The organism is Planifilum fulgidum (genome assembly GCF_900113175.1).
Taxonomy (GTDB): Bacteria; Bacillota; Bacilli; order Thermoactinomycetales; family DSM-44946; genus Planifilum; species Planifilum fulgidum.
The window spans coordinates 1-97,173 of record NZ_FOOK01000011.1 but is presented as its reverse complement, the minus strand read 5'-3'; the positions used below and the strand labels follow the sequence as shown (position 1 = coordinate 97,173).

The window sequence follows — 97,173 nt, the reverse complement described above, 5'->3', positions numbered from 1 at the left end:
CGCAGCCTTTTGACTTCCCGTTCCAGGTCCTTGTACTCTTTCCGCCTCCCTCTGTGCTCCATTAGCCCAAAATCGCCCTGTTCCCGGTATTTCCGCATCCAGATCTTTAATCGCCCCACATCTTGAATCCCCAGCTCTTCAGCAATCTTTGCCTTGGGAATGCCCTGAAGCCTCATTTCCACTGCCTTCTTTTTCAGTTCAAAGCTATATGTCTTGAATTTCTGTCCTTTTCTTGCCACGAAAATCACCCCTTAAAGTAATTTTCACAGGGGTGTTTTCCTGTGTCTACTTTAAGGGGTGCACTTCAGGATCGGCGGGGTTTTTCCCTTTGCATCCGAGATCACCGCACCCGCGGATAGCTGATCAGGTTGACAAACATCCGGTATCCGCCGGGCACCTGGCTTTGGATCTGGCGGTACCAGACCAGGCTGGTGTAAATGTACGATCCCTCCCCGTAGTCGGCCACCAGCAAGCCGCCTTCGAAGGGCTCCTCCCCGGGATCGGCCATGGACAGGAGGGGTTCATAGGCGGAATCCCACTCGGAGGGGAAATACAGCCCTCGCTCCTGAACCCACCCGTCGAAATCCTCCTGCGTGATGGCGTTCGGCGCTTTCAGCAGCGGATGATCCGGCTTGAGGAACGTCACCGGGGCGTTTTCGTCGGTCACCCGCCATTCGATGGAGGGACTGCCCGGTTGGAGGAGGTAGGGAGCCAGTTCGGGACGCCAGTTGTCCTCGGGTTTGTGGTACTGCATCACCACGTGGCCGCCTTCCTTGACGTATTCCAGCAGCCGGTCGTTGTGCTCCAGCAGATCGGGGCGGGAAAGATAGGCGCGGATTCCGACCACGATGGCGTCATATTGCGCGAGATCGCCGGATGCCAGGTCCTCCTCCTCCAGGAAGGTAACATCGACACCCACCTGGCGCAGGCAATCGCCCACCTGATCGAAGCCGCTGTCCACATAACCCACCTTCAGCCCCGGAACCAGTTCGAGGGGGAAGGCCTGGACGCGGAGCTCCGCCGGCCTCAGCCAATAGCTCGTCCCGATGTGATCATAGTGGATCGGCTGCACCTGCAACGACTGGGAACGCCCGTCCACCACCGCTTCCACGGGGATGGTGTAAGCTCCCGGCCGGACGGCCGAGCCGGGCTCCAGCGTGAAGGTGACGCGCTTCGTTTCTCCCCGGGCGGAAAACGCCAGCTGCTCAGCCGCCGGTTCCGCCCGCCATCCCTCGGGAAGACGCGGTCGGATCTTTCCGGAGGAGGGACCGCTCCGGTAATTGGTCACCTCCATCGTCACGGTGAGCCGCTCTCCCGGCTTTTTCGTGTTCAGAACCATCGCCTCCGGCATCAAGCGCATCCCCCAATCGGGAAGGACGGCGACGGTCTGCTCCGTCGGCCGAGGAACGGCGGTGCGGGTCACGGTTTCCCCCCGAAGCTTGTAGGAAACCTCCGCCTGCACGACGGGGGGCGCGTAGGGATCGAAGAAGGAAGCGTTCTCCGGCACTTTCACCTCAAAGGCGATGTTCCGGCTTTCTCCCGGCCGGATCGTCCGCGGAAGGGAGGCGCGCTTCGCCCGCCAAGCACCGGGAACCTTCAGGTCGACCTTCAGATGCGTCAAGGCATCTTCGCCCCCGTTGGTCACCGTCACGACAACCTTCCCGGTGGACCCCCGCGTCAACACCGAAGGGGTTGCCTTCACCGCCGCGTCGACCCGGGAGGCGACGGCGCTCGCTTTCTGCAGCTGCCGCTCCTTCACCCGGAGACGAAACAGCAGATCCTCTTTCGCCGAATCCGGCAAAGGGCTTTTCTCGGCCAGACGGATCACTTGCCGGGTTTCCGTCAGCGCCTGCTGCACCCTTTTCGTCACTTCGCGGCGATCCGGATATGCGCCGATCACCCCGTCCAACCGGCTCTGCAACCGGACGAGCCGCTTCTTCAGCGCGCCCTGGGGCAGATCGGCGGCCCAGTCGGACAGGGTCACCGGCAATCCGTCAAAAAGGGATTGCTCCCGCTTGATCTCCCCGACCGCCGACTTCACCAGTTCCAGCGACACGAAGTAATCCTCCACCGGCAGGTCGCGCCCCATCCCCTGGCTTTTGTGCAGCTTGCGGGACTCTTCTCCCAGCTGGGGATAGGTCTTTCCGTACACCGGGTCCACCGTGCCGATGTTGAATCGAAGCGTTTCCTTCCCTTCTTCCCCCGGGAGGTACAATTTTTTCACCTGCCAGGGGGAGAGGCCCTCCTTCATATGCTGCGGAAACACCTTGGGATTGGCGGCATCGGCGAAGGCGCGGAGGGTCAGCTGCGCCACCGCCCGGTGGTGTCCGTGCTGTGACGGCACATCCCGGAAGGAGGGCATCAGGATATCCGGCCGCTCCTGCCGGATCAAGCGGATCAGCCGTTCATACACCACTTCCTCTCCCCACTTCTCCAGCGTCTCCTCCGGAGACTTGGAAAAACCGAAATCATAGATGGGGTCGTCCAGCGTCCGGCTGAGGAGGAAGAGATCCACATCCGTCACCCTGGATGCTTCCTGCAACTCGCGGCTGCGGATAATGCCCAGTCCGTTCCCCAGCTCGTCGCCGATCTCGTTTTGCCCTCCCTCCCCCCGATTGGCGATCACGCTGGAGGTGCGAACCCCCTGGCCGAGGGACAGCCAGGCCAGCAGGGCGCTTCGCTCGTCATCGGGATGCGCCCCCGTATTCATAAAACTGACAATCGTGGACAGGGGACGAACCGCCTGCCACAGGGCCGGATCCTCCTTCTCCCCGGCCTCGGCCCCCAGGGGAGATAGCCCCAGGGAAAAGGACAAAACAACCGCCAACAGCAGCGCCAACATCGCCTTGCCGTTCCTTCTCATTTCACAACCCCCGAACGGTGAGATTCGGACATCGATCCCCCATGTCCTCCACCTTTAATTTTATACAAAATTTCGAAAAAATTCCAGACGCGATGAGGTCCTCCCCCTCCCGGCAAGAGATTCATTGATTTTCCCGCGCCCGACCCTTCCTTCAATTTTTTGGAGAGCGGTTATTTTTTCGGCTTTCCTGCCCTTGTTCCCGGTCCGTTCCAAAACCCCGGAATCCATTCGCCGACGGAGGGCACGCCCAGGGAGGCGATGGCCTCATCCGGCGTCCGAAAACGCGAAAAAAAGGAAAAGGCGGATCCGCCTGAGGCCTCTTCATCCCCCGGATAAGGAAAAGACCGGCCCATCCCGCTCCCTTCCGCAGCGATTGCCGAAATCCCTTGCATTGCCTCAGGTGCCCTTGCAACCGGGGGAGGCTTTGTTGATCCATTCAACGCTGGCGAAGCACCAATTGCCGGACCTCACCGCGTTGACCCTGAAGGAACCGGACGGCATCGCCTTCACCAAGAAAGAGGAATGGACGAAAACGCTCTTTGGCAGCCAACATGTGGCGGTGGTAAGCGACGCGGATTTCAGGCGGGTCATGCGGAAATTGCCGCCGATCCAAACGGAGCAGTATTACGGGTATCTCGTTCCGGAATGGTCCAACCGCTCCGTTCCCGCGACGGACTCGCCCGAAGTCCGGTTGGGAACGAAGTTGGACAAAATGAACAAGGATCGGCTCCGGGAAGGAAAGGCGGATGGCGTCGTCGTGTCCCGCGCCGGCAACTTTGTGAATCTGAAACAGGCAACCCGCATCATGATCTTCGTGGGTCTGTTCATCGCGGCCATCTTCTCCGTGTTCACCGCCAGCTTCCTCTATTTCAAACTGTTTAATGACTTGCAGCAGGATCAGCGCCATTACCACAGCCTGTCGAAAATCGGTTTGAGCGAAAAGGAGATGAAAAGGAGCGCAACCATCCAAATCGCCCTCCTCTTTTACATCCCCTTGATCTTTGCGGCACTTCAGACGCTGGTGGGGCTTTGGGGACTCGCATCGCTGTTCTATTTCCCGACCAACATGATCATGGTCGGATTTGCGGCGATCGGGGCGTATCTGATCCTTTACACCATCTACTTTGTGATGGTCCGTTCCCGCTTCCTGTCGCAACTGAAACGGGTGATGGTGTAAATCTGAGGCGCCCGCCGGCGGCCGGTGAAGCCGCCTGACCGCGAAAGGGCCGGATGTCCGGCCCCTCGACGGATCAGGCGGCTTCAGCCGTTGATCCCCCACCCTTCTCCCCTCGGCATCGCAATCTCCGAAACTTGAAAAACCCCCTCCTCCCGCCGAGGCAGACCGAGACGTCGCCTTGGATGCTTCCAACCCACTCTGTCATCGCCTTGCCGCGACTCCTCCATTCAAAGGCTCCGAACGGCCGGTTCGGGCACCGACAATCCCTCCATCAGACAAATAAAATTCAGTATTCCAATTTTTTTGTCACTGGTGTATATTGAAAATTGAAAGATCCCTTGTTTTTTTGTTTTTCTCGTTTATTCGAAAAGCTTACAAACCAACCACGATAGTGAGGATGAAGTCATGCGCCGTCGAAACGAAAAGACCTCTCCCCATCAGCCGCAGATATTGAAGCAGATGAACAAACGGCTGATCCTTCAAACCATCCGCCGCAGGCAGCCGGTTTCCCGCGCGGAAATCGCCGAGGAAACGGCGATCAGCCGCACCACGGTCTCCCAGCTGACCGAGGAACTCCTCCGGGAAGGATGGATCCGGGAAGTGGGACAAGGGGTTTCCGGAGCCAAGGGGGGACGGAAGCCGATCACCCTCTCCATCAACGATGATGCGGCTTGGGCGGTGGGCGTGGACATCGGGGGATACGGGACCACGATCGCCCTCTGCAACCTGGCCGGTCAGATCAAACAAAAGCGGACATTTCCCAGCTCCCGCACCTCCATGCTGGACACCCTCGGCGAGCAGTTGGACCGCTTTCTTTCGCAAGTGGATCCGGGCGTCCGCATCATCGGCCTGGGGATCGGGGCGCCGGGCATCACCCGCGCCTCCGACGGGGTGGTGTTGTCCGCCCCGGCCCTGGGCTGGACGGATGTTCCCTTGAAACGGTTGCTGGAAGAGCGACTCCGCCTTCCGGTCTACGTCGACAACGACGTCAATGTGGCGGCTCTGGGAGAGTGTTGGAAAGGAGCGGGTAAGGACAAGCGAAACGTGATCATGATCACCGTCGGCACCGGGATCGGATGCGGTCTGATCCTGAACGGAACCCTGTACCGGGGGTCCGGATGGGCCGCCGGCGAAATCGGATCGATGGTGACGGACGCCGACGCCGTCGACCGATGGACCGATCCCGTCTTTGACGGATTCGGCTTTCTGGAGAGCAAGGCGGGAGGCCCCGGCATCGTCCGCCAGGTCCTCGGACAAATGGAGAAAGCCGGTCCGTCCTCCCCCCTTCGCAGGGATAACGGCCGCCTGACGGCCAAGGAGGTGTTCGATGCGGCCCGAAAGGGAGATCCGCTGGCGAAGTCGGTCGTCTCCCAATCGATCCGCCATCTGGCGGCGGGCATCATCAACGCCGTCGTCCTGTTTGATCCGGAGGTGGTCATCCTGGGCGGCGGATTGATGGGTTCCGCCGATTTGGTGCTGCCGAAGATCCGGGAGGCGGTCAAGCGCCTCTCGCCGACTCAGCCGGAAATTCGCCGGGCCCAGCTCGGAAGCGACGCCGGCGTGATCGGCGGGGCCGCCCTGGTTCTCAAGGAATGCAGCGACCCGATCGGCGGCGTCCTTTGACTCGGATCAAAACCAAAAGGAGGGCATCATCCATGCGCATGCACAAAGGATGGTTGCTGGGTCTGATCCTGGTCCTCGCCGGTTCGACGCTGTCCGGCTGCCTGGCGGGCGAGGAAAAGTCCGCCTCCGATGAGGGCCTGGAGGAAAAGGTGGTCGTCTACTCCCCCCACGGCAAGGACATCCTGAGCGAATTTGAAAAGCAATTCGAAAAAGAGCATCCGGGCGTCGACGTCCAGTGGCTGGATATCGGCTCCCAGGAGATCCTGGACCGGATCCGTTCGGAAAAGGCCAACCCCCAGGCGGACGTCTGGTGGGGCGCCCCGTCGGTGATGTTTGAACAGGCGCGGGCCGAGGGACTGCTGGAGCCCTATGAGCCCAGCTACAAGGATTCCCTTCCCGAGGAGTTCCGGGCGGAGGATTTCTCCTGGACCGGCACCAGCCAGACTCCGGAGGTGATCATGTACAACAGCAAGCTCCTCTCCAAAGAGGAAGCCCCCAAGGATTGGGACGACCTGCTCGATCCCAAATGGAAGGACAAGATCATCATCCGCTACCCCCTCGCCTCCGGCACGATGCGGACGATCTACTCGGCGATGATCTACCGCACCTACAAGGACACCCGGGATCCGAAAGAGGGATATGAGTGGCTGAGGAAACTGGACGCCAACACCAAGGAGTACACGGCCAATCCGGAGATCATGTACAGCAAGGTGGCGAAAGGGGAAGGACTGCTCACCGTCTGGAACATGCCGGACACGGTCATGCTGAAGGAAACCAAGGGCTATCCCTTTGATTTCGTCATCCCGGAAAGCGGAACCCCCGTGCTGACCGAGGGCATCGCCCTGGTCAAAGGGAGCAAGCATCCGGAGGCGGCCCGGGCCTTCTATGAGTTTGTCAACACGCCGGAGGCGATGAAGCTGCTGGCCGAAAAGTATTACCGGATCCCGACGCGGACCGACGTCACCGATCTCCCCGACTGGATTGCCAAGACCGAAATCAAGACCATGGAGATCGACTGGAAATTGCTCGAAGAAAAGTCCGACGAATGGATGAAATACTGGGATGAAAACATCAAAAACCGGGCGAAGGAAACCAAGGAATGAGGCGGCGGAGCCGAACATGCCGGAACCGCTGACGCATCCCGCACGCCGTTAAATGAGTTCCGCAAAAACACCAAAGCCGCATTCCAAACAGTTGGAGTGATCCGTGTTGAGTCGAGTGGAATTAAAGCAAGTGGTCAAGCGGTTCGGTGACGTGACGGCCGTCAAGCGGCTGAACCTGTCGATCCGCGAGGGGGAATTCTTCACCCTGCTCGGTCCCAGCGGCTGCGGAAAAACCACCATCCTCCGGATGATCGCCGGGTTTTACCAACCGTCGGAGGGCCGGATCCTCTTCGACACAAACGATGTCACGCACCTTCCCCCGCACCGGCGGGACACGGGCATGGTTTTTCAAAACTATGCCCTTTTCCCCCATATGACCGTGATGGAAAACGTCGCCTTCGGACTGCAGGTACGCAAGCGTCCCCGGGAGGAGATCAAGCGGCGCGTCGAGGAGGCCCTGGCCCAGGTGAGGCTGGCGGGCTACGGAGAACGGCGGATCAGCCAGCTGAGCGGCGGACAACAGCAACGGGTCGCCCTGGCGCGCGCCTTGGTCATCCGGCCGCGGATTCTCCTTCTGGACGAGCCCCTGAGCAATCTGGACGCGCGCCTGCGGGACGAGATGCGCGCGGAAATCATCAACCTGCAGCGGTCCCTGGGCATCACCACGGTGTACGTCACCCACGATCAAACCGAAGCCCTGTCGATGAGCGACCGGATTGCCGTCTTCAACCAGGGAGTGTGCCAGCAGGTGGGCACGCCGATGGAAGTCTACAACACGCCGACCAATTCCTTCGTGGCCGCCTTTGTCGGGGAAACCAACCTGCTTCCCTGCACGGTGCGGAGCGTCACTCCGGAGACGGTGACCGTCTCCTGCGGAGACTGGGTTCTCACCGTCGACAACCGCCCGGAAAACGTCGCTTCCCTCCCGGACGATCCCGAAGGGAAACCGCTCTTCGCCTCCATCCGGCCGGAGGGGATTCGCTTGACCGACGAATCCGCTCCCAATGCGATCAAGGGAACGGTCACCCTGGTCCAATTCACCGGATCCACCCTGCAATGCACCGCCGAGCTGGAGGGGGGCATCACCCTGCGGGCGCTCTTCCTCAACCTTCGCCGGGGGATGGAGCGGATCCGCAAGGGGGAGACGCTGTGGTTCGATCTGCCGAAGGAACAAATCCGCCTGGTGCCCCCGGCGCCCGGAGGTGAAGCGGATGGCTGACCGCCTGCTGAAATCCCTGCGGTCGGAAAAAGCTTTCACCGTCCTTCTCCTGATTCCGATCCTGGCCGTCCTTTTCGCCTATGTCCTTTACCCCAGCTTCCGCACGCTGGCGGAAAGCCTGACCGCGGAGGGGCGGTTTTCCCTGGAGCACTACCGCCAGTTTTTCAGTCCGGAGACGCTGACCAACCTGGAGGCCTTGTGGAACAGCCTGTACATCTCGGTGCTGAGTGTGCTTCTGAGCGGATTGGTGGGCGTGCCGCTGGCCTTCATCTTCAACCGGTACGACTTTCCCGGGAGATCCTTCTTCGCCGCCGCGGCCGTGTTGCCCATCGTCCTCCCGCCCCTGGTCGGGGTGATGTCCTTCCTGTTTCTTTACGGGGAATCGGGGCTCATCACCCGCACGCTGCAATCCCTGCTGGGCCTGGATGAACCTCCCTTCCGGCTGGGGGGCGTCTCGGGCATCCTGCTGGTGCACACCTACACGATGTACGTCTACTTTTACATGACCGTATCCGCGGCCATCCACCGGATCGATCCGGCGCTGGAAGAGGCGGCGACCAACCTGGGGGCCGGGCGGTGGACGGTCTTTCGCCGCGTCACCCTCCCCCTTCTGACGCCGGCGTTGGTGGCGGCCTCGCTGCTCGTGTTCATGACCTCGATGGCCTCTTTCAGCGCTCCCTTCCTCCTCGCCGGAGGCTTTCGGGTGCTCAGCCTGCAGATCTACATCTCCAAGCTGAACGGGGATCTGGAAATGGCCGCCACCCAGTCGGTGATTCTGTCCGTCTTTTCCATCTCCTTCCTCCTCCTGATGCGCTGGTACCAGGGACGAAGGGACTACGGCATCGCGGGGAAGGGGGTGAGCGCCCACCGGCGGGAGGTGCAAAACCCGTGGATCAAATGGCCCCTCGTCGGGCTGGGGATCCTCGGGGTGATCATCCTGCTCCTTCCCCATGTGACGCTGATCGTCCTCTCCTTCGTTCCCGAGGGGGCCTGGACCTGGCAGACCTACCCGACCCGGTTCAGCCTGGAGAACTACCGGCTGCTGATGGAGGACCCGAACATCTGGGAGCCGGTGAAAAACAGTCTGAACATGGCCGCTTTGGCCACCGCGGGCAATTTTCTCTTCGGAATTCTCGCCTCCTACGTCCTGGTCAAGCGAAAATTCGCCGGAAAAAATCTGCTCGACATCCTGGTCATGCTTCCCTGGGCCCTGCCCGCCACGGTGGTGGCCATGAACATGATCCTGGCCTTCAATCAGCCGACTCCCTTCACCTTTGGAAACGTTCTGGTGGGAACCTACTGGATTCTCCCGCTGACCTACTTCGTCCGCGACATTCCGTTGGTGGTGCGATCCACCAACGCCGCCCTGGAACAACTGGACGACAGCCTGGAGGAGGCGGCCCGCAACCTGGGAGCCGGGTGGTTCACCGCCTTCCGCCGGGTGGTCCTCCCCCTGATCCTGCCCGGGGCCCTGGCGGGAACCCTGCTCGCCTTCGTGACGGCGGTCGGAGAGTTTGTCTCCTCCGTGCTCCTTTACACCATCGACAACCGGCCGATCTCCATCGAAATCATGAACCAGCTCCGGATGTTCAACCTGGGGCAGGCCGCGGCCTACGCCGTCTACCAAATCGCCCTGATCGGCATCGTGATGTTCATCTCCCAGCGGTTCCTGGGAGTGAAGGCCCACCAAACCCTGTAGGTGAAGAGGTCCCCGCCGGAGGGACATCCCCTCCGGCCCTTTCCATCGTTCGCAGAAAGGAGGATGCCGATGGAGCGCGAAAGGCAAAACCGGGAGGAGTGGCTCCGGTCGGAGGGCACCGCCTTTCCCGGGAAAACCTACGTGGAATGTTTGCTCAAACCGCTGTTCAACGACCAGCGGGACACCCTGTTTCACGCCATGATCCAGGTGCACCGCGCCCATGTGCTCATGCTGTACGACCGGCGGATTCTGAAAAGATCGGAGGCCGCCCGCATCCTCCGGGCGGTGGAGGAGGTGGCCCGCACCGATCCGCGCAAGCTGCAGTACGACCCCCGCTATGAGGATCTGTTTTTCCTGATCGAGGCCAAAATCGCCGAACGGATCGGGGAAGAACTGGCGGGGAACATGCACATCGCCCGCAGCCGGAACGACATGGGCGTGGCCATGTACCGCATCGCCCTCCGGGAACGGATCCTCTCCCTGATCGAAAAAACCCTGTCCCTGCGGGAGGCGCTCCTCGAAACCGTCGGGCAGCACCTGGAGACGGTGATGCCCGCCTACACCCACACCCAACCGGCCCAACCCACCACGTTGGGTCATTATCTCCTGGCGGTGCAGGATGGATTGGCCCGGGACACGGCGCGTCTCAAAAACGCTTTCCACCAGGTCAACCGGAGCCCCCTCGGTTCGGCGGCCATCACCACCACCGGCTTCGACATCTGCCGGGATGCGGTGAAGGAAGCGCTGGGATTTGACGATCTGGTGGAAAACTCCTACGACGCGGTCGCCGGAGCCGATTACCTGGGGGAAACCGCCACCGCCGTGGCCCTTATGATGACCAATCTCGGGCGCTGGATTCAGGATCTCCTCCTCTTCTGCACGCGGGAATTCCAGGCGGTCCGGGTCGCCGATCCCTATGTGCAGATCAGCAGCATCATGCCGCAAAAGCGGAATCCCGTCTCCGTGGAACATTCCCGCTCCCTGTCAAGCAGCGCCGCCGCCGACGCCCTGGCGGTCCTGACGATGATCCACAACACCCCCTTCGGTGACGTCGTCGACACGGAGGACGACCTCCAGCCCCATCTGCACCGGGCCATCGACAAGAGCCGGCGCGTGCTTGAGCTCATGACGGCGGTGATTCGCACCCTGGAGGTCAACCGGGAACTCCTCGGGCGGCGGGCCCGGGAAGGAGCCATCACCATCACGGAGTGGGCGGACACCATGGTGCGGGAAAAGGGCCTCCCCCTCCGGACCGCCCACCGCATCGCCGCCCGGATTGCCCGGAGCGCCTGGCGGGAAAACCGGGAGCTTCACGAGCTGACGCCGGAGGAGGTCCGGCAGAAAGCCTTGGAGGCGGCGGGCGTCGATCTGCGCTTCACCGATGAAGAGCTGGCCCGCCTTTCGGATCCCCTTCATTTCATCCGGGTGCGGAAATGCCGGGGCGGACCCAACCCCGAAGAAACCCGACGGATGCTCGGGGAAAGGCGCCAACGGCTAATCCGGGAACAAAGGTGGTTAAAGGATACGCTGAACCGACTGGAGCGGGCCCAAGTCCGGTTGATGGGCAGGGTTGGGGAATTGACGGGAAAAAGCTGAGGGGTTGCGTACGCCCTGCGGCACGAAGCAGTGATCAATGAGAAGGGTGCCGCCCACACGCGGCACCCTGTCCCGCCGTGATCACCACCGCAGGATCAAAACCCCCATCATCCCGATGAGACATCCCAGGGCGACCAATGCGACGGCCATTCCCAGATAACGTTCCGCTTTTTCTTCTGTAACGAAGGCTCCGTTCAATTCCCGAAGCGGAGAGATGCGGACCGCCATTTCCGAGGGAATTACCGCTCCCATAAGACCGACCACGGCGGGAATCAGTCCGGAGGCCGATAATGCGGCAAGATCTTTCCACGGCACGGTTCCATAAATCCCATTGATCCAGAAGAGAGAGACGGCACCCCCGACGATTCCCGCCATCAGTCCGCAGAGTATTCCCTCCGAAAGCATCAGGAAGCGAATGGATCCGTCCCGCCATCCCAGGGATCGAAGCAGGGCGATCTCCGGTTTTCGTTCTGCGACATTTTGCCACAGGACTTCCGTCGTGGTCAGCACGGCGATCATCCAGGCGATCCCGACGGCGGCATAATGGGCCGGCCCCACCTGCATCGATACATATTGTCCGAGCCACGTAGTGTAAAAGACGCCCTTCAGCCGGATTGTGACAAACACGAAAAAGTTGAACAGCGCCGACGGAATGGCGATCGTCAGGACGGAAAGAAGGTTTCGCCGCCACTTTCCCGCAAAATAACTCCATGCCAGTGTCCACCGATTGGATACGGCAATCCATCGCCGAATGACCGGATCGCTCTCTCCCGTCCGCATCGTTTCATAGGGGGAAACGCGGGCGGCCATCACGGCGGTAACAAACCCTCCGACCAGGTAAAGCCCCATGGCCAAACATCCCGCCGCCGCCAACCGATCGAGAGGGACGGCCGTTCCCTGTTGGGCATGGGCGAAGGTCAACATCGCCATGGAAACGATCGCCGCCAGCAGTCCCCACAGGCCCGCTTCCAGCAGAACCATGCGCGTCACTTGGGAGGGACGCCAGCCGACGGCCAGGAGAATCGCCACTTCCTTTCTGCGAGCCAAAAAAAACATGCCGTTCATCGCCAGCACGTAAACCGCGGCCACCGCGATCACCCCGGCGACAATCCCCGAATACCCCAGTTTCGTCTCCCGGAAGAGGGTGATCGCCGAACCGATCCGGACCCACGGCTGTTCGATCCATCCCAGTTCCGGCAGATCCCCGACCGCAGGCACGTGAAGGAGGATCGGCTGCGGGGAGGATCCGAGGGTGATATCGGTGATAAGGCCCGTCTTCTTTTCAATCTCCGCCGCGATTTTCTCCAACCGCGCCTGACTCTTCTCATCCAATCGCTCCACTCCGGAAACCTTCACCCGGATGGCCGAAATGGGTCGGTCGCCGACCAATGCCTGCGCCGCTTCCAGGGTGGTCAGCATCGTCGGCGGTTGGGTCAGCAACCCAAGGGGGTTATCCGTCGGTTTTAGTTGCTTCGGCGGGTTGACGGGCCGGTTCTCGGAGTCCAGCACCCACTTCGCCGAAGGAGGGCGATAGGTCTCCATCGGCAGTTCCGTCAGCGGATCCTTGGCGATGTTCAGTTTGGAGGGGTCAAAAAAGCCGACATAATTGAAATGGAGGGTCGCGGTAAAATAGTCAAAAGGGCGGAAAGAACCGCTCTGTAGAGGGAATCCGACCACTTCCTTCCCCTTCTCCGCCGGAACCGGCTTCACTTCATAGGCCAGGGGCCACCGGTCTGGAAAAGGGCTTTTTGCCTCGCGGTAGGTGAGCGGTGACGGTTTGGAGATCGGTTGGTCCAGCAGGGTTAAACTGACACGTTCCCCCTCCGACGCGGCCGGTTTTCCCGTTAGCGGATCAATTCCCGTCAGATCAACGGCCATTTGCCGAAAAAGCTCCCTGCCACCGTAGGAAACCACCGCCGGATTCCCTTCCGCATCCAACGTATCCAAATAGGATTTCCCACCTCTTCGCTTCACATTTTCCATGGTTTCCACGGCGGTTTTCTCATCCGCAAAGGGCAAATCCAGCCGTTCAATCGTCCAGGTGTAGGTCACGGCGGAAGACGATTGATTGCTGATCAGTACGGGAATTTCCACGCGTTGATAGGTCTTCCCCAAGATTTCCCCATTTGTAATACTCACTTTGTCCTTGTCGAAATACCGGCTTTTCCCTTGGCTGACAACCGCCCGATCCAAGCCGACCAGCCGGGCTTCCTGAACCGGATCGATGCCGGCCAAGAGAACGGAATGACTAATCATGAGTTTTTCAGGATAATCTTTTATAAGGCTCACGCCGTAAACACGTTCCGTCTCACGGAAATCGAGGGGGGAATACCAAGGCCCCTGAACGATGTAGTCGTGCCACTTTTCCTTTTCGACCCGGATCCCGTGATCGACCGCTTTCGTTTTCGTAACGCGATAGATCCCTTCCTTTTCAATGCGATGACCTTCAACATACCTTTGGAAGGGTACATAACCGATCATCGCCACCGGCGCGGCCGTTTCAACACCGTCAATCCCCTTGATGGTCTTGTACTGATCAAGACTGATTCCTCCGCCGATGCCGCTCAAATAATTGGGCTCCAGCAGATGTTTGCGTTCCGTCACGCCGCGGGTGCCCGGAGGGCGCACCACGATGTGGTAGGAAGCCTTCCAGCGCTTCTGGAGCAGGTCAACCACGGTCCCGGTATTGCTTTCCGACAGACCGAACAGATAACCGAGTCCCGAACTGACGGTCAACACGCCGACCAGCGTCAGGATGATCCGTTCCTTGCGCCGCCAAAGATTGCGCCAGATAAACCGAATCATTCGACGTCCCGCCCTTCGGCCGAATCATACAGAATCCGGCCGTCCCGCAGTTCCAATCGCCGGTCCGCCTGCTCGGCCAGTTGCCGATCATGGGTGACCATCAGGATGCCGCACCCTTTTCGCACGTTCAATTTCCGGAGCAACTGCACAATCCTCTCGCTGTTTTCCGAATCCAGGTTTCCCGTCGGTTCATCCGCCAGGATCCAATCCGGTTCGTTGACCAGCGCCCGGGCGATCGCCACCCGTTGCTGCTCTCCGCCGGACAGCTGGGAAGGAAGCGCATTTCGCTTGTCGGCCAAACCCACTTCTTTGAGGAGGCGTTCCGCCCGTTCCTTTTTGTTGAAGGAAACCCGTCTTCCAAGCAGGGGGACCATCACGTTTTCCAAAGCGGTCAGAGCCGGAAGCAGGTAAAATTGTTGAAAAACAAAGCCGATCCGCTGAAAACGAAAATCCGCCAGCTTCTTCCCCTTCAAATCGGTAAGATTCACACCGTCGAACCGGATGATCCCGTCGGTTGGCCGGTCCAGGGTGCCGATCAGACTCAACAGAGTGGATTTGCCGGAGCCGGACGGACCGACAATCGCCACAAACTGCCCGGAGGGAAAGGTCGCATCGATCCCGCGAAGGGCGTGCACTTCCACCCCGTCACCAAAGAACGTCTTTTTCAGCCGCGAGATTTCGATCGTCGACAAGATGGTTCCCTTCCTTTGGGGTTCTCGCATCATTTCGGGAGACGATGAAGCCTAAAGGCAAAAAAGCCGCTTCCCCCGCACCATCCCTCATCCGGAAGATATCTTTTTAAAACCCGAAACACTACTAATTCGTAGAATATTTGCTCTACTCGGCGGCTTGTTGTATCTGCGGGGTGACAAAAAATCCCTCAAGGCCATTATCCTTCCCCTTCACCTCCCCGTCAACAGGTGGCTGTATGGAAGCCGGCGGAGCAGAACCGACGTCCCGAAGGAAAGTCCGATCACGCAGACAAGCATAAAGGCGAATTCCGCCCAGGAGGCCGGTGAAAAGAAACCGGGCGCAAACTTGCTGAGCAGATTGAGGACAAAGGGATGGATCAAATAGAGGCCGAAGGAATGGCGGCCGAGCCGTGCGATCCAGGAATTGGGCCGCCATTGGGCCAAATGAAACCACAAAAGCAGAGAGGCGACGGAATAGGCGATCACGGAAACCTGGAAAAAACCCGTCTGTTTTCGGAAAAAAGCATCCAACAGCACGAGCAGGCCCGTCGCGCAGAAAAAGATCAGCACAGCCGCCAAGGGAACCCTTTGAATCCATCTCCGGAGGGACCCAATGTGAACCCCCATCCATCCTCCCAGGCAAAAGTAAAAGAACCAGACGGGAAAAAACCGGATCGTGTTTTCCGAGTAGGGCAGCACCCACGGCAGTTGGGCCTTCATCTCCCGCCAGGTGGTGCTGATGGCCGCCAGGCTGATCAAAAAGGAGAAGGAAACGACCGTAAGTCCCCCAAACCGGCGAAAGGCCCGGATCAACAGCGGCAGAAGGAGATAAAACTGGACCATCACCACGATAAAATAGAGGTGGTAATACGCCTCTCCCGTAAACAGGGCCAAAAAGGCCTCGCCCACCGTGCCCGGACCGGTATCCGGGTGGGCCAGCCTCCCGTAAATCCAGTAAAAGAGGGACCACACCAAATACGGCACGAGGATGTACAACATCCGACGGCGATAAAAACGCCTGGCCGGAAAGGATTTTTCCCCAAAATACCGGTAAAAGAGCAACAAACCGGACAGCATGAAAAAAACGGGAACGCAGAACCGCCCCAGCTGATTCATCGCAAAAAACAGACCGCCTTCCGTCAGCGGTTGGGTGGTGCGCAGGCTGTACGCGGTCACGTGAATCAAAATCACCCCGAAGATGGCGACACCTTTGATGAAGTCCCCTTCTTCGATCTTTCCTCGCATCGATCTCCTCTCCCACAAACAAAAAAGGGCGTCAAGCCCCGAAAAAGATCCCTTTTATTGTTGGAAACGAAGTTCAAAATTTCATGGTTTCAAAAAGCGATTTGAAAAACCCGGAAGCGCTTCCCCGCGGCGGTCATTTCGCTTCCCTTTCCCGGAGGCGGCGCAATTCCTTCTCCAGCTTTCCCGTCAACATCAGCCAAAACATGTGAAAATCGGCCCGAAGCGACCATAGGGGATGGCCGAAGGTGGCCGGCTTGTTCCCTTCGATGAAAAAATGGCTGAACCAGGCCAAACCGTATCCCAAAACCGGAGCCGCCAGGAGAAACCAGCCGTTCATCGAGGCGACCGCCAACACCAGACAGAGAAGCACGCAAGCCGTGCCGGCGAAATGCCAGGCGCGCGTCGACGGTTTGCTGTGCTGCGACAGATAAAAGGGCCAAAATTCGCCATAGGTGCGGAAATTCATCAGCATCCCCCCGATCGAATTTCGATTTGCCTTCCGCCGTGAAAAGCGTTTTTCCGGAGATCGCCCGAAAGTCCCCCTTTTTCCGGCGCCGCTTCACCCCCCAATAAAAAAGATATGACCAATTTATAAAACATTCAACATTGTTTGTAACTTCACGCCGGATTTCGTACCCAATCGCAACATAATCACCCATTGTATTATGACATTTGGAAGAAGGATTTTTCCTGTGCCGTGGAGAAGTCGATTTATGACACTTCATTGGCACCCCTTCCATGTCCCCCGGGCGGAATCCGACCGATTCCGACTTTTTTATCGCACTTTTCCCATTCATCCATCCGATTTTAAGAAACTTTCCCAGAAAGGAGTGGAATTTTGACAGAAGGAAACCTTCTCGTCCTGATCGGCGTACCCTTGGCAATCATCGCATTGGCTGTCATTTCATATTTTCTCGTCGGAAAGGAAGATCCGGACGACGAATCCTTCGACGAGAAGGGCTTGTCTTAAAATTTAAAATGTATGCCTTGCCATCCTTCGGGCCTCTCCCCTGAAAAAAGAAGACGGGACCCCCTTCCCCGCCCGCGGCCTGACAAATGAACCACCGGGCGCGGAAAGGCGGTCCCGTTTTTTCCGCAAAAGGCCTCATCGCCCGCCATTCGCGACGCGACGGGAAGGGGGATCTCCCGGCGGAAAAAGCCTTCTCAGACCGCTTCAACCACCATGGCGATCCCCTGGCCGCCGCCGATGCAGAGGGAGGCCAAGCCGTACTTTTGGTTCCGCCGCTTCAGCTCGTACAGAAGGGTGAGCAAGATCCGGGCTCCGCTGGCGCCGACGGGATGGCCGAGGGCGATGGCGCCGCCGTTGACGTTGAGAATGTCGATGTCCAGATCGAGCTCCTTCTGAACCGCCAACACCTGTGCGGCAAAGGCTTCGTTGATCTCCACCAGGTCGATTCGGCCGAGGGAAAGGTCCGAACGCTTCAGCGCCAGCCGGGAAGCCGGAACCGGACCGATGCCCATGATCGCCGGATCGACACCGGCCACGCCCCATCCGACCACTCTTCCCATCGGCTTCAGTCCGTACCGATTGACCGCCCTGTCCGAGGCGATCACCAGACAGGCCGCCCCGTCGTTGATCCCGCTGGCATTTCCCGCCGTGACGGTGCCGTCCGGTTTAAAGGCCGGCTTCAAGTCCGCCAGCTTTTCCAGAGTGGTCTGGGGTCGGATGTGCTCATCGGCATCCACCCGGACCGGCCCCTTTTTCCCCTTTTTCATCACCGGCACGATCTCTTCCGCCAGCTTGCCGCTCTCCGCCGCCTCCGCCGCCCGCCTTTGGCTGGTCAAGGCGAACCGGTCCTGATCCTCCCGGGTGATGCCGTATTTTTCGGCCAGGTTTTCCGCGGTGATTCCCATACCGAGGCCGCAATAACGGTCGGTGAGGGTTTCAGTCAGCGTGTCCGCCAGGACCCCGTCCCCCATCCGCATCCCCCACCGGACGCCCCGCAGGGCGTAGGGTGCCTGACTCATATTTTCCGCGCCGCCGACGAGACCGATCTCCGACTCTCCCAGCAGGATCGACTGGGCGCCGGACACCACCGCCTGCAGTCCCGAACCGCACAGCCGGTTGACCGTCAGGGCGGGGGTTTCGATGGGAATCCCCGCCCTGAGCGCCACATGGCGGGCCAGATACGGCGCCCCATTGTGGGTCTGGATCACATTGCCCATCACCACGTTGTCCACCTGCTTCGGTTCCACTCCCGCCTTCTCCAGCGCGCCCTTGGCGGCGGCCACCCCCAGCTCCTCGGCGCTCACATCCACAAAACTGCCCCCGAAGGATCCGAAGGGGGTCCGGGCGCCGGCGATAATCCACACGTCAGCCATAAACGCACCTCCCGGTTCCCAAAGCTTCAACTCTTGTTTGGATGCACCATGAACGCGGGCCGTCGTCCTTTCCGGGTCACCAGGCCGTCATCCCGCCGTCCACCACCAGCACCTGCCCGGTGACGTAGGCGGCGGCGGGGGAGGCCAGAAAGAGAACCGCCCCCTTGAGATCATCGGGACCGCCGAACCGGCCCAGGGGGATGTGGGAGAGAATCTTCTCCCCGAACCGTTCCAGCACGGCGCGGGACATCTTCGTGGGAAACCATCCGGGGGCGATGGCATTCACGTTGATCCCGTGGCGGGCCCATTGGACGGCCAGATCCCGGGTCATGTTGATCACCGCCCCTTTGCTGGCGTTATAACCGACGGTCTGCATGTAATCGGGATGACCCCCGAGCAGACCGGCCACCGAAGCGATGTTGATGATCCGGCCGCCCTTGCCGCTGGCGATCATCTCCTTCCCCGCCGCCTGGGACATGAGGAAGGTGCCCTTCACATTGACATCCATCACCCGCTCAAACTTGTCCAGGGGCATCTCCTCCGGCGGCGCGCCCCAGGTGGCCCCGCTGTTGTTGATGACGATGTCCACTCCGCCGAAGTTTTCCTTGGCGGCGGCCACCACCCGCACCACATCCTCCGGGCGGGTGACGTCACAGGGGAGGGCCAGGGCCTCTCCCCCCTTTTGTTCGATCGATTCCTTCACCTCGCGGCAGGCTTCCACCTTGCGGGAGCAGATCACCACGCGGGCACCGGCGTCCGCCAAGGCCTCCGCCATGTGCCTGCCCAGGCCGCGCCCGCCCCCGGTGACGATGGCCGTCTTTCCATCCAGGCGGAACAGATCGAGCGCGCTCAACAATTGTTCCTCCTCTCCGAGCCGCGGCTTATCCCCGCTTTTTTTCCAGATAATCGACGATTCCCAGGGCGGAAACGAAGAGGTCCATTTTCAGCTGCCGGTACACGGGGTGATCTTCCGGAACCTTCCGTTCCCTCAGGTGTTCCCGCACTTGTTCCATCAGGCGCTCCTCGATCTCGGAAGGGCCTCCGCCTTCGGCAAATACCGACTCCCCGGTCCGGACAAACCGGTCCAGCCACCCGAGCACTTCCTCATAGACGGCCTCCGGCTGCTCTTCCATGCCGAAGTGGCCGAAGAAGATGCGTTCCGCTTTCATCTTCCGGAACCGCTCGATCGAGCGGCGCATGGCCTCCGGATCAAACTGGTTGGGCGACGTGACGGGCAGATGGAGAACAAAACCGCAATCCTCCAGCTCGTGGTAGCGGATGCCCGCCGTGTCGCCGGTGAACAGGCCTCCGCTTGCCGGATCGTAGATGCTGAAATGGTGCGCCGCATGGCCCGGCGAATCCAGGAAAGTGAGGGTACACTCCGGTCCGATCTTCAGCGTATCCCCATCGCCCTTCACGATCAGCCGGTCTTTCGGGACGGGCACCACCGGATCAAACAGCGCGTCAAACTGGTCCTGGTAGATGGCCCGCGCCCCCGCGACGAGCCGCGACGGATCCGCCAGATGGCGGGCTCCCCGGGGATGAACCACCACCTGGGCCCGGGGACAGCTCTCGAGCAAAAGCCCCGCCCCTCCGGCATGATCCAGATGGATATGGGTGACGATCACATACCGGACATCGGCGGGATCCAGGCCCAATTCCTCCAATCCCTTCAAAATGCGCGGAACGGAAGGACTCGGACCGGTATCCACCAGCGTCAGCGCCTCCTCGCGGAGGACGTACGTCCCCGTCCTTCCCGGAACCCCCAGGTCAAAACCGTCAATCATCGCCCTTCGATGCCCCAAATCCACTGGCGGCCGCGTTTCCATCTTCCCCACTCCTTCTTTCAAGTGATCCTTTTTCCGGCTCAACCTTTGGCGAACATCGACTCCGCAACGCGCCATCGGCGAGAGGTTTTCCTCAATCCCGGAAAACGAGAAACTCCACCTGGCCGGAAGCCACCGTCTCCCCCTTCTGATTCCGGGCGAACACGTCGAAGGAATAGAGATCCCCCTGGTCGGTCGATTCCGCGCCGAGCACCTTTCCCCCGACCGTCAGGACGTCGCCGACAAACACCATGCCGGTGAAACGGGTCTGAAATCCCTTGATGAATCCGTGCTCCAAATAGGGGGAAAACAGGCGGCCCATCACCGCCATCGTCAACATGCCGTGGGCGATGACCCCGGGCAGCCCCGCCCGGGCCGCCTCCTCGTCGATGGTGTGGATCGGGTTGTAATCCCCGGAGGCACCGGCATATTTGATCAGATCCAGACGCGTCACCGGCGGAAGGGTGATCGAAGGGAGCTCTTCGCCGGCGTTCCAGGAAATCGGCGCCTTGGTCGTCATCCTTTCCACTCCTTCATGACCGTTTCGGTGACGATGATCACGTCCCTCGTCGTGAAAAGGGTCTTTCCCCCGCTGTCTTCGCCCACCCGGGAAAACACCAGAAAGGTGAGCCGCCCCCGTCTTCCCCTTTTTTCGTACATGTCCTGAAACACCCGGTAACAGGTGATTTCCTCCCCGACAAAGAGCGGCCGAACGTAATCGTAGCGCTGTTCGCCGTGGATCAGGCCGCTGTCGGGAAGGCAGAGCCCTTCGATGGTTCCGTAGTCGAAGGTTTGCGGAAAGGTGGGGGGCGCGATCAATCGGCCGTACCGGCTTTTTTTGGCGGCTTCCTCATCCAGGTACAGGGGATTCGGATCGCCGATCGCCTCCGCGAACCTGCGGACGGCTCCCCTCTCCACCCAATTGACGACCGGCCGGGAGCGACGTCCCACCAGGGATTGCCACATGATGCCCCCTCCTTTAGGCTTTCGGACCGCCGGCCACGTAGAGCACCTGGCCGTTGACGTAGGATGCCTCTTCCGACGCGAAGAACAAGAGCGCCGCCGCAACATCCTCCGGTTGGCCGATCCGGCCGACCGGAATCTGCTTTTTGACCTCCTCGACAAACTGCTCAAAGCTGATCCCGATCCGCTCCGCCGTGGCCCGGGTCATCTCCGTCTCGATAAACCCCGGGGCGACGGCGTTCACCGTGATCCCGAATTTGCCCAGCTCGATCGCCAGGGTCTTGGTGAAGCCCTGCAGTCCCGCCTTGGCCGCCGAATAGTTGGCCTGTCCCCGGTTTCCGAGGGCCGAGGTGGAGGAGATGTTGATGATCCGGCCGTATTTTTGCTCCACCATCACCTTCTGGGCCGCCCGGCTGCAGTAAAAGGCGCCCTTCAGGTGGACATCCATCACCGTCTGCCAATCCTCATCGGTCATCTTGAACAGCAGATTGTCCCGGATCACCCCGGCATTGTTCACCAGGATGTCGAGCCGGCCGCAGCGCCGGACGATCTCCTCCACCGCCGATTCCACCTGGGCCCGGTCCGTCACGTCGACGCGAAGGCCGAACACCTCCAGTCCCTCGCCCCGCAGGGACTCCTCCGCGCGGCGGATTCCCTCTTCATCGATATCGGTCAGGCACACCTGCGCCCCTTCCCGGGCAAACCGGCGTGCCGCCGCAAAACCGATTCCCCTGCCCGCACCCGTGATCATCGCCACTCGACCCTTCAGACGTCCCATCGCGCTCCCTCCTCAAAGAAAATGAATGTTCCCGCCGGGGGAGAAGCGGCGACCCCATCCCCGACCGGCCGGGGAGGCCCTCCCTCTGCGGTCCCCATTCCAGATCCGGACGCTTCCCGCCGCCGCATCCTCACAGCCTCCCCGCCCGATGCGCCGAATCCGGCGGCCCCCGCGTTCGCCGAAGGAAGCCGAGCGCCGGCTTTCATCGGCAGTCAACTCCCGGGGGATAAAAAGTCGTGGAAAAGCGCATCGCCCTCCAAAGCTGCGGCTGCGCCGCCTCCCTGCGGACATAAACCCGGAAGGCGGCGCCACCGCCGGCGGAATGCCTTTTCGTTTCGCGTCCCCCGGCAGGGAAAGGGATCGCTCAAACCAGAGCGAAAGCCCCCACCCTGCCGTCCGGCACCGCGGCGGCCTCTGTCAAATCCTCCGGATGAGGCAGCGGGTGTACAGCTTGACATCGCATCATCCTCGTCGCAGGGTTTCCGCCCAAGCGACGGGTCAAAAGCCCGGTGCCCGGCCTGTCGACCGCTGCGGAACGGTCTAAGCGTGCGGACCGCCGCTTACGCAGCGGTCCGGAATGACGGCGCGGGATTCACCGGCCCCCGTCGCCCGATATTCCCCAAACTCGCGGGTCCCGCCTCCGGGGAAAGGCGTCACCCAGAACCCGCTCCCCCGGTGAAAGGGGGTCATCGCAAGGGGGGGACCGGCGGAAACCCCCGGTGCAACCGGGGCATTCGGACTCTCTCCCGCACTCTGCGCGGGCCTTCGGCGAAGGCCCAGGAGCGGACGGCGCAGGTCCAAATCGGAAGCGCCGGTGGAAACCGCCCACCGGGGACTCGCCGGACCGAGACGCATCGAATTCTCCGAAAGGCCCCGCCGGGATCGTCCGGTAGATTGCCGCCTTTCCGCCCCTGATCCACCCCACCGCGAAAAGCGCCTTTCCTCCAACGAAAAAACAAGCAAAAAGAATGGCAACGGTCTGACGAAAACATAACGAAAAAAAACGGAAACAAGGGGAAAGATGCCCCTTCTTCCGGCAATGGAGAGATTGGTTTCTTCTTTACCTTTTTCGACAAATGCGTCATTTTTCCTCCGCCGCCACGGGATAAGTCGCTTTCGATTTGCCGGGGGAAGGCAAAAGCCGGACGGAAGCGGCGGAGGGGGCTGACGGGATCAACGGGAGAACAGCTCCCGCAGCTCCTCCGGGGTTTTCGGACGGGGATCGGCGGCCAGGGCCACCATCAGTTGGATCCGCGCTTTATGAGCCGGAAGACCCCGGGCGAAAATCGCCCCTCTCCTGTCCAGATCCCGTCCCCCTCCCTCAAAATCGTAAACCGGCTCCACCGCTCCCTTCGGTGAGCGGCTGGTAATCACGACGGGAATCCCCTCTTCCAGGGCGCGAACGATCCCCGGCATCATGGCCGGCGGAAGATGACCCATTCCCAACCCCTCCACCACCAGACCCCGGACGGACCGATCCAGGGCGCAGAAAATCAAGGAATCGTCGGTGTCAAACCCCGCCTTGATGATCGGGATGCGGTTCGTCAGGGCTTCGGGGCGGACCGGAATGCACTCTCTCTTCACCGCCTCCACCAGAAAGCGGATTCCGGTCCGTTCCACCCATCCGTAGGGGCCGAATTGGGGAGAAGCAAACGCCTCCACGTGGCTGGTGTGCATCTTCTGAACAAAGCGGGCGCCGTGAATCTCTCCGTTCATCACCACGAGCACCCCTTTGTCGGCCGATTCCGGATCGGCTGCCACCTGCACCGAATGCAACAAGTTGAGAAAGCCGTCGCTTCCGGGTTCGTTGGAGGATCGCATCGCCCCCGTCAGAATCACCGGTCGGGCCAGCGGCAGGGTCAGGTCGAGAAAAAAGGCCGTCTCCTCCAGGGTGTCCGTTCCGTGGGTGACGACAATCCCGTCATAGTCCTTCGCCTTGTCCAAAATCAGCCGGCGCAGGCGGATGACATGGTCGAGGGTGAGATGAACGCTGGGAAGGTTGGAAAAGGTGAAAAAATCGACATGGGCAACCGAAGCCAAGGCCGACTGCTGCCGAATCAGCACATTCTCGTCCAGCACCCGGACCGTCCCGGACGAGTCCCTTCCCATGGCGATCGTTCCTCCGGTGGTGATGATCAAAACCCGTTTCATAACGCGCCTCCAAAACATCATTTTCAAGCGATCCGATTCCGGACCGCCCCGCTTAGTATACCGCTCCTTCTCCATCCCAGTCCATCCTGCCGCGCGGCGGTCGCACCCCGCTTTTATAGGCGGAGGCGCCGCACATCGCCGCCTTTTGCGGAGTCGGCGGGGATGATTGATGGACAGAGAGCCGCCCCCAAGGCTGCCTACGGTCACTTTATCCAGGATGGATTTCCGTCCGCTCCGCGATTTGTTCGGAAGCGATCCAAAATTTTCGACCAAAATGATTCCAAAAATCCTTCACCTATTGACCCGTAATTATCCAAATACTATGAATTAAAATATATTTCCGATTTTATCACCGAAAACTGGAGGAAACATCGATGAGACGAATGGGGATGAATCTCTTTTTTGCCGTCATGCTGGCGGCTTGGGGGCTGTTGCCGGGGATCGGCCACACAAAGGAAGCCGAAGAATCATCTTCCTCGCGGGACCAGCCGATCCAATCGATTAGCATCGTGCCGTCCATCCTCCATTTGGAACCGGGAGAGACGAGTCGCGTGCGGGTGATCGCACGGACAACGGACGGCACCGGCGTACCGGTCCCGGATGCGGTCTTGACCGCAAAGGGGAAGGCCGTCACCGTCAACGGGACGACGGTAAAGGCCGTAAAGCAGGGAAACGGCAAAATCATCGCCGCATACCGCGGGATGAAGGCGGAGGCGAAAGTTCAGGTCCGAAAACCTTCGAAGGGAAATCCGCACTCCACGTACCGGTTCGAGTACGCACTTCCGGAATCGGTGGGCACGGGGAAATACATCACGGCACCGATCACCTTGTCAACGGACAAGGAAGGTGCCAAAGGCTATAAAAACGTGCATATCGCCTTCGAAAAAGCCACGGGTCCGGGCGACGTGTTGTTCCGCGCGAAAGACAAAACGGGCCGGGTGAGGTCCTTTCTGAACACCGGTGAATGGATGAAGCCGGGATTTGATCTTCCCGCAAAGCATCGTGAAACAACCGATTGGACCCTGAAATTTTCCAAAGTCGGACACTACACGATCATCTATAAAGTGAAGACGGAAAAGGGAAAAACGATCGCTGAAACGCCTTTGGACGTGACGGTCACTCCGCATTTCACCGACTTGGGCGTACAGATCGCCAATCTGACGATCATGACCGGCGCATTCGGCAAGGACCCGTCCGAACGTCCAGTCGGATACACGGTCGTTGTCGGAGATCCCGGGAAGTTGGTGATTGTCGATCTTCAATCGGAGAAAGTGATCCGAACGGTCGATCTTCCGGGTGCGACCGGCTCTTGGACGATCACCGCCGTCGGTGACGAAGCCGTTTATGTCGGAACCTATCCAAACGGGCATGTGTACAAATACATTCCCGGCTCGGACCGGGTGGAAGACCTCGGCCAGCCGGTGCCGGGAACGACCGTCGTCTACGGCCTGGTACCGGGCAAGAACGGAAAAATATACGGGGGCACTTATCCCGGCGGCAACCTGTTTGAATACGACCCGGCCAAAGGGTTCAGCGACCTGGGACAAATGGTGGAAGGCGAAAATTACGTTCGCGATGTCGCGTACGATCCCGACAAGGATGTGCTGTATGCGGGAGTCGGAGCCCATGCCCATCTGATCAAAAATATGATCTGGCAACCGGGGCGAAACGGGAGATTTTGCCGGACAAGTACGCCGAAAACAGCTTCGTTTACGACTTGAACCTGATCGGCGGCAAGCTTTTCATAAAAATCGATCCCGGTCATCAAATGATCGTCATGGATCCCGACACCGGAACCATCGAAGCCGAATTTGTCGCGTATTCGCACTCCCCGAGCGCAATCGCTTCTCCCGATGAAAAAGTCGCGTATTATACGTACGGCAGCCATTTGTACGAATACCATCTGGAGACAAAAACCACCAATCCCGTCATGATCGGCGACAATCCCGCCACACTCGGGCAGACCGCCATCGGTTGGGATTTCGTTCAGTTGGACGATCCCGACTATCCGGGACCGACATTGTTCGGGTTCATCGGCAATTACGAAGGCAAAGCCTTCAAGTACAACCTGCAGACGCGGGCCTTGAAGGTCATGACACTTCCGCTGCCGCCGCAGCCGACCGACATCTACAACGTGGCCTCCGGACCCGACGGCAACATTTACAGCAACGGCTACATTTCCGGAGGCGTGGGGGTATATTCCCCGGACACCGGAAAACTCGTGCGGTATACGGGAGGCGTCGGCCAATCGGAGTCGATCTTCACGCTTGGGGATAAGATGTATTTCGGTGTTTACGGGGATGCAAAAATTTACGAGTACGATCCGGCAAAACCCTGGAAAGCAAACCAGAACCCGAGATTGCTTTTCTCCATGCAAAGCGAAAGCCAAAACCGACCGCGTGCGATGACCGGATCGGAAGAGCACCACAAGCTGTTCATTGGAACCGCCCCGTATTACGGACAGTTGGGGGGAGCCTTTGCGGTCTACGACACGGTAACCGGGGAAAAACAGGTTTACCGCAATATCGTCCCCAATCAAAGCGTCATCTCCCTGGCTTATAAGGACGGGAAGGTGTACGCCGGAACCAGCATCTACGGGGGCGACGCCTCGGTGCCCGTCGAAAAAGAAGCAAAGTTGTTCGTGTGGGATGTGGCAACGGGCAAAAAAATCCGCGAAACCGTGCCCGTCCCGGGCGAGACGGCGATCGGAGCCCTCCTCGTCGGCCCGGATGGAAACATCTGGGGGTTTGCGCAAGGCACGCTATTCATCTACGACCCGGAAACCGGAGAGGTCATATACCGCGAGGAAAAGTTCCCGAACTTGCATTACTTGACAGGCGGGGTGGATCTTGAGATCGGCTTGGACGGCCACATCTACGGCACCGCAGGAGGAAAGTTTTTCAAAATCGATCCGGCGGACAAAGAAGTGACCATTCTCCGGGACAGCAACTCTCATTTTCTCGCTCAGGACCGGATGGGCAACCTCTACTTCAAAAACGGTCCGTCCGCCCCGTACGGAAACACCCTCTGGCGGTACACCCTCGAGGACAAGACGATTTCCGTCACGGGGGTGACCCTTGACCGCGCCGAATTAAACCTGTCACCGGGGGACACCGCCGAATTGAAGGCCGAGGTTGAACCCGCCTTCGCCACAAACCGGACGGTCTTCTGGCAATCCGACAATCTCGGCGTGGCGACGGTGGATGAAAACGGGAAGGTCAAAGCGATGGCCCCCGGCACCGCGAAAATCACGGCCACGACGGAAGACGGCGACATGACGGCCACCTGCACCGTGTCGGTCAAATGAAGCAAAGTAAAAGGGCCCGCCCGAAATGACGGGTGAGCCCATTCTTTTGGGGCGTGTTTTCTTGCATCGCCGGCCGGCCGGAATCAATCCGGGCGAAGTCCTTCCCTTTCCTTGACCCAGTCCTTAAACTGCTCCCGCAATTTGGCTTTCAGGAATTTCCCGGCGGAAGTCCGGGGAATTTCCTTCACGAAGACCACCCCGTCGGGAAGCCACCACTTGGCGAAGCGGGGGGCCAAGTGCTGGATCAATTCCTCCTCCGTGGCCCGGGCCCCTTCCTTGAGCACCACCACCGCCAGGGGACGCTCCTGCCATTTGGGATGGGGAACGGCGATCACCGCCGCCTCCGCCACGGCGGGATGTCCCATCAGGGCGTTCTCCAGATCGACGGAGCTGATCCATTCGCCGCCCGATTTGATCAGATCCTTCGTCCGGTCGGTGATTTTCACAAAACCCTCCGGATCGATCGTCGCCACGTCGCCGGTCCGGAACCAGCCGTCCTCCGTGAAGGAATCGCGGGAATCGGGACGGTTGTAGTAGTCCGCGGCGATCCAGGGACCCCTCACCTGCAGCTCGCCCATGGTTTTTCCATCGTGGGGGGCGACGCCCTGCTCATTGACGATCCGCACCTCGACAAAGGGCGCCGGCAGGCCCTGCTTGGCTCGGTAGGCGTACTGCTCGTCCACCGAAAGGGACTCCATGTGGGGTTTTAATAGACTCACCGTGCCCAGAGGTGCCGTTTCGGTCATCCCCCAAGCGTGAACCACCCGAAGATTGTGGCGATCAAAGGCGCGGATCAACGACTCCGGCGCAGCGGCTCCTCCCACCACCATGCGCAGCTTCGGATTCAGATCCCACTGGCCGGGATTTTTCTCCAATACCTGCAGAATACCGAGCCAGATGGTCGGCACTCCCGCCGTAAAGGTGACCTGTTCCCCTTTAAACAGTTCCAACAAACTGACCGGATCCAGATGGGGGCCGGGAAAAACCTGCTTCGCCCCCACCATGGTGCAAGTGAAAGGCAATCCCCACGCGTTGACATGGAACATGGGCACCACCGGCAGGACGACATCGTGCCGGGAGATTCCCAAAGTATCCGCCATCGCCGAGGCGAAGGAATGGAGCACCAACGACCGGTGGCTGTAGACCACCCCCTTGGGCCTTCCCGTCGTCCCCGAAGTGTAGCACATCCCGGCCGCTTCCTCTTCGTCGAGATCGGGGTAGACAAAATCCTCGGCGGGTTCCGCGATGAAGGACTCGTATTCCTCCATCCCCTCCGGCACCGGTTGACCGGTGAGGGAAACGACGATGATCCTTTCCACCTTGAGCCGGTCCCGGAATTTCTGCAACAGGGGCAAGAGCACGTCATCGACAATCAGGAAGCGGTCCCCGGCGTGGTTGGCGATGTAAGCGATTTCATCCGGGTGCAGGCGAAGGTTCAGGGTATGGAGCACGCCTCCGGCGGCCGGAATGCCGAAATAAGCCTCCAAATGGACATAATGATTCCACATCAGGGTTCCGACCCGGTCGCCCCGCTTGAGTCCGGCCTTTTGCAGGGCCTTGGCCAGGGAACGCGCCCTGCGGTAAAAATCGGCGTAGGTGTATCGATGCATCGACTTGTCCGGCATGCGCGAAACAATCTCCACCGATCCGTACAGGCTTCCCGCCCGTTCCAAAAGGTGCATCAGCGTCAAGGGATAGTGCATCATCGTTCCCTTCATCCCGTATCACGCTCCCGTCATTAATCGGACCTACTTGCATTGTAATGGATTATTGACTCAAGATTCAATATAATCCGATGATCCTTTCCATTTTAAAGGGGAGCGCACCTGCCGCTTTCTGGACGCGTGCATAAACGGATCGGGCCCCAGCCATAATGAAGGTAGCGGGTGCACAACGGTCGAATCAAGATCCATGGGCCTCCGAAAAGGATGCCATGGACCGCATGCATTCGAAGGAAAGCTTCCGCAAGATTGAAAAAGGCTTGCGGGGACGCGCGGAGATCGCACGGAGATGGGCAGATTCCCCCGGCGCATTGCGCCCCGGAAAGGGAGGTCTTAAACCTCGCCGCTGAAGGGGCGATCGGAAACCAGGTTCCATGCCCGGTGCAAAAAGTCTCCCAGAGTTCTGTGCGGTCGGACGGATCCTTATCATGGATCGTGTACCGCCCGCTTGCGGTCGAAAGATCTCGGGTGGGTCGCCGATCCATGAGGGTGCAGAAGCAGACCGTTGCGCGCCCGTTTTATTTTTTAAGAGACGCGCACAACCGGTGCAAAACTGAAGGGCGCCAGGAGGATGAATGCGGCGCGGCGCCCCGCCGGAGGCCCGGCGCAGGAAATGCGTTCCGGCGGCTGAAGGCGAAGGTCCCGTGCGGAAGGATTCAATTCTGCCGTGGACGAAACCCTTTGGTTTGAAGAGGCGCCGAGCGCCTTTCCGTCTATTGGGGAAAATAAATTCCCTCCTTGCTCCAAACCTCTTCCATGACCTTGAGGCGGCGGGAAACCGCGGCCTTGTTTTTTCGACCCACCGCCGTGATCAGGGCATTGATCAGACTGAGGGGAGCCACGTACGAGTCCACAAAGGAGGGAAGCCGGCTGGTCGCGACCAGGTAGACCTCCGCCTCGCGGGCCAGGGGAGAACCATGGGAGTCGGTGATGGCCAGGGTCTTCACCCCTCGGTTCCTTGCAAACTGAATGGCTTGGATGGTGCGGGCCGTATAGCGCGGAAAGCCGATCCCGATCAAAAGATCGTCGGAGCGAAGGGGGGAAAGCTGTTCAAACATCGTATCCGACTGTTGGATCAGTTTGGCGTTTTCCAGAATCAAATTGAGGTAGAAGGTGAGGAAATAACCCAAGGCGTGGGAACTGCGGAAGGCGACAACGGAGATCATCCGCGCACGGCTGATCATGCCGACGGCTTCGGCGAAGGCGGAGGCGTCCAACATGTGCATCGTCTGCTGGAGGTTGCCCAGATCGTCGTGCAGCACCTCGTAGACGACCCGCTGTTCCTCCGGATAAGCGTCTTCAGCCAGATCAAGCCGTTCCACCGTGGTCAGCCGTTCGCGGATTTCCTCCCGGAGGTGCTTCTGCATCTCGGAAAAACCGGAAAATCCGAGGTAAGTGGCGAACCGGATCACCGTCGCCTCACTCACCCCGGCCAGTTGGGCCATCTGGGCAGCCGTCAAAAACGGGGCGCGATCGGGATGAGCCTCCATATAGGCCGCCACCTTTTGATGGGACCGGCTCATCCCGTCGCTTTTTTCACGAATCCTCCGAAACACGCTCACCTTCTTCTTTTTCACGACATCACCTGCCTTTGACCGTTTGTTTCACCCCCCTCTCGAAACGGTCCAGCGTTTCTTCAATCACGTCCGGCGTATGGGCCGTGGAAAGGCTGAACCGGTTGAGAGGTTTCACGTAGATACCCTGATCCAACAGGGCATAGTCGATCCTCCGGCGGAGGGAGAGCTCGGAGCGCAGAATGTCCTGAATCTGGTTTATCGGTCCTTCGTCGAGCACCAGGTTGAAAATGCTCCCCACTCCCACCGTTTGTCCCGGAACCCCGTTTCTTTTCAAAATCTCTTCCATTCCCGCGCGAAGAGCCTCCGCCGCCTTTTCCACTTCGGCATACACGCCGGGTCTCCGGAGGGCTTCAATGGTGGCCATGCCGGCAGCGAGCACGGTGGGATGGCCGTTGTAGGTCCCGCTGTGAAACAGGGTGTCCGAAGCCCTGCTCTCCTTTCCCTGGGAACCGATGGAAAGAATGTCCGAGGAACGGGCGGAAGGGGCGCAGATGTCCATGATCTCCCTCCGGCCGCCCACGGCGCCCACGGGAAAGCCCCCGCCCAGCACTTTGCCGAGAGCCGTCAGATCGGGAATCACCCCGTAACGGCCCTGGGCTCCCGACAGCCCAACGCGGAAGCCCGTCTTCACCTCGTCAAAGATGAGGAGCGCCCCGCAGGCACGCGTCATCTCCCGCAGCCCCTTAAGGAATTCCATCTTCGGCGGGATAAATCCTCCCTGCACCGGCTCGATGATCACCGCGGCCAGCTCATGACCGTGGCGCCGAAGGATCTCCTCGGTTCCGTCCAAGTCATTGAAGGGAAGCACCACCGTGTTTTTCAGGTAATAGTCGGGAATCCCCCTGGAATCGGGATGAACGGAAGGAAGCCGATTTTCGCTTCTGCGTTTCGGGTGGACACTGATCAACACCTGATCGTATCCCCCGTGATAGTGCCCTTCAAATTTGGCCAGTTTCGGCCGCCCGGTCCAAGCCATCGCCAACCGGATGGCCAACAGGGTCGCCTCCAGGCCCGAATTGGTGAAACGGACCGTGTCGATCCCCGGATACAGTTCAACGAGCGTCCGGGCCATGTCCACTTCCAACCGATGGGGGGTCCCCAGAACGGTCGTACCCATCCGGTTCAACTGCTCCAGCACCGCCCTCTTCACCCGCGGGTCGCCGTGTCCCAGTATCAGCGCCCCGTAGCAGAGGTTGTAGTCGATATACTCGTTTCCGTCCACATCCTTCATGCGGGCGCCGCTTGCCGAGTCCATCGCGATCGGATAGGGATCGAAATATTTGATGTTGGCGGTCACTCCGCCGGGAAGATAGCGGGCCGCTTCCTCGTGAAGCGCCGCGGAACCCGCCGTCTTGCCGACGAGCGGATGAACCGGATGTACCGATGTCGCCATGAAATCCATCTCCTTTGAAGTGTTTCATTCACATTTTTCATTGATATGAATGATTTACTTCATTGTACGGCACCCCCGCAGAAATGGCGACGGCGGGTTCCTTCCTTTTTGCGGGGTTTTGGTCCTTCCGGCACCCTCTGGCCAAAAAAAAGAACCCTCTCAAAGGGTTTTTCGGATTTTCTCGCAAAAGCTGCGCCAATCGATGAAGGAAATATTTCTTCCGAATCAACGGATAAAGTATTTCCTTCATCCCTCCCCTGCCATCCTTCACCACAGCGAAGGGAAGCGCCGTTTCCCGGACACCCTTTCACCGGTCCCCCTCAAACCGCTCCGCCTCGGGCAAGCGGTGGGCGATACGGGCCGAAGCCGCGGCGGCGACGCCCGCCACCAGATCGTCCAGAAAAACGTGCACCCCCGCCTTTCCCCGATTCAGCCGGCCGAGGATCAGGGGCTTTCGCTTGTCCAGGTAACCGAAATTGGTCAGGCCGATGCTCCCGTACACATTGGTGATTCCGAGGGCGAGAATCTCGTCCATGCCGTAAAGGGGTTCATCGGTGGCCAGGATCGTCTGCAGGGGTTCGGGCAACTTTTTCTCCTCCGCCAGCATGTCCAGGGTAACGCCGGTGATGACGGCGTATTGCACTTCCCGCTTCCGCAAAACGTGTTCCACGCTCTCCCTGCATTCTTCCAGGGTCAGGTCGTCGTGGTACGGTCTTTGCAGTTTCAAGACGATCTCGGCGATGGAATCAAGGGATACTCCTCTTTTTTCCAACAGACGGATGACGTAATGGTAAAACACGGGATCCTCCCTGAAATTCCGCATCAATCGGTGCAATCCCCACCTTCCGCCCGAGGGGGCTCCTTCAGGCGGAAGGTGCGTTTTCCTAGGATTTCCTCAATGCGTGCGCGGCATTCTTCCGACGGGCGGATTCCGTACTTGGAAACGGGCAGGGCCAGCACTCTTTTCGTCCGCTCATAGAAGAGGTACACGGGAACGTCCCCCCGGTGCCGGAGGAGCACCTGTTTCAGGGACTGAAGCACCTGACCGTCCTCGTGCCGGGGAGAAATCCGGATAAAGGCCGCGGCGGGCGACTCCTCCCCGCCAGGCACCCCCTTTCGGGCGGGCGAAGCCTGAGAAGTCCGGGCCGAGGCCTCCGGCACGGCGGGCGGATCTTTCGCAAGCCGTTCCAGATCCTCCAGGGTGTCGGCCAAGATCTTCACCCCCTCCTCATGGAGGTTGATCCGCCCGGAGATGCGAACCGGCCGGTCCGTCTGAAGCAAGGGCCGGTATTTTTGATAAGTCCGGGGAAAGAGGATCACCTCCACCTGCCGGGACCAGTCCTCCGCCGTGACAAAGGCCATCGGCTCCCCTTTCCGGGTGGTGATCGGCTTCACATGGGTGATCATCCCCGCGATGGAGACCCGTTCCCCGTCCCGGCACTCCTCCAGCTCGGCGAGGGTGTGGGTCGTGAGGCGGGGCAGCGCCTTCCGATAGCCATCCAGGGGATGGCCGGAAAGATACAGCCCGAGCAGTTCCCGTTCCATTTCGAGGATCTCCTTTCGGCTGAAGGGAACGGTGTTGCTGTAATCAAAACGGGGAGAGGAAAGGGTGAGCGTCTCATCCTCGAAGAGATCCAACTGATCCTCGGAACGGAGCTGTTGGAAAGCGCTCCCCCGCTCGATCGCCTCGTCCAACATGGCCAATTGCAGCGCCCGGTGTCCCTCCAGGGACTCCGTGGCCCCGCACTGGATCAGGGATTCCAGGACCCGCCGGTTCACGTGTCTCAAATCCACCCGCGCGCAGAGGTCGAACAAATCGCGGAAGGGGCGGCGCTTCCTCTCCCGCAGGATGGCCTCGATCGCGTGGGTTCCCACGTTTTTGACCGCCTCCAGTCCGAAGCGGATCGCTTTTCCCTCCACGCGGAAAGAGCGGCCGCTCCGGTTCACGTCGGGGGGCAGCACCTCGATGCCCATGCGGCGGCACTCCTCGACGTATTCGGCCATTTTCCCCTGGCTTCCCATCACCGTCGTGAGGAGGGCCGCCATGAAGGCCAGCGGATGATTGGCTTTCAAATAGGCGGTCTGATAAGCCAGCACCGCATAGGCGGCGGAGTGGCTGCGGTTAAACCCGTAATCGGCGAACCGGACGATCAGATCGTACACCCGGCGCCCCGTCTCCTCATCATAACCGTTGGCCCGGCAGCCGGCCAAAAACGCATCCCGCTGTTCGTTCAGCAGTTCCCGCTTCTTCTTGGCCACGGCCCGGCGCAGCAGATCGGCCTGGCCGAGGGTGAAGCCGGCCATCCGGGAGGCGATCTGCATGATCTGCTCCTGGTAGACGATGATGCCGTAGGTGTCCTTCAGGATCGGCTCCAGATCGGGATGGGGATAGATGACGGGCTCCTTGCCGTGCTTCGCCCGGATGAAACGGGGAATCTGGTCCATGGGGCCGGGACGGTACAGGGCCAGGACGGCGATGAGATCCTCGAAGCAGGACGGTTTGAGTTCCCTGAGCACCCGGCGCATTCCCGCCGATTCCAGCTGAAACACGCCGATGGTTTCCCCCCTGCCCAGCATCCGGTAGGTTTCCTCATCCTCCATGTCCATCCGGTCGAAGCGGATTTCCTTGCCCTCCGTCTCCCGGATGATGCCTTTGGCCCGCTCGATCACCGTCAGGTTGCGAAGCCCGAGGAAATCCGCCTTCAAAAGGCCGATCGACTCCAACACGTCCATCGGGTATTGGGTGAGACGGCCCCCGTCGCTTCCCCGCATCAGGGGAACGTATTCCGTAAGGGGCTTCTCCGAAATCACCAGCCCGGCGGCGTGGGTGGAGGCATGCCGGGGCAGTCCCTCCACCTTTTTCACCACTTCCATCAGCCGGGCCATCCGCGGGTTGCTTTCGCACAGCTGTTTCAACCGGGGCTCCGCCTGAAACGCCTTCTCGAGGGTCATTCCCGGAGAAGCGGGGATCAACTTGGCCACCCGATCCACCTCGGGATAGGGGAGCCCCATCACCCGGCCCACGTCGCGCACCGCCGCCCGGGGGGCCATCGTCCCGAAGGTGATGATCTGGGCCACCCGGTCCGGTCCATATTTCCGGGAAACGTATTCGATCACCTCATCCCGCCGCTCATAATTGAAATCGATGTCGATGTCCGGCATGCTGATCCGCTCCGGATTGAGAAACCGCTCGAAGAGAAGCCCGTACCGGAGCGGATCGATGTCGGTGATGCGCAACACGTAGGCGACCAGGCTGCCCGCGGCGGAACCCCGGCCGGGGCCCGTGGCGATGCCCCGTTCGTGGGCGAAGCGGACAAAATCCCACACGACGAGAAAGTAGTCGGAAAAACCCATCCGTTCGATGACATCCAGTTCGTATCTCAGCCGCTCCCTCACTTCGGGGGGGATGGAACCGTAGCGTTCGACGGCCCCCCGCCGGCACAGCTCGCGCAGATAGGAAGAAGCCGTGTATCCCTCGGGGACGGGAAACCGGGGCAACAGCCGCTTTCCTAAGGGGATTTCCACCCGGCACCGCTCCGCGATCCGGACCGTGTTGCGGATCGCTTCCGGGACGTCGGCAAACAGGCGGGTCATCTCCTCCGGCGCCTTCAGATAAAATTCCCGGGTGGGAAAGCGCATCCGGTCCTCTTCGTCGAGCCGCCGGCCGGTGCCGATGCACAGCAGGCAATCCTGAACGTCATGATCCTCCCGGTTGACATAGTGGACATCGTTGGTGGCCACCAGGGGAATCCCCGTCTCCTCCGCCAGGGCGATCAGGTGCCGGTTCACCTTCATCTCCTCCGGAACCCCATGATGTTGGAGTTCGAGGAAGAAATTTCCATCCCCGAACAAATCCCGGTACTCCTCCGCGATCCGGCGCGCATCCTGAAACCGCCCCTCCAGAATGGCCCGGGGAATTTCTCCCGACAGGCAGGCGCTGGTGGCGATCAGCCCCCTTCGAAAGCGTCGGAGCAAGGCCTTGTCCACGCGGGGTTTGTAGTGATAGCCCCGGAGATGGGCCTCCGACACCAGCTTCATCAGATTTTTGTATCCCTCGGTGGTTTCCGCCAACAGCAGGAGGTGGTAAATCCGGTTTTCCCGGGGGGAGGGTTTCTCCTCCATGTTCCCCGGTGTGACATACACTTCGCAGCCGATGATCGGGCGGATTCCCCGCTCCAGGCATTCCCGGTAGAAGGGAACCACGCCGTGCATCGCCCCGTGGTCGGTGATGGCCAGGGCCTCCATGCCCTGCTCTTCGGCCTTCCGGACCAGCTCTTTGATCCGCGCCGCCCCGTCCAGCAAGCTGTATTCGGTATGGACATGAAGGTGCACAAAATTCATCGGTCCCCACCTGTCCTTTGGCCTCTCTCCCTTCATTATAGCGGATGGGACCGCCGGAATGCGAACAGCCGATCGGGTTTCCCTTGTCCACATAATCGGCCGGGCCCCGTCATAGGGTGTAATAGGAACTTCGACGAAAGGCGGAGGCAGCATGGGAGGATTTTGGTCCACAACCGTTCTCGATTTTTTCATCGCCCTGGGCGTCGTCCTCGGGGGAAGCCTGCTCGGGGGGATCGGCTATCTGTTCGGGGACGAACCGCCGATGAGCAAAATGGTCCACCTGGCCGACCAACTGAAGATCTGGGCCATGGTCGCCGCCATCGGAGGAACCTTCGACGCCATCCGCGCCTTTGAAATCAATCTCCTCGGAGGCCAATTGGAAGAGGTCGCCCAACAGCTGGCCTTCATCTTCAGCGCCTTCATCGGGGCCCACACGGGTTATCTGCTGATCCGCTGGCTGATCCAAGGGGATTGGTAGAATGAGGACCGACCGCCTCATCCGCTCAAGAGGGTTGATCCGCATGGCCGTCTCCTTTTTTTTCGGCCTGATCGCCGGCATGGTGGCCATGCTCCTTTGGACGGGCCAGAAGCTGGACGGCCTGTATCTGGAGCGATCCGCCCTCTACTATGCAAACAACCAAAAAAACAAGGAAATTCTCCGCCTGCAGCAGGAGTTGGACAAGGATGCCCGGCGTCAGGAAAGTTCTGAACAGATCCATAAAATTCAAGTGGAAGTGATCAGTTCCCTCCGATACGGGCAGGAAGAGATCAAGTCACAGGTGGAAACCCTGGTGGATCCCTTCATCGGGAAATCGGTCACCTGGATCAGCAACAATCCCGACCTTTTGGAAACCATCCTGCGAAACCGGACCATCTTTCTTTCCGACGACAACAACCGCAAGACCGAAATCCGCCTTCGCCTGAAATACATCGCCTTCATCGGATCGACACTGAAAATATGGGTGGAAGCCCTTGAAACGGCGGAAACGGAGAAAACCGCCGATTAATCGGGGAAATGTCATGGACTCGACAAACTCCCAAGATTCGCAATCGACCTTTTTCTGGTATTATAGGTTATGGAGGGGGGTTTTTAGAAAGGGGGAGTCACTATGATCATCAACCGCAAATGCCTGGCCAGAAAGAAACTGGAAAACCTGAAACAGGGTTATTCCGCCTACGCCGAGACAGAAGAAGTGGCCCGGCTGATCGAGAAGGAACTGACCCAGTTGAACATCCCCGTATACATCGACCGGACCCCGATCGGTTGGTGGTTCATCCCCGAAAAAAAACAAACCACTCTTCATTGATTCGGCCGTCTCCCGTTTGAACGGTTTCACGCCTCACCCGCGCGGTGCAGGCGTGTCGCATACATAACGACGGCTCCCAAAGCGGGAACCTGTGATGGATCGGGGGACCCGCGGAATCCGAGAGAGGGGCGTGCCGCGGAGCCTAGCGATGCGGGCAGGCGTCGCGGCACACCCCTCTCCTTCTGAGGCCGTTCGCCGCGCATTTCTCGATGTCGCGGCGACTCTGTGTGAATGATGCCTGAGCACGATAGGAGGATGCGCATGATTTCCCTCATTCTGTTCGTCACGGTCATCCTCGCCGCGTTTTTCTTTTTCACCAACAGTTACGCTTCCCGCAAAACCGAAGGAATCAAGCGGAAGCTGCATCAGGCGAAAACCAACGTCAGCATGGGCGTCCTGTTTGTCGCCATCGGCGCGTTCCAATTGCTCCTGCCCGTCCAACACTGGTTTCGCGCCCTGCTGATCGCCTTTATTTTCGCCGTCGGGCTGATCAACCTGTTCTACGGCATCCGCAACTGGCGAAAATTCCGTACGGCGGCGGAGGAAAAATAAAACGGATCAAAAAACCCGGCTTCCCGCCGGGTTTTTTTGTGTCCGCGGGCAACCCGCAAAGCCTGGGGGCACTCATCGCTTCTCATCACAACTTGTCCATCTCCGGGGAAGGCGTTCCCCCGGAAATGGCACGATAGATCTCCTCCAGGGTCGTCTCGTGGATGTGAAGGTCCGCCAATTTTCTTCCGCCCTTTTCCAAAGAACGAAGAATCCTCACCTTGTCGTCCCTCCGGCAGATCAATTGGATCCAATCCCCCCTCCGGAAAGTGGCAACTCCCAGCTCCCGGGCCAACCCGTCCGGATCCTGGGGAATCTCAAACCGAACTTGAATCCGGATTTCTGTGGGATGCTTCGATTTGAGGTCATCCACGGTTCCCAAATAGTAGAGTTTTCCTTCATTCAGGATCGCGATCCGGTCCGCCAAGGACTCCACCTCATAAAGATCGTGGGAAGCGAAAAAAACGCTGGTGCCTTCCCGTTTTTTCCGACGGATAATTTCCTTGAACCGGGATGCCCAATAGGGATCCAACCCGGATGTGGGTTCATCCAATATCAAAAGCGGTGCCTTATCCAACAGCGCGACCGCCAATCCCAGCCGTTGTCTCATCCCCTTGGAAAAACCGCCGATTTTTTTGTCCTTAACCTCCAAAAGTCCCACGACATCCAGCACTTCGTCACATCTGTTCCGGGAAATCCTTTGCAATCTGGAGAAAAAGTGCAACGTCTCACCCGCCGTCAAGTTGGGATAAAGGGACATCGTCTCCGGCAAAAAGGAAAAATATCTTTTGACTTCCTTTTTGAAGGGCAAAACCCGTTCTCCGTTCATCCGAATTTGTCCGGCATCGGGTTGAATCAGGCCGGTCATCATCCGAATCAGGGTGCTTTTTCCCGCTCCATTGGGTCCCAACAGCGCAAAAATTTCTCCGCGATCGATATGGAAGGAAAGATCATCCACCGCTTTTTTTCCGTTATACGCTTTGGAAACATGGTCCACCACCACCCAGGAAGTCACACCCCTCCCCTCCTTTGAAAGACAGAAATGGCAAGGAACAGGGGGACAATCATCCAGACCGCAATCCCCGACAGCAGAAAAATTTCGCTGGAAACGCCGCTCAACAGCCGTGTCAACGACACCAAGCTGGGACCAAAAACCGTATCTCCCCCCAGATGTACGATGCCCAAAACGCGGACGGAGTCGACGGGATTCACCAACAGGCAAACCAGGAGAAAATAATCGACCATTTTCCCGGCGAAAAGTGTCGCTCCCCCCATGACGGCAAAGTCATAGAGCATCACCGCAACAAACCAGACGACGATGCCGCCGACCACGGAGGTCGCCCGCTTTTTCGCCGCAGCGGAGATCAGGATGGCCACGCTGAGAAAAGAGAGTGTCAACAGGATGGAAAGAAGTACAAAAATGAAATACGCTTTTGCCTCGGAGGGGGACAAGAGGAAGGCGGTGAGGATGCCGATCAGGCCAAATCCGATCATGATGGCCAAAACCATGGATGCCGCAAGACCCAGATACTTGCCCAGGACCAGCTCGGCGGCCGTGATCGGTTTGGACATCAGCAGCATCAGCGTTCCCTGCTCACGTTCCCCGGTGATGGATGTTCCGCCCAAAATCAGGGTGAACAGGGGAATGACAAACAGGATCAAATTCAAAAGGCTGGCCGTGGTGCGATTAAAACTCTCAAAGCCGATCCCTCCGCTTTCCGTCAATCCAAAATGGATAATGGATGCGGACAACAGGAAAAAGAACGCCACAAACACGTGAAACCAACGGTTGCGAACGGCATCCAACATTTCTTTCTCGGCGAGGACACCCACCGTTTCCAGCTTGATCTTCCACGCCGGTTTCAATGTTTCGCCTCCTCATCCCGGGCGTGACGGAGTACTTCCTCCCAGGTTGTCTCTTTCGCCCCTTTTTCCTTCCGGATGAACTCTTGCAGACGATCCTCATCCCGGAAAGCGATAATGCCCGAACCCATCGGGGTGTGAAGATCGGAATCCGCAAAGAAGACTTGGTCGGCCCGAATCCACTCTTTGCTGTGAAAATCCCGGACATATGCTGTTCCTTCCGCGTCATTTTTGCGAAGGTAATCGGCCAAACATCCAATATCGTCGAATTTGAGCACTTCCCCGTCCTTTTGCACCCATTCCGCAGCAAAGGGCCCGTCCGACACGCTCATGTTGCACGAAGCGCACACATCCACCGCTTCATCGATCGGTCGGGGACCCGAATCACCGCTGCATCCCCCGATCACCGACAGCATCAGGATCAAAACCAACCCCGCCTTGGAAGAATGGGCGATCCCCATCATTTCACCTCCCGTTCGTCGGTGGTCATTCACCGGTTTCTTCTGTGTACGACCCAAAACGCCCCTCCACCCATCAAAAGCAGGGCCGCGGAAATCACCAATGCGAAAGCCGCTCCCCCACCCTCTTCCGGGCGTCGCCGCAATTGGTCATAGGTTTCATGGCGGACGGGCTCCATCAGCGGATACGGATCCGTCACACTCGGCCGGGAAACAACGGGAAACCAGTGGTCAATCGCTTCGAGCATTTTGGCCGTCGGACTCTGGATAAAAAGACGGGTGTGCGGATATTTGGTCATCAAATACTCAAACAGGTTGCCGGACTGATATTCCGGCTCGCCGATCCCCTTCCCGGAGACATCCACTCCCTCATAATCGCTCCAGTAATTGCCCCTTTCCCCTCTGAACCAGTCGATCTTCGTCGTTTGTTCATTGACGGCCAAATGTTGCAGGTTGTCAATGAAATTGTTCTGGTATACAACGCTGTCCCAATTGCTGCCCAACATTTCCATCCCGATATCATTGGCCAGAAAGGTGTTGTGGTGGATTTGGATGTTTCGGGACAAATCGCTGAAGACGCCGATGGAGTTGTGCAGGAACAAATTGTCGCAGGCTTCGCTGTCCTCCACGGTTTGGAGGAACATCCCGAAGGACCGCAGTCCCTGGCTGTTCTCAAACCGGTTGTTCGTCAGCTTCACCCGTTTGGAAAACATGATCGCCGCTCCCGATACGTTGCGGAGAAACACATTCCCCTCAAACACATTGTCGTCGGACCACATATAGTGGACACCGTAGCGGGAGTCCTCCACCCGGTTGGAGTGAAGCCGGTTGCGGTGGGAAAACTCCACATAGATCCCGTCCCGCACATGGCGAAAGCGGTTTTTCTCCACCCGGTTGCGGTGAGAATAATAGATTTGAAGACCGTTCCCCCGTTCGGAAAAGGAACGCTCTTCCCGGCCGACGATATCGTTTTCCCGGATCACATGGTTGCTCGACTTTTTCAAGTAGATGCCGAAGAGGGATTGTCGAATCCGATTCTTTTCGATGCGGGCGCCGTCCCGGGTCACCATGATGGCCGCGTCGTTTTTCAGATAATTGAGTCCCCCGGAGGAAATTTCAAAGCCCCTGATGGTCACCCCGGGGTGACGGACGGTGATCACGTTTCCCTCGCCGGTGCCGATGATTTTCGCCTTCCCTATCTCCACCGCTTCCAAGGTGACGGATCGGTCGATCACCAGGTTCCCGCGGTATTCACCGGGATAGACGCGGATCACGTCTCCGCTTTCCGCCACACGAAGGGCCTCGGTCACTTGTGCATAGGGCTTCCCTTCACCCACTTCCCGGACGGCGGACTCCGCTTTTTCCGGCATCCACACGAAAAGGATCGCTATGAAGAACAAGCAGAGGATGACTTTTCGTTCCACAGCCGATCCCCCCAGAGCCCCAGCGCAATCGCCGCCGTCCCGAGAATCAGAAAATAGAATCCCCTTTTAAAACCGGTATAGGTCGTAAAATTGGCCAATTGATTTTCCCCCACCATCGGCGGTACAAAGGGATCGATTTGTATCGGCGCCCGGGGATCCAGTTGCGTGCCGAAAGTATGCAACCAATGATACATGTCGTATATCCCGAAAATCCCGCCGATCGCGAGCAGACCGATCATCACATAACCCAACCTTTTGGATCCGGCAGCGGCGGCTACCGCAAAGCCGATGGCAATTCCCCAAATCACATAGGGGATGTATTGAAATTCCGGGAAGTCCTCCTCATGGATCTCTTTCATGCCGATATAGTGGTTCAGTATGTTGATCGTATCCAAATGCCCCTCCAGCTTGTACGGATAAACCAAAAGATCCAAGCCTTCGGGATACATGGTCGCGATCAGCCTCATCCCCCACCAGGGAAAGTAGACGGATATCACCAACAGAGCGGCTCCGACCAAGACGAGTCCCCGGGAGAGGGGGGACATGCGGGAACGCTTCACTCCCATCGGAATCCCTCCTGGGCCCTGCTGCAGAGAGGGGGGAAATCCCCCCTCCTCAGCAGGTGATGAGCCGTTATTTTTTTGGTTTGACCAGGAGATAACCCTGCATTTCCTGGTGGAGCGCCGAACAGAAGTTGGAGCAGTAGAAGGGATAAACCCCTGGTTTGTCCGCCACAAATTCGATCTTTTTCGTCTCTCCGGGCTGCACTTCCACATCGATGTCATAGAGGTTGATGGCGAAGCCGTGGGTGATATCCTGGTCCAGATCGATGTTGGTCAAATAGATCGTGACCTTGTCTCCCTCGTTCACCTCGATTTTGTCCGGATAGAACCGGGTCCGGACCGCCAAACCGTGCACCGTCACATGGTTCCCCTTGCGCTCGATGCGCACATCTTCCTTCTTCCAGACGGAGTGGGGGCGCTTTTCATCTTTTTCGTACTTCAGTATCGGTTTGATTTTGTCCGCTTTGACCATTTGCGCGTAATGGGGTTCCGGATCGATCGGCGCCTCGTTGATCACCTTCATTTTGTCTCCGGAAATGTCGATCAGCTGCATATTTTCCGGATGAGAGGGGCCGACAGAAAGATGCCGGTCCTTGGAAAGTTTGTTAAGTGCCACCAGATATTTCCCGTCCGGGGAGACCGTGTCCCCTTCCGCGGCGGAACTGTGGCCGGGACTGTAATGAACGGTCGCTTTGTCCAGCACCTTCCATTCGCCCAGCTTCCACTTGGCGACGGCGCTTTCCACAAACAACGTGGTGTAGGCGTAACCGTCCGGTCCGAACTGGGTGTGAAGCGGTCCCAAGCCCACCTTCACCGACGCCTCTTTCACCGACTCGAAATTGACGATGGGCAATCCTTTTTCCGTTCCGGAGAAATCTTCCTCTTCAATGGCCTTGATGAATTTCTTGAAATCATACACCGTCACCGTGGGATCCAGCTTGCCGCTCCCCACGATCCAGCGACCGTCCGGGGAGACGTCGACACCGTGGGGGCTTTTGGGCAGCGGAATCAAATAGGCGATCCCCTTCACCTTCGTCGGATCCACCACTTTGACGCCGTTGATCACCTCATACTTTTTGTCCTCGACGGCCTTTTCCGCGTTTTTCCAGTTGATTGCAACCAGATAGTCGGTTTCGTTGGCGGAAGCGTTGATCTCCAAAAGCTCCGTCGCTTCCTCCGTGTTGTAGGTGGTGAAGAAGGCCCAGTCACCGCTGATTTTCTTCCCCGCATCGGAAAGATCATAGTTCCACGGCGGCAGCTTCAGTTGCCAAGCAACCTTCATCTTGCCCGTTTTCTGGTCGATTTTTTGGGCCGACAAGGCGCCGTGGTACTCCTTGCTGTATTTGTCCAGGGACGCATATTTTCCGCCCATGGGAACGGAAAACCGTGTCGCCATCATGAAATATTCCGTGTTGGGGGTAACAAATGCCGCCGAATGGGGGCCCATAATATTGGGGATCGGTCCCAAAATCTGCTTCGTGGTAAAGGTTTTCAAATCGATCATCGCCGCACGGTTGTTGGCGTTATCATTGACGTAAAGAAAGCGTCCGTCATACTCGCCGTCGGTTTCACTGAGGGCCGGATGGTGCACATCCCCCCAAGTGTATTCGCCGAGCATTTTTTTGGACTCCTCATCCCAACCATATCCGGTGGCGGAATCCCGGCTGAAAACGGGAATCGTGCGAATCCTGCGCAGGGACGGGACCCCGATCACATACACCTGTCCCGAATGCCCTCCCGAGGCAAACATATAATATTCATCCTTCTTGCCGGGAGGGATAAAAGCTCCGGAAACCGCCTGCTCCCCTTCCGTTGTCGATGTTGGACCGATATAGCTGACGATGGAGCCGGCCACAAGTCCCAGGATCACTCCCAGCGCCACGGGCACATACCATTTTCCCAGCTTCATCCTTTCACCTTCCTCAGCTTATTGTGGTTCCGTCTCATGGTCCAACAATCTTCCGCTCAGGCTCCAAACTTTCATCCCAGAAACAAGAGAATTCCCGCAAAGCCGATGACCAGTCCCACCGCAAACAAGACCATCCATCGAAGTGTCGGATTCACGAAAATCCACCTTCTTCCCAATGGAGCGTATCCGGTGATCAAAGAACGAACGGACGGCATCTCTGAACGCGATCGCGGAAAGTTCCCGTTTCCACCTCCCGTGCCATGATGAAGTACAGTTTTTTTCAAATCACCAGTATTGCTATAAATGTGATTATTTTCACTTAAAAAACTATCGTGACCGTCATAAGATCATTTCTCCTGACTTCATCTCCAATAAAACCAAAATCGAACCGGCAGAATTGTGATTTGGAACACAAATTTTTTGTCCGTTTTTTGCCGGGACAAGGGCAAATTATTTAAAAAGGAGTGATTGTGATAAAAATCACATTAAAGCCCACTGCTCCGGATCGCCGGATGGCCACTGAACGATTCCGGAAAAAATCACGCCCCTCGGAAAAGGGCGTCAAAATAGAAAAGGGATGATAAAACCCGATTGACGGAATCATCCCCGGCAGCAACGCGCTCCATTGATCGGTTGTAAATCGTCAGTTGAAAACGAGAGCACCAAAAAACGCATGAAGTTGAACTTCATGCGCCTTTGTACGGATGTCGTTTCGTGCGGAATTGGTCCGCCCCCTCTAGCGCCGAACCAATGCCTCCGTTTCGGAAATCAGCTGCCGAAGCACAGCGACGGCCTCCTCCGTTCCCCGGCTGTCCTTTGAAGACAGTTTTGTAAACACCTGATCCACCCGTTCCTTGTAATGTTCCGACTTGAGAGGGAATCGGTCCGCCATCGCCGTGGCCCCTTTCTCGTTGATGCAGTACTCTTCGTTCTTGGCAAACAGGACGTGGTTCAAAGAGGCCACGGTGCGGAAGCAGCACCCAGCCACATAGGCGAGATCATCGTTGCCTCGATGGGCCTCGGCATGCAGCAGGGAAAAGGACGCTTCGAACAGGAACCGGCCGATGACGGCCTCCTGCAAGGCTTTCGGGTACGGACGGGTTTTGGCCTTCAGCGCCGCGATCCGCCCCTGCGGATCGGCCAACACCCTGCACAGGTCCACTTCGCCCATGTACATCAGGTTCAAATAGGCATGGGGATGTCCGGTCTGATAATCCGCCGTGACGATCCCCTTCGCGCAGTCGTCGATCACCCGGGAAACCCGCCTCACGTCGCGGAACAAAAAGTCCACGTGATATCCACCGATGACGAGCCAACCGCCCCCATTGACCCAGGGCCCCCATGCCCCCAGGGGTGTGATCAGGTCGGTCCGGTGCCTATCATCCAGTTCCGACGCGACCTCCCCCACGGATTGCACTTCGAAGCCTTCGCTTTCATCGTAATAGATTCCGATGTCGATGTCGGAATCGGGCCGGTGCATTCCCTTCGCCCGGGATCCTCCCAGCACCACTCCCACGACGCCGGGAAGTCTCTCCAACTTTCGCGTCGCATCATCCAAAATCTTTTGCACCTCGTCCAACGTTGTCCATCCCCTTATGCGATGGATGCTTAAGCCCCGGCGGCCGCGGTTACCGCTCGATCATCTGCGCCGTCAGCATCGCCTTGGACACCAGGTTGCCGTCGTGAAACACTTCCAGCTCCAACTTGGCCGACTTCCGCCCCATTTCCAAAACCCGGGGGATCAATTCCACTTCGCTCTCCAGCTGCACGGGCTTCAGGGTATAGATGGTCAGGTTCTCGATGACCAGGTCCCCCCTCCGGTGCCGCCGGAGGATCCGGATCGCCGCCTCCGTCATCAGTCCGGTCAACACGCCGATGCTGAGGGTCCCGAGGGAATCGCTCATCTGCGGCGTCACCTTTCCGCGAAAGACGAGGGTGCCGTTTTTTTCCCGGACCTCTTCAAACCCCCGGAAAATGATGTCGTTGATCGTTTCCCCCACCTGCGGCTGCTTCTGCATGTATTGCAGGGACTTGATCACGTCCTGCCGGCTGATCACCCCGAGGAGGCGCCGCTGATCATTCACCACCGGGAGCAATTCGATTCCTTCCCACACCATCTCGTGGGCTGCGGACGCCAGGGAGGTCTTCGGCGTGACCGTGATCGGATTCCGGGTCATCACCCGCTCGATCCGTTCCGTCGAGTCGTGACCCACCACATCCTTCGCCGTCACCATTCCCTGCACCTTCCCGCCGTCGTCCACCACGGGATAGCGGCTGTGGCCCGTCTCCTTCACCTTCTCGTGAAAACGGGCGACCGGATCATCCACTTTCAGATAGACCGGCTTGTGATCCCGCGCGATCACGTCTTCCACCAGCAGAATCTCCTTTTTGATCAGACGGTCGTAGATCGCCCGGTTGATCATGGACGCCACCGTGAAGGTGTCATAGCTGCAGGAAATCACCGGAAGCTCCAGTTCATCTGCAAGCGCTTTCACTTCTTCCGTCGTGTCAAAACCGCCGGTGATCAAGACGGCCGCCCCCCGTTGGAGCGAGATGCGGTGCACATTGTAGCGGTTTCCGACAATCAACAGGTTTCCGGGTTCCACATAGCGCATCATCGCCTCCAGCTTCATGGCGCCGATGACGAACTTGTTGAGGGTCTTGTGAAGCCCGGCCCGTCCCCCCAACACGTGACCGTCCACGATGTTGACCACTTCGGCAAAGGTGAGCCGCTCGATGTTGGAACGCCGTTTTCGCTCGACGCGGACCGTTCCCACCCGCTCCACGGTGTTGACCAATCCCTGGTTTTCCGCCTCCTTGATCGCCCGGTACGCGGTCCCTTCGCTCACCCCCAGCTCGCGGGCGATGGTGCGGACGGAAATCTTCTCACCCACGTCGAGCTGTTCGATATACCGGAGAATCCGTTCGTGCTTGGTGGGCATTCGCATCCCTTCTTTCCTTTCCGCGATAAAACTCTGTTACAATACATTATACACATAGTACTTACACAGTCCAAAAACAAAATAAAAAAGGAGGGTCTTTCACGCCTCCTTCAAGCTCTGATACAGTAAATCGGAAAAGGATGATACAACCTTTCCGGAAAGACCGCTTGTCCGGCTGAAACAGACACGCGGACCCCCTCAGGAAAACAATCGCCTTCGCTGTCTCGTTCCCGTTTCGAAACGCCTCTGCTTCCGCTGGGCCTCCAGCCAGCGAAGCCGCCTTTCCCATTCGGAACGCCGCTCCCTTTCCTCGTCCCCCTGAAGCACCATCCGCCAATTGGCGGCGATCACCAGAAGGGCCAAGGCGAGCCATGACAAGGCAAAAACGGAATCGGCATCCGCTTCCAGCGCCACCGGCAGCCGGGGAACCGCCATCAATAGCAGCCCCAAGGCAAGCACCAAGGCGAGCCCGTGCTTACTCCGCCACACGTCCATCCCCCCATTCTGTACCCATCATACGAACAAGCCCCGGACATTATGCAAAAAATTCGGCTCCTTCGCGGCGGAAAACGCCGGATGCCTCGGAAGGCCTTTTTGCGCAAAAAAAAGAGACGGTAGTTCCAGCCGCCTCCAAATAAGGGGGTTTTCATCCTGTAAACATCGTAATCCATGCGTATTACACGGAAGTTACAAGGGATTTACAGTTCGTTGTCGTTTTTTGCTACCATTCCCTTGTTTCTCCGCTCTCCATGACCACGCCCTTGATCCCCTTCGCCTCCAGGTTCCGGACGAAGGCGTGCGCATCCTGTTCAATGAGCGGGAAGGTGTTGTAATGCATGGGGATCACCCATTTGGCCTTCACCCACTCCGCCGCGGTCAGGGCATCCTCGGGCCCCATGGTGAAGTTGTCCCCGATCGGCAGCATCGCGATGTCGACCGGATGCCGTTCCCCGATCAACTTCATGTCGGAGAAAAGGCCCGTGTCGCCGGCGTGATAGATGGTTTTGTCCCCCAGCATCAACAAAATGCCCGCGGGCATCCCCAGATAGATGATCTCCTTCCGGTCATCCACGGTAAAGCCGGATCCGTGGAAGGCCTGGGTCAGTTTCACGCGGCCGAAGGGAAAAGCATAGCTTCCTCCAATGTGAAGGGGATGGATCTTGGCCCCCTGCCATCCCATCCACACGGCCAATTCATTGGGAGCGATCACCGTGGCGTCGTTGTTTTTGGCGATTTCCAGCGCATCCCCCACATGGTCGCCGTGGCCGTGGGTGAGGAGCACATAGTCCACCTTGATGTCCTTGGGATCCGCCTTTGCCATGGGATTTCCGCGCAAGAAAGGATCGATGATCAGCCGGTGCCCTTCGTGATGAATTTCGAAACAGCTGTGCCCGTGATAGTGAATCTTCATGTCGATACCCCTTTCTTTGGTATCTGAAGGTGGAAGAGTCCCCTGATTGGCATCGCCGCCGTCAAACCGGCTCAAACTCCTGTTCGACATCTCCATTATGCCATATACCACACGGCGGAAAAAAATCCTTCCGCCTCCGGGCCCGCCCTTGCCGAAACCAAGCCCCTTTTTTTCACCCGAATATACATGCCCACATACGATGAAGTAGTCAGCTCACGCCGGAGGGGATCCCGAATGGGGTTTGCACGCTGTGAAATCCAAGTCGTGCCCGACCACACTTTTCCTCAGAGCATCAACATGGTCATGAGCCGTTCCCTGGCGGAAAAACTGCACCTTGCCCATTTCCCCGTCTGGGTTAAATTCGGATCCAAAGTCGCCAAGGGGTGGATCGCCGTCCATTCGGCAAAATCCTCCCTGATCCGGATCAGTTCTAAGCTGGCCCGTTCCCTGCGACTGCCTGATCACCTCTCCCTGTGCGCGTCCTACGACCCCCAGTCGCACTGCCTGCGCATCGGCCCCTTCCTCGGGATCCTCATCAACACCCAAGCGACGCCGAATCAACCGATTTTCGGCGCCATGACCCGCTTTCTGGAGGAATGCGCCCTGACCGGCCAGGAACGGGGGGTATGCGTTGCCGTTTTCACGCCGGAGCAAATCATGGCGGAAAACGGCACCACCAAGGGGTGGCTGTTCCAGAGCCGGAAGTGGCAATTAAGAGAGCTTCCCTTTCCGGATGTCCTTTACAACCGGATCACTTCCCGGCGAATCGAAAGAAGACCGCGCCTTCAGAACATCCTCCGATTTTTGCGCATGCAGCACGGGGTTTGCGTCTTCAACAAAACCTTTTTGGATAAGCGGCAGGTCCACGAAACCCTGATGCGGGATCCCCGCATGCAGAACATGCTTCCGGAAACCCATCCCTATCATCCCCATCGCATCCGGCCCATGCTGAACCGCCACGGCATCCTTTATCTCAAACCGACCAACGGAAGCCTCGGATCCGGCATCATCCGCCTCATCAAAACCGGGCGTTACATCGTCTGCCAATATGCCACCGCCAACGGAACGACCACCCGCGTGTACCGGAAGGTCGATACGGCCATCACCCACTTGAACCGTCGCGTGAAAGGCTCCTCTTACCTGATCCAGCAGGGACTTCACTTGGTCACCTCCAGGGGGCGTCCCGTCGATTTCCGCGTCCTGGTTCAAAAAAATCTACACGGCAACTGGGCGATCACCTCCGTGGTCGGACGGATCGCCAACGATCAGCATATCGTCTCCAACCTGGCCCGCGGCGGCACCGTTCGGAAAGCCTCCGACGTCCTCGCGGAGCTGGACCCCCATCAATCCAAACCGTCCATCTCCAAAATCCGGTCAACGGCGCTGGAGGTGGCCAACACCTTTGAAGAGCTGGTCGACGGCCATTACGCCGAGCTGGGCATCGACCTGGCCGTCGACAAATCGGGGAAAATATGGCTTCTGGAAATAAATTCCAAACCCTCCAAAACCGATGACACCGTCATCAATCCTTCCTTGACCACGCGCCCTTCAGTGATCCGTCTCATCGAATACACCCTGTATTTGACACGATTCGCACACGCCAGGGGTCCGTTCCCACAACCCCGAAACGCTGCCGGGAGGAAACGAATATGAGGACCCTCGGAATCATTGTCTGCACGGTTCGCAGGTCCCCGCCCTTCCTCGAAGCGGGCTTTTTCAAACGCCTCGCCCTGGAAGGCAGGCGCCTGGGCATCGGACTGCTGATTTTTTCCCCGAAACAGGTGGATTGGAACCGAAGGCGGGTGAAAGGATGGACCTACTCGCCGGAAGAAAACCGGTGGGTGGCCGGTGAACATCCCCTGCCGTCGCTGGTTTACGACCGCTGCTTCTACACCCACAGCAGCCAATACCGGGAATACAAACCCTTTGTCATGCGACTGGACCAGGATCCCCACGTCCAGCTGCTCGGCCGGGGACTGGTCGGAAAATGGGACACCCATAAAATCCTGTCCCGCAACGCTTCGCTCCGGCCCCACTTGCCGGACACCCAAAGATGGGAAGGGCCCGAGAAGGCCCTCTCCTTTCTCCGACACCATCGAAATATCGTGATCAAACCCAACGGCGGCAGTCACGGAAGGGGCGTGGCCGCCATAAAGCAAACCGAAAGCGGTTATCTGGTGCACGGCCGAACCAGGGAAAACCGATGCTTCCACCTCTCCTTCAGCGACGAAGCCGCCTTGAAACGATGGCTGATCCGCTTCGTCGGAACCACCCGTTACGTGATGCAACCCTACCTCCGATTGAATACCCCGGACGGAAGGCCCTACGATCTGCGCATGCTGATCCAGAAAAACGAAAGGGGCGAATGGGTCACCACCGGAATGGCCATACGCACCGGAAAACCCCACACCCTGACCTCCAACCTGCACGGAGGGGGCCGGGCAGAGCGGGCGGTTCCCTTTCTTCTCCGCCACTTCCGCCGGGACCAGGTGGAGGGCATCCTGAAAAAGATCCGCTGGCTCGCGGCGGTCGTTCCCCCGCACATCGAACGCCATCACGGACGCCTTTTGGAGCTGGGGCTGGATGTGGGGATCGACACCGACGGCCGCGTATGGCTGCTGGAGGTCAATTCCAAGCCCGGTCGCAGCGTTTTCATCCTCACGGGACAAAAGGATGTCTACCGACGGGCGACCCTTCTTCCGATCCGAGTGGCTCATGTGATTTTCAACAGGCAGACGGGAGGGTAAGGCATGAACTCCATCATTTGCCGACTTCGCCTCGTACCCAACGCCCCCACCAAAGCCGTCATCCTTTCGAAATTCCTGATGAACCGGTGGGGATGCATCCATGGGCAATCCATCAAAATCCGCCTCGGCAACAAAACGTTGATCAGCCGGGTCGTGGGGACTCGGGGGCAGGAACCCGTCATCTATCTGCCTCCATCGATCGTCCGGCAGCTGGCGATTCCCTATCTGGGAGAAACCCGGGCTTCCTTCGCAAACCGGCAGCTCCGGCTGGGGCCGGTCCTCGCCATCCTGACCACCGGCTTCACCGGTTCGCCGTCCCAGCCCTTCGGCAGCCGATCATCCCTGTTTCGCCAATTCATCCTGGCCGGCATGGAGGAAAGACCCTTTTTCTATGTATTCACGCCGGAGATGGTCAACTGGGCCAATCGAACGATTTCCGGCTGGTTTTACCGGAAAGACGAGTCGGGAAACTGGGGCTGGGTCCGGATGACCGCCCCGTTCCCCGATGTGATCTACGAACGGGTGCCCAACCGCAAATCCGAATCCCTGCCCCAGGTCCAGGTATGTCGCGAACGCTTGACGCGTCTGGGACATTCGCGGATATTCAACCAGGGCTTTTTCAACAAGTGGACGGTGCACGAACGCCTCTGCAGGCACCCGGACACCTATGACCTGATCCCCGAAACCTTCCTGTCCCCTTCCATCGAAACCATTCGCCACATGATCGCCAAGTACGGAATGGTCTATCTGAAACCCAGCGGCGGAAGCCTGGGACTGGGCATCTTTCGCATCACCCGCGACCCGAACGGAGGGTACTATTGCCGCTTTCGCAACGGCGACAAAAACAGTTTGTACCGGTTCCGCTCGCTGGAAAAACTGATTCACCACGCCTTCGGCAATCAGAAATCCCGGATTCACCGCTACCTGGTTCAGCAGGGAATCCGCCTGATCAAATACCAGGGACGCCCGGTCGATTTCCGGGTTCACCTGCACAAGGACCGTACAGGGGAATGGCAGATCGTCGGAATCGGCGCAAAGGCCGCCGGCCCGGGCAGCGTCACCACCCACGTTCGCACCGGCGGATCGCTGCTATCCGCCCCGGAGCTTCTGCGCAAAGTGTTTGGACCGGAGGCGCCGAGGGTGGAAGTCGACATTCGCAACGCCGCCATCCGGGTCGCCAAAACCCTGGAACGTCAAGTAAACGGTCCCCTCGGCGAATTGGGAATGGACATCGGAGTGGACCGGGACCTTCGGGTATGGCTGTTTGAAGTGAATTCCAAACCGGGGCGGCACATCTTCCATCATCCGAGCCTGCGCCAGGCAGGCTGGCGCTCCGCCCGTTACATCACCGAATACAGTCTGAAACTGGCCAATTTCCTTTGACGGGGAGGAGGTACACCGTGACGCATCCCACCGCGGGCTGGCTGGCCGTTCAAGGGTCCGGAAAGCCGTCGGCCTTTATCCCCTTTTCCCGCCACGGGAAGCAATCGCTGCCGGAACAGCTCCGCCTGATCCTGGGCGGGCGCACGGAGGTGAAAATTCCGGTCCTTCCGCACCGCGGATCTGTGCCATCCGCGACCTTTTTGCCGGTCCGACTTCTGAAAACCCATTCCCACGGTTACAAAGCGGGACCCTTCATCGCCATCCTGACATCCGACGGAAATCGCACTTTCCGGGGAAACCGGAAAAATTTCATCGACCTGATCCGCACGGGAAGAAAAATGGGGGTGACGATTTTCGTGCTCACCCCCGGCGGCATACAGCCGGGAAAACCGACGGTGCGCGGTTATATCCACCGGCCGCTGAAGACCGGAGACCAGTTCATCCCGGCGACGCTTCCCCTGCCGGACGTGGTGTACAACCGGATTCCCACCCGGACCGCCGAACAGCGGAAGGGGGAACAGCAAGCCCTGCATTATCTGGGGAAAACCCTGGAAATCCCACTGTTCAACCCGGGTTTTTTCAACAAATGGTCCCTCTACCAATTCCTTCGACAATCGGAAGAGCTGGCCGAGCTGGTGCCGGCGACGGGAAAATGGAATGCCGACCATCCCCCGCTTCACATCTTGAAGCGGTTTCCGACGGTCTTCCTGAAACCCAACGACGGACTGGCCGGCAACGGAATGATCCGCATCGCCCGGAACCGTTCGGGATATGAAGTGGTTCTCCAAACCCTCAAGGAAAAAAAGCGGTTTCCGGCGGAGAACGCGGCGGGCCTGTTGAAATTGCTTCGGCGGGTGGCGGGCACGCGCTCTTATGTATGGCAGCAGGGCGTTCCCCTGGCCACCTTTCGGGGACGCCCCTTCGATCTGCGGATTCTCCTGCAAAAAGGAGGAAAGGGCGAGTGGGGCATCACGGGCATCGGCATCCGCGTGGCAGGCCCGGATGCCATATCCACCCACGTGCCGATGGGCGGCACCATTGAAAACCGTCAAACCGTCCTGAAGGCCGTCTTCGGGGACCGATACCGGGACGTCCTCCGGCGGATCGGGGAAACGGCCCTCCGCATCGCCCGCCAGATCGAGCGGAGCCAGGAAGGCCGCATCGGGGAGATGTCGATCGACATGGGAATCGAAAAAGGCGGACGGCTGTGGTTTTTCGAGGCCAACGCCAAACCGATGAAATTTGATGAACCCGATATCCGGGAGCGTTCCCTCAAGCGGTTGATCCAATACTTTCTTTACCTGAGCGGCTTTCAGGAAACCCGCGGAAAAGGAGGGGCATCCCCGTGAGAATCAAATCCCTGACTCCGGAGGAAATGGCCGCCATCCGACCTTCTCTCCTGTCCTTTTGCCGAAAATACGGGGATCGCCGGATCACCCACCGCGCTCTCCGCTGGTTCCGCCGCCTTCCCCACACCCGGTGGAAACAGGGAACGCTGGTGGCCATCGCCACGGAAGAAAAACGGCTCGTCGGAGTGATCGCCTTCGGCTCCTACGGACTGGAGGAATCCTTCATCGTCGTCCACCCGGATCACCGCAACCGCCGGATCGGGGAGCGATTGCTCGCCTTCTCGCTGCAATCGCTGAAAAAGGTGTACACCCGGGTGGCCTGCGACAACCTTCCCAGTCTGAAGCTCTGTTTTTCCTGCGGGCTGGTGGCCTTCCGGCTGATCCGCGGCCCCACCGGCAAGCCGACCCTCTGCCTGGCCGGCGGGAACTGGAATCCGGAGGAAGTCCCCTGGGGAACCTCCGCCGGCGCCTGAAGGCACCCCGCCCCCTTCCCGCCGAAAAACACCAAGCCCTCCTTCCCTTCAGGGAAAGAGGGCTCGCTTCATTCGGCGGATTTTTTACTTGATGACCCGGCGGGCCGTGACATATCCTTCCCGCAGCCACTTCATGCCGTTCAAATCGTCGTAGCGGACGCCTCCGGGGCCCCAGGTGTGCAGGATCTTATTGTTTCCGGCATAAATGCCGACATGGGCGATCTGGTTGGGGGAATAGCTCGTGGTGAAGAACAACAGATCCCCTTTTTGAATTTGATTTTTGGGGACATAGGTTCCCACCTTCGCCTGCTGTCTTGAGGAGCGGGGGAGGTTGATCCCGTTTTCCTTAAACACCCGCTGGACGAAGGAAGAACAGTCGAAATAGTTTGTCTGATTGGACGAGGCTCCGTACTTGTAAGGCGTCCCCAGATACTTCTCACCGGTTTTGATAATCCTGTCCGCCAGGGTGGAAGTCTCCGGTTGCTCCGGCTTGACCGGTTGCTGCTGTTTGCTCTCCTCCTGTTGCGGAGGTGTCGGCGCCGGCGCCGGTGCCGGATTCACCCCTTCTCCCTTCGAAGGTGTTTCGGGCTTCGCCTTCGGCACCTCATATTTCAGCCCGACCCGATTGAAGATGCTTTGAATCAGGTCGTGGGCGCTTTTAGAAGCAGCCGCATAGCTTGTCCCGCCCGGAATGAACGCAGACACAACCAGCGTCAGAGCTCCCATCCACAAGACTTTCCTGAAGCGTTTAAAAAACTGCATGGCAACCTCCTTTGGCCTTCGGACTAGCATCCGGTAATCACGTTAAATGGTAACATAGATAACAGTTGATATATTATGTAATTATAACCAGTTTACATTATTTTCTGTAAAATCAGCCTATAGACGATTCGCTCCCCCTTCCCCCGTCCAAAACAAAAAAGGCGGGGGACTTCCCCCGCCCGACCGCGTCCGCGCGGTCCCGTCAAAGGAACCGTCGGGTGCATTTTTTCCCATTGTAACTGAAGACGACCGGACGATCCTCGACGACCGTCTCCAGGTGGACCGGCCTTCCCCACAACGCATAGACGTGGGGCAGGGTTTTCTCCAGGTATTTCAGGTCCAACTCGATCCCCTCGTACCGGTGTTCCAGGTACAGCTCCCCGTTCCGGAGATGATCCCCGTCCTTGACGACAATATAGGGATGACCGCCGTTCACCCGGCTGGCGACCAGCTGGTCCCGGACGCGCCGCCAATCCTTGTCCGTGACGGTCCACGCGTCGCCCGTCCGCTCAAACACATACAGATCCAGTTCCTCCACCAAATCCTTGGTCAAGTAATTGCGCAGGAAGGAAATGTCGGACTCCAATTCCCGCACTTCAAAAATCTTTTCCCTTCCCTTTCCGGGAAGGCGCCCGTACTTCTCCCGCTCCTCCTTCGTGGGATGATCCCAGCGCCGCTCGATGTCCTCAAAGATCTTCAGTCCCAAATAGTAGGGGTTGATGGAGGTGGCGGAGGGCTGGATCACGGCGGCGTTCAACTTGGCAAATTCGATCGTTTCCTCCTCCGTCAGATCCATCTCCCGGAGAATCCGGATGTGCCAATAGGACGCCCATCCCTCGTTCATGATCTTGGTCTCCAGCTGAGGCCAGAAATAGAGCATCTCATTGCGCAGGATGGACAAAATGTCCTGTTGCCAGTCCTCCAAAATCCGGCTGTGCTGCATGATAAAGAGGAGCAGATCCTTTTCCGGCGTTTCCGGAAAACGCTTCCGCGCCGGCTTTTCCTCCTCTTTTTTCTCCGGCTCAACGTCCAGACTCCACAAATCGTCGTAGGGCGTTTTCATCCGCCTTCCCGGCTGCTCCCTCTTTTGCTCCGCCTTCCGCCGGGGTTTGATCAGACTGGGGTCGATATGCTCCTGGATCGACAGGGCGTGGTCGAGAAACTCCTCGACCCGTTCCTTTCCGTACTTCATTTCGTAAAAGCGGATGCGTTCGGCGCTGGCCGCCATGGTTTCCACCATGTCCCGGGAAGTGTTGGAAAAGCGGACATTGTTCTTGAAGAAATCGGAATGGGCGAGGACATGGGCAACCACCAGCTTGTTTTGAATCAGGCTGTTTCCCTTGAGCAAAAAGGCGTAGCAGGGATTGGAATTGATGACCAGTTCATAGATCTTGTTGAGCCCCAGATCGTATTCCATTTTCATGCGGTGAAACGCCTTGCCGAAACTCCAGTGGGAAAAGCGGGTCGGCATGCCGTATGCCCCGAAGGTGTAGATGATGTCCGCCGGACAGATCTCGAAGCGCATCGGAAAAAAATCGAGCTGAAACTTCCGGGCGATCCCGGTGATCTCCTCGATGGCCTTCTCCAACTGCCGGATCTCCTCGGTCATGACCTATCCTCTCCTTCCCGTCGGAGAACCATCCATCACGGTTTGTACCTCCTCCCTGTTATCCTATGACGGGGCGTCGGCTCCGAACACCGACAGGTTCCGGGAGCGCGTTTGCAAAAATTCGTCCCCCATCGTTATAATGGGATGCAAAAACACGGGGAGAAACCGAAGGATGAGCCGACTCACCGAAGGAACGCCCGCTTTCCGTCGGGCCAACGGAGCGTTGTTTGCCGGAGGATTTGTCACCTTTTCCATCCTGTACGCCGTGCAACCGCTGATTCCCGTATTTGCACAGGATTTTGCCATTTCGCCCGCGATGGGAAGTTTGGCTTTGTCGGTGACCACGGCCTCCCTGGCCCTTTCCATGTTGTTTTTGGGCTCCCTCTCCGACAGCCGGGGGCGGAAACCGATCATGGTCGCCTCTCTTCTCCTTTCTTCCCTGCTGGCGATGGCGACCGCCTGGAGCCCCAACTTTTCCTTCCTCCTGTTGTTCCGCCTGATGGAGGGAATCCTCCTTGCGGGATTGCCCGCGGTGGCGATGGCCTATCTGGGGGAAGAAATCGACCCTTCCAGCCTCGGAATGGCGATGGGACTGTATATCAGCGGCAACTCAATCGGGGGATTGGCCGGGCGCGTGCTGAGCGGCACCCTGACGGACCTCTTTTCCTGGCGGCTGGCCTTGGCCGCCATCGGCGGGATCAACCTTCTCCTCAGCCTCTGGTTCTGGCGCGCCTTGCCCCCGTCCAACCACTTTCAACCCCGCCGGCCCGACGCCAGGGAGCTGCTGATGTCGATGGGACGCCATCTGAAAAATCCGTCGCTCCTGCGGCTCTTTTTCGTCTCCTTTGTCCTGATGGGAAGTTTTGTGACCCTGTTCAACTATATCGGATTCCACCTCCTCGCCCCGCCCTATTCCCTCAGCCACTCCCTCATCGGCTGGCTTTTCCTGGTTTACCTCACCGGGTCCTTCAGCTCGGCCTGGATGGGGAGGGAAGCCGATCGACGCGGCCGAAAAAAAGTGCTCTGGACGGGACTTGCGGTGATGCTGGCCGGGGCGGCACTGACCCTGCTTCCGCCCCTCTGGTGCAAAGTGACGGGGCTCGCCCTGTTCACCTTCGGATTTTTCGGTTCCCACTCCGTCGCCAGCGGATGGGTGGGCAGCACGGCCCAAACCGCAAAGGCGCAGGCCGCGTCCCTGTATCTTTTCTTTTATTACACCGGTTCCAGCGTGTTCGGCACCTTGGGCGGGTGGTTTTGGAGCTGCTTCGGATGGTTCGGGGTCACAGGTTTGATCCTGACTTTGATCCTGCTCGCCTTTCCCCTCACCCGGCCCCTGTCGGACGAAAAGGCGGCGGTGAACGCGAAAGTCTCATAGTGAAAAAACGCTTCCCGACAGCCGGCAAAGGCGTCGAAGTGTAGGTTTCGGGCCTTTGTGGAAATAGTTTTTACGGAACCCTCACTGCGTTCAAACTGCGCTCCTCATTGCCCAGGAAAGGATGAAGACAAATGGTTCGAAAGCGGATCGTCGTGCACGGAAGGGTCCAGGGTGTTGGTTTTCGCTACCACGTGTATCAACAGGCGCTTCGCCTCGGCATTCACGGGTGGGTGAAAAATCTTCCCGACGGCACCGTGGAGATTGACGCGGAGGGTCCGGCCTCCCGGATGGAACCGTTCGTGGAAGCGGTCAAAAAAGGAAGTCCGGCTTCAAAAGTCACCCATCTGGACATTCGCGACGCGGAGCCTGCCGGTTTTCAACAGTTTGAGATCCGTTACTAGGGAAAAGGAAAACCCCGCAAAGCCGCCCCGCCGTTTCCGGGCAAGGCAAAAAAAGCCGGTCTGCTTCTTCTATCCCCGTCTGCAGACATTTCCCCTCCATCGACAGAAAAATGGATCACTTTCCCCACGCCCCGCTTTCCCCTGAAATTCTCCCCCGCTTTTTTATCCGCGAATAATCTTCATATTTATCTCACAATATATATTTTTTGTTATTGTCTATAAAAATAAAATTGTAATATAATTGTAGCAGAGGAAGTCATTTCACAAAACAAGGGGGAAGCCGTCGTGAGAAAAAAGTGGGGAATCCCGATCCTTCTGTTCAGTCTGCTCTTTTTCACCCTGAGCCCTGCGGTCGGGATCGCGTCCGATCGATATCGGCCGGGAAGTCTGTATCAAACCTTCCAACAGGCCGCCGATGAATTTGAAGTTCCCGTCGAAATTTTGCTGGCGGTCAGTTATGTGGAGACCCGTTGGCAAGACCACAAGGGGAAACCCAGCCAGCTCAACGGCTACGGATTGATGCACCTGGCCGACAATCCCTCCAACCAATCCTTGAAAGAGGCCAGCCGGCTTTTGGGCATTCCCGAATCCACCCTGAAGAAAAACATCAAACAAAACATTCGGGGAGGCGCCGCCGTCCTGGCGAAACGGGCGAAGAAACACAACGGCGGGACAAGTCCGAACAACCTGGCCGACTGGTATGTGCCCGTCGCGGAATACAGCGGACTGTCCTCGGAAATCGCCGCCAAATGGTACGCGGATGAAGTGTTCAAGGTGATCAATCAAGGGGCGCAACGGGTGATTGACGGAGAGGACCTTTTCATTCCGCCGACGCCCGTTACCCCCCACAAGGGCAAGTATGAAGATGCCGAAAAATCCATGGAAAAACAGGCGACACCGGATTATCCCGGCGCCCGATGGGTTCCCGCTTCAAGCTCCAATTATACGGTGGCCAACCGTGAAAGCGACGGCAATTCCATCGACTACGTCATCATCCACACCACCCAGGGATCCTACAGCGGCACCATCAGCTGGTTCCAAAATCCCTCCTCCAAGGTCAGCGCCCACTATGTGATCCGCTCCAGCGACGGAGAGATCACGCAGATGGTGCAAAATAAAGATATTGCATGGCACGCGGGGAACTGGAACTACAATGTTCACAGCATCGGAATCGAACACGAAGGCTATGTCAGCGATCCGGCCTGGTACACGGACGCCATGTACCGCGCTTCCGCCAATCTGACCCGCTGGTTGTGCGACCGATACGGCATTCCCAAAAACCGGAACCACATTATCGGACACAATGAAGTGCCCGGAGCCACCCACACCGACCCGGGACCCCACTGGGATTGGAATTACTACATGTCTTTGGTCAATCAGTCCGAGGAATTCGTCTTTGACAACACGGGGCCCCATCTGGCCAGCGACGCGTGGGGGACAAGCTCCTGGAACTCCCAGAAGTACGGAAGCAACTATCGTTTTGCCGAACCGCTTCTGGCCAGCGATCCCTTCTGGTATCAAATCACCGTCCCTTCCTCCGGAAGTTATGATATTTACGGCTGGTGGCCGGCCAACAGCGGTTACAACTCCAGAACGCCCGTCGTCATCAAAACCACGTCCGGATATCAAACGGTCTATGTCAACCAGCAACTCAACGGCGGAAAATGGAATTACCTGGGCCGTTTCAACCTGTCACAGGGCACCGATTATTTCATCGGCGTATCCCGATGGACCTCCACCCCCGGTTATGTCGTGGCGGATGCCTTCAAACTGATCAAACGATGAGATCGTCCGGATCCTGCGAAAAAACCGGCGCACAGCGCCGGTTTTTTGATGGGCCCTCTCTATCCCCGGGCACGAAGTCCTTGGCCTCGGACCTTCGCCGCCGATGCGGCGCGCCGAACGGAAGCGGAACAGGGTAAGCCGCGTCCCGCTTCCTTTTGATCCGGCACCGCCGGATCTGTTTCGGGCTTCGGCCGACCCTCAAGGGCACCATCTTCGCCGGGTTCCGCCCGGCCCGTTTTTCCCCCGTTTAATCCCCGATCATCGCCGCGGGATCGGCTTCGCGCCGCCGAAACCACTCCAGGGCAAAATCCACCGCCGCCCGCTGGGGGAACAGACGCACCTCTCCTAATCCGATCCGGGAAACCCGGACCTTACCCGTCCTTTCAAAATCCGCGCCCAACTCTTCGAACCGCTCCGTCATCAGCTGAATATCCCGGTACGTCACCCAGCGGCGCTCCCCCTCCACCAAAAGGGGGGCTCCTTCCAGGTGGACGGGACGGGTTCCCAGCCGATGTTCCGCCAGGTGAAAAGAGGTGTTGTTGTCAAATCCGACGCCGATCAACAAAACCCAACCCGCCCGCTCATAAATCCGCGCCAGCGGGGACCGCTCTCCCAGGGGGAAATCGAGGGAATGGCCTTCAATGACGGCGTCGGCATCCCTTCCCCAGGCGGCGAAGGAAAAACTGGGATGACGGCTCCGCTTCACTTTCGGCATGGTCCGAAACACTTCGACGATCTTTCCCATGTTCCAAGTCGGAGTGTATTGCGGATCGTAGGCCGGCATCGCCTCCCGTATCACCGGCCACCAGGTCTCCGGCACCGGCGGATTGTCCCACCGGGACGGATCGGAATAATCCGGGGAAAAGGCGGGCATCACAAGAGTTCCTTCCTCGGTGACCACCTTCATCAGTGCCTGCACCACCGCCACCGGCCGCCGCACACAAACCCCAGAGAGCTGAGGGATGAGTGGACGATCACCGTCATCCCCTCCTTCAGGCCCAGCCGTCGGAATTCCGCCGCCAAGCTGTCCACGGTGTGGGGGTGTTTCATGTTTAGGAAGGATTTTGCCTGATCCATTGGATTCATCCTTTCGTCGTCTGTGGAATCATTCCGCTTCCATTGCATCCTTTGCGTCCCTTCTCCGCGACCGGGCTGCGAGTTATGAAAAATGGATGTTGATCATGTAAACGCCTCTCTTCATCCCGGTGCAACCTTCGGCGGTGACCGAAGCCAACAGTTCATCCGCCGGATCGCCAAACCGCAGCCATGTGTCGGAAATGGACGACATAAACTGATTCAACTTTTCGCCATTCCATTCCTTTTTCAAATGCAATTCCGCTTCGACAACAAAAATCCCCTTCATTTTCCAATAGGGTTTGACATCAATGATGTTCTCGTTTTCCACATACTCCTTCATCCCAGCCAATGCATCCCGATAGATGTCCAGCGCGGCTTCCCCGTCGTCACACGCCGCAAAGAGCCTGACAAACATTTTTTCTCTCCCGATTTTTCGTTGATTCAAAAAAATCCGAGACGCGGGCCGGCACCGCCCCCGCCGGCGTGAAGCGCACGCCAAGCCCGCAAATAAAGAAACGGTGACGGCTCATCCCGTCGGAAAAAACCTCTTGCCGAATCGGACTTTGCATCCATTCACCCGAAGATCGCCGTCCTCGCCAGGCTGCCAGCCGCGATCAAAGCGGAAACGATGTCCGCTCCGGTCCATGCGGCAAAGAATCCGGGGCCCTTCAAACCGGGGTGTTTCCGTTATCAAACGGGGGACCCCCCCGTCTGTCCGTTTCATGGCTTACCCGATCTATTCCTTAAGCCCGTCACCGGTGAAGATGCTTCTCCGCCACTTTTCCCCTTTCGCCGGCGGGACGACCGGTTCACCGCTTCATTCATACGACGGCGGAAATCCCTTGCCGCCTTAAAACCATCCTCATCTCTGCCGCTTCATCCCAGCATCTCCCGAAGGGCCTTCTCCAGATCGGGATACCGGAACGAATAGCCCACCTCCAGCAATTTTTTCGGAATGGCCCGGTTGCCCCAAAGCAGCAGTTCCTCCCCCATCTCTCCAAACATCAGCTTCACAGCGAAGGCCGGCACGGGAAAGGCGACGGGACGCCGAAGCGCCCCTCCGAGGGCCCGGATGAATTCGGCATTGGACACCGGATTGGGAGAGACGACGTTGACCGGACCCGCCACCTCATCCCGCTCGATCAGAAAACGGACGACATGGGGAATCTCCTCCAACGCCACCCAGCTCATCCACTGTCTCCCGTGACCGAGGCGGCCGCCCAGGCCCAGTTTGTAGGCCGGGAGCATTCGCTTCAGGGCTCCTCCCCGGGGACTGAGCACCATGCCGAAGCGCATGTTCACAACCCGTATGCCCGCTTCTTTCGCCGGAACCGTCGCTTTCTCCCATTCCTTGATCACACCGGACAAAAAGCCGGAACCGGCGGAGTCCTTCTCATCCACCTCCCGGCCGCCTTCGCGGGTCGTGCCGATCCCCGAGGCGCAAAGAAACACCCCGGGGGGCCGCTTCAAAGCGGCCAGGGTCTCTGCGATCAGCCGGGTCCCCCTGGTTCGGCTGAGGAGAATCTCCTCTTTCCGCCTCTTTGTCCACCGGCCGTTGATGCTCTTCCCCGCCAGATGGATGAGGACATCCGCGCCCTCCAGCGCCTCGGCGTCGATTTCCCCCGTCTCCGGCTGCCAATAGGCGGTTCCCGGTTCCCCCCGGCCGGATTTCCGGACAAGCCGGAGAACCTGACGCCCTTCTTCCTGAAAAAACTCCGCCAGCCGCGTCCCCACCAGCCCCGTCGAACCCGTGATGACGATGCGCATCTTTACCCTCCCGAATCGCCGACCTTTTCTTTCATTTTACATCCCTTTCCCGCCCGGGAAAAAGAGAAAGCGGCTCAACCGCCGCCGGCATTCAGAGTCACTCGGCTTTCCATTTTGTGCCCAAATCTTCGCCATCCGGATCCGCCGGGAGCGTCGCACAACTTCGGAGATGTGGAGAAGGCGCAGGCAGCAGGAGCTGAAGCTGTTTCTCTTCCTGTGAAAGAAGCCGCAAATAACGGACCGGGACCATGCGAAGAAACCGGAGCGCAGCGACCGACCCGACGGGGATTGCGAGTCCACCCGGAAAACATCATTGCGGGCGAAAGCCGCCAGACGGCCAAGCACGGTCCTCCAAATCGGGGATCACGTCCGTCATTTCCATCATTTCCCCGGACAAAGCAGGCTCCTTTCGAACCGTCACTTACGGATTCAGAAAAACTCATCCATCAGCTGAAAAAACTTCACTTTCTTAAAGTCCACCCTCTTTAACCCGTAAAATCCGAAGAAATACGGAACATACCCTTCGCCGAGATTGTGCGTAATGCTCCTGGCGGCGATGCCCAGATCCCGGTAGCGGTCCGCCACACCGCCTCGCCCCCAATCGATGAAGCCGCCGATCCCGGAGTCGGACAGGATCACGTTGGGAAGGCAATAATCGCCGTGCGTAAACACCAGGTCGTCGCGGGCGGGCCGGCTTCGGACCAGCTCTTCGTAAAGCTCCTCCGCCCGCTTACCCTTTCGGCATTCATCAAAATCCTCCTCATCCACCAACCCCGCCCCGATCCTCTCCGCCGCCAGTCGGATGAGCGCGCCGGTCGGATATACAAAGGGGCACGAGTCGATCGGCAGCGAATGAATCCGCCTCAAACCTTCCGCCAACCGGCACACCACCTTCTTCTTGTCCCACCCCGTCTCCATCGCCGCAAACCCGGGCACTTCCGTGATCAACAAATATTCTTTCGAGCGGTCTTGGTGATAGCACACCGCTTCGGGCACGGGAAGTCTTCCCTTCAGCCAATTCAGCACTTCGCTTTCGCGCCTTAACGTTTCCGCGGCCGCCTCTTTTCCGATCCTTTTCACCTTCAAATAGAAGTTCCGCGCTCCGGAAGTCAGGCGGTATACCTCGTCGCCAGACTTCCCGACCTCATTTTTTTCCCAATTCATGCCGCGGACAAGCAGTCCGATCTCTCCGGGCAATGATTCCATCATGGGGAAAGCCTCCCGGCAAAAAACGCATTTTTCCAGGGCGTCTCATAAAGAACGCACCGTGCGGAGAAGCGTCTGGGCATCGCGGTTCAAAAATCCTTCCGCCGGTAGAGACAGGACGACAGGAGCAGGGAGAGAAAAAGCATGATCCCTGTAAAGGCGAGCAAAACGGCGACCCAGAAAAGGGAGGGGTACGACTCAAACACCTCCAGGAGGCCCCAGAAGTTGTTCTTGACCCCCATATTGTACAACATCGGCGCAACACCGAAGGTGACGATAAAGGTGACAAACAGGCCGATCTTGACGAAGTTGGGTCCCAGCCAATAATACAGCGGGTAAAAAACCGCCGTGAAACCGCAGATCCCCACAAAGGCGATCAGCAGATCCCAAAAATCCCTTTCGGACGGGAGCGCAAAAAATACATCCACCATCTTCGCCGCACCGATCAAAAGGGCGCCCACGAGAAGAGTAAAGAGGTATTTGGCCCAAACCACCGCGCTGCGGTTGACGGGAAGGCTGTTTACAAAGATGTGGCTGTTGTTTTTGTCTTCCGACGTAGTCAGTTGAAACGGGATGATTAAAGCCACGATCGAGACCATCGGCAACAGCGCGTGGATCTTTATAAACCCGGTTAATAAGAGAAGAATTGTAAACAAAAGAAAATACATCAAAAAGAAGCGCAGGACAAGATAATCTTTATACAGCAAACTTTTCACCGGACATCCCCCCGCGCGCTTCGGGCATCTCCTTTGATGGTGTAAACCATGATCTCCTCCAGCGAAGGGGCTTCATACAAAACCTTGTCCCGGAACGCCGCCCGGGCCCCCTCCGGGTCATCCGTCAGCCCCTCAAAGCCGTAGGGGGTCTCCCGCAGGCCCAGAAACAGCTTCCGCTTATCCGCATCCAAAAGCTCCGTCCCTCCCTTGACCACCTGGAAGCGATCCGGTATTTCCTCCTTGGTCAGGCTGAAGCACAGGCGGCCGTCGTGGATGAAGGTGATGTAATCGGCGATCTGTTCCAGATCCGACGTGATGTGGGTGGAGAAAAAGATCGTTTTCTCCCCGTCCTGAATCAGTTCCGCCATCAGCTCCAGGATTTCATGGCGAACCACCGGATCGAGACCGGAGGTGGGCTCATCCATGATGATCAGTTCGGCATGGTGGGAAAGGGCCAGGGCGATGGCCAGTTTCATTTTCATTCCCCTGGACAGATGCTTGATCTTTTTTCGGGGCGGTAGGGAAAACCGGTTCAAGTACCCCTGAAACGCCTCCTCATCCCACCGCCGGTAAAAGGAGGAGGTGATCCGCTTGATCTGGTCGACGGTCAAATCATCATATAAGTGGTTATCCGCATACACAAAGCCGATGCGCTCCTTGATCTCCCTTTCGTTCGCCCGGTGATCGAGGCCGAACAGTTGGATGCGGCCTGCATCCGGGCGGATCAGGTTCATCATCAGTTTGATCGTCGTCGTTTTCCCCGCTCCGTTCGCCCCGATAAAACCGTGAATGTATCCCTTCCGGAGGGTGAGCGACAGGGGGCCGAGCCGAAAGCCCGGGTATGCTTTGCTCACTTGGTCCAGGACGGCGACTTCTTCCATGAATACTCCTCCTCCCCGTCATCGCTCCTCATACAAAAGGGTCAGCATCTCCTTCAGCTCCTCGAGGGAGATATCCAGCGCTTTGCTTTCCGACACGATCTCGGCCAACCGCTCTTCGATCCACTTCAGCCGGCTCTCCCGGAGAAAGGCGCGGTTTTGCCCCGCCACAAAGGATCCCTTGCCCACCACCGAGGTGATCAGGCCCTCCTTTTCCAGCTCATCGTAGGCCCGCTTGGTGGTGATCACGCTGATGCGCAGGTCCCTGGCCAGCTGGCGGATCGAGGGAAGGGGATCCCCCTCCTTCAATTCTCCCCGGAGGATGCTTTCTTTGATCTGCCGCTGGATCTGTTCATAAATCGGCTCCTTGCTGGTGTTGGACAGAACGATCTTCATGGCCCGTCCTTCTTCGGTCAAGTGATAATATTGAACTAAGTGTTCATATACAATATATACATTATAAACCCTTCTGTCAACCGCGGGAAACAAAAAAGCCGGGGCAATTCACTTGCCCGGCTGAATAAAGATCGTATCCAAAGCCGTTTCAATGCACCCGGCCCGCCTCATGGGACCGCCAGACGAAAAAGCCCTGTTCATCGCACAGGCGGTCCGCCTTTTTCACTCCAACCCTTCCCACCGGTTCACCACTTTGAGATGCGGATGGATTTCGTATTCGGCAGGGGTGATCGACTTCAGGTCCTCCAGCGTCAGGTGATCCCCGATCTCGACGAGGATCATTTTTCCCTTTTCAAAGCGGAATACCGCGTGTTCCGTCACCAACACGTCCACTTCCTCCCGGGCCGTCAGGGGATACGTGCATTCCGGGAGAATCTTCGGCTGTCCGTCTTTGGTCTGATGGGTCGTGGCCACGATCACCCGCTTGGCCCCCACCACCAGATCCATCGCCCCGCCGACGCCGAGGATCGGTTTTCCCGGGATGGCCCAGCTGGCCAGATCCCCTTTCTGGCTGACCTGCAGGGCTCCGATGACCGTGGCGTCCAAGTGTCCTCCCCGCATGATGGCAAAGGAAAGGCCGCTGTCAAAGTAGGAGGCGCCGGGAAGTTCCGAGATCGGCTGACGGCTGGCGTTGATCAGCTGCGGATCGGCCCGGTCCGGCGGCGGGGTCGGCCCCACTTCCAGCATGCCGTTTTCCGTGTGGAAGTGAACGGTCACCCCCGGTGGGATGTAATCGCTTACCAGCGTGGGGATCCCGATGCCCAGGTTGACCACATCCCCGTCCCTCAGCTCCCGTGCCGCTCTTTTGGCGATAATGTGCCGTATTCGTTCCTTTCGGTTCATTGGCCTCACTCCGTCACCAGAATATCAACAAAGACATGGGGGGTGACAATCGCCTCCGGATCCAGACTGCCCGCGGGAACGATCTCATCCACTTCCGCGATGACCCAATCAGAGGCCATCGCCATCAGCGGATTGAAATTGCGGGCCGTTTTGTAATACACCAGGTTCCCCAATTCGTCCGCCTTGTGGGCCCGGATCAGGGAGACATCCCCCCTGAGCGCCCGCTCCAGCACATACGGCCTGCCGTCGAAATAACGGATTTCCTTCCCCTTGGCCAGATCGGTTCCGGCCGCCGTCGGCGTGTAGAAAGCGGGAATGCCACTGCCGCCGGCCCGGATGGCCTCGCAGAAGGTCCCCTGGGGAAGCAGCTCCACTTCGATTTTTCCGGCATAATAGGCCTCCACCACGTCCGGATTGGTGGTGAAATAGGTTCCAATCGCTTTTTTCACCATGCCCGCCCGGACCAACTTCCCCAAAGACTGCCGCTCGATGTTGTCGGAAATCACCGTCAATTCCCGGACCCCCGCCTTCTCCAACGCATCGATGAGGCGCAGGGGAGCCCCGGACAAGCCGAATCCGCCCACCATCACGGTGGAACCCGGTTTGATGAGACGAATCGCTTCCTCGGCCGTTTTTCGAATGGCTGGCACCTTTCCCCTCTCCTTCCTTTCGGGCAGCCGATTCCTTGCTTCTTTGTTGATATGTTCACATTTATATTTTGGCTATCTCCCAATCTACAATACATTATAAGGAGAGGTCGTCGGTTTAAATGTGATAAATTTCACATATTGACGCCGTTCACAGAATCATCTTTTGCCCATTTTTTGACCGCGGATCGGCCCGCAGGAGCATGAAAAAATCCGGGAGCGCCGCGGCGCCCCGGATTTGTCATCAGATCCGGCAAACGGTTTTCCTCCGGCTTCTCCGGCGGCCTTTCCCGCCCCCCTTTCACATCCTCAAACCGATCATGTTGCCGGACTCATATCGGCGCAACCCCTTGCGGAACAGCCACACCGACGCAAGAAGGAAAAACATGGCCACTCCGGCCGCCCACAAGGCGGCCGACCAGCTGAAATCGCGGATGAAGGTCACCGGCATCGAACTGATCAGCCCCGCCGGCAGAACGGTAAACAGCAGGATCCGCGGAACTCCGCTGAAAATGTCGATGGGATAGGTGGTAAAGGTGAGCAGGGCGATCTGCACCTGCTGAGCGATCCCCTCGGCGTTGCCGATGACAAAGGCCAAACACTGCACCAAAATCATCACACCCAAAACGATGATGCCGCCCAGAAGCTGCACCGCCAGAAACTTCACCAGATCCAGCCATCCCTCTCCGATCGCGGCGAACAAGATCCAGGCGAACAGGATGTCCCCCCAGGCGGAAAAGCTCATCCGGCTGACCAGAAGGTGAAGGAGCACGGGTTTGGGCATCGTCAGATAAAGGTCCAGGTGCCCGTTGGCGATCATGTGAGCCAGGCGGAAAACGTTGCCGAAAAAGGCGCTCACCCATCCCACCGCTCCGGCGGCGATGGCCCACAACCAGAGGATATCCTCCATGGTCCAGCCCTTCACCACCGGAAACCGGCTGAAATAGAGCCACCAGAACACGATCCAGACGCTGTTGTTAAGCAGCATCGACACCGCCTGGGTCAGAAAGCTGGCGCGAAATTCCATCGCCCCCTGCCAGTTCGCCCGCCAATAGGCCCACAGGAAGCGGAACATCACCCATCCCTTTTTAACCGCCGTTGAGATCAAGATTCCGCACCCCCCGCCGGTAGATGACCCCCATCAACCCGAGGGAGAAGAGCGCCCATCCGATCTGCTTCAGCCACAGGCTCCACCACAAGCCGCCCGGTTCCGTCACCATCATCTTGGCGGGCAGGTAGATTACCGCCTGAAAGGGAAGAACGTGGGCCAACCGCTCCACCGATTCCGGAAAAATCTCCAGGGGAAGCATCATCCCGCCCAGGGTCATCAGCAGGCGGGTGTAAATGAGATGAAAGCCCTGCACCTCTTCAAACCAGAAGGCGAAAAGGGCGATGCACATCGTGAAGCTGAAATGGATGAGGAGGGACACGGGCAGAAAGAGGAGAAACCGCCCCAACTGCCCGGGCCCCATCTCCGGCGGGCCGAACAGGAGAAACACCAGGGCGCCGCCGATGGCGAGATTGATGAAAAGGCGCAGGATGAATTCGGCGAGATAAGCGCTGAAGTGGGCGGCCACGTAGCTGAAGGGACGGATCAAGGTGACGGCCACCTGGCCGCTTTTCACCTCCTGTTCCACCCTCTCCACCAGCGGAGGGTAAGCCATCATTATGGACTCGGTCACCGTAAGGTACCACATCATCATGGGAAGGGAAAAGCCGGCGATCCGGTCCTTGCCTGTCACCTCATAGGTGACTCCCCACAATTGGGTGAAGATAAACAGAACGACGATCAAAAACAGGGTCCGGATCAGAAAGTCCTGGATGTAAGCGAAATGGTTTTTCAGATGGATCCGAAACAGCCCGGCATATTTTTTCCCCTTGCGCAGGAAGGCCCGCATCTCCCATTGCAACGCTTCACCCCCCTTTTGTCTCGTAAAGCGTCGTGATCACATCCTCCATCGACGGATCCTCCACGTTGATGTCCAGGATCGGATACCGCTCGAGCAGGCGACCGATCACCGCCTCCACCGACGTTTTCAAAATATCCACCTTCAACTTCAGCCCCGTTCCCTTTCGCTTCAGCACCTCCGTCCCCGGAAGGGCGAAGGCGTCCGGTTCCGCCCCCGGTTTCAGATGGACGATCTTGTATTTCAAGACATCCCGCTTCAATTGGTGCACCGGAACGTCCATCACCACTTTTCCGTGATTGATGATGATCGCCCGGTCGCACAACTCTTCCACATCCCCGGTGTCATGGGAGGTGAGAAAAACCGTCACCCCCTCTTCCCGGTTGAAGAGGCGGATCATCTCCCGGATTTTTTGCTTCACCACCACGTCCATCCCGATCGTCGGCTCATCCAGAAACAGAATCTCCGGTCGGTGCAGGAGCGCCACCGCCATCTCGCATCGCATCCGCTCTCCCAGGGAGAGCTTGCGGACCGGCGTGTGCAGATAGGGCCCCAGTCCGAACAACTCCACCAGTTCGTCGCGCCGCACCCGGAAGGATTTCGCCGGCAGTTCATAAATGTCGGCCATCAGGGCGAAGGTGTCGGCGGGAGGAAGATGATACCAGAGCTGCGACTTCTGGCCGAAGACCGTCCCGATGCGGAAGGCCAGGCGGACCCTTTCCCTTTGCGGCACCATCCCGAGCACCTCCAACCGGCCGGAGGTGGGATGCAGGATTCCCGTGAGCATCTTGATCGTCGTCGACTTGCCCGCCCCGTTGGGCCCCAGAAAGGCCACCGTCTCCCCCTTTTCGACCCGGAAGCTGATGCCGCGAACCGCTTCCTTCTCGACCGCGTCGGGTTTTACCAGCGATTGAAGACTGCCCCAAAACCCCGGCGCCTTCCGCTTCACCAAAAAGGTTTTCGTCAGATTCTCCGCCCGGATCACCGTCATGGACACATCCCCCCTTGAAACCATTTGGAAAACGCGCTTCACCCCCCGAGATCCTCTGCTTCGCGGATGAAACGCATCCCCTCCCCCGCGCGTCCGCGCCTTCGCTTCATCTCTTTATCGGACTAAAACAAAAAGCCCTTCGCCGGTTCCCATTGGGAACCTGCCGCGAAAGGCTTTTATCCTTACGGTGTGACGCGATCCGCGCCTGGTGTCGCTCGGACCGGACCCGTCCGCACGGAGGACGGCGGAACCCTAGACACCCTCCCCAATTTGTAACGATGATTATACCTGGCGGTGAACAGATTGGCAAGGGGGGAACCATGTAAGCCTCGATGATTATCTCCTCAGGGCGATGATCAAGGCATGGGCCTCCGCAGCCAGCTTCTTTCGCGCGCGGTCCGTCGCGCGGCCCTTCATCCCCTGATTGTTCAGGTGCTTGAGAAAATCCTCCATGTGCTTGACGGCCTGTTCGGTGCGCCCCTTTTGCTCTTGACGGCCGGCCTGCTCCAGACTGCAGGACAACTGCTTAACGAGCGGCTCCTTCAGCTCCCCGGATTGCTTGTAATCCCGGATCAGCTGGTCGACCGCTCCGAAAAAGCGATTCACATCGTCATATCCGAGCAATTCCACTTCGGCCAGCGTCGTGGAACCCGCTCCGTTGTTTTCGTTGATTTCCAGCATGTAGTAGGAATATTTGCCGGGATGTTTCACCTCAAAGGCCCGGGTTTGGCGGCGCCACTTAAAGGATTCCCCGCTTCTTTCATCCAGCACGGTCCAGTTTCGTCCGTCCCTGGAGCCTTTCAGCACCCAGCTTTTCGGATCTTCCGCCGGAGACCCGTCTCCGGATGTCAAGGTGTACATCCTCACCTTCTCCGGACCTTCCGCAAATCGCCAATTCAACCGGGGAGAAGCGGTATCAAAGGTGACCCGGGTATCCGAGGAATTGTCGAACAACTCTCTGGCATCACCGCCTCCTTCCGAGCGATCCGTCAAATCCCTCATCGGGCGGGGCAACAGGGATGACCCGTCGGTGGCAGGATCGGTGATAGACGGCGGAAGGGCCTCCTCCCCGGTCCCCCATTTGGAGGGTTTGGGGCCCATTTCGAAATCCAGCGTGGCTCCCCGGATGAGGTCGAAATGGGAAAGGGTGGTTTTGTTGTACTCGACGCCGTTCAGCTTGACCCTTTGGATGTACTTGTTCCTGTCGCTGACCTTCGGGGCATTGATGACGATCTTGTTGCCGTTTTCCAGGTGGATGGTCATTTTCTTGAAGTAAGGGGCGCCGATCACATATTCCGGCGTTCCCAGCCGCAGCGGATAAAAACCGGCCGCACTGAAGATGTACCAGGCGGACATTTCCCCGTTATCCTCATCGCCGGGGTATCCCTGGCCGATTTCGCCGCCGGTGTAAAGCCGGGACAGGACCTCCCGCACCTTCTCCTGGGTTTTCCAGGGCTGGCCGGCATAATTGTACATGTAAAGAATGTGATGGGAGGGCTGATTGCTGTGGGCGTACATGCCCATTCGGACGTCCCTCGCTTCCCTCATCTCGTGGATGACCCCGCCGTAATGCCCCTTGAACTTCGGCAGGGCCGTCTCCGGTGTGCGGAAGAACTCATCCAGCTTGGCGGCCAACGCCTTCCTTCCCCCGTAAAGATTGGCCAATCCCTGGCCGTCCTGCGGGGCGTGAAAGGCCATGTTCCAAGCATTGGTCTCCGTATAATCCCCTCCCCATTCGCGGGGATCGAAGTTTTCGGGTGAGACGCGCCACGCGCCCGAAGGCGTCCGGCCCATGAAAAACTTCACATCCGGGTTGAACATGTGCACATAGTTTTGGGCCCGGTTCAAAAAGTACAGGTAATCTTCCTTGTAACGGGAACGATCGGGATCGTCCCCACCCCGCTCATACAGGGCCTTGGCCAGATTGGCGATGCCGAAGTCGTTGATATAACCGTCCATCGCCCAGGACATGCCCTCCGGCGTGGAGGTGTCGGTGTATCCCTTGAAAATGGAGGTGACCAAGCCCTTTCTCCCGGTTCCCGGGTCGGAGCTGACCGCCGCGGCATTTTTCACCGCCGACTGGTAGAAGCTTTTCACATCGAAGTTCGTCACCCCTTTGATGTACGCATCGGCGAAGGCGATATCCGAGCTGGTCCCCACCATCAGGTCCGCATATCCCGGGGAAGACCAGCGGGCGATCCAGCCGCCGTCCCTGTAATGCTGGACAAAGCCGTCGATCATCTCCCCCGCTTTGGTGGGCGTCAGCAGGACATAGGCGGGCCATGCCGTCCGGTAGGTATCCCAGAAGCCATTGTTCACATAGACTTTTCCTTCCACAATTTTGGCTCCCGTCTTTGTGGGCGTATTCTCCCCGACCAGCGGCGAAAAGGGGCTGGCATACTTGTAAACGGGCTTGTCCGCGGTGCCGACATTTTCGTACGCGGAGTTGGGATACAGGAACAGGCGGTACAGATTGGAGTACAGCGTCACCAGATCCTCTTCGGACGCACCTTCCACCTCGATGATCTTCAGCTTGTCATCCCACAGTTTCTGGGCCCGTTCCCTGACGGTTTCCAAGGTGTCCGCGGGGGAGATTTCCTGTTTCAGGTTTTTCTTGGCCTGCGCCACGCTGATGAGGGAGGTGGCGATCCGCATCGTTACCGTCCGGTCGCCCTGGCCGGTGTCGAACCGGTAATAGGCCATCACATCATCCCGGCCGTGGCCGGAAATCCGGCCGCTCTCGAGGACCGGTTTGTCGAATTCCGCGTAAAAGAACATTCGCGTGGCACCCGTGGACAATCCGCTTTTTACATCGGAGTAGCCCGTGATCACACGTTTCTCCGGATCCAGCCGGATGCCGCCGTTATTGTTCACATTGTCGAAGATGAGGGTGGATCGGTCCCCCTTGAACGTGAACCGGAACAGGGCAGCGTGATCGGTGGGAGCGATCTCCGTCCGTATGCCGTTTTCGAAGATCACGCTGTAGTAATGGGCCTTCGCGATTTCATTCTCCCGTTTGAAGGGCAGGGCCCGGTCACTTCGGTCGGCCTTTGGAACCCCTTCGGCGGAATCCGACGGCATCACCTGAAAGGTCTGGCGGTCGCCCATCCAGGGACTGGGCTCGTGGCTGAGCGAAAAGGCCTGAATCTCCGGGAGATTGTCCTCGTTGTTCTGCTCATGGTACCGATACAGCCAGCTGGTCGATCCCGCATCGGTCACCGGCGTCCAGAAGTTGAAACCGTGGGGAACGGCGACGGCCGGGAAGGTATTTCCCCGGGAGAAGGTGCCGTTGGAATGGGTTCCCCGCAGGGTGTTCACATAATCGGAGGGCCTGGAATAAGTTTGCTTTTTCGGCTTCCCCTCGATTCGGATATCGTCGATGTGCCCTTGGAACACGGCCGGCCCCTTCGGATTGTCATAGGCCACCAGGATCCGCTTGATCCTTTTTCCGGCAGCCACTTTGCCGATGTGAGCCTTTTTGAAGTTCCATTGATGCGGGTAAAGCGTCTTTGACTCGCCCTGATCCCGCGGGTTCAGCTTCACCCCGTGCTGATCCACGGCCCCCAGTTCGCTCAAATAGGTTCCGTCCGAAAAGGCAAGATCGACGGAGGCATAGGTGCTGGCATACTCCAGGTGATCCTTGTCCGTAAATTCCGGGAAGATGTAATAGGACAACCGGGTGTCGGGCGTAACCAGAATGTCCACTTCGTAAATCTTGTTGTAGGAGTAGGCCCTGCCTTCAGCTGTATGGGTGCCGTAGTAGGTCAGGGCGCGGAGGCCGGTCCAGCCGGCGTTCCGCTTGGCGGTGTAAGCCTTGGACGGGCCCGATGCGATATGGGATTTCATATCGGAAGGCGGGGGCGGCGGCACTTCGATGCCGTTGGAAAGCTGCAGCTCCGCCAGCTGCGTGATATTGGCGCCGGCGTTCCGCGTAATCTCCAGGCGATAATAGGAATACTTGTTGTTATTCTCGAATTCGTACACTTTGGTCTGGAAGCGTTCGTCGAAGCGCTCTCCCTCTCTCCGGTCCAACACGGTCCAGTTTTCCCCGTCCTCGGAACCGGAAAGGGTCCAGTCCCGGGGATCCCGCTCCGGATAGTCGTTGGCCGAAGTCAGCGCATATTTCACCACCGCTTCCGGTTCGGAAAGCCGGAGCTCGATCCAGGCCGTGGGTTCAAAGGCGAGCCATTTGGTGGTCACATCGCCGTCGATCAGCTGCTGATCCGTTTCATGGGGCGGGTTGTTGGCACTGGCCTTGATCTCTTTCACCTTTTCGGTGATATCCCCCGGGATGCGATCTTCGGGGACGATGTGGCCGTCAACTCCCTTCGCCCTTTTGTTGCCCTTCGAATCGGTTTCAACCGTATCTTCCCAGGTCAAATCATCCTCCTCGAAGGAAGAAAAAAAGTCGGTCTTTATCTCCCGGGCTGACGCCGCCGGGGGAGGGAGAACAAAGGACATTTGCAACAGAAAGACAACCATCACCAATACGCTGAGAGCCTTCCTCGCGCCCACTCTCTTCATCGCCGCACCTCCGGGGACAAGGGTTGTCAAAAGGGATCCGACGCTTGTCCAGTTGGATAATGTTTTAATAAAAAATACCAAATTTTTAATTATTTGTAAATATCGACCGCACGTTGTCCGCCTCCGGTTGGCCGCTCGCCCGCCCGGCAGCTGCAGCCCCCACTGCGGTGCCTCTGCAAATTTCACCGGCAAAAAATGAACGCAGCAAAAGGAGTTCCGCCCCATGACGGGGAAAATGGAGAAGAAAGAGTTTGCTCGTTATTTTTGGAATTGAACGACACATGGGAACATTTCGCCTGGGAAATTTGGAGGTTTGGGAGGATACGACATGATCAAACGGGATTACGAGACCTACCGCCGCGCCTTTGAAGGCGTCCCCAAACCCTTTGCCTATCTCGACCTGGATCTCCTTTCGGAAAACATCCGCAGCATCGCCGAAAAGTGCGGCGATAAAACTCTCCGCCTCGCCAGCAAATCCCTGCGAAGCGTCCGGGTGATCCAGTTCGTGCTCCAAGCCTCCGACCGCTTCCGGGGCGTCATGTGTTTCACCGTCCCCGAAGCGCTGTATCTCGCCGAACAGGGACTGGACGATCTGCTCGTCGGTTATCCCGCCTGGGAGCCGGAGCACCTCCGGCAGGCGGCGCGCAAGATCGCGGACGGCCGCCGGATCACCCTGATGGCGGACTCGGCGGAGCATATCGACCACCTGGAGGCGATCGCCCGGGAAACGGGGGTGCGCATCCCCGTCTGCCTGGACATCGACATGTCCGTCTCCTACCCCGGCCTCCACTTCGGCGTCCGGCGATCCCCCCTCCGGACCAAGGAGGAGACGCTGGCGCTGGCCCGCCGCATCGCCTCTTCACCCCATCTCCTGCTGGACGGGCTGATGGGTTACGAGGCTCAGATCGCCGGGGTGGGCGACCGCTATCCGGGCGCTTGGGCCAGAAATCTCCTTGTCCGCCTGCTCAAACGGCACTCCGTCCGGGTCGTGGCGGAGCGGCGGGCGGAAATGGTTCAGGCCGTCCGCGAGCTGGGAATCCCCCTCCGCTTCGTCAACGGAGGCGGGACGGGAAGCCTCGCCACCACCGCCCGGGACCCGTCGGTGACGGAGGTGACCGTGGGGTCGGGACTTTATGCTCCGGTCTTGTTCGATTATTACCGGGATTTCCGGTACCAGCCCGCCGCGGGTTTCGCCATCGAGATCGTCCGCAGGCCCCGTCCCGGCGTCTACACCTGCGCGGGAGGCGGTTACGTGGCCTCCGGCGCCGCCGGCCGCGACAAACTGCCGATGCCTTACCTGCCGGAGGGAACCCGCCTGCTCCCGCTGGAAGGCGCCGGCGAGGTCCAGACGCCCGTCCGCTACGAGGGACCGGTTGCCCTGAATCTGGGGGATCCGGTCTTCCTGCGCCACGCCAAGGCCGGGGAATTGTGCGAGCGCTTCGACCGGCTCCACCTGTTTTCGGAGGGACGGATCGTCGGGGAAGCCACCACGTACCGCGGAGACGGGAGGTGTTTTCTGTGAGGCGGAGAGAGTGGAAAAACTGGTCCGGTTCCGCCCGCTTTCGGCCGAAGCGCATCCTTTATCCGGCTTCCGTGGAGGAGGTGGCCGGGATCATCCGGCAGGCCGCCGACGAAAACAAATCGATCCGCGTCGTCGGTTCGGGCCATTCCTTCACGCCCCTAGTCGAAACAAACGGCATCCTTCTCTCCCTCGACCGGTTTCGCGGTTTGGAAGCGGTGGACAAAGAGCGCCGGCTCGTCACGGTCCGGGCCGGAACCAAACTGAAGGAGCTGGGGGAGCTCCTCCACGGGCACGGCTTGGCCCAGGAAAACCTGGGGGACATCAATGCCCAGTCCATCGCGGGGGCGATCAGCACCGGCACCCACGGCACCGGGACGGACTTCGGCATTCTGTCCACACAGGTGGCCGCCCTCACCCTCGTCAACGCAAGGGGGGAGGTGGTCGAATGCTCCCCGGACCGAAATCCGCAGCTGTTCAAGGCGGCGCAGGTTTCCCTCGGCGCCCTGGGGGTGATCGTCCGCGTCACGCTGCGGGTGCTTCCCCGGTACCGGCTCCATTACCGGAGCGGACGGATGCCCCTCGAGGACTGCCTGAACCGCCTGGACCGCTACCGCCGCGAACACCGCCACTTCGAATTTTACTGGTTTCCCCACACGGATCTCGTCCAGGTGAAATTCATGGATGAAACCGATCGGGCGGCCTCCGCCGGCGGACTCTGGAGCCGCTTCAGCAAACTTTTCCTCGAAAACGGCGCCTTTTGGCTCCTTTCGGAGACCGCCCGCCGCTTTCCCCGGTTGTGCCCCTCCATCAGCCGCCTGTCCGCCCGGGGAGTGCCCACGGTGGAAGAGGTGGGGGACAGCCACCGGCTGTTCGCGACGCCCCGCCTGGTCCGCTTCAACGAGATGGAGTACGCCCTTCCGGCGGAGAAGCTGCCGGAGGCTGTGCGGGAGATCCGGGAAACCATCCGGCGCCGCCGGTTTGCCGTCCATTTCCCCATCGAGTGCCGGTACGTCAAGGGGGACGACATCTGGCTCAGTCCCGCCTATGGCCGGGACACGGCCTTCATCGCGGTGCACATGTACCGGGGAATGCCCCATGAAGCCTATTTCTCCGCGATGGAGGCGATCTTCCGCCGCCACGGGGGCCGCCCCCACTGGGGCAAGATGCACTCGCTGACCGCCGAGGAGCTGAGCCGCCTCTATCCCCGGTGGAACGATTTTTGCCGGATCCGCGACGAGCAGGATCCCGAGGGACGCTTCCTCAACGCCCACCTGCGTGCCCTGTTCGGCGTGCCTTCCAGGCAGGCGGTGGAGTCCGCGACGCGATAGCGCAAGCAGGCACACCGCGCTTGTCATGCCCAAGGAAAGGCAACCTTCGGCGCAATAAACCGGAACATGCGTCCATTCGACCTCTTTAAGCAAGCCCGCCGAATGGAAAAGATCTCTTCCGCAGCGTTCCAAGACCTGCATCAAAAGGGTCCGACGGCTCCTTTGTTGTTTGAACACGGCAACAAAGCCCGCAACCGGCGGGCCTTCAGGTTCTTTTGCCCTTATCTTGAACGGGCTTCGTTTGATATCGCATCCCTTGGTGCCGCAGAGCCCGCCTTTTCCCCCGGCCTGGACCGGGATGCCAAAATGCCGCCTCAACCGGCGGCAAACTTTTTCGGCTCCCGCAGCCAGCACATAGGAAAATTTCCCATCGCCGCACAAGGCAATGGTCGGGATGATTGCTTCAGCGGATGGCTTCAGCCGTCGTTCACCGAATGGGCAAAATGAGACCGATTTCAAACCGGTACATGACGCGGGAAGATGGATGCGGAGATCCCCTCTTATGGATTGAAAACCCCGTTTCAGCGAAGAGGTGACGACTTGGATGATAAACCTCGCCGGATACTGTCCTCGTCCCCCATGTCGAGTTCTTCAGCAGCCCAAGGGCTGTTCCTGAAACGACATCCAATGTGCAAGATCGGTCCAAGTGCCCAGGGCGCGCTGGATGGAACGGAAACGGCGCTTGACCTCCATGTTCCAACGGCCCCCGTGGGGTCCGGAAAAAGTCCGCCGCCGGATATTTTTTCGCCGCGGGCGATTTAGTGATCCGGCTGGGTGCTTCCTTGCGGGAATCAGCAACGGTAAGGTCCGACAGGAAAGACCGGCCATTCCCTTTTTGCCTCTTCAGGGGAAGGATATCCCGTGTCCCATAAATGGAATGAGGGTCAAGGATCGAGGATACAAACTCGCTGTGACGGCGGAGCCGTCTTGTACCAAAAAACCCCACGGAGCGCCCCAATGATGATCATTATTTGACAGCTCTTCCGGTAAATAATAAAATCAATAATTAGAAAATTAATTCTTTTCCTCATTCGTTTAAACTACCATACTAGTATGCATCCCGGCCCCCGTCGGATCCCATTGACAAGGAGAGGATGGATATGCTCCGAAAGCCCTTTGCCCCGCTGCTCGTTGCGTTGCTCTGCTTGTTTATCGTCATCGGCGCGTCGGCTTCCGCCGCGGCTCACACCCCCGCCCTTCCCCGCGGCGTCTCCACGATCGACTGGAATGCGGAGAGGCAGGTGATCGACGGATTCGGCGGATCTTTCGCCTTTCACAAAGGCGGCTCCATCATGCGCCTGGACGAGCCGGTCCGGACGCAAATCTTAGACATGATCTTCAGCCGGGAAAAGGGAATCGGGCTGAGCATCGTCCGCAATGTGATCGGTGACGGCGGGATCGAGGAATGGGGCGATCCTCACTACGACGGCCCAAGTGAAACCATCATGCCCGAGCCGGACAAATTCGTCTGGGACGATGAAGATTGGGACAAGGATTCCTTCGACCGGTATCAGATCTGGATCATGAACGAAGCGAAAAAGAGGGGCGTAAGGACCTTTTTCAGCACCGCATGGAGCCCTCCGGCCTGGATGAAGAAAAACCGCAGCGTGATCGACACCGGCGGCGATCCTCCGAACAAGCTCGATAAATCGATGTATCGGAAATACGCCGAATACCTGGCCGCTTATGTGAAGGGTTACAAGGAACACTTCGGCATCGACATCACGCACATCTCCCCCGCCAATGAACCGGAGGTGTCAACCCTGTATTCCAGCTGTCTCTGGACGCCGGAGGAACTGAACCTCTTCGTCCGCGATTATTTGGCTCCCACCTTCAAGGAAAAAGGCGTTTCCGCCAAAATCGTTCTGGGTGAGTCGATGAAGTTTTCGGAGGAATACGCGCTTCCCGCCTTGACGGATCCGAAAACCGCCCCCGCGGTGGACGTGGTCGCCGCCCACGCCTACCAGGGATTGCTCGCCGGCGATACGATGCCGGATCCCGACGCCTTTGCCCGATCGAAGGAACTGGGAAAAACGATCTGGCAGACGGAATACATGAACCAGGGCGAAGCGAAGCAAACCTTTGCGCACAACACCATCGAAGACGGCCTGAAATACGCCACCCTCATCGGAAACATGTTCGACGTCACCGGCGTGAGCGCCTATTTCTGGTGGTGGCCCGCCGCCAACAACGGCGCGGACGGTTCCGATTTGATCCGACTTTCCAACGACGGGTCGGATCAACGGGTCGCCCCCACGGAAAACAATCTGTTCCGCGTCTTCAAGCGATATTACGCCTTCGGCAATTACAGCCGCTTCATCCGGCCCGGTTACAAAAGGATCGAAGCGGACAAGCACCCGGCGGAGGATGTGCTGGTGACCGCCTACAAGGATCCGAAAACGGGCAATTTTGCCGTCGTAGCTGTAAACAACAGCCCGAAACCGCAAACCGTCACCTTTTATCTGAAGGGCTTTCCGAAAAATGTGCATTCCGTCGTGCCCTACCGCACTTCCGCCAGTGAAAATCTGAAGAAACTGGACGCGGTCAAGGTCAAAAAGCACCGCTTCACCGTGAACTTGAGGGAGAAAAGCGTGACCACCTTCATACCGGAGCAATTTGAACTCCCCGCGCTGCCGGAGCTGAAGGATGTGTTCTCCACCTACTATCCCCATGAAAATGACGGGCAGTCGGGAATCCGTCTGAAAAACACCCCGGAAGGCAAAGCGGCCGTGCCCCTGAAGGACGGCTCTTACATCCGGTACACCCGCGTCAATTTTGCCGACGGTTCCGCCAACGGACAAGCGCACATGCGCGGCATCTTAAGCATGCACGCCCGCGTCGCCTCCCGCGGGGGAGGAACGATCGAAGTCCGTCTGGACCATCCCGGGGGCAAAAAGGTGGGCACCATGCGGGTTCCGAAAGGGAAAGGCGCGGACAAGCGGTTCACTGTATCAACCATGATCGACACCAATGAAAAAGACGGAGCCTACGGCATCCACGATCTGTATCTCGTTTTCAAGGGCGGCAAAAGGCATGAGGGGCCCCTGTTCGACGTGAGCCGGTTCGAATTCAGCGACGAGATCGTGGAATAGCGCCGAAGTAAAAAGGAATCGGTCCTTCCCGGGACCGATTCCTTTTCGGCCATTTCCCGGTTTGAAATCCCGAAGCTCACCCCTCCAGCAGCAGCTGCTCCGGATCTTCTATCAATTCCTTCACCCGGACCAGGAAGCTGACCGCCTCCTTCCCGTCGATGATCCGGTGATCGTAAGAAAGGGCGAGATACATCATCGGCCGCACTTCCACCCGGTCATCCTCCACGGCCACCGGCCGCTTCTGAATCTTGTGCATGCCCAGGATCCCCACCTGGGGCGGGTTGAGAATGGGGGTGGAAGCGAGGGAGCCGAACACGCCGCCGTTGGTGATGGTGAAGGTGCCTCCCTGCAGCTCCTCCAGGGTGAGGGACCCGGACCGGGCCCTTTCGGCCAGGATGGCGATCCGGCGCTCGATCTCCGGGAAGCTGAGCCGGTCCGCATCCCGGACGACCGGAACGACGAGACCCTGATCCGTGGACACGGCGATGCCGATGTCGTAATACTTCTTGATCAGGATCTCCTCTCCCTGAATCTCCGCGTTGAGGAGGGGAAAGGCCTTTAGCGCCCCCACAACGGCCTTGGTGAAGAAGGACATGAACCCCAGCCCCACGTCATGCCGCTCCCGGAACCACTCTTTCCGGCGTCGCCGAATCTCCATGACGGCGCTCATGTCCACTTCGTTGAAGGTGGTGAGCATCGCCGTTGACTGCTTGGCTTCCAGAAGCCTGCGGGCGATGGTGAGGCGGCGGCGAGTCATCCGGACCCGCTCCACCGGCCGTTCCCCTTCCCCCGCCGGCAGCACCTTTGCCGGATCGGCGGGAGCCTCCCTTCCAGAAGGGGCTTCGGCCGAGTAGTTCCGAACATCCTCCGCTGTCACCCTTCCCCGGGGATCCCGGACGGATACCCGGCGCAGATCGATTCCCCGCTCCCGCGCCCACTTTCGCGCGGCGGGCGTGGCCACGGGGTAGCCGGCGGGAGATGGCCGGGCATCCTCTTCAGCTTCACCGCCTTCCTCCTCCCGGGGTTCCGGAGGCGGATCGGAAACCGGCTCCTCCGCTTTTTTCCCCGCCTCGGATTCCGCAGCCTCCCCGTCCGCTTCCCCGAGCAGGGCGATCGCCTCCCCCACGCGGACGGTCTCCCCCTCCCCCTTCAAGATTTTTTTCAAAACCCCGCTTTGTTCGGCGCTGATTTCCACATTCACCTTGTCGGTTTCCAGTTCCGCGACGACATCCCCTTCCCGAACGGCCTCTCCCTCCCGAACCACCCATTTGGAGATCGTTCCTTCAGTGATGGATTCCGCCAATTCCGGCACCTTGATTTCCATCATGTTTCGTTCCCTCCCGGTTTGGAAGCGGTGTGAGTCGGAGTCAAGCAAGTCGCTTCGTCGAGAATGCGCCGTTGTTCGATGTCGTGGAGCTTGGAGAAGCCCTCCGCCGGACTGGACCGCTCGGGACGACCGACATAGCGAACGGCTATTCCCGCAGGCGCCATGGCGCGCAACCGGGGTTCCGCATAGGTCCAGGCGCCCATGTTCCTCGGTTCTTCCTGGACCCAAACCATTTCCCGCAGTCGGGGAAAACGCCGCACCGCCCGGAGGATCTCCTCCTCCGGAAACGGATACAGCTGTTCCACCCGCACGAGATGCATCCGCTCCCCGGCTTGTTCGCCCTCCAACCTCTCTTCCAACTCCACGGCGATTTTCCCGCTCGCAAGGAGCAGCCGCTCCACGCGGTCGGCCCGATTCTCCCATCCCGGCCGTTCGATCACGCGTTGAAACCGTCCCTCCGTCAAATCCGTCAGGGGCGAGGCGGTTTGAGGATGGCGGAGCAGGCTTTTCGGCGTCATCAGGATCAGGGGCCGTTCGGCAGGTTTCCCCAGCAGCAGCGCCTGCCGGCGCAGCAGGTGAAAAATCTGGGAAGCCCGGGTCGGATTGGCCACCACCCAGTTGTTCTCCGCCGCCAGTTGCAAAAACCGCTCCAGACGGGCGCTGGAGTGCTCGGGCCCCTGGCCTTCGTAGCCGTGGGGCAGGAGCATCACCAGTCCGGACCGCTGCCCCCACTTGGCGCGGCCGGAAGAGAGAAACTGGTCGATGATCACCTGGGCGGCGTTGGCGAAATCGCCAAACTGCGCTTCCCACAGGACGAGGGTGTCGGTTGCGAACACGTCGTATCCGTACTCAAAACCCAATACGGAAGCTTCGGAAAGGGGGCTGTTGTATATGGCGAAGGAGGCCCGCGCCTGGCTGAGAAGGTGCAGGGGGGAATAGGAACGGCCCGTCTTCGGATCGTGCAGGACCAAGTGACGCTGGGCGAAGGTGCCCCGCTCCGTGTCCTGCCCGGACATGCGGATGGCAATCCCGTCCGTCAGGATGGTGGCAAAGGCCAAGGCTTCCGCCAGGGACCAATCCACCTTTCCCTCCTTCTCCAGAGCTTCGGCCCGGCGAAGAAGAATCCGCTCCAGTTTCGGATACCGGTGGAATCCCTCCGGCTTGCGCAGCAATTCCCGGTTGAGCCGGCGAAGGGTCTCCTCATCCACCGTCGTCTCCACCTCCGGCAGTGCCGGAACCGGAGCTTCTTTCTTCATGGCCGCCCATTCGTCGGGCGGATCCTCCTTCATCTTGCGGTAAGCCCGCCTCAGCCGTTCCTCCACCTCCCTTCTGGCTTTCTCCACTTCCTCCCGGGAAATCCGCCCCTCCTCCTCCAGCCGCCCGGCGTATTGTTCGGCCAGACTCGGATGTTTTTGAATCTGCTCGTACATCCGGGGTTGCGTCGCGACGGGGTCGTCCATTTCGTTGTGGCCGTAGCGCCGGTATCCCACCAGATCGATCAGGAAATCTTTCCGGAACCGGCAGCGGTACGTCCAGGCCAACCGGACGGCGGCCAGACAGGCCTCCGGATCGTCCGCGTTGACATGAACCACCGGAATTTCAAAGCCTTTGGCCAGATCGCCGGCGTAAGCGGTGGACCGGGCATCGGAACTTTCCGTGGTGAACCCCAGCTGGTTGTTGGCGATGATATGAATCGTCCCCCCCGTGGTGTAACCCCGGAGCCGGCTTAAGTTGAGGGTTTCGGCCACGATCCCCTCACCGGGAAAGGCCGCGTCTCCGTGGATCAGGATCGCCAAGGCGCGGCTCATGTCCTGTTTCGGAAAGCCGGGATGTTGGCGGTCTTCCTGGGCGGCGCGGGCATACCCCTCGACGACCGGATTCACAAATTCCAGATGGCTGGGATTGTTGGCGAGGGTGAGCCGGGCGTGGAGGATTTCCCTCCGGTCCGCCTCCTCCCATTCCCGCTCGGCGCCCAGGTGATACTTCACATCCCCTGTCCATCCGAAATTGATTCCCGCCGACCCCTCGGAGGGAACCCGCTCCTTGTCGGGGGCGTGATGAAATTCGGAAAAGATGACTTCATAGGGTTTGCCGAGCACGTGTGCCAATACGTTGAGCCGGCCCCGGTGGGCCATGCCGATCATGACATTTTTGACGCCGTCATGGACGCTCCGGCGGATCAATTCATCCAGCATCGGCACCAACACGTCGATACCTTCGATGGAGAACCGCTTTTGCCCCGGAAAGGTGCGGTGCAGAAACCGCTCGAATTCCTCCACCTCAATCAGCCGTTTCAACAGTCCGATCTGCTGATCCGGCGGCAAGAAGGGACGGATTCCCCCGGATTCCACCTGACGCTCCAGCCATTCCCGCTCTCGGGGATCATGCACATGGGAAAATTCGAAGGCCAGGGAACCGGTGTAAATCTCCCTGAGCTTCGCGATCGCTTCCAAACCCGTCCGCACGCCCGCGGGAGCTTCCGGCCAAATCCAGACGGCCCGCATCCGGCGGAGATCCTCCTCGGTGAGTCCGCAGGCGGCGGGATCGAGCCGGGGATCGGAAAGAATCTCCCTTTTCAGGGGATTGATCCGGGCCAGGCGGTGTCCGTAGGTGCGGATCCGCTGCGCCAGTTCCACGGCGGCCACCACCTTCCGGATCAGCGCCGGATCTCCCCGCTCCTCCCCGGAAACGTCCTCCGGCGGCGTCACGGGCGGCGGACCCAGGCGCTCAAAAAGCGTCCGGACGGACGCTTCAACCGAACGGGGATTCTCGACATAGCGTTCGTATTGCTCGACGAGATAAGCAAGATTGGCGCCGTGAAAATTCGTCCACTTTATGGACCCGAAGTTCCTCTCCACCCTTTGTCCCATCCCCTCAAACAGACTTCTTTACCTGTTTTTCCCTATTTCCGTTCCTTTAATCAACGAGGCGGCCGGAAAGCGGCGGGATGTTCTCCGGTCGTTCCCCTCTGGAAACGAAGGGAAGAAGAGGTGTGGAAGCTCCTCGGCGCGCGTATCCCGCACGAACCTTTCAAAAAAATAAAGGCCACCCGGCAGGTGGCGGAAGAAATCGGGGACCGGGAAAAAAGCGATGTTTCGCCCCGGCTTCAGCGCGGCCGACAAAGCTTTCCTTCCCGGCGTCACTTTATTATTCTCCATTTTCATCCGTCTTGAATTCCCCGTGAAAGGCCTGGGATGACGCCACTTCCTTGAGGGCGTAAGAGGCCGTTTCCCAGGCTTCCCATTCGTGTCGGCCGGGCACGCGGAAGTCCTCCGTCGAGGCCAGGCGACGGGCGCGGCGCGCCTCCTGCTCCAAACGGTGGGCCAGCTGATGGAAACGGGCCCGCACGTTCTTTTCCAGGGAGCCGTTTGACTGTTCCCGGCAGTACCACAAACAATTGGGGCACATCACCCATTTCAGCTCTCCGTCCACGTAAACGTCGGCGAACAGGGCTCCGGGATAAAAATGATCCGTCACCAGGCAAAAATCACAGGTCATTTCCTTGCGTCCCGTCATCAATCCCAGTTTGAGGCTCACCTGCTGCCGGACGCCCTCTTCCTCCACCTCCTTTTTTCTGAGGCGCTCAACAATGTGAAAAAAGCGCCCGATCCACTCCTTCACCTTCTCGTCCAGTTTCCCGTTCCACTTCGCGTTTCTGAAGCCGCTCAGCCAGTCGGAAAAAAGCTCCCTCGCCCGTTTCCTCCACGGCTCCTCCTTTTTTTCTTCTTTTTCCTCCTGATCCGCCGAAAGGACGGTCAACGCCGTCGACTCCTTCACCCCGCCCTGAAAGGGTTCGGGATCCGGATCCTTCCCGGGTTCATCCCCCAACTTCTCCATTTCCTCCCGGGGGATCATCCACTGCCCTCCTTTTTGCACACCTCGGATCGCGCCCTCGGAAAGGCGGCGCTTAAGATTTTCGATGCTCACCTTCATCGCCTGGGACACTTCCTCCAAGGTATAAAACATCTCCGCGCGGTCGGAAGCGCCGTTAGGATCCTTTTCCGGAGAGGAAGCCAAGGGACCCCGCTCCTTTCCATCTGCATCCCAATTTGGATTATTGTTCTTTTTACACCATTTCACCCGCAAATCCTCCGCCCTTTACAAAACAAGGCAAAAGAACCCGCTTTTCGACAGGATCCCTTGAAAAGCGCCCTCCCCGAACTCTTCCGGCCCCGGTTTCCACTGCCCCTTTCCGCCGCCTTTCGGCGCGCCCGCCCGTCGGCAAATAAAAAAACGCCGCAGGTGCGGCATTACGAAGCAGGTGATGCGCATATTCATATACCATGGAAGGTTGCTTTCCACAATCCCCTTCCGTACCAACAGGTTGAGCCGTCACCCGGCCTCCGGGGCCCCGGTGACGGCGATTTTCTTTTTCAACCCCGGACCATCTTCCATTCGTGCAGTTCCAACCGGCGGACCCCCTCCACCACATACGGGTCCTTTTCCGCCATGCTTTTGGCCTCTTCCAGGGAGTCGGCGATATAGATCACCATTCCCCCCGCCCCGTCGGCAAAGGGCCCCATCGCGAAAATCTTCCCCTGCTCCTTCAGGGACTCCAGATAGGCCAGATGCTGCGGGCGGAATTTCTGATTGAGTTCCGGCTTTTCCATGTGCAAAATGGCCGCAAAATAAGCCATGTTCAGCGCTCCTCCCATCCAGAATCATGCCCGCCTGCGACGCTCCGTCTCACTTTCCGGCATCCGAAGAGATGGGAAAGAAGTTCCCCCGGAAAAAGCCCAGGGCATCGCCCTCATCGTATTGGTAGTGCTTCACTTCGCCCAGATACAGCACATGATCGCCGCCGTCGTAAGCCTTCCAGGGAACGCATTGGATGGTGGCGAGAGCATCGGCCAGATAGGGGGCATAATCGCCCTCTTTCCATCGGATCTCCAGACCTTCCCGGGGCTTGCCCGCGAAATGAAGGGCGAGGTCCTGCTGGTTTCCGCGGAGGATGTTGACGGCAAAGGCGTTGTCGCGCATGTAAGCGCAGGATTTGATTTTCCGGTTGACCGAAACCAGGACCAGAGGAGGTTCAAGAGACACCGAAGTGAAGGAATTGGCGGTGAATCCGTGTTTGCCATGATCGGTGTTGAAGGTCACCACGGTCACACCGGTGGCGAAGGTTCCCAAGCAATTGCGGTAATCCCGAAGATCCATCCGTTTCCCTCCCCACTGATGGCGCATTCGCCTTCTTGGCAAATCTTGATCCCATTATACCGGAAAAATCCGTCCCCCATCCATTTCGCGGCCGACCATAAAACAACCCTGTCCCGCGTCAGACAGGGTGAAAGCTCCATACACCCGAAAAGGTGTGCCGCAGCATTCAGCCCCCGCGGCACACCCCTTCCATCCTCCGGGGGGAGTCCCCGCTGGTTTTTATCCGTATTTATACGTGATGCCATAACCGCCCTTCGGATACACCCAGTGGATGTTGTAATAGGGACAGCCGATCCGGCAGGTCCCGCACTCGATGCAGTTTTCAAAGGCCACCGTGGTCATTTCGCCGGTCCATTCGTAGACATCCGCCGGGCAGAAATGGGTGCACTCCTTGGTTTCGCACTTCCGGCACACCTCCTGATCCTTGATGATCAGGTGGGACTGTTCATCCACTTTGTACCGGATGGTGAACAACCGATCGGCGATTTTCATTTCACTCATCCGTTCATCGCCCTCCATCCTTTAATCCCCAGTCTGGCGAGCCCCCAGACCCCGCCGGCAGCCTCCTTCAGGTATTGGAACATCTTCTTCTGTTTCTCGCCCTTGGGAACCCCGTCCACGAGGAACAGTTCATAGAAGGCCTGATTGGCCGCCTGCGGCAGGCGATTGAAGAGAAGGTCGGGATCCTCCTCCATCAGGAATTCGTGCATGCCCTTGTATTTGACGAGGTCCTTTCGGATGAAGGATTGGCGAACCTTCTCGTCGTACAGGCTGAGGGTCTCCCGGGAGAAATCTCCGCGCTTCTTCGCCTCGATCACCGCCTCCGCGGCATATTTGCCCGACATCATCGCCAGGTTGGATCCTTCCCGATGCACAAAGTTGACCAACTGCGCGGCGTCCCCCGTGATGCACCAACCGTTTCCGCTGAGCTGCGGGACCGAATTCCAACCGCCTTCGGGGATCAAGTGTCCGGAATATTCCTTCACTTCCCCACCCTCGATGAGGCGCCGGATCATCGGGTGTTTCTTGACATGGTCCAAAATCTCGTAGGGCTTGATCTTATTCTTTTTGAGATGGTTCACCATGATGCCGATGCCCAGGGAAAGGGTGTCCTTGTTCGTGTAGAGAAAGCCCAGCCCGGCCATCCCGAGGGAGGTTTTGCCCATAAATTCGATGGTGACCCCCTCGTCCTTCTCCAGGTTGAACCGGTCCTCGATCTTTTCCCGGGGGAGAGCGATCACCTCTTTGACCGCCAGTGAAACCTCGTCCGGCCTCCACTCCCGGTGGATGCCCAGGGATTTCCCCAAAAGCGAGTTCACCCCGTCGGCGATGATCACCGCATCGGCGTACAGATCCCCGTCTTCACGGTCCGTGCGGACGCCGATCACCCGGTCCCCTTCGGTGATCAACTCGGTCGCCACGGTCGAATAGATGGGCAGGGCTCCGGCTTCCACCGCCTGATCGGCGAACCATTGGTCAAATTTGACGCGCAGAGCCGTCCAGCAGTTGGGCGGTTCCTTGAACGCTTCATTGCGGTGACTCAGGGTGACGGCCGACTCTTCTCCCATCAGCCAAATCCGCTGTTCGACGATCCGCCGTTCCACCGGCGCCTTCTTCCACTTGTCCGGAAGGATGTCCTCCAGCTGTTTCCGATACAATACGCCGCCGAACAAGTTTTTGGCACCCGGAAATTCGCCCCGTTCCAGGAGCACCACCGAAAGTCCCGCCTTGGCCATCGTATAGGCGGCGGCGCTGCCGGCGGGTCCGGCCCCCACCACGATAGCGTCAAATTTTTCCTGAGCCATCCTCTCCGCCTCCTCCGTTCCCTGTGGTCTTCCGTCCATGAAATCCTGCCGTTTCAAAGACTGATGAAGCTCGTCGGGCGCCGGAGGGGCGCCTCGGCCTTGCGCCTCATGCTGCGCCTCCGCGCCACCCCCGGCGGTGCGACTTGCGGCCGACATCAAGTTTCGACCGTTGCAAGTCCCCTGCGCTTTTTCACTTCCTCGATCATCGCCGGAACGATCTCGGCCCAGTCACCCACCACCCCATAGTGGGCCACCTTGAAGATGGGAGCGTTCGGATCCTTGTTGATCGCCACGATGACATCGGAATTCTGCATCCCCACCACATGTTGGACGGCGCCGGAAATCCCGACGGCGATGTACAGCTTGGGCCGAACGGTGTGGCCCGTCTGCCCCACCTGGTGGTCGTGGCTGATCCATCCCGCTTCCACCACGGCACGGCTCGCCCCGACCTCGCCGCCCAGGGCATCCGCCAACTCCTTGAGCACCTTGAAACCTTCGGGGCCGCCCAGTCCACGACCGCCGGCCACGATCACGGAGGCGTCCTCCAGGTTCACCCGCTGTTCATCCTGAATAAAGTCGATCACCCGGGCGGCCACATCTTCTTCCTTCACGGGACATGGGAAGGGGATCATCTCTCCCTGGCGGGAAGGATCCCTCGGCAGGGCGTCGAACACCCCCGGCCGCGCCGTCGCCATCTGCGGGCGATATTTTTTGCACAGGATCGTCGCCACCATCTTTTCCGAGAAGGCCGGACGGCTGGCGAGAAGCAGCCGGCTTGGCGGGGGCTCCACGTCCAGCATCGTGCAATCGGCGGTCAGTCCCGTCGGAAGGTGCGTCGCAATCGCCCCGGCCAAATCCCGCCCGGTATAGGTGGCGCCGAACAGGACGATCTCCGGCTTGATTTTGCGGAACAACTCCAGGCAGACCCGGCTGTAGGGATAGGTGCGGTAATGCTTCAGCACCGGATCGTCGGCGATGTACACCTTGTCCGCCCCGTAATACACCGCCTCCCGAGCCAGGTGCTCGACGTCGTGCCCCATCACCAGCGCGAGGGTGTCCACCTCCAGCTTTTGGGCCAACTTCCGTCCGATCCCCAACAGCTGCCAGGAAACCGGCTTGGCTTTCCCGTCCCGTTGTTCAACGACCACCAGCACGCCCCGGTACTCGGACCAGTCGGGTTCAGCGTTTTGTTTGATTTTTTCCGTCATTGGGCGACCTCCTCCCTCTCCTCAACCCAGCCGAGCTTCTCCGGCAGTTCGGTCTCCCACAGCTTGTCGACCAACTTCTTGGCCGTCTCTTCCGGAGACGCCTTCTCCAGGATCTCGCCGTCAACCGGCTTTTGCTCGGGGACCCACGATTTGGCGACGATGGTCGGCGACCCCCTGAGCCCGATATTGTTCATGTCGATATCCGGGAAATCCTTGACCGACCAGACGATGGGCTTGTAACGGGCCGCCCGGATCATTCCGGGCAAACTGGCCCGGCGGACCTTGTTCAATTCCTGAAGCGCCGTGATCAGCGCGGGCAATTTCGTCTCCACCACTTCCACGCCGTCCTCCAGATGGCGATGGACGGTGATCCGCCGCTTCTCGGGGTCCAGATTCACCACCTTCTCGACATAGGTGAGCTGCTCCAGATTCAACCGGCAGGCGATTCCCGGTCCGACCTGTCCCGTGTCTCCGTCCAGGGTTTGCTTGCCGCAGAACACCAGGTCGACGGGACCGAATTGATCCGCCGCCTTCTGGATCGCCTTGGCCAGCACATAGGAAGTGGCCAGCGTATCCGCCCCGGCGAACTTCCGGTCCGTCACCAGGATCGCCTCGTCCGCCCCGAGGGAAATGCATTCCTTCAACGCCTTTTCGGCGGGCGGCGGACCCATGGTGATCACGGTGATGCGGGCGCCGTACCGGTCCTTGATGCGAAGGGCTTCCTCCAATCCGTGCATGTCGTAGAAATTGGCGATGGCAGGCACTCCCTGACGGATGAGCGTGTTCGTCTTGGGATCGATCCGTATCTCACGGCTGTCGGGAACCTGTTTGACACAGACGACGATATGCAGCATCTCCCTGACTCCTCCCCCTCCCGGTCCAATTGAAGCCCATGGACGCAAAGTTTGTTCAATCTGTCACATGCTAATTATATCAGAAATTTCTGCAGTCAAAAAGGGCAAAAAATCACTGGGTCAGGGGTTTTCGTAAAATGTTCACCTTCTTTCAAAGGCCACCGAACCGGGAAACCTGACCCGTCATGAAAATTCCACCGGTCGGCGAGGATCAAACATCTTCGGCCAGCGGTGAAAAAATCGCCGGAGGAAAACCGCGGGCAGGACCCCTTCGGTCTCCGCCGGACGACGGCGGCTCATCCCTTCAGCGAACCGGCCAGGAGGCCGCGGATGAAGTACCTGCCCAGAAAAATATACACCAGCAGGGTGGGCAGCGCGGCGAGCAGGGCGCCGGCCATCTGCACGTTCCACTGCACGATCTGGCTGCCCGAGAGGTTTTGCAGGGCAACCATGACCGGCTGCTGGGTGGAAGTGGTCATCGTGACGGCAAAAAGAAATTCGTTCCACACCTGGGTAAACTCCCAGATGCCCACCACCACAAAACCGGACAGGGACAGGGGCAGGATGATCCGCCGGTAAATGCCCAACATTCCGCAACCGTCAATCTTGGCCGCCTCCAGGATCTCCGTCGGAATCCCCGCGTAAAAATTGCGGAAGATCAGGGTGGCGATCGGAATCCCGTACACCACGTGAATCAGGATCAAGCCGGGGATCGAGTTGTACAGGCCGATGCCCTGCATGAACTGGATCAAGGGAATCAGGATGCTTTGGTAAGGAATGAACATGCCGAACAACAGCAGGGTGAACAGCGTGTCGGCGCCGCGGAAGCGCCATTTGGACAGGACATATCCGTTCAGCGATCCCAGAAGGGCCGTGAAAAGGGTGGCCGGAATCGTCAGATACAGGCTGTTGAGCAGGTGCGGGGCCAGCTTCTCGTAGGCGGTCGCATAGCTTGCCAGATCGAAGGAGGAGGGCAGATCCCACATGCGGTCGAGGGTGGCTTCCTCCATCCCCTTGAAGCTGGTGACCGCCATGACGTAAACGGGTGTCAGATAAAACAGGGAGAGGGACAGCAGGATCAGATAGAGCAGCAGCCGCAAAACCCGGCGTGCGATGGGCATCACTCCACCCCCCTGCGCAGGTTGCTCCAAAGATAAGGAACGATCAGGGCGGACACCAGAAGCAGCATGATCACCGCGATGGCGGCCCCCTGGGCGTAGTGGTTCCCCCGGAAGGTGGTCTCAAACATGTACACCCCCGGCATGTCCGTCACAAACATCGCCCCGGGGCCCGTCATCGCATAGATCAGATCGAAGATCTTCAGGGAAATGTGCCCCAGGATGATGACGACGCTCCAGGTGATCGGTCGGAGCTGGGGCAGGACCACCTTGTGGAGCACCTGCCATTCATTGGCCCCGTCCACCCGGGCCGCCTCCCGCAGTTCCTCGGGAATCGCCCGCAGGCCCGCCAGGTACATGGCCATCGCAAAGCCGGACAGCTGCCAGACGGCGGCGATCACCACGGCGATCAGCGCCAGGGGGATTCCGAAGGAAATTTGACCCCACTCCACGCCGGGAATCACCCGGGTGTCCACGTACCACTGGGGAAGCTTCTCCAATCCCCACTCCTTCAGAAGCAGGTTGACCCCCGTGGAAGGGTTGAAGATCCACTGCCACACCACACCCGTCACGATGAAGGACAAGGCCATGGGAAAGATGAAAATATTGCGAAACACGGACTCGCCGCGGATTCGGCGGTCCAGCATAACCGCCAAGAAAAGGCCCAACCCCGTCGACAGGACGATGAAGAGCACCGTGAACACGAGCGTGTTGCGCAAATCCGCCTGGAAGCGGAGATCACCAAACAGGTACAGATAGTTTTTCAGCCCCGCCCAGGACCAATCGGGAACCAGGGTGTTCCATTCCGTGAAGGAAACGGCCCCCGTCCAGCCGATAAATCCGTAAACGAAGACGGCGATTGCCAAGAAAGAGGGAAGCACCAGCAAAAACGACATCCACTGTTCCTTTCGCCTCATCCCATTGCTCCTTCTCCGGTGAATTGGATCAAATCGTCGAAAGGGGCGCATTGCAACGCCATCGCGCGTCACAACCGCCCCTGCTTGACCTCAGGCAAGCGGACACGCCGGCCGAGAGGCGAAATGAACCTTTCTCACTTTCCGATCCCGCTGGATGTGGCCGCCTGTTTCAGGGCACCCGCGGCCTGGTCCACGTCCCCCTGGGTGACGAAGGTGTTGATGATCTTGTTCGCCTCCGTCAGGAATCCTTCCGCAGCCGCGGAACCGTGGGCCAAACTGGGCGTCAGCCGATTGTTCTTGAAGTCCTCGATGGTCTGTTTGCCGTATTCGTCGTATTTGTTCACATCCGCATCCACCCGGGCGGGGATCGATCCCTTCAGCGGATTGAACACGTCCTGCCCCTCGACGGAGCCCAGCACCTTGAGGAAAGCCTTGGTCGCTTCGGGATTTTTGGCCCCCTTGGGCAGACCGAAGGTGTCCGTGATCACCATGAAGGTGCCCTCGGTCTCCGGAGTCGGAGCCCAGCCGAAATCCTTGTTCGGTTTCAATTTCAGATCGGTGGTGAAGTAGCCCTTCACCCAATCCCCCATCACGTTCATCGCCGCTTCGCCCTTGGCCACCATCTGGGCGGCGTCCTGCCAGTTGCGGGCGGCGTGGTCGCTGTTGGTGTACCGGAGCATCCGCTTGAAGGTTTCAAGGGCCTTCTTCACCTTGGGATCATCGAAGGCCAGCTCCCCGCTCCACACCTTGTTGTAGTCCTCCGGCCCCAGGGTCCCGAGGAGAACCGTCTCAAACAAGTGGGTGGCCGTCCAAGGCTCCTTGTCCCCCAGCGCCAGGGGAGTGACGCCCTTTTTCTTCAGCTTTTCGGCCACGTCGAAAAACTCGTCAAAGGTCTTGGGCGGCTTCAGCCCGTTTTCTTCGAAAATCTTCTTGTTGTACCACAGGACATTGCCCCGGTGAATGTTGACCGGAACGGAATAGATGTTGCCGTCCTTGCTGACCAGCTCGATGAGCTCCTCGGGAAACTTATCCATCCACCCCTCTTCTTCGTACAAATCGTTCAGGGGCTCCATCTTTCCGGCCGCCACCCATCCCTCGTTCAGCTCGGCTCCTCCGTGCACCTGGAAGGTGTCCGGCGGATCATTCCCCTGCATGCGGGTGGCCAACGTCGCCTTGGCGTTGGTGCCCGCTCCACCGGCCACGGCGGCGTTGATCACTTCAATGTCGGGATGCTTTTCCTTGAACAAATCGATCAGGGCATGGAGCCCGGCTTCCTCCCCCGCACCGGTCCACCAGCTGAAAATCTCCACCTGCTTGTTGTCCCCGCCGCCGTCGGCGCTCTGCCCGCCGGAACCGCAAGCGGCGAGCACCAAGACCAAGGCGATCATCACCGAAATGTTCCGCTTCTTTCGCCAGGGGCGTCCCATCCATCCCAACTCCTTCCGTCATCGAACGTTTGACTCCCGGAAAACCCGCGGCTTCGCCGGCAAAATTGAGTCTATCCTCTAGATATTATAAATCATTTGAATTCAAAGGAATAGCATCCCAATGCCGTCTTCGCGAAAAAGAAAAACGGACAATGTCCAGGATTTTCTGGGCAAGGGGGAAAAGCGCGTGTATGATTAATCTGCGCAAATTTAAATACATTCAGGAGGCCAAAAACATTGATCACGCACTTTGCCGAATTGCGTCTTCCCACTGTCTCCATCAGCGGAACCAAGCAAGTATACCACCAGCGGCTGGGCCTTCCCGTCGCCGATGAATCTTCCGATCAAATCTCCTTTTCTCTGACGGCCTTTGCCCGTTTGTCTTTTTTCCTGTCGGACAAGCCCCTTGCACCGGTTCACTTTGCCATTCAAGTGCCCTACTCCCGCTTTTACGAGTCCGCCGACCTCGTCCGGCGGTCCGGGCTGCTGATTGCCGCCTGGCCCGACGGCCGTGAAATCGACGAAACCCCGATCCGGCGCAATCTCTACTTCCGGGACGGGGACGGAAATCTGGTCGAGCTCATCGCCCATTCCTATGTTCCCGAAGATGTAATCCCGGCGCACGGGCCGCTCAACGCGCTGTATCTGCGGGAAATCGGGTTCCCGGTACAGAGCGTGCCCCGGTTTCGGTCATGGCTCGAAACGGAGCTCGGCTTCCGTTCCAAGGATCCCAGCGAGCAGTTCTCCTTCGTCATCAGTGGGACGGCCCACGCCGTGACGGTCGACAGAAACCGCCCGTGGATCCCGATCGCCATGCGGGCGCTGAAGCCCGACATGCACGTGGTGCTGGGAACGCCCGACGAAGACTTTTTCTCCCGCCTCTCTTCCCGGTTTGGCAGGGACGGCGGAGGGAATCGGACGGAAGTTTCGCTGGAGAAGGACGGTTACCGCCTATCCGTCCGGCTCACATCGGACTTCGCCGCGGACACGGTCCGGCGTCTGAATCTGCCGCAGGGCGACTGAATGCGAAAACGGCAAATCGCAAAAGAAGATGAAAGGAAAAGATCGACGAGGCTTCGGATCGTCCGAAAGGTCCTCGGCCCGCAGAAGCGTTAAGACGTCGCATCGAAAGCAACCGAGTCACCACACAGCCGAATGGCGGGGTCTCCAATCCACGGCCGTCGCAGCGGACTTGGAACGATGCCGCGTCGCCCGGAAAGGCGGCCCGGCGCGGTCCATTCCGGGGGGGATGACCGGTTGCCGGGTTTCGGCGCATGCGGCGGAAAGGGGGAGCCAGGCCGGGGGACGACGGCCTTCCCGCGCGAAAATTTCACAGATAACAAGGGAAGTGCCGCCTTTAATCGGCGGCACTTCCCCGAGATTGATGACAAACCCCCTGGCTCTTTTCGCAAGAAAAGCGCCAGGGGTTGCATGTTTATGGGGAATAAACAGATAAAGGAAATTAGATTTGGTAAATTAGGCGGATCACAAAGCCTTTTCCTCTCTTCGAGAGGAGCAAGGCCATTTTTTTGATGTTTTGAGCCACGGCAATAAGGAGGCATTGCTCTCTGACTTTGGCAAGCCCCCTGTAGCGTGCATAACGAAGCCCATGAAGTTCTTTGGCGTCAGCGAAGCTGCGCTCAATGGTCTGACTCCGTCGTTTATACAGTTGTT

82 protein-coding genes and 1 pseudogene are annotated in these 97,173 nt (G+C 58.8%); 26 read left to right on the top strand and 57 right to left on the bottom strand.

All coding sequences use genetic code 11. The features are described from left to right. On the bottom strand, positions 1-239 hold a 239-nt coding region (locus BM063_RS08255), incomplete at its 3' end, for a terminase gpP N-terminus-related DNA-binding protein (RefSeq protein WP_143085282.1). Positions 240-340: 101 nt separating this feature from the next. Further along, complete coding sequence (locus BM063_RS08250) at positions 341-2,863, bottom strand: NEW3 domain-containing protein (RefSeq protein ID WP_092037801.1); 2,523 nt, start codon at positions 2,861-2,863, stop codon at positions 341-343. 427 nt (positions 2,864-3,290) lie between these two features. Between BM063_RS08250 and BM063_RS08240 the strand changes: the two genes are divergently transcribed. The 6 genes from BM063_RS08240 (at position 3,291) to argH (ending at position 11,280) form a co-directional block, all read left to right on the top strand. Beyond that, on the top strand, positions 3,291-4,040 hold the full coding sequence (locus BM063_RS08240; RefSeq protein ID WP_143085281.1) for a hypothetical protein: 750 nt from the start codon (positions 3,291-3,293) through the stop codon (positions 4,038-4,040). Positions 4,041-4,445: 405 nt separating this feature from the next. Continuing rightward, entirely contained in the window at positions 4,446-5,663 is a 1,218-nt protein-coding gene (locus BM063_RS08235; RefSeq protein ID WP_092037796.1) for an ROK family transcriptional regulator, read from the top strand. Positions 5,664-5,695: 32 nt separating this feature from the next. Further along, positions 5,696-6,766, top strand: coding sequence for an extracellular solute-binding protein (locus BM063_RS08230; protein WP_092037794.1), 1,071 nt, complete (start codon positions 5,696-5,698; stop codon positions 6,764-6,766). Between the two features lie 106 nt (positions 6,767-6,872). Further along, complete coding sequence (locus tag BM063_RS08225) at positions 6,873-7,985, top strand: ABC transporter ATP-binding protein (protein ID WP_092037791.1); 1,113 nt, start codon at positions 6,873-6,875, stop codon at positions 7,983-7,985. After that, positions 7,978-9,684 (top strand): ABC transporter permease, encoded by a 1,707-nt coding sequence (locus BM063_RS08220; RefSeq protein WP_092037789.1) that lies wholly within the window; start codon positions 7,978-7,980, stop codon positions 9,682-9,684. Before BM063_RS08225 ends, BM063_RS08220 begins: the two co-directional genes overlap by 8 nt. Before the next feature lie 69 nt (positions 9,685-9,753). Beyond that, positions 9,754-11,280 (top strand): argininosuccinate lyase, encoded by a 1,527-nt coding sequence (gene argH / locus BM063_RS08215; RefSeq protein WP_245752177.1) that lies wholly within the window; start codon positions 9,754-9,756, stop codon positions 11,278-11,280. Between the two features lie 81 nt (positions 11,281-11,361). On the opposite strand, the gene BM063_RS08210 is transcribed toward argH, so the two are convergent. The 4 genes from BM063_RS08210 to BM063_RS08195 all read right to left on the bottom strand — a co-directional run bounded on the left by BM063_RS08210 (position 11,362) and on the right by BM063_RS08195 (position 16,488). After that, positions 11,362-14,085, bottom strand: coding sequence for an ABC transporter permease (locus BM063_RS08210; protein ID WP_092037785.1), 2,724 nt, complete (start codon positions 14,083-14,085; stop codon positions 11,362-11,364). Then, the gene (locus BM063_RS08205; protein WP_342713743.1) at positions 14,082-14,777 is read right to left on the bottom strand and encodes an ABC transporter ATP-binding protein; all 696 of its coding nucleotides are present in this window, start codon (positions 14,775-14,777) and stop codon (positions 14,082-14,084) included. The genes BM063_RS08210 and BM063_RS08205 overlap by 4 nt, the downstream gene beginning before the upstream one ends. 210 nt (positions 14,778-14,987) lie before the next feature. Beyond that, on the bottom strand, positions 14,988-16,022 hold the full coding sequence (locus tag BM063_RS08200) for an acyltransferase (protein WP_092037783.1): 1,035 nt from the start codon (positions 16,020-16,022) through the stop codon (positions 14,988-14,990). Between the two features lie 133 nt (positions 16,023-16,155). Further along, positions 16,156-16,488 (bottom strand): Mpo1-like protein, encoded by a 333-nt coding sequence (locus tag BM063_RS08195; protein WP_092037820.1) that lies wholly within the window; start codon positions 16,486-16,488, stop codon positions 16,156-16,158. A 372-nt stretch (positions 16,489-16,860) separates the two neighbouring features. Between BM063_RS08195 and BM063_RS18165 the strand changes: the two genes are divergently transcribed. Beyond that, positions 16,861-16,992 carry a hypothetical protein gene (locus tag BM063_RS18165; protein WP_281246690.1) on the top strand — a complete coding sequence of 44 codons (132 nt, stop codon included), beginning with the start codon at positions 16,861-16,863 and terminating at the stop codon, positions 16,990-16,992. A gap of 194 nt (positions 16,993-17,186) precedes the next feature. Here the strand turns inward: BM063_RS18165 and BM063_RS08190 are convergent, their stop codons facing one another. From BM063_RS08190 to BM063_RS08150, 7 genes are all read right to left on the bottom strand, one after another. Beyond that, positions 17,187-18,365: a thiolase family protein gene (locus BM063_RS08190; protein ID WP_092037781.1), complete on the bottom strand. Its 1,179-nt coding sequence runs from the start codon at positions 18,363-18,365 to the stop codon at positions 17,187-17,189. Positions 18,366-18,441: 76 nt separating this feature from the next. Next, positions 18,442-19,218, bottom strand: coding sequence for an SDR family oxidoreductase (locus tag BM063_RS08185; RefSeq protein ID WP_092037779.1), 777 nt, complete (start codon positions 19,216-19,218; stop codon positions 18,442-18,444). A 28-nt stretch (positions 19,219-19,246) separates the two neighbouring features. Further along, positions 19,247-20,194 carry an MBL fold metallo-hydrolase gene (locus BM063_RS08180; protein ID WP_092037818.1) on the bottom strand — a complete coding sequence of 316 codons (948 nt, stop codon included), beginning with the start codon at positions 20,192-20,194 and terminating at the stop codon, positions 19,247-19,249. A gap of 91 nt (positions 20,195-20,285) precedes the next feature. Next, positions 20,286-20,711, bottom strand: a complete 426-nt coding sequence (locus tag BM063_RS08175) for a MaoC/PaaZ C-terminal domain-containing protein (RefSeq protein WP_092037777.1) — start codon at positions 20,709-20,711, stop codon at positions 20,286-20,288. Then, on the bottom strand, positions 20,708-21,157 hold the full coding sequence (locus tag BM063_RS08170) for a MaoC family dehydratase N-terminal domain-containing protein (protein ID WP_092037772.1): 450 nt from the start codon (positions 21,155-21,157) through the stop codon (positions 20,708-20,710). Before BM063_RS08170 ends, BM063_RS08175 begins: the two co-directional genes overlap by 4 nt. A gap of 13 nt (positions 21,158-21,170) precedes the next feature. Further along, complete coding sequence (fabG, locus tag BM063_RS08165; RefSeq protein WP_092037770.1) at positions 21,171-21,932, bottom strand: 3-oxoacyl-ACP reductase FabG; 762 nt, start codon at positions 21,930-21,932, stop codon at positions 21,171-21,173. A gap of 1,173 nt (positions 21,933-23,105) precedes the next feature. Next, positions 23,106-24,083, bottom strand: coding sequence for an asparaginase (locus BM063_RS08150; RefSeq protein ID WP_092037815.1), 978 nt, complete (start codon positions 24,081-24,083; stop codon positions 23,106-23,108). A 374-nt stretch (positions 24,084-24,457) separates the two neighbouring features. Between BM063_RS08150 and BM063_RS08145 the strand changes: the two genes are divergently transcribed. Both BM063_RS08145 and BM063_RS08140 read left to right on the top strand, forming a co-directional pair. Further along, positions 24,458-25,804 carry an NHL repeat-containing protein gene (locus BM063_RS08145; protein WP_143085280.1) on the top strand — a complete coding sequence of 449 codons (1,347 nt, stop codon included), beginning with the start codon at positions 24,458-24,460 and terminating at the stop codon, positions 25,802-25,804. Next, positions 25,762-27,390 (top strand): Ig-like domain-containing protein, encoded by a 1,629-nt coding sequence (locus tag BM063_RS08140; RefSeq protein ID WP_092037762.1) that lies wholly within the window; start codon positions 25,762-25,764, stop codon positions 27,388-27,390. Before BM063_RS08145 ends, BM063_RS08140 begins: the two co-directional genes overlap by 43 nt. A gap of 83 nt (positions 27,391-27,473) precedes the next feature. On the opposite strand, the gene BM063_RS08135 is transcribed toward BM063_RS08140, so the two are convergent. From BM063_RS08135 to BM063_RS08110, 5 genes are all read right to left on the bottom strand, one after another. After that, on the bottom strand, positions 27,474-29,096 hold the full coding sequence (locus BM063_RS08135) for a long-chain fatty acid--CoA ligase (RefSeq protein WP_218154427.1): 1,623 nt from the start codon (positions 29,094-29,096) through the stop codon (positions 27,474-27,476). Positions 29,097-29,824: 728 nt separating this feature from the next. Then, positions 29,825-30,688, bottom strand: coding sequence for a MurR/RpiR family transcriptional regulator (locus tag BM063_RS08130; RefSeq protein WP_092037758.1), 864 nt, complete (start codon positions 30,686-30,688; stop codon positions 29,825-29,827). Between the two features lie 4 nt (positions 30,689-30,692). Continuing rightward, positions 30,693-32,081 carry an aspartate aminotransferase family protein gene (locus tag BM063_RS08125; RefSeq protein WP_092037813.1) on the bottom strand — a complete coding sequence of 463 codons (1,389 nt, stop codon included), beginning with the start codon at positions 32,079-32,081 and terminating at the stop codon, positions 30,693-30,695. A 307-nt stretch (positions 32,082-32,388) separates the two neighbouring features. Beyond that, complete coding sequence (locus BM063_RS08115; protein WP_245752175.1) at positions 32,389-32,880, bottom strand: phosphatidylglycerophosphatase A family protein; 492 nt, start codon at positions 32,878-32,880, stop codon at positions 32,389-32,391. Between the two features lie 23 nt (positions 32,881-32,903). Further along, on the bottom strand, positions 32,904-36,422 hold the full coding sequence (locus BM063_RS08110) for a DNA polymerase III subunit alpha (protein WP_092037751.1): 3,519 nt from the start codon (positions 36,420-36,422) through the stop codon (positions 32,904-32,906). Positions 36,423-36,573: 151 nt separating this feature from the next. Between BM063_RS08110 and BM063_RS08105 the strand changes: the two genes are divergently transcribed. The 4 genes from BM063_RS08105 (at position 36,574) to BM063_RS08090 (ending at position 38,281) form a co-directional block, all read left to right on the top strand. Beyond that, positions 36,574-36,900 (top strand): YtrH family sporulation protein, encoded by a 327-nt coding sequence (locus BM063_RS08105; protein ID WP_092037749.1) that lies wholly within the window; start codon positions 36,574-36,576, stop codon positions 36,898-36,900. A gap of 1 nt (position 36,901) precedes the next feature. Further along, entirely contained in the window at positions 36,902-37,429 is a 528-nt protein-coding gene (locus BM063_RS08100) for a sporulation membrane protein YtrI (protein WP_143085279.1), read from the top strand. A gap of 102 nt (positions 37,430-37,531) precedes the next feature. Then, complete coding sequence (locus BM063_RS08095) at positions 37,532-37,729, top strand: YtzJ family protein (RefSeq protein WP_092037745.1); 198 nt, start codon at positions 37,532-37,534, stop codon at positions 37,727-37,729. 261 nt (positions 37,730-37,990) lie between these two features. Beyond that, entirely contained in the window at positions 37,991-38,281 is a 291-nt protein-coding gene (locus BM063_RS08090; protein ID WP_177199050.1) for a YtpI family protein, read from the top strand. A gap of 85 nt (positions 38,282-38,366) precedes the next feature. Here the strand turns inward: BM063_RS08090 and BM063_RS08085 are convergent, their stop codons facing one another. The 10 genes from BM063_RS08085 to BM063_RS08040 form a co-directional block, all read right to left on the bottom strand. Continuing rightward, entirely contained in the window at positions 38,367-39,293 is a 927-nt protein-coding gene (locus BM063_RS08085; protein ID WP_092037741.1) for an ABC transporter ATP-binding protein, read from the bottom strand. Next, on the bottom strand, positions 39,290-40,144 hold the full coding sequence (locus BM063_RS08080) for an ABC transporter permease (protein ID WP_245752173.1): 855 nt from the start codon (positions 40,142-40,144) through the stop codon (positions 39,290-39,292). Before BM063_RS08080 ends, BM063_RS08085 begins: the two co-directional genes overlap by 4 nt. Continuing rightward, positions 40,141-40,602 carry a nitrous oxide reductase accessory protein NosL gene (locus BM063_RS08075; protein WP_177199049.1) on the bottom strand — a complete coding sequence of 154 codons (462 nt, stop codon included), beginning with the start codon at positions 40,600-40,602 and terminating at the stop codon, positions 40,141-40,143. The genes BM063_RS08080 and BM063_RS08075 overlap by 4 nt, the downstream gene beginning before the upstream one ends. A 29-nt stretch (positions 40,603-40,631) precedes the next feature. Continuing rightward, positions 40,632-42,023 (bottom strand): nitrous oxide reductase family maturation protein NosD, encoded by a 1,392-nt coding sequence (gene nosD / locus BM063_RS08070; RefSeq protein WP_092037737.1) that lies wholly within the window; start codon positions 42,021-42,023, stop codon positions 40,632-40,634. Next, positions 41,987-42,589, bottom strand: a complete 603-nt coding sequence (locus tag BM063_RS08065; RefSeq protein ID WP_342713742.1) for a hypothetical protein — start codon at positions 42,587-42,589, stop codon at positions 41,987-41,989. The genes nosD and BM063_RS08065 overlap by 37 nt, the downstream gene beginning before the upstream one ends. 67 nt (positions 42,590-42,656) lie before the next feature. Continuing rightward, positions 42,657-44,495: a Sec-dependent nitrous-oxide reductase gene (gene nosZ, locus BM063_RS08060; RefSeq protein ID WP_092037735.1), complete on the bottom strand. Its 1,839-nt coding sequence runs from the start codon at positions 44,493-44,495 to the stop codon at positions 42,657-42,659. 736 nt (positions 44,496-45,231) lie between these two features. Further along, positions 45,232-46,074, bottom strand: a complete 843-nt coding sequence (locus BM063_RS08055; protein ID WP_092037733.1) for a nucleotidyltransferase domain-containing protein — start codon at positions 46,072-46,074, stop codon at positions 45,232-45,234. A gap of 49 nt (positions 46,075-46,123) precedes the next feature. Then, positions 46,124-47,437 (bottom strand): DRTGG domain-containing protein, encoded by a 1,314-nt coding sequence (locus tag BM063_RS08050; RefSeq protein ID WP_092037731.1) that lies wholly within the window; start codon positions 47,435-47,437, stop codon positions 46,124-46,126. A gap of 198 nt (positions 47,438-47,635) precedes the next feature. Further along, positions 47,636-47,926, bottom strand: a complete 291-nt coding sequence (locus BM063_RS08045) for a hypothetical protein (RefSeq protein WP_143085277.1) — start codon at positions 47,924-47,926, stop codon at positions 47,636-47,638. A 232-nt stretch (positions 47,927-48,158) separates the two neighbouring features. Beyond that, a complete protein-coding gene (locus BM063_RS08040) occupies positions 48,159-48,848 on the bottom strand; it encodes a metal-dependent hydrolase (RefSeq protein ID WP_092037727.1) in 690 nt (229 codons plus the stop codon). A gap of 234 nt (positions 48,849-49,082) precedes the next feature. On the opposite strand from BM063_RS08040, the gene BM063_RS08035 reads away from it, so the two are divergent. The 5 genes from BM063_RS08035 to BM063_RS08015 are packed head-to-tail and all read left to right on the top strand — an operon-like array spanning position 49,083 to position 54,800. Beyond that, entirely contained in the window at positions 49,083-50,501 is a 1,419-nt protein-coding gene (locus BM063_RS08035; RefSeq protein WP_177199048.1) for a YheC/YheD family endospore coat-associated protein, read from the top strand. Further along, positions 50,498-51,595 (top strand): YheC/YheD family endospore coat-associated protein, encoded by a 1,098-nt coding sequence (locus tag BM063_RS08030; RefSeq protein WP_092037723.1) that lies wholly within the window; start codon positions 50,498-50,500, stop codon positions 51,593-51,595. The genes BM063_RS08035 and BM063_RS08030 overlap by 4 nt, the downstream gene beginning before the upstream one ends. A 3-nt stretch (positions 51,596-51,598) precedes the next feature. Further along, a complete protein-coding gene (locus BM063_RS08025) occupies positions 51,599-52,978 on the top strand; it encodes a YheC/YheD family endospore coat-associated protein (RefSeq protein ID WP_092037721.1) in 1,380 nt (459 codons plus the stop codon). A 17-nt stretch (positions 52,979-52,995) separates the two neighbouring features. Further along, positions 52,996-54,327 (top strand): YheC/YheD family endospore coat-associated protein, encoded by a 1,332-nt coding sequence (locus BM063_RS08020; RefSeq protein WP_092037718.1) that lies wholly within the window; start codon positions 52,996-52,998, stop codon positions 54,325-54,327. Next, a complete protein-coding gene (locus BM063_RS08015; protein WP_092037716.1) occupies positions 54,324-54,800 on the top strand; it encodes a GNAT family N-acetyltransferase in 477 nt (158 codons plus the stop codon). Before BM063_RS08020 ends, BM063_RS08015 begins: the two co-directional genes overlap by 4 nt. An 84-nt stretch (positions 54,801-54,884) precedes the next feature. On the opposite strand, the gene BM063_RS08010 is transcribed toward BM063_RS08015, so the two are convergent. Continuing rightward, on the bottom strand, positions 54,885-55,562 hold the full coding sequence (locus tag BM063_RS08010; protein WP_245752171.1) for a C40 family peptidase: 678 nt from the start codon (positions 55,560-55,562) through the stop codon (positions 54,885-54,887). A 202-nt stretch (positions 55,563-55,764) separates the two neighbouring features. Next, positions 55,765-57,171 carry a SpoVR family protein gene (locus BM063_RS08005; RefSeq protein WP_092037712.1) on the bottom strand — a complete coding sequence of 469 codons (1,407 nt, stop codon included), beginning with the start codon at positions 57,169-57,171 and terminating at the stop codon, positions 55,765-55,767. 172 nt (positions 57,172-57,343) lie between these two features. Here BM063_RS08005 and BM063_RS08000 point away from each other — a divergent pair, with 172 nt between their 5' ends. From BM063_RS08000 to BM063_RS07990, 3 genes are all read left to right on the top strand, one after another. Next, the gene (locus BM063_RS08000; protein WP_092037710.1) at positions 57,344-58,546 is read left to right on the top strand and encodes an MFS transporter; all 1,203 of its coding nucleotides are present in this window, start codon (positions 57,344-57,346) and stop codon (positions 58,544-58,546) included. 131 nt (positions 58,547-58,677) lie between these two features. Next, positions 58,678-58,947 (top strand): acylphosphatase, encoded by a 270-nt coding sequence (locus tag BM063_RS07995; protein WP_092037708.1) that lies wholly within the window; start codon positions 58,678-58,680, stop codon positions 58,945-58,947. Between the two features lie 285 nt (positions 58,948-59,232). Beyond that, positions 59,233-60,732, top strand: a complete 1,500-nt coding sequence (locus BM063_RS07990) for an N-acetylmuramoyl-L-alanine amidase (RefSeq protein WP_092037706.1) — start codon at positions 59,233-59,235, stop codon at positions 60,730-60,732. Between the two features lie 247 nt (positions 60,733-60,979). Here BM063_RS07990 and BM063_RS07985 read toward each other — a convergent pair. From BM063_RS07985 to BM063_RS07920, 13 genes and pseudogenes are all read right to left on the bottom strand, one after another. Continuing rightward, positions 60,980-61,809, bottom strand: a pseudogene (locus BM063_RS07985) (AAC(3) family N-acetyltransferase). 82 nt (positions 61,810-61,891) lie between these two features. Continuing rightward, positions 61,892-62,224, bottom strand: a complete 333-nt coding sequence (locus BM063_RS07980; RefSeq protein ID WP_092037704.1) for a hypothetical protein — start codon at positions 62,222-62,224, stop codon at positions 61,892-61,894. 461 nt (positions 62,225-62,685) lie between these two features. Next, complete coding sequence (locus BM063_RS07975; RefSeq protein WP_092037702.1) at positions 62,686-63,576, bottom strand: TIGR01777 family oxidoreductase; 891 nt, start codon at positions 63,574-63,576, stop codon at positions 62,686-62,688. Between the two features lie 429 nt (positions 63,577-64,005). Continuing rightward, a complete protein-coding gene (locus tag BM063_RS07965; RefSeq protein WP_092037698.1) occupies positions 64,006-64,785 on the bottom strand; it encodes an APH(3') family aminoglycoside O-phosphotransferase in 780 nt (259 codons plus the stop codon). Between the two features lie 86 nt (positions 64,786-64,871). Beyond that, the gene (locus tag BM063_RS07960) at positions 64,872-65,498 is read right to left on the bottom strand and encodes an ABC-2 transporter permease (RefSeq protein ID WP_092037696.1); all 627 of its coding nucleotides are present in this window, start codon (positions 65,496-65,498) and stop codon (positions 64,872-64,874) included. Then, the gene (locus BM063_RS07955) at positions 65,495-66,379 is read right to left on the bottom strand and encodes an ABC transporter ATP-binding protein (protein WP_092037694.1); all 885 of its coding nucleotides are present in this window, start codon (positions 66,377-66,379) and stop codon (positions 65,495-65,497) included. Before BM063_RS07955 ends, BM063_RS07960 begins: the two co-directional genes overlap by 4 nt. Positions 66,380-66,397: 18 nt before the next feature. After that, positions 66,398-66,772: a GntR family transcriptional regulator gene (locus tag BM063_RS07950; protein ID WP_092037692.1), complete on the bottom strand. Its 375-nt coding sequence runs from the start codon at positions 66,770-66,772 to the stop codon at positions 66,398-66,400. Positions 66,773-66,994: 222 nt separating this feature from the next. After that, positions 66,995-67,675 carry a 3-oxoacid CoA-transferase subunit B gene (locus BM063_RS07945; protein ID WP_092037689.1) on the bottom strand — a complete coding sequence of 227 codons (681 nt, stop codon included), beginning with the start codon at positions 67,673-67,675 and terminating at the stop codon, positions 66,995-66,997. A gap of 5 nt (positions 67,676-67,680) precedes the next feature. Then, the gene (locus tag BM063_RS07940) at positions 67,681-68,325 is read right to left on the bottom strand and encodes a CoA transferase subunit A (protein ID WP_092037686.1); all 645 of its coding nucleotides are present in this window, start codon (positions 68,323-68,325) and stop codon (positions 67,681-67,683) included. Positions 68,326-68,623: 298 nt separating this feature from the next. Then, entirely contained in the window at positions 68,624-69,430 is an 807-nt protein-coding gene (locus tag BM063_RS07935; RefSeq protein ID WP_245752170.1) for an ABC transporter permease, read from the bottom strand. Beyond that, complete coding sequence (locus BM063_RS07930) at positions 69,411-70,232, bottom strand: ABC transporter permease (RefSeq protein ID WP_092037680.1); 822 nt, start codon at positions 70,230-70,232, stop codon at positions 69,411-69,413. The genes BM063_RS07935 and BM063_RS07930 overlap by 20 nt, the downstream gene beginning before the upstream one ends. Positions 70,233-70,236: 4 nt before the next feature. Next, complete coding sequence (locus BM063_RS07925) at positions 70,237-71,220, bottom strand: ABC transporter ATP-binding protein (RefSeq protein ID WP_092037807.1); 984 nt, start codon at positions 71,218-71,220, stop codon at positions 70,237-70,239. 336 nt (positions 71,221-71,556) lie between these two features. Beyond that, entirely contained in the window at positions 71,557-75,744 is a 4,188-nt protein-coding gene (locus tag BM063_RS07920) for a GH92 family glycosyl hydrolase (RefSeq protein WP_092037676.1), read from the bottom strand. A gap of 328 nt (positions 75,745-76,072) precedes the next feature. On the opposite strand from BM063_RS07920, the gene BM063_RS07915 reads away from it, so the two are divergent. From BM063_RS07915 to BM063_RS07900, 4 genes are all read left to right on the top strand, one after another. Beyond that, positions 76,073-77,266, top strand: a complete 1,194-nt coding sequence (locus BM063_RS07915) for an amino acid deaminase/aldolase (RefSeq protein ID WP_092037674.1) — start codon at positions 76,073-76,075, stop codon at positions 77,264-77,266. Beyond that, positions 77,254-78,594, top strand: coding sequence for a D-arabinono-1,4-lactone oxidase (locus tag BM063_RS07910; protein WP_092037672.1), 1,341 nt, complete (start codon positions 77,254-77,256; stop codon positions 78,592-78,594). Before BM063_RS07915 ends, BM063_RS07910 begins: the two co-directional genes overlap by 13 nt. A gap of 102 nt (positions 78,595-78,696) precedes the next feature. Next, positions 78,697-79,041, top strand: coding sequence for a hypothetical protein (locus BM063_RS07905; protein WP_143085276.1), 345 nt, complete (start codon positions 78,697-78,699; stop codon positions 79,039-79,041). 653 nt (positions 79,042-79,694) lie between these two features. Next, a complete protein-coding gene (locus BM063_RS07900; RefSeq protein WP_245752169.1) occupies positions 79,695-81,686 on the top strand; it encodes a glycoside hydrolase in 1,992 nt (663 codons plus the stop codon). A 76-nt stretch (positions 81,687-81,762) separates the two neighbouring features. On the opposite strand, the gene odhB is transcribed toward BM063_RS07900, so the two are convergent. From odhB to BM063_RS07830, 13 genes are all read right to left on the bottom strand, one after another. Next, positions 81,763-83,013, bottom strand: coding sequence for a 2-oxoglutarate dehydrogenase complex dihydrolipoyllysine-residue succinyltransferase (gene odhB / locus BM063_RS07895; protein WP_092037668.1), 1,251 nt, complete (start codon positions 83,011-83,013; stop codon positions 81,763-81,765). Continuing rightward, positions 83,010-85,883 carry a 2-oxoglutarate dehydrogenase E1 component gene (locus tag BM063_RS07890; RefSeq protein WP_092037666.1) on the bottom strand — a complete coding sequence of 958 codons (2,874 nt, stop codon included), beginning with the start codon at positions 85,881-85,883 and terminating at the stop codon, positions 83,010-83,012. Before BM063_RS07890 ends, odhB begins: the two co-directional genes overlap by 4 nt. An 18-nt stretch (positions 85,884-85,901) precedes the next feature. Beyond that, a complete protein-coding gene (locus BM063_RS07885) occupies positions 85,902-86,135 on the bottom strand; it encodes a hypothetical protein (protein WP_092037664.1) in 234 nt (77 codons plus the stop codon). A gap of 25 nt (positions 86,136-86,160) precedes the next feature. Beyond that, on the bottom strand, positions 86,161-86,868 hold the full coding sequence (locus BM063_RS07880; protein ID WP_143085275.1) for a hypothetical protein: 708 nt from the start codon (positions 86,866-86,868) through the stop codon (positions 86,161-86,163). A 518-nt stretch (positions 86,869-87,386) separates the two neighbouring features. Then, positions 87,387-87,650 (bottom strand): YciI family protein, encoded by a 264-nt coding sequence (locus tag BM063_RS07870; RefSeq protein ID WP_092037657.1) that lies wholly within the window; start codon positions 87,648-87,650, stop codon positions 87,387-87,389. A 49-nt stretch (positions 87,651-87,699) separates the two neighbouring features. Next, positions 87,700-88,170 (bottom strand): flavin reductase family protein, encoded by a 471-nt coding sequence (locus tag BM063_RS07865; protein ID WP_092037655.1) that lies wholly within the window; start codon positions 88,168-88,170, stop codon positions 87,700-87,702. Between the two features lie 219 nt (positions 88,171-88,389). After that, positions 88,390-88,671, bottom strand: coding sequence for a ferredoxin family protein (locus BM063_RS07860; protein WP_218154425.1), 282 nt, complete (start codon positions 88,669-88,671; stop codon positions 88,390-88,392). Beyond that, positions 88,668-89,975, bottom strand: coding sequence for an FAD-dependent oxidoreductase (locus BM063_RS07855; RefSeq protein WP_092037653.1), 1,308 nt, complete (start codon positions 89,973-89,975; stop codon positions 88,668-88,670). Before BM063_RS07855 ends, BM063_RS07860 begins: the two co-directional genes overlap by 4 nt. 155 nt (positions 89,976-90,130) lie before the next feature. Next, entirely contained in the window at positions 90,131-91,183 is a 1,053-nt protein-coding gene (locus tag BM063_RS07850; RefSeq protein WP_092037651.1) for an electron transfer flavoprotein subunit alpha/FixB family protein, read from the bottom strand. Continuing rightward, positions 91,180-92,037 (bottom strand): electron transfer flavoprotein subunit beta/FixA family protein, encoded by an 858-nt coding sequence (locus tag BM063_RS07845; RefSeq protein WP_092037647.1) that lies wholly within the window; start codon positions 92,035-92,037, stop codon positions 91,180-91,182. The genes BM063_RS07850 and BM063_RS07845 overlap by 4 nt, the downstream gene beginning before the upstream one ends. 296 nt (positions 92,038-92,333) lie before the next feature. Next, on the bottom strand, positions 92,334-93,158 hold the full coding sequence (locus tag BM063_RS07840) for a carbohydrate ABC transporter permease (RefSeq protein ID WP_092037644.1): 825 nt from the start codon (positions 93,156-93,158) through the stop codon (positions 92,334-92,336). After that, positions 93,158-94,072 (bottom strand): carbohydrate ABC transporter permease, encoded by a 915-nt coding sequence (locus BM063_RS07835; protein ID WP_245752165.1) that lies wholly within the window; start codon positions 94,070-94,072, stop codon positions 93,158-93,160. The genes BM063_RS07840 and BM063_RS07835 overlap by 1 nt, the downstream gene beginning before the upstream one ends. A 134-nt stretch (positions 94,073-94,206) precedes the next feature. Then, positions 94,207-95,499: an ABC transporter substrate-binding protein gene (locus BM063_RS07830; RefSeq protein WP_092037635.1), complete on the bottom strand. Its 1,293-nt coding sequence runs from the start codon at positions 95,497-95,499 to the stop codon at positions 94,207-94,209. A 237-nt stretch (positions 95,500-95,736) separates the two neighbouring features. Here BM063_RS07830 and BM063_RS07825 point away from each other — a divergent pair, with 237 nt between their 5' ends. After that, entirely contained in the window at positions 95,737-96,522 is a 786-nt protein-coding gene (locus BM063_RS07825) for a VOC family protein (RefSeq protein WP_092037632.1), read from the top strand. 439 nt (positions 96,523-96,961) lie between these two features. Here BM063_RS07825 and BM063_RS07820 read toward each other — a convergent pair. Next, positions 96,962-97,173 (bottom strand): transposase (locus BM063_RS07820; protein ID WP_177199047.1); only part of this gene is annotated, 212 nt, incomplete at its 5' end.

Excerpts from the sequence above, each read along its gene's own strand:
- BM063_RS08250 (WP_092037801.1), bottom strand. The coding sequence starts at position 2,863 with ATGAGAAGGAACGGCAAGGCGATGTTGGCGCTGCTGTTGGCGGTTGTT.
- BM063_RS08235 (WP_092037796.1), top strand. The coding sequence starts at position 4,446 with ATGCGCCGTCGAAACGAAAAGACCTCTCCCCATCAGCCGCAGATATTG.
- BM063_RS08230 (WP_092037794.1), top strand. The coding sequence starts at position 5,696 with ATGCGCATGCACAAAGGATGGTTGCTGGGTCTGATCCTGGTCCTCGCC.
- BM063_RS08220 (WP_092037789.1), top strand. The coding sequence starts at position 7,978 with ATGGCTGACCGCCTGCTGAAATCCCTGCGGTCGGAAAAAGCTTTCACC.
- argH (WP_245752177.1), top strand. The coding sequence starts at position 9,754 with ATGGAGCGCGAAAGGCAAAACCGGGAGGAGTGGCTCCGGTCGGAGGGC.
- BM063_RS08210 (WP_092037785.1), bottom strand. The coding sequence starts at position 14,085 with ATGATTCGGTTTATCTGGCGCAATCTTTGGCGGCGCAAGGAACGGATC.
- BM063_RS08200 (WP_092037783.1), bottom strand. The coding sequence starts at position 16,022 with ATGCGAGGAAAGATCGAAGAAGGGGACTTCATCAAAGGTGTCGCCATC.
- BM063_RS08195 (WP_092037820.1), bottom strand. The coding sequence starts at position 16,488 with ATGAATTTCCGCACCTATGGCGAATTTTGGCCCTTTTATCTGTCGCAG.
- BM063_RS08190 (WP_092037781.1), bottom strand. The coding sequence starts at position 18,365 with ATGGCTGACGTGTGGATTATCGCCGGCGCCCGGACCCCCTTCGGATCC.
- BM063_RS08180 (WP_092037818.1), bottom strand. The coding sequence starts at position 20,194 with ATGGAAACGCGGCCGCCAGTGGATTTGGGGCATCGAAGGGCGATGATT.
- BM063_RS08175 (WP_092037777.1), bottom strand. The coding sequence starts at position 20,711 with ATGACGACCAAGGCGCCGATTTCCTGGAACGCCGGCGAAGAGCTCCCT.
- BM063_RS08170 (WP_092037772.1), bottom strand. The coding sequence starts at position 21,157 with ATGTGGCAATCCCTGGTGGGACGTCGCTCCCGGCCGGTCGTCAATTGG.
- fabG (WP_092037770.1), bottom strand. The coding sequence starts at position 21,932 with ATGGGACGTCTGAAGGGTCGAGTGGCGATGATCACGGGTGCGGGCAGG.
- BM063_RS08150 (WP_092037815.1), bottom strand. The coding sequence starts at position 24,083 with ATGAAACGGGTTTTGATCATCACCACCGGAGGAACGATCGCCATGGGA.
- BM063_RS08145 (WP_143085280.1), top strand. The coding sequence starts at position 24,458 with ATGAGACGAATGGGGATGAATCTCTTTTTTGCCGTCATGCTGGCGGCT.
- BM063_RS08135 (WP_218154427.1), bottom strand. The coding sequence starts at position 29,096 with ATGATGCACTATCCCTTGACGCTGATGCACCTTTTGGAACGGGCGGGA.
- BM063_RS08125 (WP_092037813.1), bottom strand. The coding sequence starts at position 32,081 with ATGGCGACATCGGTACATCCGGTTCATCCGCTCGTCGGCAAGACGGCG.
- BM063_RS08110 (WP_092037751.1), bottom strand. The coding sequence starts at position 36,422 with ATGAATTTTGTGCACCTTCATGTCCATACCGAATACAGCTTGCTGGAC.
- BM063_RS08105 (WP_092037749.1), top strand. The coding sequence starts at position 36,574 with ATGGGAGGATTTTGGTCCACAACCGTTCTCGATTTTTTCATCGCCCTG.
- BM063_RS08100 (WP_143085279.1), top strand. The coding sequence starts at position 36,902 with ATGAGGACCGACCGCCTCATCCGCTCAAGAGGGTTGATCCGCATGGCC.
- BM063_RS08095 (WP_092037745.1), top strand. The coding sequence starts at position 37,532 with ATGATCATCAACCGCAAATGCCTGGCCAGAAAGAAACTGGAAAACCTG.
- BM063_RS08090 (WP_177199050.1), top strand. The coding sequence starts at position 37,991 with ATGATTTCCCTCATTCTGTTCGTCACGGTCATCCTCGCCGCGTTTTTC.
- BM063_RS08075 (WP_177199049.1), bottom strand. The coding sequence starts at position 40,602 with ATGGGGATCGCCCATTCTTCCAAGGCGGGGTTGGTTTTGATCCTGATG.
- BM063_RS08065 (WP_342713742.1), bottom strand. The coding sequence starts at position 42,589 with ATGGGAGTGAAGCGTTCCCGCATGTCCCCCCTCTCCCGGGGACTCGTC.
- nosZ (WP_092037735.1), bottom strand. The coding sequence starts at position 44,495 with ATGAAGCTGGGAAAATGGTATGTGCCCGTGGCGCTGGGAGTGATCCTG.
- BM063_RS08050 (WP_092037731.1), bottom strand. The coding sequence starts at position 47,437 with ATGCCCACCAAGCACGAACGGATTCTCCGGTATATCGAACAGCTCGAC.
- BM063_RS08040 (WP_092037727.1), bottom strand. The coding sequence starts at position 48,848 with ATGAAGATTCACTATCACGGGCACAGCTGTTTCGAAATTCATCACGAA.
- BM063_RS08035 (WP_177199048.1), top strand. The coding sequence starts at position 49,083 with ATGGGGTTTGCACGCTGTGAAATCCAAGTCGTGCCCGACCACACTTTT.
- BM063_RS08030 (WP_092037723.1), top strand. The coding sequence starts at position 50,498 with ATGAGGACCCTCGGAATCATTGTCTGCACGGTTCGCAGGTCCCCGCCC.
- BM063_RS08025 (WP_092037721.1), top strand. The coding sequence starts at position 51,599 with ATGAACTCCATCATTTGCCGACTTCGCCTCGTACCCAACGCCCCCACC.
- BM063_RS08010 (WP_245752171.1), bottom strand. The coding sequence starts at position 55,562 with ATGCAGTTTTTTAAACGCTTCAGGAAAGTCTTGTGGATGGGAGCTCTG.
- BM063_RS08005 (WP_092037712.1), bottom strand. The coding sequence starts at position 57,171 with ATGACCGAGGAGATCCGGCAGTTGGAGAAGGCCATCGAGGAGATCACC.
- BM063_RS08000 (WP_092037710.1), top strand. The coding sequence starts at position 57,344 with ATGAGCCGACTCACCGAAGGAACGCCCGCTTTCCGTCGGGCCAACGGA.
- BM063_RS07995 (WP_092037708.1), top strand. The coding sequence starts at position 58,678 with ATGGTTCGAAAGCGGATCGTCGTGCACGGAAGGGTCCAGGGTGTTGGT.
- BM063_RS07980 (WP_092037704.1), bottom strand. The coding sequence starts at position 62,224 with ATGTTTGTCAGGCTCTTTGCGGCGTGTGACGACGGGGAAGCCGCGCTG.
- BM063_RS07975 (WP_092037702.1), bottom strand. The coding sequence starts at position 63,576 with ATGCGCATCGTCATCACGGGTTCGACGGGGCTGGTGGGGACGCGGCTG.
- BM063_RS07965 (WP_092037698.1), bottom strand. The coding sequence starts at position 64,785 with ATGATGGAATCATTGCCCGGAGAGATCGGACTGCTTGTCCGCGGCATG.
- BM063_RS07955 (WP_092037694.1), bottom strand. The coding sequence starts at position 66,379 with ATGGAAGAAGTCGCCGTCCTGGACCAAGTGAGCAAAGCATACCCGGGC.
- BM063_RS07950 (WP_092037692.1), bottom strand. The coding sequence starts at position 66,772 with ATGAAGATCGTTCTGTCCAACACCAGCAAGGAGCCGATTTATGAACAG.
- BM063_RS07945 (WP_092037689.1), bottom strand. The coding sequence starts at position 67,675 with ATGAACCGAAAGGAACGAATACGGCACATTATCGCCAAAAGAGCGGCA.
- BM063_RS07925 (WP_092037807.1), bottom strand. The coding sequence starts at position 71,220 with ATGACGGTGATCCGGGCGGAGAATCTGACGAAAACCTTTTTGGTGAAG.
- BM063_RS07920 (WP_092037676.1), bottom strand. The coding sequence starts at position 75,744 with ATGAAGAGAGTGGGCGCGAGGAAGGCTCTCAGCGTATTGGTGATGGTT.
- BM063_RS07915 (WP_092037674.1), top strand. The coding sequence starts at position 76,073 with ATGATCAAACGGGATTACGAGACCTACCGCCGCGCCTTTGAAGGCGTC.
- BM063_RS07905 (WP_143085276.1), top strand. The coding sequence starts at position 78,697 with ATGGAAAAGATCTCTTCCGCAGCGTTCCAAGACCTGCATCAAAAGGGT.
- BM063_RS07900 (WP_245752169.1), top strand. The coding sequence starts at position 79,695 with ATGCTCCGAAAGCCCTTTGCCCCGCTGCTCGTTGCGTTGCTCTGCTTG.
- odhB (WP_092037668.1), bottom strand. The coding sequence starts at position 83,013 with ATGATGGAAATCAAGGTGCCGGAATTGGCGGAATCCATCACTGAAGGA.
- BM063_RS07890 (WP_092037666.1), bottom strand. The coding sequence starts at position 85,883 with ATGGGACAAAGGGTGGAGAGGAACTTCGGGTCCATAAAGTGGACGAAT.
- BM063_RS07880 (WP_143085275.1), bottom strand. The coding sequence starts at position 86,868 with ATGATCCCCCGGGAGGAAATGGAGAAGTTGGGGGATGAACCCGGGAAG.
- BM063_RS07870 (WP_092037657.1), bottom strand. The coding sequence starts at position 87,650 with ATGGCTTATTTTGCGGCCATTTTGCACATGGAAAAGCCGGAACTCAAT.
- BM063_RS07865 (WP_092037655.1), bottom strand. The coding sequence starts at position 88,170 with ATGGATCTTCGGGATTACCGCAATTGCTTGGGAACCTTCGCCACCGGT.
- BM063_RS07860 (WP_218154425.1), bottom strand. The coding sequence starts at position 88,671 with ATGAGTGAAATGAAAATCGCCGATCGGTTGTTCACCATCCGGTACAAA.
- BM063_RS07855 (WP_092037653.1), bottom strand. The coding sequence starts at position 89,975 with ATGGCTCAGGAAAAATTTGACGCTATCGTGGTGGGGGCCGGACCCGCC.
- BM063_RS07850 (WP_092037651.1), bottom strand. The coding sequence starts at position 91,183 with ATGACGGAAAAAATCAAACAAAACGCTGAACCCGACTGGTCCGAGTAC.
- BM063_RS07845 (WP_092037647.1), bottom strand. The coding sequence starts at position 92,037 with ATGCTGCATATCGTCGTCTGTGTCAAACAGGTTCCCGACAGCCGTGAG.
- BM063_RS07840 (WP_092037644.1), bottom strand. The coding sequence starts at position 93,158 with ATGCCCATCGCACGCCGGGTTTTGCGGCTGCTGCTCTATCTGATCCTG.
- BM063_RS07835 (WP_245752165.1), bottom strand. The coding sequence starts at position 94,072 with ATGAGGCGAAAGGAACAGTGGATGTCGTTTTTGCTGGTGCTTCCCTCT.
- BM063_RS07830 (WP_092037635.1), bottom strand. The coding sequence starts at position 95,499 with ATGGGACGCCCCTGGCGAAAGAAGCGGAACATTTCGGTGATGATCGCC.